This window comes from archaeon (assembly GCA_016432545.1).
Lineage (GTDB): Archaea > Thermoproteota > Nitrososphaeria > Nitrososphaerales > Gagatemarchaeaceae > UBA183.
Map to the genome: position 1 here is coordinate 679,154 of CP066694.1, position 114,913 is coordinate 794,066.

Here is a 114,913-nt window from a genome sequence, read left to right on the forward strand (position 1 = left end):
CGCACCGGCGACCTTGGCCGCCCGCTCCATGTCGAGCATGCCTAGGCCGTTCAGAATGTCCAGGTGGTCCTTGGGCTCGAACTTGAAAGCAGGGCCCTCGCCCCACGTGCGGACTACGACGCTGTCGGACTCGTCCTTCCCCTGGGGGACGCTCTGGTGCAGCAGGTTGGGGAGGGACATCAGGATCTTATCGAGGCGCAGACGCCTCTCCTCTGCCCGAGCTTCGAGGTCCTTGATCTGGCGTGGTATCTCCTTGACCTCTACCAGCTTCTCATCGGCTGACTTCCCCCCCTTCTTCAGGCCGGCTATCTGGGCCGTCAGCTCGTTGTGCTTGTGCCTGAGGCGGTCGACCTCGGTCTTGAGCCGGCGCCAGTCCGAGTCGGCGGAGGCGGCCTCTTCGACCAAGGGAGCCTTACCTTCAGCCCCCCGTCGGCGGAGGCTCTCGACTATCGCGCCGGGGTTCTCCCTGACTACCTTGATGTCGATCAAGCGGATGCTTTGTCCTCGGGCCCCGAGGGGCGTGGACCTGATAAAAGCCATACCCCCTGAAAGAGCGCAGCGTCTCGAAGGATGGAGATTGCAGTCGAAAGGGAGGTCGAAATCCTGGGCGACCGGATGGAATAGGAAAGGGTCGATGCCCTGAGCTTCGACTCCACTTCGAGGCCGGGTGGGAGGTTGGCGTTGTCAGGGGCAAGGACCTCTGCGAGAGAGAGCGCAGCGACTTCGGACCGCGAAGCGATTGAAAGCTGGACTTCGGCCCTCAAGGAGAGACCCGCTCAGCGATGGCCTTGGAGAAGGCGTCGGCCATCGAGGCCGGGATCTTTGCCCCTGCTGCCATCGAGTGGCCCCCACCCACCCCAGACACGGCCTCGGCCGAATCGCGCATCAGCTTGGCCAGGTTTACCACCCCTGGATAGGAGTCCCCGACCCTGGAGGAGACCTTGACGTCAGAGTCCCGGCTCGTCGCGAATCCCACCACGACCTTGTCCCTGTAGCTCGGGGTCGAGGTCAGGATCGAGAGCACAGGACCCAGGAGCTTCTCGTCGACCGCCCCCTCGCCCCTGACCAGCACGAGCGAGCCCTGCGTGGAGATCCTCGAAGGGTCGGAGGTGAGAGACTCCAGGGCTCTGCTGATCCCGGCCCTGTAGTCTGACAGCGTCTTCATTGCGGCGGCCAAGGACTCGGACCTGTCCCCCAGGCAGACCGCTACCCCGACCCCTGAGGCCTCCATCCGCCCGCAGGAGTTGAGCAGAGTTCCAAACTCCCTGGCGTCCCTCAGGGGCGTGTAGGGGTCCTCGAGCTCGAGCGTGTAGACCTCCCCGAAGAGCCCGGCGAGGGCCTCTGTTGCTCCTTCCGCCTGCCCGACCATGCTCGCGAGCACCTCAATGACCTTCTTCTTCTCGTCAGCGCTGAGAGATGAGACCGAGCGCCAGACACTTCCTTCCTTCAGGGCGAGCCCGGATTGGTGGAGCGCGGCGAGGATGGCGTCCTTGTTCCCGGTGACGCCCTTGAGGAGCGGAGTAGATGTCAGCGCGACTGACTCGTGAACGGGACGCGTCTCTCGGCCGGTCAGCATCAGGTCGTTGGCCGTGGAGATGAGGCCCGCCGACTGCGCGTGCTCGAGCGCGGCCCTGTTGAGCCCTGTCAGGGACCTGCCCGGCCCGGAGTCCTGCCTGTCCGCGAGCGCGCCGACGACCGCGAGCGATGCGAGGGCCCGGGCGGACGGGTCCACCGAGGCGGCGAAGAAGTAGGCCATAGTCGAGGAGCAAGCCTCTCGACCGCCATCGTATCCATAGGCCCAGGCGTTGACCACCGACGGCCTCTGGGAGTCACTTTCCTTGATCTGATGGTGGTCGATGACCAGGTACCTTCCGGCGAGAGCCGACTCGAGCTCGTCGAGGAGGGTCGAGGCCAGGTCGGTGAGGATGTAGTAGTCGTACTTCTGGGAGGCCAACGCGGCTACTCCCTTGGGGTCCAGGTCAGGGACCGTTCTGAGTGTGATGTTGGCCCGGGCAGACTTCAGCGCCGAGAAGACGAGAGAGCCGCTGCAGAGGCCGTCGGCGTCGATGTGGGTGACTGCAAGGATCCTCTTCCCGGACTGGGCGAGCTCCACCATCTGGGGAGCGAGGGATGCGTATCGGGCTCTGAGGCCTTCCGGGTCGGGCATCGGAAGGACCAGCCTCCGGCTAGGCTAGCTGTGCGACCACGGCCGTGTACTTGAAGTCGTTGGGGAGCAGGGCCCTCTGCTTGTAGTACTTCGAGAGCCTGTAGATCTTGGCTTCGACAAGCTCGAGAGAGTGAACGTTCTTGCGGTCGCTCCTGTGGGTACGGAGGTGCCTCTGCACCCTCTGCGCCCTGTCGATGAGGTCCTGAAGGTCCTGTGGCATCTTCGGTGCGGCGTTGCCTTCCGCCAGGATCTTCGAGATCGAGGAACCGAGCATCGGCTTCACCAAGGGGACTCCGTAATCGTCCCTGAGGGCGGTGCCTATCCGACTAGGAGAGATCCCGTCCTTACCCATCTTGAGAACTACGGAGCGGACTTCCTCCTTGCTCGTGGCGACCCACGCGGGGACGACCTTGCTGATCGGCCGAGTCTGGTGAGACTTTCCGTGCCTGTGAGAGTGAATCCTTGCCAATCGGAAACTTCGGGCGGCTTCTGGGCGCTGGGCTGATAAACGTTGCCGGGGGCAGGAGTCTGTTAGGCCACCCGGGCGTACCTTCCCCGCCTCTCGATGCTCGCAAGTTGCCTTTGGACGTCTCTCGAATGCTTGGGGCCCGCCACCTCCGCGTATCCTTCCAGGAAGGCGCGCATGCCTGCCGCGGAGATTGAAGGATGGGCTCCGACCGTTGTCTCCTTGGCCAGGCGCAAGTCCACGGCGAAGTCCTCGAGCCTCGTCGTCCGGGAGGAGAGGCCGAAGTCGAGGAGGACCGGCCCCGCGTCCCTGAGGATCACGTTGGCGGTGGTAACGTCGCCGTGGACCATCCCGGCGAGATGAAGCTTCGCGATGCACCTCCCGAGCGCCCTGAAGTGACCCGGCGCACCATTGGGGGACCTCTCGACCCTGTCCTTCATCCTCTCGCCCCTTACCCTCTCCATGACGATGGTGGCGGCTGGCGGGTCGACGAAGTAGACATGGGGAGACTCGACCCCTGCCTCCTTGGCATGGTGGGTCATCTCAGCTTCCCGTGTCGTCCTTGAGAGGCGGATCGCGTCGTCGAGGGCTGCGAGCCTGTACCTCAGGGGGCGCCGCACCTTGAGGATCGCTTCGAGACCCTCCCACCTTCCTTCCAGGATGTCGGCCTCGGCGCCCCTGAACAGAAGGGCGCCCCGGTAGTCAGCTCCTCCAGGGGATGTCGACAGAGTCGACCCTCCATGATTGCTTTACGTCCGCCTCCGCGACCGGGACGCTGATCCCTGCGGAGTGGGCGAGCCAACCGGTCCACGCAATCTGGGCGCCGCAGTCCCCGCTGAGCTCCGGCGGGGTCGAAGCGACCCTGGCGCGGTGCCTCCGAGCCATCTTTGTCATCATCGATGAGAGCCTTCGGTTCGCCGCCACCCCGCCGACTATGAGGACCTCTTTCTTGCCGGTGAGGGCGAGGGCCCGCTCCGTGACCTCTGCCACCATCGCGAAGGCAGTCTCTTGTATCGAGTAGCAGAGGTCTTCGAAGGAGCGCCCTCCGTCAAGGAGCGACTTCGCGGCGGTCAGGAGCCCGGAGAAGGAGACGTCGTTGCCTTTCACGGAGTAGGGGAGTGGGATGAAGTTCTTCGAGCGCCTGGCGGCGGCTTCGATGGCGCCCCCGCACGGAGAAGAGAGCCCGGCGTGCCTGCCGAACTGGTCGAGGAGCTGCCCGAGTGTCAGGTCGAGCGACTCGCCCAGGACTCTCCACCTTCTACCGCCGAACGAGATCACCATCGTGTGGCCGCCCGAGACGAGGAGGACGATGGGATCCTTCGCGCCCGTCACGAGACACCCGAGCTCGATGTGGCCGACCGCGTGGTTGACTGGTACGAGAGGGACGTTGGCTGCCAGCGCCAGCGTCCTGGAGACGACCGCCCCGACCCTGAGGCAGGGGCCCAGGCCTGGCCCCATCGAGTAGCAGACTGCGGAGACCCTCTCGAGGGGGACCCCGGCCTCGCCGAGGGCGTGTCTCAGGACCCCTTCTGCCGCCCTCTGGTGGCTCTGGGAGGCCTCGAAGGGGTGGATGCCCGAGCCGGCGGGCGCCTTGAAGACGTTCTTGGAGTTCGACAGTATCTTCCCAGTGGAGGTAACCACCGAGACAGAGAAGGTGTGGGCCGTGCTCTCTATGCCGACTGCGTATTCCAAAGCGAGCCTACATCTTTCTCGACTGGCGGTAGAGGTCGCCGAGGATGTTGATGTAGGGCTTGACCTCCACCAGGAAGTCCTCGAACTTCCCGCGCTCGAAGGTGGCGTTCCTCTTCCCCCCGTCGATCGCAATCTTCGCGGCAAGGACTATGCCCCCGCTCCTGTCGGGCGTCGACCCTAGGCTAGGGAAGTGTATCAGGGCGCCGTACCCGACTTTCTTCTTCCCCTTGGTGAAAACCACGTTGTAGTACATGCTGAGGGTCTTTGTGAACTGGCGGAGTTGCTTCTCCCTGCTCTCGCTGCGCTTGACGTTGTCGAAGTCCGCGCGCGCGAGCGTGTCGATCATCTCCTTGAGCAGCTTCATCTCCCCGACCTTGTTGGTGTATCCAGCGTATTCGATCGGCATCTGGTACACGCTGTGCATGACAGAGTCCCAGTCGTCGATGACTGCGAAGGTGTCGGTGTCGAGGTTCATCTCGCGCTTCAGCTCGTCCGAGAGGATGTCCTCGAGCGTCAGCTTCTTGGGCATCGAACGAACGCGCAAAGCGGATATAGTTAGGAGTTGCGGAAAAGGTCCGAGCTTGAAGGGCCCCATTCAATCGGTCGAAGCGTCGTACATCCTCCACGCGACTGAGGACGAGGAGAAGGTGAGGAGCGCTTTGGCGAAGCTGCTGGGGGTCGACGTGGAGCCAGTTCTTGAGGAGCTCGAAGGGCACTACGGGAACCCCGTGAGGATGGCGAGTGTGCACCTGACGGGAGACGAGGCCACGGCCGCGTTCAGGTCCGTAGTGAGGGGGCTCTCTCCTGCCGCCCGAGCCGACCTTGTTTCATCGTTGTCTGTTCGGGTCGACGAGCATTCTTCCCTCTTCATCAGGGTGGACAAGCAGGGGCTCGTCTCCGGGATCGCTGCCTTGGGCGACCGGGACACGGTCAGGCTGAAGGTCAAGCCGAGGGGGTTCGTGCCAAAGGGCGCCGGCGCGCAGCACTTTGCGAAGTTGATCGGTGGGAACTGATGGCGAAGAGGTACCTGCTCCTACTGGCCGAGAGGCCCCTGGGGCAGGAGGACCTAGAAGCGATATCCGGCGAACTCAAGGCTAGGGCGCTGCGAGCCTCCGTGATCCAGGTGGACGCGAACCCGATGGCAGTGATAGTAAAGACCGACCAGCGGGGAGCGATGGCTCTTAGAGAGCGGGCGCCTTCGGCCGGGCCGCCACTGAGGGCGGTGCTCTCCTCGGGGTCCATCGGTAAGCTCAAAAGCAGAGCAAAGGCCGCGGTTGCGACAGTCGATGGCCAAGTTCCTAAGTGACGAGTACTTCGGCGACTTCCAGAATGCACTTTCGTCCGATGCGAAGTGGCTGGAGGTCTCGAAGGGGTTCAAGACCACCATAGCGTTCAACGCGACCGACATCGGACAGAACTTTCTGCTCGTGGTGGAGAACGGTGCGACGACTCTGCAAAAAGTGTCGCCCGGGACGGCCGCGGAGTTTTCCTTCGACGGGACTTACGACACCTGGGGCAAGGTCGTGAAGGGAGAGCTCGACCTGCAGAGCGCGGTCCTGAAGGGGCAGCTCAAGTTCAAGGGCTCCCTTACCAAGATCCTGATGTACAGGGACAGGCTCACCAGGGTCGCGGAGGTCATGAGGGACCTCCCCAAGGAATTCTAGGCCTGCACGAATACGTAGTACGGGTTTCCTTCCTTGCTCGTCCTCGACTCCACTTTGACTTTCATCCCGGGCTTGGCCTTCTCGGCCTCGACCCCCTCGAGCCAGGCGAGCGCCTTTGTGCCGCCCTTGAACTCGGCGATCGCAATCACGTAGGGGTCGTTCTCGACGAAGCTGGCAGGGGTGATCTGCACCCGCGTGAATGTCACCAGGGTCGCCTCCTTGCCCAGGTCGACCCATTCGAATTGGGAGCTCATGCACCTTGAGCAGTCAGCCTGAGGCGGGAAGGCGACGTTCCCGCACTCCTTGCACTTCGTTGTCACGAAGCGACCTTCCCGGAGGGCGTCCCAGAACTCCTTCGTCCTCGATATCGGGATGTCGAACCTCAGGGTCAGGGAGCGCCGGGAGTGGAGGGCAGGGTCTCCGGACAACTCGTCAGTCCCTCGAGAGTATGGTGACGTACGCGTAGTGCCCCGTGCCCCCTACGTTGTGGACCAGGCCGATCCCGTTCTTGATCGGGGCCTGCCTGCTCCCGGCCTCGTTCCGCAGCTGCTTGGTCACTTCGACGGCCATTGAAACTCCGGTCGCCCCGATCGGATGCCCCTTCGCCTTGAGGCCGCCGTCGAGGTTGACCGGGATCCGGCCGCCTATCTCAGTCTCGCCTTCTCTGATCATCTTGGCCCCCTCCCCCTTCTTGCAGAACCCGAGGTCTTCGTAAGCCATCAGCTCCGCGATCGTGAAGCAGTCATGGCAGGTCGCGACGTCCACCGAGGATGGCTCGACCTTCGCTATCGAGTACGCTCGTCTTGCGGCCTCGACCGAGGCCCCGAGGCCCACGTAGTCAGGGCGCCGGCTCAGGTTCGCGGAGTCGGACGAGTACCCGATCCCCCTGACCCAGACCGGTGTGTCGGTCAGCTTCCTGGCCACGTCCTCGGAGGCAAGGATGACAGCGGCGGACCCATCGGAAAGGGGGCACGCGTCGTAGAGCTTCAAGGGCCAGGAGACTACCTGCGAGCCCAGGGCCTTCTCAATCGTGATCTCCTTCTGGAACTGGGCGTTGGGGTTCATCGACCCGTAGTGGTGGGCCTTGACCGCGACCCGCGCCATGTCCTCCTCCGTCGTCCCGAACCTGTTCATGTGGGCGACCGCGTACAGCGCGTAGTAAGCGGGGAAGGTCATCCCGTAGTTCTCGAACTCCCAGGTGTACGAGCCGGCTCTTCCGATCAGCTCCACGGATGTCATGGTGTCAACCTCGGTCATCTTCTCGACGCCCACAGCCATGGCGATGTCCCCCTCGCCACTGGCTATCGAGTTGCAGGCAGCCTTCAAGGCGGCGCTCCCGCTCGCGCAGGCTGCCTCGACCCTCATCGTGCCCACCGAGTCGAGCCCCGCGTATTCGTTGACTATCACGGCGGGGAGGGACTCCTCGTACCAGCCGCCGGCGCTGCCGACAACCACGTTCTTGATCTCCTTCTTGTCGATGCCCGCATCTTCGACCGCACCCTTTATCGACTCGAAGGCGAGCTCAGCAACGTTCACGTCCGTCCTCCTCCCGAACTTCGAGTGCCCTACGCCGACGATCGCTACGCGGCCCATGACAGGCTCACTCCCCGTCTAGGAGTTCCTTTGAGAGGATCCATCGCTGGACCTCCGACGTCCCCTCCACGATGTCCAGGACCTTGGCGTCGCGCAGGTACCTCTCGAGAGGGAGGGCCTTGCTCACGCCGTACCCGCCGTGGATCTGGATGGAGCGCTCCGCGACCCAGACCGCAGTCTCGCTCGCGAAGTACTTCGCCATCGCCGCCTCCTTGAGGAACTCGTCGCCCTTGTCGTGGATGGATGCGGCCTTGTAGGTCAGGAGCTTCGCCGCCTCTGTCCTCGTCGCCATGTCTGCGATCATGAACCTGATCGCTTCGTACTTGGCGAGGGGCCTGTCGAAGATGTTCCTCTTCTTCGCGTACTTTATCGCCTCTTCGAGGGCCGCTTCGGCGAGGCCCACGGCGGCCGCGGCCGCCCCTATCCTTGACTTGCTGAGGATGGTGAGCGCTATGAGGAATCCGTCCCCTTCCCTGCCCATCAGGGCGGAGGCGGGGATCCGGCAGTCCGCGAACGTGAGCTCGGCGGTCGCTGTCCCTCTCGCGCCCATCACCTCGAGCTTCTGCCCGACGCTGAAGCCCGGGGTCCCCTTTTCGACTATGAAGGCGCTGATCCCCGCGGCGCCGTCCTCGGGCGTGCCCGTCCTGGCGAAGAAGACGAGCAGGTCCGCGACCGCGCCCTGCGTGATGAAGATCTTGGACCCGTTGACGACGTATGAGTCGCCGTCCTTGGTAGCCCTAGTGGAGATCCCTGCGGCGTCAGAGCCGGCTCCGGGCTCCGTCAGCCCGTACGCCCCGATGATCTCTCCCTTTACGAGGCGAGGCAGGTACCTTGACCTCTGCTCCTCGGTGCCGGACAGAGCGATGGCGCTGCCGACCAGGCCGTTCTGGACGCCCATGATGAACCCCGCCGAGAGGCTCACTCGCGAAATCTCCTCCCCGACGATCACCGAGCCCATCAGGTCCAGGCCCAGCCCTCCGTATTCCTTGGGGACTGAAAGGCCGAGAAGGCCGTATTCGCCCATCTTCTTCTGAAGCTCGAACGGATACTCGTCAGTCCTGTCAATCCGGGCCGCGACTGGGAGGACCTCTCTCTTCGCGAACTCCCGCGCCCACTTTCTGAGCTCAGAGTAGTCTGTCTCGTCCAGAGCCTGCTCAGAACGGGTCACCAACGTCTCCATAACCTATTGGTTACCATCATTTCCATTGGAAATAACCTTTCCCTTTCACCAGACGGCGGCTACTGGACCGCATGAGAGCGGCGCAGCCGGGCCACTTCGGCGCGTGAGTATCCCAGCGATTCGAGGATCCTGGGCGTGTCTGCCCCGAGCTCGGGCGCCTGAGTCTGGGGCTTGGACCTCATCCTCGGACGAGACAGGACCGGGGCGCCCAGGACGTGCCCGCTGTGCGGGACCCGGACGAGGGCGCCCGCAGCCTTTGCCCAGTCGCTCTGGAGCGCCTCTGAGACGGTCAGGACTGGGGTGACGCACGTATCCTTGTGCATCAGGAGACGAGCCCAGTGGTCCCTCGTCCTCGCGGAGAAGATCTTCTTCAGCGTGGACTTCACCTGCCGTCGCTCCGGAGGGCTCCCGAACCTCTTGCCTTCCAGCTCGGGCACCCCGAGTGCCACGACCAGGTTGTGCCAGAACCTCTCCTCGATCGCGGCGACGGCTACGTGGCGCCCGTCGGAGGTCGGGTAGATGCTGTAGTAGGGCGTCGACCCGAAGATCAGGCTGTGCCCCGGGACAGGCTCCTCGCCGGTCGCGATGTAGGTCGCCGCGGGGAGGACCATCCAAGACGCAAGGGACGGGACAATGGGGACGTCGATGTAGACGGGCCCACGCCGCCCGGCGAGAGCGCCAAGTATTGCGAGCGCGGCGTGCATCCCCGAAGCCAGGTCGCCGAGCTGCAGAAGGGGAGGGGTCGGAGGGCCGTAGGAGAGCGTACCGGCCATCGCCTGGAAGTTGACGTCGTGCCCAGGCATCGAGCTCAGAGGGCTCTTCTGGCCGTAGGCGGAGATCGAGCAGTACACTATCTTCGGGCTGATGGTTTTCACTTCTTCATACGAGAACCCCAGCCTCTTCATCGCCCCCGGCCTGAACCCCTCGACGAAGACGTCGGCACGCTCGAGGAGGCGCCTCATGACCCCTCGACCTTCCTTGGACTTCAGGTCGACCCCGATGCTCGACTTGTTCCGGTTGACTATGTCGTGGACGGGACTCTTCCCTCGCTTGGTCGGGGGCGTCGCCCGCATGTAGTCGCCCAGGCCGGGCTGCTCGACCTTGGTGACTTCTGCACCCATGTCAGAGAGGAGCATCGTGGCGTAGCCGCCGGGGAAGAGGCGAGTTGCGTCGACGACCCTGACGCCGTCCAGAAAGCCCACTCCTCAGCTCCGTTGCAAGAGAATTAAAATCCGACCAACACAATTCAAATCGTCTCGTGACTGTCTAGGGTTCCAAGAATCAGTATATTCAGCCCTGCCGTAGAAGTCTTGGGCCTGCATCATCCTGACCTGGGGGAACTAGCCAACGATGCGAATGTTAGCTCAGAAGTGATAGTAAAGACCGTCACAAGCCCACTCAAAGAGATATGTCCATGTGACATTGCCGAAGTATAGTATCCTTCCCTGAACATCATAGAGCGCCCCACATTCGAAAAGGTAGAACGATGGCGAAGCCACAGCCCGCCACTCACCTATGTTTGCTTTTGTCACCACATGTCTATTGATGGACACGATAGGGGCGAAGAGGAAGAGAAGTGAGGCCAACAAAACAATCGCCACGGCTTTCTTGTCCCTGTTCATTCGGAACACCATTCTCTCACCCTCGATCTCGTCGGGCGGTCTTGTTAAAGGTCTAAATCTGAGGGCGCAGAGTCCCTTCCGACGATGAGGTGAACGCCGTCCCAGTCATAGCCCGGGTTAGCTCCATGGGCAGATGATGACCTCGCGACGATACCGAGTCAAACTTCTCAGCATTAATATCGGGCGAAGTGCGGCGTTGCTCCCTTGGGAAGGTCGGTCAAGGTGCACGACGACACGCACTCGGCGCTGAAGGCGATCAAAGCGAGGAAGAGGAGCGGGAGCATTGACGAGGTGATCAGGGAGATGGTCAGGGCAACGACGGGGACGCCAGTCGAGAAGACCAGGAAGGGGTCAGGGGCTGCGGAACTCTCGGAGTACCTCACCGAATAGCCGGCAAGACAGAAATACGATTCTCTAGGAGCACGTTGCGATGGCGAAGTTCGACGGGATCATCGGGAAGGCCCTGCTGACTGTCGAGGAGAAGGAGAACGATCTGACGCTCGTATTCGCGGACAACAGGTATCTCTTCGTCAAGCTCGACAACGGGAAGATAAGGTCCGACAGCGTCCCCGAGTAGGCCTATTCCTCTTCGAGGATCTGGACCGGCACAGCGCCGCCGACGAGGTCCTTGAACCTCTTGGCGTCCGCGAGGCTCCCAACGATTTTGTTGATGTGCATGGGCACCGCAACCTTCAGCTTCATCGCCATGGCAGCCTCCGCCGCCTCCTCCGCGGTCATCACGTACGTCCCGGAGACGGGGAGGAAGGCGACGTCCACGTCGAGGGCCTTCATCTCGGGGGTCGCGTCGGAGTCGCCCGCGTGGTAGAACCTGGACCCGTCGAGGGTCACGACGTATCCCACGCGGCCGTCAGCCTTCGGATGGAAGAGCTTCCCAGGCTCGCGGTACTTGTTGACGTTGTACGCCGCGACCGCCTGGACCGTCACGCCCTTCAGCTCGACAACAGACCCGGGCTCCAGGAAGACCTTCTCGAGGTCGAACTTGGCTAGGGGCTCCTCGCAGATCCGCGGGGCGACGAGGGTCGATGAGGGGCCGGTGAAGCGCCTGATGTCCTCCTCGCTCAGGTGGTCTTGGTGCTCGTGAGATATCAGGAGGAGGTCCGCCTTGTAGTCGCCCTTGGCCTTGAAGGGGTCTATGACAACGGTCTTGCTTCCTTGGAGTACGAACCCGTCGTGCCCTAGCCAGCGGACCTGGACTCCTCCGAAAGTCCACAAGTTCCGCCCTGCTCCTACAGGTCGAGTGCTTCTTCCTTGATGCCCGACCGCTCGACGGTCAAGATGTCGATGCCGTTTCCGCTCATCGCGTCTCTTGCCACCGCGGACCTGATCGCTGAGACCAGGAGGTCGCGGGCTTCTTTCTGAGACATCTCAGCCCTGTAGCCTGACTCGACTACGCCTATCGCAGTCTCCTCTCCAGTCCCCACGGTCGCATACTGGTCGGAGATTACGCTGCCCAGCGGGTCCAATACGTAGACGATCGGCTTCGCGCCGACGCCGCCTAGGATCACCTGGGTCAGCAGGGGGGCGTAACGGTTCTGGAACATGAGCGTGGACATCAGCTTCGCGACCGAATTCGGCTTCAGGGCCTTCCTGGATTCGAGCTCCTTCAGCTTGGAGTAGACTGATACCTCCTTTACGAGGTTCTGCATGTCGGCCACCATGCCCGCGCAGACCGCCCCGACGGTGTCGGTGACCCTGAAGACCTTGCGCCCCGACTTGCTCCTCACGAAGCTCCCGAGGGTGATCCTTCTCTCCGCGCCCAGCACGACGCCCTCCTTGTAGGCGATGCCGACCGCAGTCGCTCCTGGCAGGTATGCTTCGTACGACACTTGAAATCTTTCGACAGCGAAAAGATTCGTCCTTTTAGACGTTGTGTTAGAAAAGTCGGCCTATCGTCCCGAGGGCCTCGCCTCGAGCACAGTCCCTCCCCCGTCATTCCTCGTCAAGAACTCGCATGAGGTGAAGAGGCGCGCGAGCTCGATCCCTGACTCGAGGTGTGGGGTAACCGAGGCAAGGCGGACGGCCGAGGGACCATCGGCCAGCGAGAGGAGGGGGATCAGCATGTCGGCGACGTTGTCGTCCAGGCAGGCGCCCGACTTCAGATAGGCGACGAACCTCGAAGCGGAGTCAAGGCCCACCTCCTCGGCTCGCCTGCCTCTTGAGCCGAGCGCATCAGAGCCCAGGAACGCGCTGTTCGAGGTCGCAGAGATCGTTATCGACGAACCAGGGGAGTCCGACTCCTCGAGCGTTACTTCTTCGCGGACATTCAAACCGGTCTCGACGAGCACTTCTTTTGCGGCCCTCGCCTGTCTCTCCGCCACGTGCCTCGGCAGGGCGCCGCACCTGCTCGAGAGAGTGACTTCGGCCAGAGTGGCAGGAGAGTCCAGGCGCAGTGGATTGGGCATCGGGCACGGCTCGATAGAAGCTTCCACTTTCCCCCCTCCCTTCGGATAGTAGCCCCGCCTGGTCGCCCTGGCGTCGAACCTGACGCCCGCTGCCCCGAAAACGGGCTGTACAACCCTCGTCAGATAGTCGAAGGTGGGGCTCCATGGCACGTCCGTCCCGCCCCTCAGCCGGAGCCTGAGCGAGGAGTTGCTCAAAGACACGGCGGGGATGACGGCCTGAAGGACGAGCGGGATGCTAGCTGCCGTCCCCATGTCTATCGATACCTCTCTGGACCTCAGAGGCCCCGGAGCGAAGGTGACCTCGGAAGAGCCTTCGACGGCGCCGCCCAGGGTACAGTCGAAGACCTCGGAGAGCACCCTGAGAGATGAGGCGTGCTGTCTCTTCAGCCCTGGCACCTCTCGGCCGGCCCTAACCTTGGAGACCCTGACCGGCTTCCCGACTATCGCTGAGAAGGCCACGGCAGTCCTGAGGATCTGGCCCCCGCCCTCCCCCCTCGACCCGTCGACTTCGACGTACTCCACGGCCCAGCCCCAGTGCGCCCTGAGATTAAGCAGCCGGGCCGCCGGGCCACTTCAATCGATAAATAGCGCTGCGGCCCTCACGGTCAGGCTTTGAAGGAGGGAAGGGCCCGAAGATTGTGGGCAGGAGTGATGGTGCTCGGGCTCGTCGCCTCGATGTTTCTCACAGGAGTCTCTCGCCCGGCCAGCGCGACAACGCTGCCTTCCTGCGGGATGGTCGTCACTACGTCAGTCACATTCAAGGCGGACCTCGGCCCCTGCGACGGGAACGGGCTCATGGTGGTCTCGGACAACGTCGTCATCGACTGCAAGCGCCACGCCCTGACCGGGTCCGGGAGCGGGACAGGATTCAACCTGACGCAAGTCGACAAGGTGACTCTGAAGAACTGCCTCGTCTCCGGCTTCTCCTATGGAGTGGCAGTCGGGCTATCATCCAACGTGACCGTCAAGGGGGTCACAGCCTCGAACAACGTCGTCGGCTTCCTGATGGACAGGACTACGCACAGCACCTTCAAGGGTGACGCGGCCAGGAACAACTACAACGGGTTCGTCCTTAGCTCCTCCTCCAGCACCACGATGAAGGCCAACACGGCTAGTCACAACCAGTTCGCAGGGTTCCAGGCCACCTTCGCGACCAACAGCACGCTGAAAGGGAACTTTGCGAAGGACAACTACAATGGTTTCGTAGTTTCTCTCTCGTCCAGCACGACCCTCAAGGGGAACTCCGCGAGCCGGAACAACTTCCTAGGGTTCGAGCTGGACAGCACTCAGAACAGCACGGTCAGGGAGAACTTTGCCAGGAACAACGGCTACGGGTTCTACGTGACTTCCTCGACGGGAGACACGGTGAAGGGGAACCTTGCGAAGGACAACTACAACGGGTTCGGCATCTGGTACTCCACCCTCATGACTGTCCTGAGGAACACGGCGCAGAACAACAACTACAGTGGTTTCGAGGTCGAATATTCATACAACAGCTCCATAACCAGGAACACCGCCAAGAACAACGGGTACGCAGGATTTTCGATGTGGGGGGCTGCGGGGAACCTCGTCAAGAGCAACACCGCCAACAGGAACTCGAACGGCTTCGTCCTCGGGACTGACTCGAGCGGCAATCAGCTCAGTGCCAACGCAGCCGACGTGAACTCTATGTTCGGATACTCTGACTATACCTCAGGGTCTCAGACCTCTGGGACCGCCAATCCTTATGCCACCAACGAATGCCAGGGCAACCTTGCGGGATGCTCCAGCCCGTCTGGACTCGGCGCACCGCAGCCCTGACACTTGAGTTAAGACGCTCCGACCCTTCAAGGCTTAAAGAACGCAAGTCCAGGCGGGAGTTCTCAATGAAGGGAGGGCAGCCCGAGCTCCTGAAAGCAGCCGCGGCGACCCTGTTCCTTCTCCTGCTCACAACAGCCGTCCCGCCCGTTGTGAACGCCGACGGGCCGGCATGCGGAGCCATAATCTCGGGATCGATCACTCTCAACGCGGACGTGGGCCCTTGCGACTCCCTCGGAGTGGGGGGAGTCGCGCTCGACGTGGGGACCTCCGGGGCTTCCCTCGACTGCCACGGGCACGCAATCAAAGGAAACGGGACCGCAGGCACGATCGGAATCAGGCTGGAGCAGGTTGACGTAGTGAAGATCAAGAACTGCCGCATCCAGGGCTTCCACATCGGGGTCTTCGTGCACGGCTCGACCTTGGGCAGCTTCGAGAAGAACGTGGTAAGGAGGAACGACTACGGGTTCTCTCTCCTGGCCTCCGATCTGAACACCCTCAAAGGTGACAGGGCCATCGAGAACACCTTCGGCTACTTCCTGCAGGGGAGCACCGAGAACATCCTCAAGGGGAGCACTGCCACGGGCAACGGGAACGGGTACTACCTGCTCAACTCGCCCGCGAACCTGCTGAGGGGCAACTCTGCGTACGACAACAACGGAGCGGGCTTCGTCGTCGATGGCTCGTCCAACGTAAGGCTCGAGAGGAACTCGGCCAAGGGCAACAACTTCGACGGCTTCGTAGTCATGGGGCGCACCACCAACGAGAGCCTCAGGTTCAACACTGGCAGCGGGAACAACGGGAACGGATTCTACCTGGGCGGGTCGGACCACGGGTTCGTCGTGGGCAACAGGGCGAGCGCGAACACCGGACACGGCTTCCTGATTGCCTCGTCAACATCAGTGGAAGTGAGAGGGAATAGGGCAGTTGAGAATCTCTACGGCATCTTCCTACTCGGAAGCACGGGAAACAGCCTCACGGGGAACCTTGCCAAGGGAAGCCTCTACTCCGGGTTCTACTTCAGCGGGACGTCTCTGAACAACACGGTGAGCGCGAACGAAGCCAACGTCAACGCGAAGTACGGGTACCTCGACCGAACGACCGGGACAGGCACCTCCAGTTCGGGCAACTTCTACGCGGACGACATCTGCAGGAACAACGGGGTCGCGGGCGGTTACCTCAACGACCTCTGCGCACCCTAACAATAGCGCAACGGCGGTTTCCTTCTTAAATAGCCCAGAGCGGGCCGCGCGAAAGTGAGATGAGAGTCGGGCTATTCGTAGGCCGCTTTCAGCCCTTCCACCTTGGGCACCTGGCCGCAGTCAAGTACGCCATGGCAAGGGTCGACTACCTGTACGTGGTCGTAGGGAGCGCGCAAAGGAGCCACGAGAGGGACAACCCATTCACCGCCTCCGAGAGGATCACGATGATCAAGAGCGCCCTCGACGGGGGCGGGGTCGACCCGAAGAAGTGGATGGCGATACCTATCGCGGACGCGGACTCGCACTCGCTCTGGGTCTCCTCAGTCGAGTCGATGGTCCCCAGGTTCGACGTAGTGTTCACGAACGACGCGCTCACCTTCCTGCTCTTCAAAGAGGAGGGCGAGGAGGTCAAGGCGGTGCCGTACAAGGACAGGAGCAGGTACTCTGCGACCAACGTGCGGGACAGGATCCTCGAGAGGAAGGACTGGGAGAGCCTCGTGCCGCCGGAGGTCGGGAAGCTGGTGAAGAAGTTCGGCGGAGTGGAGAGGGTGAGGGCGCTCATGAGGAAGGACCTGTCGGGGGCCGGACGTGCATAGAGACCAGAACCTGATCATGCTGCCTGGCCCGACCAACGTGTCGGACCGCGTCATGCAGGCGATGCTGGGGCCGATAATCAACCACAGGGGGGACTCCTTCCGGGCGCTCTTCAAGGGGGTCACCGAGAAGGCTAGGCACCTGTTCCAGACCGATGGGGACGTAGTGATCTTCTCAGCCTCGGGGACCGGAGGGGTGGAGGCTGCAGTCTGGAACCTGATCAGGCCGGGAGACGTCGCCCTGGTCCCTGTCTTCGGAGAGTTCAGCGCCCGCCTGGCAGAGACTGTGGAGATGGCAGGGGGCACGGCAGTGAGGGTCAAGGCCGATTCGGGCGCGGTGCCGCCCTTCGAGGAGGTCAGGGCCGCCGCCGAGAAGACTGGTCCGTTCAAGGCGCTCTTCCTGGTCCACAACGAGACGAGTACAGGGGTCGCAGCCCCGTACCTCAAGGAGGCGGCCCTCCTCGCAAAGAAGCATGGGGCGTTCTCAGTCATCGACGCCATCTCCAGCCTCGGAGGCTACGCGATCCCGGTCGACGAATGGGGAGTGGACGTGTGCATCACGGGGAGCCAGAAGTGCATAGCGGCGCCCCCTGGGCTGGCGCTCCTCTCTGTCAGCGAGAGGGTCGTCCAGTTCCTCAAGGGCTCGCCACCCAAGACCCGTTATTTCGAGATTCCCAGGTACCTTGAGTATGCGGCGAGGGGAGAGACCCCCTTCACTCCGGCCCTGCCTCTGGTGTACGCCTTGGACGAGGCCCTCAAGGAACTCCTCGAGGAGGGGCTCGCGCGCAGGGTCGAAAGGCACGACAGGATGTCGGCCCTGCTGTACGACGGCCTGGGCGGGATGGGTCTGAAGCCTGTGGCCGAGAAGGCCGTCAGGTCCAGAACGGTCATCGCTTCCTACTATCCGCCTGGGATAGAGGACGCGGCGTTCAGGAAGTCGCTCGCCCATGACAAGGGGATAGTCGTCGCCGGAGGGTTCGGGCCCTTCGCCGGGAAAGTCTTCAGAGTCGGATGCATGGGGCAGATCAACGAGGAGTTCGTGTCTAGGACCCTGAAGGCAATCGGTGAGACGCTGGCGATTCGAAAGAGCGCCTAAAACCTATAAACCCAATGAGAAGGTTGTCCGAAAACATGGCCTTTGAGAAGGGCGACCTGATTCTGGCGAACTATACCGCCAAGGTCAAGGACACCGGCGAGGCGATCGAGACGACGCTCGAAGCCGACGCCAAGAAGCTCAACATCTACGACGCGACGAGGAAGTACGAACCAAGGCTCGTGGCAGTGGGCGAGGGATGGCTCCTGTCGGGCCTTGAGGACGAGGTGAAGGGCATGGGCGTCGCCCAGAAGAAGGAGATAGAGCTGACGCCTGAGAAGGCATTCGGGGTCAGGGACCCAACTCAGACGAGGATGATACCACTGAGGAAGTTCGGCGAGAGGGAGCACGAGCTGACTGTGGGCGACTCGGTGGACATCGACAATAGAGTCGGGATAGTGAGGTTCATCGGCTCCGGCAGGGCCCAGGTCGACTTCAACCACAGGCTGGCAGGAAAGTCCATAGTCTACGACTTCGAGGTGCTGAAGAAGCTCGAGAGCGACGAGGACAAGGTCCGGGCCCTCGTGGACCGGAGGCTGGCAGGGGAAGGGGGCAGGGTCTCCTTCGAGCTGGGGGAGACGGAACTGAGGGTCTCGATTCCCGAGGAGCTCTTCCTCGTCGACGGCCTGCAGATCATAAAGAGAGGCATCGCCAATGACGTCTTCAAATTCGTCCCTCGCCTGGCGAAGCTCACCTTCTCCGAGGACTTTGCGAACGAGAAGGTAGTCGCGAAGAAGGAGGAGGTCAAGGAGCCGGAGAAGGTCGAGGCGGCGGTCCCGAAGCCGAGAAAGCGCAAGGCGGCCCCCGCGCCGTCGACTTCCTAGAGTACCCCAGTCTCTTCTGCGAGCCTGGCGGCGGCCGTCCGCTTCAGTCTTGCCTTTGAGAGAATCGTGTACCTGTCGGGCCTTATGGAGCTCGCCTTCACGAGGGCCTCTACGACCTGAGCCTTGTCGGTCCCAATCTCCTCGGCCGTGACCGGCGCTCCTACTTCGACGAGCGACCTTCGGACCCCCTTCCAGTCAAGCCCGTGGAGCTTCGCCATCATGATTGTCCCAAGACCGCACTTCTCTCCGTGGAGCCCGGACTCGGGGGCGATGAAGTCTAGATAGTGGCTGAAGAGGTGCTCAGAGCCGCTGCAGGGCCTTGAGCTGCCGGCTATCCCGGCTGCGACCCCGGTGCTGATCAGGGCCTCGACCAGGTCCCTGACGCTCTCCTTGCCGAACTTGCCAATCCTCTTGGAGTCCTTGAGGACGACGTCCGCGCTCATCAGCGCCAGGCTAGCCGCATAGCTTCCGTAGTACTCCCCGTTCGTCCTGTGCGCCAGTTGCCAGTCCTTGACGGCGGTCAGCTTCGACACTAGGTCTCCGCACCCAGAGGCGAGGAGGCGCCTCGGCGCCGAGGATATGACGTCTATGTCCGCGAGTATCCCCACGGGTGGCTTCGCCTTCACGGAATAGGGCCTGTCGAGTCCCTTGAGCGAGGCGAAGGGGCTCGCGATCCCGTCATGAGATGCGCTCGTCGGCAGCGAGTAGAAGGAGATCCCTCTCCTGAATGCCGCAAGCTTCCCGACGTCGACGCTCTTCCCGCCCCCCACCCCCACTATGCAGCTGGACCCCTTTGAGCCAGCAACGACGCGCTCGACGTTCGCGACGTCAGCAGCCTTCACTTCGACCCAGAGCGGTTGCCTGACCAGGGCCTTCTCGATAGAATCCCTGACCCTGTCTTTGACGTGCGAGCCAGCGGCGACGACGACCTTCTTTCTTCCCGCAGACTCCTTTACGAACTCCCCGAGCTGCGTCAGCACCCCGTCCCCGATGAGGACCTTGGTCGGCAGCTCCATCAGGTGGAAGCGTTGCTCCACGAAGGTATGATGCCTGTTCGACTCGATTTAAGGTCATTCGCCCCCCCGGAGGATTCGTGGGCTCTGCGGAACAGGCCCGTCCGGACGCGACCGCGCGGGAAAGATTAAAAAAGGAACGGACGGCGCTTGGGTCTGCCTTCTAGGGAAGGTAGTTTCTATTGGAAGCTGCAAATAACAAGAGGTTCGCAGGCAAGCCGCTCGGAGCGGCAGTGTACCACGGGACCACGACGGTGGGCCTGGTGTGCGCGGACGGGGTCGTATTGGCCACGGACACTAGGGTAACCGCAGGCGGGTTCATAGCGCACAAGAGGGGGAAGAAGCTCCTCCGCATCGACGACAACATCGCGATGACCATCTCCGGCGGGGTCGCGGACGCTCAGAACGTGGTCGACACTCTGAAGTACTACACCAACCTCTACAGGATCGAGAAGAGACGCCTAATGCCCGTAAGGGCCGCAGCGCAGGTCGTCTCGAACGTTCTCTTTTCTTCACGACTCTACCCCTTCATCGCCGACGTGCTGGTGGGAGGGGTCGACCCGTCTGGGGGCTCGCTCTACAATGTGGACTTCTTCGGTTCCAAGAACCAGGAGAAGATGATGGCGACGGGGAGTGGCTCGCCCGTTGCTTACGGAGTCCTGGAGTCGGAGTTCAAGGTGGGCACGACGGCCGCGAAGGCCTACCCCCTGGCTGCGAAGGCTATCATAGCCGCAACGAGGCGGAACGTCGCGACCGGCGACCACTTCGACGTCGCCATCCTCGACAAGGACGGGTTCCGCGAAATCCCTGAGCAGGAGAAGGAGAAGCTCCTCGCCCAGTTCAGCTCTGACAATTAGTCTTGGAACAGAAATCAAACGGCGCGAGCCTGATGAGCGCCATCCTGACCAACATCCCAGCGGAGGCTCAGATCACCCGGATCGAGTACGAGGGCCCCAGGATCGCGCTCTACACGAAGAACCCTGCCTTCCTGCACAAGAACAGCTACGTGATCTCTGAGATCGTCAACTCCCTCAAGAAGCGGGTGGTCACGCGCACAGAGAAGTCCATCCGGAAGCCGGAGAGCGAGGCGCGCCAGGCCCTCGAGAAGGTCCTCCCGGTCGAGGCGGAGGCGTCGAACTTCTTCTTCGACGACGCCCTCGGGGAGATAGTCGTCGAGGCGGGGAACCCGAAGGCCCTCTCTCAGGAGGCCGGCTTCGACCTCGGCAACGCGATGGAGCTGACGGGCTGGAAGGTCAAGGTCCGCAAGGCCCCCCACGTGAAGTCGACCGCGATCCAGAACATGTACTTCGCGATGAAGGCGGGCAGCGAGGTCCGCGAGAAGTTCTACAGGGAACTAGGGGAGGCGATCTTCAGGCCGAGGCTTACGACCACCGAGCACGTCACGATCAAGACGCTCGGATCCTTCCAGGAGGTCGGGCGCTCCTCTCTGCTTGTCGAGACGGCCGAGAGCAAGGTCCTCCTCGACTGCGGCATCAGCCCCGGTGCGAGGAACACCTGGGACGCGTACCCCAGGCTTGACTGGGCGGACATCTCGCCGCGCGACCTCGACGCAATCGTGATCAGCCACTCTCACCTCGACCACATGGGCTTCCTGCCGGCGATGTTCAAGTACGGATACGACGGCCCCGTCTACTGCACCGAGCCGACTCTGCCCCTGATGACCCTCCTCCAGAACGACTTTGTCAAGATAGCTCAGATCGAGGGTGGCCGGCTGATCTACGACCAGAAGGACATCCGGGACGAGATCCAGCACACCATCACCCTCCCCTACGGGCTCGTCACCGACATCTCGCCCGACATCAAGCTCGTGTTCAACAACGCCGGGCACATACTCGGCTCCGCGACCGTCCACCTCCACATCGGGGAGGGAGCGCACAACATAGTCTACACGGGCGACTACAAGTACGGCCGGACTCAGCTCTTCGACTCGGCCACGTGGAACTACCCCCGGGTCGAGACCCTGATCACCGAGAGCACCTACGGCGCCAAGGAGGACATCATGCCGGTCCGCGAAGAGGTCGAGATGAACTTCGTCAACGCGATCAACAACACCCTGAAGGCCGGGGGCAAGGTCCTCATCCCAACGCCCGCAGTCGGGCGGGCGCAAGAGATCATGCTGGTCATCGACCAATACATGCGCAACAAGGTCCTCGTGGAGGCCCCGGTCTTCATGGAGGGGATGATCTCTGAGGCGACCGCGATCCACGTCTCCTACTGCGACTACCTCTCGAGGGAGCTCAGGTCCAAGATAATCGACGAGGGAGTCAACCCCTTCAGGTCGGAGTACTTCACAGAGGTGGAGCACCCGTCCGACAGGGAGGAGGCCTACAGGGAGGGCCCAGCGATCATCATGGCGACCTCGGGGATGCTCGAGGGAGGCCCCGTATTGGACTACTTCGAGAACCTCGCCCCTTCTGAGAGGAACAAGATCCTCTTCGTCTCCTACCAGGTCCAGGGCACCATAGGGCGGAGGGTCCTCGACGGGAGCGGCCAGGCGAGCCTCATGGGCCAGGACGGGAAGATCAAGATCGTGGACGTCAAGTGCGGTGTCCAGAAGGTGGACGGCTTCTCGGGGCACAGCGACTACAACCAGATAATCAGGTTCGTGGGCAAGGTCAGGCCGAAGCTCCAGCTCGTACTCGTCAACCACGGCGAGAAGCGCAAGACGGAGAACCTGGCGTACGCGATTTCGAGGATCTACAGGGTTCCTGCGATACATCCGGCCGTGCAGGAAGCGATCAGGGTCTACTGAATGAACTTCGATGTCGAGTCCCAAAGTCCGCCAAAGGTGTAGTTAGGACGTACGCAATAGAGCGGACAGAGCCATCTCCAAATTGAGTGTCTTCGACAGGATCAAGAGCGCGTTCTGGGAAACTGGTTTCATCGAGGAACTGGCCCAACACTTCGACCAAATGGGCGTGAAGTCCAGTGCATTGCCTCACGGCAGTCCGGAAGCAATACATCATACGCCGACCTTTGGCATATTCGGAAATCCTCCGATCGGCTCGTTGAAACTCTACGGAAGGAGCGCAGACTTCGTGGAGGTTTATCGGAAGCCCGTGAGAGGAAGCAGAGGCCCTGGCCAAATACTGTACAGCTATCTGTATGTCGTCAGAATCAACATTGGAAACCAGGACGATTTCAATGCATCTACCGAGCCGTTCAAGAAAGGCCTATTGAAGAGGGAGACCATTGGTTTCGACTGGAAGGGTGGTCGTCTGGCAAGCGCCTTGAACTCTGACGTTGAACTAAAGCGATCCGTGATTGAGATTGGTTTCCCTGACATCAGAGTCAGGGCCAACAAGAGAGACGGATATGTCGGGATCGGTGCGCCGGTCAGGTGGGATACCCTGGCAGTAAACGGAGTTCCTGTCAAACACCTGTTGATGGTTGGGAAGAATCTTCCGAGCAGGGAGTCATTCGATGTCTTCGACGAGATTGCCAGGCAGGTTCGTGGTCTGCCGACCAGCCCGTCCTAGTGCAGCTCACTGGTAGAGTGCTGGAACAGCTCCGACTGGTTCGGTAACCTATCACGGGACTTGGACTCGAAACTGATCAGTTACACTTCCTAGCCGAGCCAACTTCAATCAGGACATGTGCATTAATTTCTGGGTTTGAGCCTCGTCTCCGAGGATTCAATCCCGCCTTAGATGAGATTGGTAGCTCTGGTGGCCTTTGCTCAGGTCAAATTCGCCGACAGTTAGGATCTACTAGGAGGGTCGAGTCGGTTACTACTGCAGTCCGCGCCAGATCTTGACGCCCGGAGGAGTGATCACGACCCTCTCGTCGCCCAGCCTCGCGATGTCCCCTCCCACCGAGGTCGCGAACTCGTAGAGCTGCTCCACCGAGGACTTTAGCTCGTCGAGGCTCTTCTGGGCCAGTGGCGTCACCTTGAGTATGACTATGGTCTTGTTGGTGACGTCCTCCTGGATCTTCGGGATGTCTTCGACGCTCTTGAGGGGTATCGCCTTCAGCAGTATCTCCTTCGTCTTGCCCTCCAACCTCCTCTCCTGTATCATCCCTGACATGGTTCTATTTTTCCTCTGGCCTGTTATTAAGCTTGGACCGAAGGGAGCAATTCTGCGCGCGATGTGAATTTGTTAGACCAACTGGTAGAGTAATCTTCAGGAATCGGAGAATTCGTTCTCCGGATATAAGGGGAGGGGACCCTGAAAGTTATCGCAGCTCAGAGCGTCTTGTAGAGGGCCCAGTACCTGTCGCCCACGTAGTGGAGGTTCTTCAGGCAGGGGCCCTTCTTGACCTCCTTCGCCTCCTCGCTCGAGAGCTCCGCCAGCCCGATGGCTATCGCCCGCCCCTTCTTCTCTTCCTTGACCACGACGACCTTGCCCTTCTCTCCCCAGTCGTCGAAGCGCCTGATGCCCGGCCTCATAACGTCTGCCCCGTTGACCAGGAACCTTATCGCTCCCTCGTCGACCACCGCCTCGGGGAAGAGCGCGAGCGCGTCGAACGAGCCGAGGAATGGGAGGTACCTCTCCTTGTGCTGGACGAAGACCTTCCCGGCGAGGGTCACGAAGACCACACCCTGGTCCGGCTCGGCGCACTCGGCCTGAGTGGACTTTGGGAGGGCCAGAGAGACGCCGAGGGAGGACTCGATCTTTCCGATGATCTCCGTGGAGTCCCTGCCTGAAAGGACCCACTTCTTCATCTGGGAGTCGCTAAATGACTGCTTAAATAAATCCATTCGAGAGGCCGGCACAAGATCAGTATGTCAGTCGACATGGCGGTCAAGGTCCTCGACGAGAGCGTCGGCAAGACCGTGCTCATCAAGCTGAAGGGCGGCAAGATCATCAGGGGCACGCTTCAGGGCTTCGACCAGCACATGAACCTCTCCCTCGAGAAGGCGGAGGAGGTCTCGGAGGACGGAAAGTCCAACTCGCTTGGCATGCTCATCGTAAGAGGAGACAACATCATCATGATCTCACCGCCTCCGGCCTAAGAAGAATTCGCCGACCCGAGCGCACCCTCCTGACTTCGGTCAAGAGCTTCGATGAAAGCGCAAGCAACACAATCGAGAACCCTGCGAAGACCATCGCCCGGCTGTCGTTTCAATTGGCAGGCTGAACCCGGAAGCGACTTGAACGAAGTGGGTACAGCGTGCAACGATCAGGGGACATGTTCCGGAGTCCGACGCCTGGAAGAGGACTCCTCCCACCACGAGAAGTTCCCCAACTCCAGCCGTGGCGAACAGGTTCATCAGACCGCCATGGCCGAATCTACTTTTAATACCGAAGGCCCCACCCGAGGGACAGGAACCAACGAATGGCACTTGACCTCCTGACCGGGATCGTCGCAGGCGCGGCGGGGCTCGGGCTCGGGGGAGTCGCCGCCTACTACGTCTTCTACTCGAGGGGCAGGCCCCAGAAGGTCCTGGCCGCTGCCAGGGACTCCAAGGGGCAAGTCGCCCTCGCATCGGTCACCTCCTCTGAACTCGAGAAGTCCAAGCGGGAGATGCGCACGATCATGGTCGAGAGGGACCTCCTCTCCTCGGCGCTCATGAAGCTCTACGAGGCCGAGAACGAGGGGAGGATCACGAGGGAAGAGAGAGAAACCATCTCGAAGCGCTACTCCGAGCAGATCAAGGACCTCCAGTCCAAGCTCAAGGACGTGGAGCTCATAGTCGAAGTGGGCGAGCTCGAGGGCCTGCGTAACGACCTGGTCAGCCTCTTCGAGGGGAAGATCCAGAACATCGAGGGGAGGCTGGAGGCCGCCAAGCAGAGGCTGGGCACGGCGGTCCCCGAGATGGTCAGGAAGGAGGCATCGACCCCCAAGGCTGAGCGGGCCACCGACCTCGAGAAGGTGGTGGAGAGGAGGGCCAAGCCCGAGATGAGCGAGGCGGAGAAGAAGCGCAAGGAGATCATGGACGACGTGATGGGCGAACTCGCCCGTCTAGAGCAGCTGGACGTGGACAAGAAGCCTCAGGAAATTTGACCGATAAGCAAAGGCAGGCCCTGAAGGGAGTGGCCCAGGAACTCTCAAAGAAGCTCCCATCCGGGAGCACGATAGGCCTCGGGAGCGGCTCGACGGTCGCGACGCTCCTCGAAGAGCTCTCCCCGCTGGTGATGGCGAAAGGGAGGCGAATATCCGGGGTCCCCACCTCCACCCAGATCGAGCTGGTCGCTTCCAGGAACGGGATCGACCTCGTGCCTTTTCGGGGGTCGGTCGACCTCGTGGTCGACGGCGCCGACCAGGTCGACAACAAGCTCAACCTGATCAAGGGGGGAGGGGGCGCACTGCTCAGGGAGAAGGTAGTGATGGGCAGCGCGAAGGCGATTGCGATCGTTGCCTCCGAGAACAAGTTCGCGGCCCGACTCTGCGAGAGGGGGGCGAGGGTCCCTGTGGAGGTGGTGCCGATGGCCCGCGAAAGCGCCAAGGTCAGGCTCTCCCTCCTCGGCGGCGTCCCCGAGGAGAGGCTGATGCAGAAGGGGTACCCCTACTTTACTGAGAACGGGAACCTGATCCTCGACACGATGTTCGAGCCGCTGGACGACCCGGCCCAGCTCGAGTCCAAGGTGAAGTCGGTCCCGGGGGTCGTTGAGGTCGGGGTCTTCACGTTCAAGCCGATCACGGTCTACAAGCTCATGGACGACGGGACGTACGATGCGCTCAGCAGCAAGACGAAGTAAGGAAGCGCACAGACCTTGAGCGCGCTCTTGAGGCGGTGCCCTTCCTGCGGCAGGCACTTCTCAGTCGAGCTGACCAGCAAGAAAGTCCTGTCAGTCGAAGACGACACCGAGCGAGTGATGCACGACATCATTGTCAGGGCTCCCAGAGGTCAGGTCCTCGGCCCCATCGTCACTTACGAGGACGTGCCGATCGAAAGGGAGTCAATCGAAATCGGCTACGAGTGCAGGCACTGCCACCATCAATGGAAGGAGACGATCATCAAAATCCAGAAGGGCTGGCGATAAGACCGCAGCGGACTCAGAAGTCGCGAGCCAAGGCCCAAACCTCGCAATCTCCAATTAGACTTATAACCTCCTCTCAGGGACGATTCAACAATCATGACGAGAGACGCGGGCTACAAGTCTGCCCCGATCGACCCGAACTTCCTCTCGAAGCCAGACCAGTTCCCTGTCACCGGCGAGCACGTCAGCCACAAGGTCAGGGCACTCGGCGCGAGCAGGATGGACGGGGACGCCAAGCCTTACCCGACCACCAACGGGATCCACGGGACGTCGGTAGCGATCGACTGGGAGTCGTGCGTTGCGGACGGGGTCTGCATGGACGTCTGCCCTGTCTTCGTCTTCGAGTGGCTCCTGAACCCCGGTCAGGCTGGGACGGGCAAGGACAAGGTCCTCGAGAGCGGCTCCGAGGAGTGGAACTCATACAGGACTGACAAGTCGGACCCCGTGCGTGAGAACGACTGCATCTACTGCATGGCTTGTGAAACAAGTTGCCCGACGCAGTCAATCAAGATCACCCAGCCTTAGCCGCAGTCAGCAATCGCTTCGCGACCCGTAGTTCCACAACTTGCTTCGCAATGCCGACAAAGTCATCACGGCCTTGGCGTATTTCCTGGCGCAACTGAGACACCCTGGGCCCGACCGCATCCCACCGTTCACTTCCTTTGAGAGCGCGCGCCATCCTAGACTTGGCCTGTTTCTCTTCGTGCCTTAGGCTCAAGACCCCCAGGAAAGACTTGGATTCCTCAGACCTTGTAATGAGAACCCTCCAGTAATCCTTCTTCATCTCAATCTGGAATCCCGGAGACCTGAACCCTTTCGCTTTGTCCAGATAGGGCGCAAGTGGATTGAAACCCAGGTCCCTTATCCAACGGCGCACGAGTTCCAGGAGCCGGAGGTTGGTGTTGTAGTATGCGATTACCACTGCGACCGAGTTTTTGGCCTTGTAGATTCCCACGCTGCCTTCGGCGTCGAGGAGCCCGGAGAGGTATGCCCGCTTGAGTGCCTGGCTTGTGGAGACCCAAGCCCATACATCTTCGTGGCTTTGGGTTAGGAAATCGAAACTGGGGTCCAGAATGACGGCGAGATTCCATTCGTAGGTCTTCGTGTCTTTCTTGTATCTTGCATATCTGTACACGTGACCATGCCCACCAAACAGGCGGTCGAAGAGTCTCGCCATGGCAGGGTGCGTCGTGCTCGTGCTCACCTTTACCACGTCTTTCCAAGGCCTAGATGTAGTCAGGTCTCCATGCTTCAGCCCCAGCAAGTACGCCTTGTCCTCGTCCGTCCCGTCGAAGGGCCTCCGCTCGTACTTCCTCCTCTTCTCCCTGATCGCCTTGAGCCGCGCCTCCTCGAAGGGGCGCGCCCTGACCCCGAGCTCCCTGCAGAGCCAAGAGGTGTAGCCGCTGGTCTTGTTGCCTATCCGCTTCGCGAGGTCTGAGAGGGAGACGCCCTGCTCCACGTGGACCCTGAATAGGTAGGCCTTGAGCAGGCCTCGCGTCGGCTCGTGGAGGGACCGGATGCTTAGGCCCTTGGTCCTCAGTAGGGTGATGACTCGCGGGTCGTCCTCGTCGGCCAACGACTCCGAGGTGCCTGTGAGTACTTAGCGCCCACCATGGCCTCAGAGCGGCTTAAAGCCGGGCTGCGCCGGGCGCGCTCATTGGCCAGCATCAGGCCGTACGCGCTCCTCATCACGCTCTCTGTCATCTGGGGGATGGCCTTCGTCGCGATCAGGCAGGCGGACTTTGAGCTCGACTCCAACAACCTGACCCTCCTGAGGTGGCTCATCGTCTCCGCGGCGTTCCTGATCCTCTATCGCTTCATAGTCAGGCCCAAGGCGAAGTTCGAGCGGAAGGACTTTCCCAGGCTCATAGTCGTGGCCGCGACGAGCGTAGCGATCTACCACCTGTCCCTCAACGCGTCGGAGAAGATCGTGAACGCGTCCCTCGCAGGGCTGCTCATCTCTCTTGCGCCTCTCACGACAGTGCTTCTTTCTTCCATCGTGCTCCATGAGAAGATCTCCTCGAGGATCTGGGGAGCGCTGGTGCTCGCGATCGCGGGCGCAGTGGTTATCTCGAGCCCGGACCTGAGCCTCACGGGCGCGGCCTTCGGGCCAGGCCTGGTGGTCGTGGCCGCGATGGCGGGGGCGACCTTCACTGTGTCGTCGAAGCCCCTGGTCGCAAAGTACGGGCCTTATCCCGTGGCCGCGTGGGCCGCGTTTCTTGGGACCGCGATGCTGCTGCCTCTGGTGACCCCCGGGCTCCTGACGCAGGCCGAGGGGCTCTCGGCGACCGGGTGGCTCAGCGTGCTCTATCTTGCGATCCTCAGCACGGTGATAGCGAACATGATCTTCTACACCCTGGTCAGCAGGCAGGCGCTCTCAAAGCTGGGGGTCCAGCTCTACCTGGTCCCCATCGTGAGCGCGGTCGGCGGGGTCCTGCTCCTGGGGGAGCAGCTGGGGGTCGCGACCCTCGTCGGTGGCGCACTCCTCCTGGTGGCTGTGGGGCTCGCGACGAGCGGCCGGCACTGATTCAGGAAGCTTTTTGTCTGCGGGGCAGGCGGTCGTTCGAGATTTGAACGAGGACGAGGAGCTGAGGCTCATCGAGCAGAGGAAGCTGCTCGCGATGAGGAGGAAGCTGGAGGCCAGGGATGCGCCCGCCCCGGCTGTGAAGAACGACAGGGAGGTCGTGGAGGGGGTCCTCTACGACAGGGGGGACGAGGTCCTCGAGGCTGCGTACTCTTTCTACCCCCGGGAGACGGAGAGGCTCGTCGGGGAGCTGGCAGGGCTGGTGAAGTCTGGGAGGCTCAAGGACAGGGTCTCCGGAGGGGAGCTGTACTCTATCTTCAGACAGGTGGGGCTCAGGTTCAGGCTCAAGACCTCGATCAGGGTCCAGGACAAGGGGAAGCTGGTCGACCTGAGCGAGAAGCTTTCGAGGAGGGAGTAGGAGTAATGGGAGGGGTCGTAAGGGAGAAGGTCGTCTCGGTCCCCGAGGGGACGGTCCTTGTCTGCGGGCTCCCGGGGAGCGGGTACGTGGGCAAGCTGGCCGCGGACCACCTCGTGGACGAGTTAGGGCTCAAGAAGGTGGCCGAGTATTCCAGCGAGAGCTTCCCGCCCCAGGTCAACGTGAAGGCGGACGGGACTGTGGAGGAGCAAAAGGGAGGGGTCTACTTCGCGAAGGTGGACGGGAAGGGGCTCATGGTCTTCACAGCGGACGCGCAGCCGACGACCTCCGAGGGGGAGTACGAGCTCTCGGACGCGGTCGTGGGGTTCGCGAAGAAGTGCGGGGTGGGGAAGGTCTACACCCTCGCGGCGTACATCACGGGCGGGTTCTCTGATGCGCCCAAGGTCTACGGGGCCGGGACCTCGAAGGAGATGCTGGACGCGCTCTCCGGGTCGGGGGTGACCCTGATGAAGGACGGGGCCGTGAGCGGGATGAACGGGCTCCTGGTCGGGGTGGCGGCGCTGAGGGGGATGGAGGGAGGGTGTCTCCTGGGCGAGACCTCGGGATACGTGGTGGACGCGGGGGCCTCGAGGGCGGTCCTGGAGGTCCTCTCCAAGGTGGTGGGCTTCTCGATAGACACCTCCAAGCTGAAGGAGAAGGCGGAGGAGACGCAGAAGGTGATCAGCCAGCTCCAGGCGATGGCAGAGTCGGCGGAGACGAGCCCTCAGCCGAAGCGCGAGCGCCCCGGGTACATCGGCTAGAACGGGAAGAAGTCCGGGAAGGAGACGTGGAAGGAGCGGACGAGGACAAAGTCCAGCACGAGCAGGATTATCCAGGCGAGGACCACGATGCCTATCGCGCCCAGCCAGCCGGTGTCGAAGGCAGAGCGGTAGACCGCGAGCCAGACGATTATCCCGATTATCGAGGCGAGGGCGAGCGCGCTCGAGGGTAGGACGGGCCCTAGGAAGAAGGCGACGACCCAGTAGACTATGAAGTACGCGAGGCCGCCCCCGAGGGTCGCCCCCATCGCCGTCCTGAACCCGGAGCGCCCGTGCGTGACCGCCTTGCCCGCGAAGTAGACCGGGATCGAGACTATGACCCAGAGGATCACGAGGCCGACCACGTAGACCAGGATCCCCACTGCGTCGGAGGGGAGGGACGGGAGGGAGACCAATCTCCTGACTCCTTGTGCGGTCTCGGGTTCCGTATTTAATCCTGAGCGGTGTTCAGCCCTTGATGTTGCCTATAGGCCTCAGGGCTACGACCTTCTTGGAGATGCCAGCCCTGTCCATCGTCTCGACGACCTCGGAGATGTCCTTGTAGGCCATGCCTGCCTCCTCCGCGAGGCCGTCCATCGTCGCCGCCTTGACGTATATCCCCCGCTCCAGCATCCTCTTCTGAAGCTCCGCGCCCCGGACCTCGCGCCTGGCTGCCGTCCTAGACATCGTCCTCCCCGAGCCGTGGGCGGTCGAGCCGAAGGTCTCCTCCATCGCCTTCTGCGTCCCTAGGAGGAGGTAGGAGCCGGTCTCCATGGACCCACCGATGATCACCGGCTGGCCGATGGAGCGGTAGGGTAGGGGTATGTCCGGGTGCCCGGGGCCGAAGCTCCGGGTCGCGCCCTTGCGGTGGACGAGGAGGTCGGCGGTCCTCTTGTCGAAGGTGTGGCGCTCTACCTTGGCGATGTTGTGGCAGACGTCGTAGACTAGTCCCATGTCGAGAGCCTCTGCGTCCTTGTGGAAGACCTTGGAGAAGGCCTCCCTGACGCGGTGGACGATCACCTGGCGGTTGGCGAAGGCCATGTTTGCGGCGCAGACCATGGCCCCGTAGTAGTCCCCGCCCTCCTTGGAGGAGAAGGGGGCGCAGGCCAGCTCGCGGTCGCGGACTGTGATGTTGTACTTGCGCATCGCGCCGTCGAAGACCCGGAGGTAGTCGCTACCGACCTGGTGCCCGAAGCCGCGGCTTCCGCAGTGGACCATCACCACGACCTGGTCCTCGTGGACGATCCCGAAGTGCTTTGCGAGGTTTGGGTCGAAGAACCGAGAGGGGTCCACGACCTGGATCTCGAGGTAGTGGTTGCCGGAGCCGAGGGTCCCGAGCTGTCCGATCCCGCGGCTTCGGGCCTGGGGGCTGACCTTGGACGGGTCGGCGCCCTTGATGAAGCCGCCCTCTTCCACGTGCGAGGGGTCGTCCTCCCAGGCGAGCTCGTTCTCGGCGCACCACTTGACTCCGTACTTCATTACCTCCTCGAACTGGGGCTCGGAGAGACGGAGAGTCCCCTTTACGCCCACTCCGGCCGGGACGAGCCTGAACATCAGGTCTACCAGTTCTTTTACCTTGGATTTGACCTCAGAATAGCGTAAATTTGTGCGTATGAGACGCATACCGCAATTTATGTCAAATCCGACCCCGCCGGGCGAAATCACGCCCGAATCAAGTTCGAAAGCGGCAACGCCGCCTATTGGGAACCCGTAGCCCCAGTGGGCGTCGGCCATGGCGTAGGCGTGGCGGACAATCCCCGGAAGACAGGCGAGGTTGGTCACCTGCTCGATGACCCCCGAGTCCATCGACTCGAGGAGCTTCCTGGTAGCGTAGATCCGCGAAGGGACGAGCATCCCCTGCTTGTACGAGGTGGGGATCTCCCAGGTCACGTCGGAGACTTGTTTGATGGAATCGACCATGGGCAAGCGGAATCTTTGACGCCGGGCCGGTCTTGATACTTTAAGGGTTTGGAGGTTTGGGGCTTCATTGACTGCACCGGACTGCGGCTCATGACTTAGGGGCCGAAAACGAAACTGGCGACTGAGTACGAGTTGTTGGTGGCTCTCACCGTCAACTGAGCCTGGAGCTGATAGTAGCTGCCGGTCCAGTTCCCAAAGTGGTAGCCGGGATTAGGAATCGCGGATAGGATTACCTTCGAGCCTTCAGGGACCGCGAAGCTCCTGGTAACTCCGTCTGAGACCATGACTGGGATTCCTCTGTTTATCGCGGAAGAGTAGACCTCGACCGTTCCACCGTGAATGGATGAAACCTGGACCACGGGGGTGAATGTCCTATTGCAACAGGCGACCGTTTCGTAGGTCGAGGCATTCTCCCAGAAGAAGGAGTCGCCTACGTAGAGGCTTTGGTCTGAGGACTCCTTCCATTGGAGGATCGGGTGGATCTCCCAACAGGAGTATCCGTGCCAGGCTTGGTCTTCGTTTTGTTCGAGGACGTTGTCGCAGTAGACAATGCCGGTGATGTCGATGACGCTGCCTACCCTGGGGATTGTGAGGGGATGCGAGGGAATGATCTCGGTGATGAATATGCTACCTTCGAAGTTGCACCCCGATGAGTTGCTCGGAGGAGTCAGCCCCGTTCCGCAGATGGAGCGATCGGTGACAGCGACGTGGTAGTCGCCGTCGTCTTCGTGCTGCACGTAGAGGACTCGAAGGTTAAGGACACTGACCACAGCCCCTCCGGTTCCCCTCTTGTCGAGCGCGGTGTGAAACTGCCCTGCCTTCAGCTGTGCCAGGGTCGCGGTGAATCCCATAGACTGTTGCTGAAGCCCAATGGCGATGACCCCGATCAGGAGGATGGCGGTGTACGTCGGACGATCTTTGGACAGCTTCAACCGAGTTTACCTAAGCGCAGGGAACGAGTCGCTGATTCTCTTCAGGTCGGCTCAAATGTCGAGGACCACCGTAGCCTTCCAGCCTTCAGGAGTGTTGACGATGCTGAACATGTGCATTGTCACGGCCTTGACATCATTGCGAAGGGTGTGCCGAACTCTGTCGATTGGTTCTCCTCGCAATGAGGCCTTGAGGGCGCCGCCATCTTTTGTCAGCGTGACCTTGACCTCCTTGAATAGGAGCGAGTCCACGTCTTTGACGACTATGAGTTCGGTGAGAAAGTCGTAGAGCAGGCGCTCTCGGTCCTCGGCATTCAAAGTGACCTCTTTCGACTTGGCTGCACGGAGGGTAGAGGGATCGACCATGATGTCAGTGAGCGCAAGGGCGCAGGCCTCGAAGAGTCCAGAAAGAGAATCGGAGGTGGCCTCGAAGGCGATGTCGGCGAGGGCGACGTCTGGGAGGAACCTGTGGGGCACGGAGGCTCGCCGCGATTCCAAACTTCTTAATCTATGCGGCTGGCTCGATCCTCGATGAAGGCGAGGCTTCTGGACCTCACCCTGGAGGACCCGTACTCGAACCTCGCCCTTGAGGAGGCGCTGTTGGTCGAGTTCTCCGAACCGACGGTCAGGGTGTGGGACAGTCAGGTTTCGGTGGTGGTGGGGAGAGGGCAGCTGGCGTCGCATGAGACCGACCTCGACTATTGCAGGGCAAAGGGGATACCGGTCGTGAGGAGGATGAGCGCTGGCGGGGCGGTGTACAACGGGCCGGGGAACACGAACTGGTCGTTCCTCGTGGGCAGGAGGAGCGAGGTCGTCGGGCCCTCGGCGGGTGCAAAGGACGTTTTCGAGGCGTTTGCAAGAGTCTTGGTCAGGGCTCTGAAGTCTTGCGGCCTTGCCTGCGAGTTCAAGCCGCCGAACAGCCTGGTCACCGGGAAAGGGAAGGTGAGCGGAATGGCTGCGTACGTCGCCAAGGAGGCTGTGTTGTGCCACGGGACACTGCTCAGGGAGGCCGACCTGGAAGAGGTCCAGAGGCTGACCAAGCCCAAGGACGAGAAGCTGGAGAGGCGTTATCCCAGGAGCAACTTCACTCGAGTGGCCAACTGCGGACTCTTGAGGAGCGAGTTCGTCGGAGCGCTGGGCAGAGAAGGGACGTTCGAACTGAAGGCGGGGCGTCTGACTGCTCTCGAGGAAGAGAGGCTCAAGGGCCTCAGGGAGAAGTACGCGAGCGACGGCTGGAACCTGGGCGACCCGTTCACTTGATCAGGCCGAGTTCCTTCCCGGCCTTCTCGAAGGCGTTGACGGCGAAGTCAACGTCAGAGTCGGACAGGGCCGCGTTCATGATGGTCCTGATCCTGGCCTTTCCTTGCCCGACCATCGGGTAGACGATCGGAAGCGCGAAGACTCCCAATTCGAAGAGGCGCGCTGACAGCCTCTTCGCTGCACCGCTGTCCCCAACCATTACCGGGGTGATCGGGGTGCGGCTCTTCCCGACGTCGAAACCCAGGTCCTCCATAGCTTTCTTGAACCTGCGCGTGTTGGCCCAGAGCTTCAGGACGTGCTGGGGTTCTGTTTCGAGGACGTCGATGGCCGCGAGGCAGGCCGCGACGACGGCTGGCGGGTGTGAGCCGCTCAAGAGCCAGGTCCTTGACTTGTTGTATGCGAAGTTCCTGAGGTCGGTCGAGCCGGAGACATGGCCCCCGACGACTCCGAAGGCTTTCGAAAAGGTGCCCATCTCGACTTGGACCTTCTGCCTCGGGAGCTTGAAGAAAGCGACTATGCCCCTTCCCCCTTCGCCCAGCACGCCCTCGCCGTGGGCGTCGTCGACGTAGAGCATCGCCCCGTGCTCTTCGGCGAGGTCCGCGATCTTGTCGAGGGGTGCGATGTCGCCGTCCATTGAGAAGACGCCGTCAGTGATTATCAGGATTCTCTGGTACGAGGGGGAGGCCTTCTCGGCCTCTGCGAGGACGCGCGCGAGGTCCTCGGAGTCGGCGTGCTTGTAGACGCCCCTCTCAGCGTGGGAGAGGCGGACCCCGTCGATGATGCTCCCATGGTTTAGCTCGTCGCTGATGACAAGGTCGCCCTTGCCGGCAAGCTGGGGGATCAGGCCGGCGTTGGCCGCGAAGCCCGTCTGGTAGACCAGCGAAGCCTCGGCGCCCTTGAAGGCCGCGAGGCGCCTCTCGAGCTCCATGTGGAGGTCCATGTTTCCCGCGATGGGGCGCACGGACCCTGAGCCGGCGCCGTAGGTCTTGACTGCCTCGATCGCAGCCTCCTTGAGCTTGGGGTGGTTGCTGAGTCCAAGGTAGTTGTTGGAGCAGAACATCAGGACCTTCTTGCCGTCGACCATGCACCAGGGGGAGCTCGGGCCGCCCAGCACGCGGAGCCTCCAGTCAATCTCCTGTCGGACGAGGTCGTCGTACTCCGCCTTCAGGAACGAGGTTGGGTCGCGCATCTTTGTCCAGTCCGGGGGTCTGATGGAGGGTCTAAACGTCTTTCGCCGCGAGGCGTGGGCCGAGCTTCTGGAGCATGTCGGAGGTCATCCTGCCGAGGTCGAACTTGTGGGCCCAGCCCCAGTCGCGGCGGGCCTCCGCGTCGTCGATGGACATCGGCCAGGAGTCGGCGATCTTCTGGCGGGAGTCGGGCGCATAGGAGATTGTGAAGGTCTGGATGTGGCGCTTGATCTCAGAGGCGAGGTCTCCGGCTGAGAAGCTGATGGCGGCAAGGTTGTATCCGAGGTGCCTCGGGACCCTGGAGTGGTCGGCCTCCATGAAGCCGACGGTGCCTTCGAGGGCGTCTGGCATGTACATCATGGGGAGGACTGTGTCCTCTCGGAGGAAACAGGAGTAAGACCCCTTCTTGAGGGCCTCATAGAAGATCTCGACGGCGTAGTCGGTCGTACCTCCTCCCGGGGGGGACTCGCTGCTGATGAGGCCCGGGTAGCGGAGGACCCGGACGTCGAGGTCATACTTCAGGAAGTAGTAGTTGCAGAGGAGCTCGCCGGCGACCTTTGTGACCCCGTACATCGTGGTGGGGTTGAGGGCTGCGCTCTGGGGGGCGGAGGTCCTTGGGGCGTCCGGGCCGTAGACGGCGATGGAGCTGGGCCAGAAGACCCTCGAGAGCTTGGCGTTCCGGGCGACCTCAAGGACGTTGCGGAGGCCGTCCATGTTGATGCGCCATGCGAGCTGTGGGTCCTTCTCGCCGGTCGCGGAGAGAAGGGCGGCGAGGTGGTAGAGAGTGTCGATCTTGTTCTCATTGACCGCGGCGGCGAGGGCAGAGGGGTCGGAGATGTCGAGCTGGATGGTCGGGCCGTCTTTCAAGGCGGGGATGCCCTGGGCTCTGTGGAGCCCCGCGACAACGTTGTCCTTTCCGTACTTTGAGCGGAGGAGGGGGACTAGTTCGGCGCCTATCTGTCCGGCGGCTCCGGTCACGAGGACCCTGGGAGACAACTGCGGCGGGGCGCGTCCGTGCCCGTTTAAAGATTGGCGGATTCTAGGAGAGAATCTTCATCGTGATCGTCGACACGACCCCGGGCTTGGACCTGAGGTTGTCAGCGATTATCGACTTTACGGCCTGGTCGTCGTTCCCCTCGACCATGACGAGGAGGTCGTAGAGCCCGTAGAGCTGGTAGACCGACTTGATGCCGGGCATCTCCTTCAAGGCGGCGAGGCTCTGCTCCTCTGAGCCGGGGCTGAGGTTGACTAGGACTATCGCGCGCTCCATCGCTTCATCATTAGCAAGGGGCTTTGGTTAAATCTTGTGCCGGGGCGAGAGGCCAGCACGCTACGAGCCCAGGATCCGCTTCACTGCTGAGGCCAGGGTCAGCGCCTCTTCCCCTCTGGAGGACATGTCCCTCAGGGTCACCTTGCGCGCTGAAATCTCCTTCTCGCCTATGATCACGGCCCACGAGGCGCCCATCCTGCTGGCGTCCTCGAGCTGCTTGGAGAGGGGCCTCTCCTGGAATGACGCGTCGGTCTGGATCCCTTCCTCCCTAAGCTGGCGTTGGATGCCGAGCGCGTGCTTCCATGCGGAAGGTCCGGCGAAGGCCACGTAGACGAGGGACCTCTTCGGGCCTCCCTTACCAGCGAGGGAGAGCGCGATCCGCTCCATACCGCCGGCGGCACCGGTGGCGGAGAGGTCGTCCCGCCCGAAGGTCTTGGGGAGGAGGTCGTACCTCCCGCCCCCGGCGAGAGAGCCGAGGTCGGGGTGGTCTCCGTCGTAGACCTCGAAGACGATCCCAGTGTAGTAGTCAATGCCCCTCACGACCCCGAGGTTGAACTCGAAGTTCGAGACCCCCCTGTGGGAGAGAGAGTCCTTGAGCTCGGCCAGGGAGGAGACGTCGAGCTTGAGCTCCTCGAGCTTTGAAATGACCTTGGCGGGCGGGCCTGAGGTGCGGCCGAGCTCGAACAGCGACTCGATCTGCTTCGATTCGAAGCCCTTCTTAGTGTACTCTGACTTGAGCTCGGGGAGGCTCCGCTTCTGGGCCTTGTCGAGGGCCCTCATCAGTTCCGGCGCCCTCTGAGTGGCTACGCCGAGGTTGCGGGTGATGAACTCTTCCACGACTCTCCGGTCTCCCACGGAGACCTTGAAGCCCTTGAGACCGAGTTTCTCGAATAGGCGGGAGGTGGCTTCGATTACTTCTGCGTCTGCGCCCACGCTCCTGGGCCCGAAGATCTCGAGGTCCCACTGCCTGAACCAGCGGTACCTTGCGTGCTGCGGCTCGTCGTACCTCCAGACTCCTGCAAGGGCGGCGAGCTTGACGGGAGGCTTCAGGTCGCGCCTGGAGCATGCGTAGCGGGTCATCCCTACGGTAAGGTCGAAACGGAGGCCCACGTCGCGACCCCCCTTGTCCTTGAAGGCGTAGATCTCGCGCTCGACGTCCGCCCCGCTCTTCGCCCCTAGGATCGAGACGTGTTCTATGGGGGCGGGCTCCATCATCTGGAAGTTGTAGAGGCCCGCGACTTCCTCGAAGGCGCGCTGGATCCTCGACTGGATCGCATAGTCCTCGGGCTCGATGTCCCTGATTCCGCGGGGTAAGGATAGGTCCGTCCTAATCGCCCTTCTTCTTCAGCTTGGAGAGCTGGGCCAGCATCGCAGTAAGCTGGAGTTCGGGCTGGGAGCCCTGGACGAGGCGGAAGTCGTACTCTGCGAGTATCTCGACCGCCTTGGCAAGGTCGTCGACCTCCATCGAGGTGACCACCTCGTTCGCGAAGCGAAGGAAGTCCCGCTCGGGGATGCCGTAGACGCGCGTCAGCTCGACCATCTTAGTTCGGGCGCCTTCGAAGTTCCCGCCCATCGCAAGGGTGATTATCTCGCCGACCCTGGACCGCACGCTCGACCCGGAGACTGTCTTGACCGAGTCTTGTGTCAGCTCGCCTGATGAGGATGCGGCCTGGAGAAGGTTGATCGCCTGCCTGAGGTCCCCCTGGGTAGCCTCGAAGACCGAGGCGAAGACCGAGTCGTCAGCGTAGGCGAGGCTCTCTTTCTTCGCTATCGCCTTCAAGTGCTCGACGACCGACTCCTCGTCTAGGCGCTGGAATCTGAAGATCGCGCAGCGGCTCTGGATCGCTTCAATGATGCCCGATGAGTAATTGCAGACCAGGACGAAACGGGTATACTTTGAGTACTCCTCCATGATCCTCCGGAGGGCGTTCTGCGAGTCGCGGGTCATTTCGTCGGATTCGTCGAGGACCACGAGCCGGAAGGGGACCCCCTCGCGCCGGTCGACGAACCTCGCGAAGACCTTGACCTTCTCCCTGACAGTGTCGATGCCGCGCTCGTCGCTCGCGTTGAGCATCAGCGTGTAGTCGGCCCAGTGCTCGCCGAGGACCTGCTTCGCGACGATGAGGGCTGTGGTAGTCTTCCCTGACCCGGGCGGCCCTGCGAACAATAGGTGAGGGAGCTCTTCCTTGCGAGCGAGGAGAGAGGAGAGCCTCGACTTGATGGCTTTCTGGTTTGCGACTTCTTCGAGCTTCTGGGGGCGATACTTCTCGACCCACATCAGGTTCTCGATGGGCATCAGATGAGCGAGCCCCTGACGGAGACACAAGCCATTTGAGAAAACTCGACCTCTCAGCGTATTTATTCCTTCGAGGCCATGAGAGCGACTCGAGGGGAGAGGGCCTCCCTCGGCCAGGCGGATGAGAACGAGATAATAGGATGTTCGAAGTCCGAAATTGACCACCCATGAGCGGGAGAGGAATCTTCCTTGTCCTCGTGTTGGCGATGCTGCTGCCCAGCGTTCCTCTTGCAGGCGCGGTGGACGGGTCCTTCCTGCCAGGCTCCCAGGTGCAGTTGCACGGTCCGCTGGTCGACAAGGTCCTGATCAGTGTTTACTACACTGACTCAAGTATGCAGGGCGCAGTCGCAGCAGGAACCATACAGGCTCCTGAATGGACGTTTAGCACCGGCGCATACACCTCTCTGGGTAGCAACCCTGATGTCATCGAAAACTCGACTGTGAGCTATTCGTGGTTCGGCCTAAATTTCAATACTCTGAAAGCCCCAGGTAGCAACGTCCACTTCCGAAGGGCGGTCCAGTACCTCCAAGACTACAGCTACATTCAGACGACGATCCTGAACGGAGTTGAAGGAATCGCTTCGCCGGACGTTCTCCCATGCCCGGCATACGGAGGAGCGTGCAATCCCATGGACGGCGGCAACGCAAGCGTGAAGTCGTATTCCTTCAACCTCACTGCTGCAGCGGCCGAGCTGCTTGCGGGAGGATTCTTCTGCGACGGTTGCTCTGCTTCGAACGCCAACAGCTCGACGCATTGGTTCTACGATTCGTTGCACACCAGCGCCCTGTTCCCCACTCTATGGAGAAGGACGACACATCATAGGGACCCTTGGGGTGCCAGGATGTCGTTCGAAGCGTCGCAGATTGGGCTGGCACTCGACAATCGCCTGTGCTGCTTCGGTGGAGGCATAGGAGGCGCATTCACCTACTGTTACGCTCCCTTGGCCCACGAGATAATAACGCCTGGCCAGTTCCAGGGGACAACGGGTGCCCTAGCCTGGCAGAACTCCCCCCAGGTTGTGAACTCGACCGTGGTCGCGTCTGTGGGCTGCGACATGTACACGTTCGGTTTCATAGGAGGACCGGACTATGACGGAACCTTGCAGGAGTACAACTCTCAGTTCTCAGGGACACCGACGAACCTGGGGAACTTCGAGAACCAGAGCGTCAACATCGCGACGAACCACGTATCCTATGCGCACGACAGGACGACAGCCGAGCAATGGGCCAGAAACTTCGCGGTCGACTATTCCCAGCAGTTGCCCACGGTGATGGGCTACTTCGAGAACCAATTGTTCGCAGAGAACGCGAACGGCTGGACGGGCTTTGCACTCCTCCCCACCCAGAGTCCCAACGAGGCTGCTGGACTCTACTATACTCTCCTTAACGTCCACATGTGCGGTGTTTCTAGCTGCGACATTGGAGGGGTCGGAGGAGGACAACCTGGCGGTACCTTCGCGCTCGCGCTACAGCAGGTCGCAGACCAGGATGGACTCAACCCTCTCTACCAAACGGCCTGGTCGTGGCAGCGGGATGTCTGGGGCGAGTTCTACGATAGTCCTCTTGTCGTCCCCCCCCGGCAAGCAAACGTGCAGGGCGCTCTCGAGGACTACCTCACGACTTCACACTCGATCTCCTCCTTTACGGGACCAACGCCTTCAGGCAAGGGGTCTTTCGACTACCAGGCCATCAAGGGACCCCAGCAACATGCGGCGGCAAACATAGTCAATGGAGAGAGGATCCGCTTCGTCTTTGCAAACAACATCACCTTCAGCGACGGAGTCCCATTGACTGCGGTCGACTATCAGTTCTCCCTCGACGCGTGGAATGTTGCAGGTTCCCCTAACTACCCAGACAGCGCCTCCCCCATGTCAAACATCCTAGGCGGGCCGCTGGGGCTCATCTCGTCGAATGTCGTCGACAGATACACCATTGACATCTATCTCAACATTTCTTCCTTCTGGAACGAAGGCAGGATAGTGTTGCCCATACTGCCCCAACACATCTGGAAGTACTTCAACCTGGACCACGTGTCGACCATTTCCTCCACTCTGGACACCACTAAGCCGTTCTTCTTTCCTACCGGAGCATACGAGACCCAAGGATCCCCTCATCCTTCAAAGTGGCTCCGCTTCCTCAACAACCTCGAGGTGGGCTCCGGGCCGTTCTGGTTGAGGACCTGGGACACGCCCAGTGGGACGGGTGAGATCGACAGAAACCAGTTCTACTTCCGCAGTGCTTGGTACGCGAACCTGTCAGCCAATCAGGTTTCCCCCGGGACCCCCTATCTGTTCAGGACGACACTCGTAATTCCAATCTACAATCCAACTGGCTCTACCTACTGTGGAGTGAGTTCGGGGGCAACGGGCCTGTGCCAGTTGAAGGGAATGACTAATGGATTGTCTATGCCCAAGTTGGGGAAGGTCCTCTGGCTCTACACGGCGGCCGGAGCCCTAGTTAGGAAGTACAATCTCCACATCAACTTGGCCACAGGAGTCTACAGCGCAGCGATTGACACTTCGAGCCTTACCCCCGGAGACTACAGGACATTGATTAGCTCGAGCTACATTTTCCAAGGCCTGCGCAGGACCTGGAGCCAGTCTTCTGGATTCAGAGTTTCGTAGGCCCCGTCCCGACCCTATGATGAAGCCCCAGTGACTCGAGAAGCTCGCTCCCGCGTGGAACGCTCAGAAGGTTATGCGAGATGGTAACATTGGATATTAAGGCCGGTTTCGAAATCCGAGTCGTATGAAGGAGTACTGGCTATCTGCGACCCTAGTGCTCTTCTTCCTCCTGCCCAGCGTCCCGATTGCCGGGGCGACGGACGGCTCCTTCCTCTCATCGAACCAGGTCGGGCTTCACGGGCCTCTGGTGGACAGGGTGGTCATCTCAGTGTATACCTCCGAGGCAGGGATGCTGAACGCGCTCTCGGCAGGCTCGATCCAGGCCCCGGAGTGGAGTTTCAGCACCGGAGGATATGCTACTCTGGCCTCGCAGGCCCACGTAATCGAAGGCGCCACGGTCTCGTATTCCTACTTCAGCATAGCATTCAACACTCTCAAGTTCCCTGGGAGCAGCGTCCACTTCAGGAGGGCGATACAGTACATGCAGGACTACAGCCTGATCCAGTCGACGATCCTCAACGGGGTCGAAGGCGTAGCCTCGCCGGACGTCCTCCCGTGCGCAGCCTATTCGGGCGCCTGCAATCCGATGGACGGGACCAACTCAAGCGTGAAGTTCTATCCCTTCGACCTCGACGCGGCAGGCCAGGAGCTCATCGCGTCTGGGGTCTTCTGTGGGAACTGCGGGGCTGGGAACGACAGCTACGACTCCTCAACGACTTGGTGGACGGACGCCGCGCAGACCCAGGCCTTCTCCCCGAATCTTTGGATCGTCAACGACCACCACAGATACGAGTGGGGGTCGGAGATAGTGAACTGGGCGGGCCAGATCGGATTGCAGATCTCCGCGCACACGCCCCCGGGCAGGGCTGGAGCCTCTGCGAACTGCTACGGGCCCAACTCGCGAGAGGTTATGTCCCCAGGGTCCTTCCAGGGTACGACGGGCGCGAACGCATGGGAGAATACCCCGCAGCACGTGAATTCTACCCAGACCGGGCTCGACCTCTGCGACATGTACACGAAGGCAGACAGCCCTGGCCCCGAGTACTACTACAACATGGAGCAGTACAACAGCCAGTTTTCCGGGACCCCGGTCAACATGGAGAACTTCGAGAATCAGACCCTCAACGTGGCCACGAGCCATGTTATGCTTGCGCCAGACCAGCAGTCAGCGGAGCGCTGGGCAAGGAACTTCGCCGTCTATTACTCGCAGCAGGTACCGACCGTCATGGGCTACTTTGAGAACCAGCTATTCGCAAACAACGTAAATGGGTGGACTGGTTTCGCACAGATTCCCACCCAGAGTCCCAACGACCTGGCGGGGCTCTACTACAGCCTCCTCAACGTCCACAGGTGCGGGCCAAGCTCGTGCGAACTGAACGCTACTGGTGGAGGGAGACCTGGCGGGACCCTCAACCTGGCCCTCGAACATGTGGCCGACCAAGGGGGGCTCAACCCGCTTTATGGAGAGCAGTGGGGTTGGCAGACCGACGTCTGGAGGGTGGTCTACGACGTACCGATGCTCCTCTCGCCTGACAACGCGAGCGTGGTGGACAGCTTCTTGGGCTACATGGTGTCGAGCTTCTCGGTCTCTCCCTTCAGCGGGATGACTCCCGCAGGAAAGGCCGCTTTCGACTACCAGGCGGTAAGGGGACTGGGTCAGCACATTTCGCGGAGGATTCTGAACGGGCAGGAGATCAGGCTCCAGTTCCTCAGGAACATCACCTTCAGCGATGGTATCCCGATGACAGCGCTGGACTACCTGAAGTATTTCGACTTGGACCACTTCTCGACGTCTCAGTCCACGGCGGACACGACCCAGCCGCTCGGGCCGGAGTTGCTGGCCTTCGCCCCTTCCCGCGTGAGGCCTCCTCCTCGGTGGGTCAAGTTCCTGAACAACCTAGAGGTCGGGTCGGGTCCGTTCACGCTGGGGAGTTGGGACAGGGTTAGCGGGACCGGCGAGCTCGACAGGAGTCCCACTTACTTCAGGTCTGCCTGGGACGCCAACCTGACCTCCAACGCCGTGCAGCAGGGGACCCCGTATGTGTTCAGGATGGCGATACAGATGAGGATCTTCAACCCGCTGATAACATCCTACTGCGGAGTCGCCCCTGGGGAGACGGGCTTGTGCACCTTGGCCGGGACAAATCCCGGACAGTCTTGGGCGAGGGTCGGAAAGGTGCTGTCCCTCTTTGACTCGACAGGCCACCTGCTGAAGAAGTACAGCCTGGTCAAGGATGCGTCGATAAGCGGATACAACGCGACGATAAGCACCACCCACCTGGCCCCAGGGGACTACAAGCTCTTGGTGCAGACGATCTTCACCTTCCAGGGGCTTAGGAGGACGTGGATTCAGGTCTCAGGGTTCACAGTCGAACCTTAGGTTAGCTCATGCAACCCTGAGCCCCAGGTATAACTGGGCCAGTTCCTTGTGTGCCAGTAGCTCGGCAGCGGTCCCCTGGTAGACGTTCTTCCCTCCGACTAGAAGGTACGCCTTGTCTCCCATCTCGAGCGCCTTCTTCGCGTTTTGCTCGACCAGCACGACGGTCAGGCCCTTGTCCTTCGCGAGGCTCCTGACGGTGGAGAGGACCTCAGTGGCGATCTTGGGAGAGAGGTTGGCCGTCGGTTCGTCGAACATCACAACCTTTGGCTTTCTGATCAGGGCCATGGTCATCGCGACCATCTGCCTCTCCCCGCCGCTCAGGTTCACTGCCTTCTCCCCGACGAAGGAGGCGAGCCTGGGGAAGAACGCCATGGACTCTTGGATCCGAGCGTCGAGGTCCGCGCGTTTGATCGTGTATCCGGCCATCCTGAAGTTCTCCGAGACGGTCAGGTTCGTGAAGACACTCTCTGTCTGAGGGAGATATGCGACCCCTGAACGCGCTATGACGTGAGGTGCGAGACGCGAGATGACCTGGCCGTCGAGGCTGATGCTCCCGCCCTGAAGGGCGATCAAGCCCGCGATCGTCTTCAGGAGTGTGCTCTTTCCCGACCCGTTGGGCCCCACCACGACGGTCAACTCGCCGGGGCCCGCACTAAGCGAGACCTCGTTGAGGATCCTGAGCTTCCCGTATCCGGAGGAGACGGATTCGACGCTCAGCAAGTGCTAGCCTCCAAGGTAGGCCTCGACCAGCCTCGGATCCTTCATCACTTCTTGGGGGTCGCCGCTCGTGACCACCTTGCCATAGGCCATCGCGATCACTGTGTCGACGTACTTCATCGCTATGTCGAGCCTGTGCTCTACGATGAAGAAGGTGAGGCCCAACGTGTCCCGGAGGGTTACCAGCTTCTCGAAGATCTCGTGTGCGAGCGTCGGGTTTATTCCTGATATCGGCTCGTCGAGAAGGAGCATCTGAGCGTCGCTCATCAGGGCCCTCCCGATTTCTAGGAGTTTCATCTGCCCCCCGCTGAGGGTTGATGCTGGCTTGTCCCAGTTCTTTGTGATGCCGAGCAACTTGAGGATGTTAATCGCACGCTCCACTGAGTTTGCCTCTGCACCCTGCCAGCGGTTCTTCAGCAGAGAGTTGACGAAGGACTCCCCAGGGTTCTTCTTCCTAGCGACGAGAAGGTTCTCGAGGACGGTGAGTTTGCCGAACAGGGAAGGAATCTGGAATGTCCGGACGAGGCCAGCCTCATACACCTTGTGTGCAGGAAGGCCCGTGATGTCCCTCCCTGCGTAGAAGACGCTGCCCGCGTCCTGATGGTATAGGCCGCCGATGACGTTGATCAAGGTGGTCTTGCCGGAGCCGTTAGGGCCTATGAGTATCGTGATTGTCTTTTCCTGAACGCCAAGCGAGACATCGTCGAGGGCCTTCAGGTTTCCGAAGGCCTTCGTCAGACCCCGTGCTTCCAGCGCGTAATTCAAGCGAGACCGTACAAAAAAGGGGTGGAGTCCGATTGTTAAGGTGTGGTTGTGAAGGTGACCGCGTCGGTGGCCACAGCCCATTGACCCGCGGTTACCCAAGTCGCAGTACCGTTGACATCGTGGACGACCCAGATGTTGTACGCGACAGGTATCAGGTCTCCGAACTGGTCCAGTCCGAGCCAGCCAGAATTGCCGAACATGTGGTTGGTGATGAGCGGGACTTGCTTGGCGACTGCTGCGCCGTCGTACGAGCCCGCTGCGATGATACTTAGAGCGGCTACCCAGACTGCGTCGTAGGTGGAACCACCGTATCCGCCGGGGTTCTGTCCATACGCTGCCTGGTATCTCGAAGAGAATGTGCTGAAGACGCTAGTCGAAGGAGGCGCGTAGACGGTGCTGATCAGTTTCACCTGCTCAGAGAGCGGGCCGGTTGCTCCTTGGACGAAGGACGAGAGCGTCGCCTCTCCGTCAGAGCCGAGCCATGTCACGCTCAAGGCAGCCGAAGTGTTGCCGAGCTGTTGCATCAGCGTCGCAACTTCTTCGAAACCGATAGCGTCGACTGCGACCTTGCTGGAGTTTCCGCCAGCATCGTTGATCGCCGCCGTCACTTCGTTGTTGATGGTGGTAAGAAGAGATGAGAAGTCGTTGTTGTTCTCAGGCCACTGGACATCGTTGGTCGCGATTCCGCCGAGGGCGGTGAAGCGAGCAACTGTCGCATTGGCCAGGCCGTCGCCGTAGCTGTCGTGCACGTGAAGCATGACGAGGTGAGTGAAGCCCAAGGTCGTGGCAAGCCTGCCGAGGGCGGCGCCCTGAGCAGAGTCGCTAGGAATGACCCTGAACAACGGACCTCTGTTCGCGTACGAAAGCTTGGCTGAGGTGGACGACTGGCTGATCAGAACTAGGTGGTTCGTGGTAGCGTATGGGAGGATCTGCAGCGCGCCCCCGCTCCATTCTGGCCCGATGAAGACCTTGATGCCCTTGCTTGCAAGGTCCTGGACCGCCGATTGGACGGTGTTGACGTCTGTGGCAGAGTCCTCGTGCGTCACCGCGAAGTGGTAGGATGTGATCCCTGCGGCTGTCAGGTAGGCGTTGACGTCGGCGACCGCCATGTCGACGGCCGGCTTGTCCCTCGCTCCCTGATCGGAAAGACTGCCCGTCAGAGCGACGAGGTCCCCGAGCATGATTTCGCCCGAGAGTCCGGCGTTGACAGTCTTGGTGGTTGTGGTGGTCGAGGTTCCGCCTCCGACCGTGACTGTGCTCGCAAGACCGAGCGATGGTGCGGCGGCATAGATTATGCCGGCGCCGATGAGAAGACCTACAATCAGTACTCCAATAAGTGAACTTGTAGATGCCCCTTTTCTTTTCAAAGTAGGGTAAATCCACGAGACCCTTCCAAAACTATTTAAGACTTTAAGCGCGCATGAGAGATTGGCTGGCCAATTCTAAGTGGTCGAGACATTCTACCTCGACGCGATCCTGAGGGCATCGGTGATCGCGATCATGAGCACGGGGCTCACGCTCATCTACATGACTACGAAGGTGCCGAACTTCGCCCACGGCTCGATACTTACCGTCGGGGCGTACATAGCGTACACTCTCGCGAGCTTCATGAAGGTCTCCCCATACGTGTCCGCGCCCTTAGCGTTCCTTATCGGCGCCGGGGTCTCGCTTGCGATCTACAGGCTCGTCCTCAGGCCTCTGAGGAAGCACGGCTCGCCGATAGTCTCTGTTATGATTGCCACCTTGGCGATCGACATCGCCTTCGTGGGAGTCTTCGGGACGTACTCGGACTACCTCGCAAACGTGTTCCGGCTGATCGGGACGAAGTCGTTCATCCTCATCTCCTACGACTTTTCATTCTTCGGCCTTCAACACTACGGAGCAGCGATAGTCTTCCCGATACTGACGTTATCCATGGTGGGGCTGCTCTATCTCGGGATGACCAGGACGCGCTTCGGGATTGCGATGAGGGCATCAGTGGAGAACCCGGACCTCGCCAGCGTCCTCGGGGTGAGCGTTGAAAGGGTCTACTCCTTCTCCTGGCTCCTTGCGGGAGGCCTCGGGGCGATGGGCGGCGCGCTCGCGACCCTGCACGTGGCAGGCACGCCTGACTTTGGCTCGAAGCTGATTGTGGCCATCTTTGCCGCCTCGGTGCTGGGCGGGTTCTTCAGCATCTACGGGGCAGTGCTTGGAGGGGTCATCGTGGGCGGGGGCGAGGTCCTCTCAGTGAACTACCTTGCTCCGGTCGTCGGGAGCTGGGTCACTCAGTGGATTGAAGGAGTCCCGCTGATCATGATGGCGGTCGCGCTTCTGATCATACCGAAGGGCCTGACGTCGATAAAGCTCAGGAGGAGAAGATAGGTGGTCCTGCCTGCAATCACGGTCTTCGGGATCAACATCGTAAGTTTCTCTTTCGACCTCCTCACTTTCTTCGCGATCTACCTCGCGATTTCGATCAGCCTGAACCTAGAGCTGGGATACGCCGGGATACCCAACTTCGGGAAGGCGCTCATGGTGGCGGCGGGAGGGTCGATCGGGGGCTCGTTCGCCGGCCAGTTCGCGGCCTGGTACCTGCACGTTGACACTCAGGGAGGTTTCTTCAGGCACTGGTACACGATAATCCCGCAGGTCAGCACCATCCTCGAGGGGGACGCCTGGTTCTCGGTCGCCCTCCTCTTCATGACGATTCTGGTGGGGGCGCTCGCGGGCGGCGCGATAGGATACCTGGCGTCCTTCCCTGCGCTGAGGCTGAGGGAGGACTACCTCGCGATGATACTGCTCGCCATGGCCCAGCTGTACGTGATCTTCCTCGCCAACACGTCAGTCATAACCGACTCCACGGACGGGCTTGCGATCCCCGATGTCTTCAGGTTCGCCGGAGAGTGGGGCCCGATCCTCTCGACGGGCACGATAGTGGCTTTTGCGGCCCTGGTCTACCTCTACGCGGAAAGAGTCGCGAGGTCCCCCCTCGGTCGCATGCTGAGGGCCATGAGGGACAACGAGGTCGCTGCCGAGGCTCTGGGCAAGGACACGGTCAAGGCGAGGCGGAACGTCCTGATAGTGGCCTCGATGATAACAGGCGCGGCGGGAGCCCTCTGGGCCTTCCAAGTGGGGATCAGCCAGCCGGGCGAATACACGAGGTTCGTGTGGACGATCTATCCGTGGGTGATGGTGATCATGGGAGGGGCTGCGAACAACTTCGGGGTCGCACTGGGGACCATGGTCTTCTGGTTCATCCTCAAGTTCGTGGACATCGCGAAGTTCTCCTTCTCAGCCTACGTGCCCTTCGAGGTCAACTACCTGCAGTACATGACAGTGGGAGCCATCCTGCTGTTGATCTTGTACTTCAGGCCGGAGGGGATACTCAAGGAGAAGTCCACTGCGACTACTTCATCGTCGAGGCTGAGAGGACTCTTCGGCGGAGACAAGAAAGAACCCGGATAGACGTTAACAACCCCTCAAGACTTAATTACGAACTGGGGCTCTTTGGCCGCCCCACATTGGAAACTACCGAGTCGCGACTCTCCGGGATACTGGAACAGCGGGAAAGGGGATTCCTTCTGGAGAAGGTCAGGGTCAAGCTCAGGAGTTCTCTTGAGAACATCGACGTCGGGGACTTCCGCATCGAGAAGCTGAACGAGGGCGAGACGGCAGAGCTTCCACGCTGGGTCGCAGACGAGCTGGTGAAGTCGGGCCTAGCAGAGATGCCCGAGGAGCCGTTCGAGTCTGAGATGGTCAGGTCTCTGAGCAGGGAGAAGATGATGGGGCCGCTACAGCTGCCACCGCTCCCTCACGACTTCTACGTCAAGATGAAGAGAAGGCTGGCGTTTCTGAGGGAGGCCGCGGCCGAGGGCAGGGGGAAGAAGGAGGACTACGAGAAGGTGCGGGCGGGCAGCTACGACCTCATAGGCCTGAGGCTCAGCAAGCTGCTCGCTCTCTCGAGCTCCGCGACGCCAGCCTCAGTACTTGCGGATAAGCTGACGCCTGAAGAGGTTGCGTTCTTCTCCCTCTCGCAGTCGATCTCAAAGGACTGGAGGGGCGCTCTCTTGGACGGTGCGAAGTAGTGGCCACGCTGGCGAGCGGAAAGCTCTCGGAGATGTTCGAGGACTTCCTCAAGACGGCGGTCGACAGGTCGGGGAACTCGGTCTATAGGACCAAGATATCCCAGCTGATCTCGAGCGAGGGCAAGTCGCTCGTCGTGGACTTCAACGACCTCCTAAGGTACAACGGCGACCTGGCGAACCGCGTCCTCCTCGAGCCAGACTCCTCGCTGGGGTCGTTCAAGATCGCTGCGTTCGAGACGATGAGGAGCGAGAACGCGATGTACGCTGACAGGGTCAAGAGGGAACTCTCCGTCAGAATCAGGGGGATTCCCGAGCAGGTACCCCTCAGGAAGGTCGACACTTCGTACCTGGACAAGATGCTCTCGGTGTCCGGGATGGTCGTCCGGACCTCGGAGCTCAGGCCGCTGATGACCTCCGCGGCGTGGACGTGTCCCAGCGGGCACCTGACGTACCAAGACCAGGACGACCTGGCGCTCAAGCGGCCCCCGAGGTGCGAGCTCTGCGGAGAGGTGAGGAACTTCGAGCTCGACAAGAAGCACAGCAGGTTCATCGACTTCCAGGTGGTGAGGGTGCAAGAGCTGCCGGAGGAGCTCCCGCCCGGCCAGCTTCCTCAGTTCTTTGACGTGAACCTTGAAGGCGACATCGTAAACTCAGCCCGTCCTGGCGACAGGGCGATCCTCTCAGGGATCGTCAGGGCGGTCCCCGACTATTCGGTGGGCGCCGTCAAGACGAGGCTCTTCAAGTCACAGATCGACTGCAACCACGTCGAGATCAAGGGGAAGGAGCCCGACCAGGTGAACATCACGAAGGAGGACGAGGCGCTCATCAGGGGGCTCGCCTCAGAGCCCGACGCGTACGACAGGCTGATCTCCTCCGTGGCTCCGGTCATACTAGGGCATCGCCCAGAGAAGGAAGCGATCCTCCTGCTCCTCGCGGGCGGGAGCGCAACCCCCCTGCCCGACGGGACCAAGCTCAGGGGCGACATGAACGTACTTTTCGTGGGTGATCCTGGCTGTATGGTGGGAGACGAGAGAATAGCTTTGGGCAACGGCGCGATCGTGAAGATTGAACAGGTTGGAAGGTCGCATCTCCAAGACCTGAACTTGCAGGTCCTTACTGGGGAGGGAGGAGGAAAGAGGGATTGGGCGACGAAGTTCCACATCTACAGGCAGCAGCCAGTCCTCGAGGCGGTGACTGAGAGCGGCAAGAGCATCAAGGGGACCTACAACCACCCCATGCTGGTCCTGAGGAACGACGAAGGCAAGATCATCAGAGAGTGGAGAAGGCTCGACGAGCTCAAAGTGGGCGACAGGCTCGTCACCACGACGTTCATCCCCTGCCAAGTCACGAAGTACTTGGATACGGGGTTCGAGGTTGTGCAGCAGAAGCTAGGGCCTAGATTCAGAGGGAGGCTGCCCGATGTCGTCGACCCGAAGCTCGGGGCGTTCCTAGGATACCTGCTGGGCGACGGGTTCGTGAACAAATACCGAGCGGTCCTCTCGGTAGCAGAGCCAGAGGTCGACATCCTTCCGAAATTGGTCGCAATCGAGGAGGACCTCTTCGGGATAAGGCCCGCTGTGATTCGGAGGCTGAGGGAAGACAGGAACGTGGCGATGCACGATGTGTATCTCAACAGCTCTCACATAGCGGCGAACCTACAATTCATGCGAGTGAGGCGGGTGCCCGACCTCATACTGAGGTCGGGAAACGAGGTCGTCGCGGAGTTCCTCAGATGGCTATTTGAGGCGGACGGGACGGTGTTCTCGAAGGGCAGGGGGCGAAGGGCTGTCGGGCTAAAGGCCAAGGACATTGAACTCCTGAGAGATGTGCAGTTCCTCCTCTTGAGGTTCGGAATCCATTCGCGGATAGTCGCGAACGCCTTGCTGATTAGGCGTGGGGAAGACATAGTCAGATACGCGAAGCACATTGGCTTCGTGTCGAAAAAGAAGACGGACAGGCTGAATGAATTGAAATCTCAGGCTCTGGCCTTCGGACGAGTCCACAAGCAAAGGAGCGAGAGAGTAGTTGCCATTCACGAGGGGCCCCTGGAGGATGTCTACGACATCGAGGTCCCTCGCTCGCATCGATTCATAGCGAACGGTCTGATATCTCACAATACGGCCAAGAGTGAGATGCTGAAGTTTGCCGCCCAGGTCGCGCCGAGAGGGATCTACGCGAGCGGGAGAGGCACTACCGCGGCGGGGCTCTCGGCAGCAGTAATCAGGGAGAAGAACGTGTTCATGCTGGAAGCAGGAGTAGTCGTATTGGGCGACCAGGGGATCGCTGCGATAGACGAATTTGAAAAGATGAAGCCCGAGGACAGGACCGCGCTGCACGAGGCGATGGAGCAGAACACTGTCACGATTGCGAAGGGCGGGATCTACGCGACACTCAACGCGAGGACCGCCATACTCGCGGCGTGCAACCCCGTGCTCGGGAGGTACAACCCGTTCCAGAACCTGACGGAAAACATCGGGACCCTTCCGATACCGCTACTGACCAGGTTCGACCTGATCTTCGTGATCAAGGACCAGCCGCATCCCGCGGACGACGAGAAGCTCGCGACGCACATCCTGGCGGTGCACACGAGGAGGACCTACGCCACCCCGCCGCCAGTTGAGTTCTCGCTTCTGAAGAAGTACATCTCCTTCTCGAAGAGAATCACGCCGAACCTGACCAAGGAGGCCTCGGCCAGGCTCAGGGACTACTATCTCGAGCTGAGGAAGGGAGGAGGGGAGGAGGGCCAGATCCCAGCTACTCCGAGGACTTTGGAGTCGCTGATAAGGGTAGCTTCGTCGAGGGCGCGGATCCTGCTGAGGCAAGAGGTGACTGAGGAGGACGCGCTGTCGGCCATATCTCTGATGAACAGGATGGTGGAGGACGTACTGACCGACGCGACCACCAAGAAGACCGACTTTGGCATCCAGCTGGGCAAGCCGCTCGGCGAGACCAAGAACCTGAAGGCTGCGATGGAAGTCTTCAAGGCCCTGGAGGGCCCCGACAAGAAGCCGGTGGAAAGGAAGGCCTTCAAGGACGAGCTGGTGAAATCCAGGTTCTCGGACGAGGACGCCGAGAAGATGATCAGGACGATGTTCAGGGAAGGCATGGTCTACGAGTCGAAGCCGGGCTTCATCCGCAGGCTCGGCGGCTAGCGGCCGGTCGGGATAGTTGAGGTTCGACGAGATAGGGCTCCCCGAGGAGCTGGTGGCATTCACAGCAGGGAAGGGGTACACGGAATTGTATCCCCCGCAGGAGGCTGCGGTGAAGGCGGGGCTGCTGGAGGGGAAGAGCCTGGTTGTGTCAAGTCCTACTGCATGTTATGACGAGGTCACAGAAGTCCTCACAAGAAGGGGTTGGATACTCTTCAAAGACGCCATGCCCGACGAGGAGGTGGTTTCGATGAACCCCAGGACGTGGGAAATCGAATACGTGAAGGCAATTGGGAAAGTTGAGTATCTTTACAGTGGAGTCATGATCCATGTCGCTGGGAAAGAGATTGACTTCAGAGTCACCGAGAGTCACCGCATCTATTGCCGAACTGGCAGTCAGAACTCACGCGAGGCCCGGGAGCCGTCAGGATTCATGAGGTACCACTTCAAACCGGCGCGGGAGATTCAACCAACTTGGGTATTCAAGACTGATGGGATCTGGAAGGGAAAGGCAAGGAAATACTTCGTTCTCCCGGCGGCGACCCTTCGGGGTGGCAGTCTTCCCAGGTCGAAGAGAGAGCTCCCACCTCTCAGGATTCCCATGCGAGATTGGCTGGATTTCTTTGGTTGGTATGTTGCGGAAGGTACCTCCAAACATGGGGTAAGTCACGAGGTGACCCTATGTCAGACAAAGGATCAGGCCGGGGTCGAAGCGGCAGTCAGGAACCTCCGCCATTGGAAAGTGTATGTGACAGGAAGCAAGGAACACAGGCACTTCAGCGTCGCTAGTGTGCAACTTGCGAAGTACCTCTCACAGTTCGGAAGAGCGTACGAAAAATTCGTTCCCGACTTCATCAAGGAACTCAGTCCCGAGCAGATCAAGGTCTTCCTTGATTCGTATCAACGAGGGGACGGCCACGTTGGCAGGGATGGGGTTAGCCCCGTCTTTGACACGACCTCAAAGCGCTTAGCTGACGATCTTCAGGAATTGCTTCTTAAGGTAGGGCGAAGCAGCTCGGTCAGGAACAGGGGCCTTTCTCCTTCTCATATCATGCCCGACGGACACTTGATCGTCTCCAAACACCCACACTATCAAGTAAGTTGCAGGCGGTACTCGGAACATGGCATCGACTACAGGAAACCCAGCAAGCCGGCCTTCGAGAGGGTTCAGGGAGAGCGGGTCTACTGCCTGACACTTCCGAAGCATCACCTCTTGTATGTGAGAAGAAACGGAAAAGCGCTTTGGTGTGGCAACTCCGGAAAGACGATGATCGCGATAATGGCGGCCTTCGTGAACGCGAAGGTGAGGATGAAAAAGACCGTCTACCTCGCGCCCCTGAGGGCCCTGGCGTCTGAGAAGTACTCTGAATTCTCAGAGCTCACGAAATATGGAGTGAACACCGCCATCTCTACCGGGGACTACGACTCGAGCGGGGAGACGCTGGGGCGGGCCGACATCATAGTCTTGACCAACGAGAGGTTCGACTCGATCCTGAGGCACAGAGTGAGCTGGCTGAGGGACGTGGGGCTCTTCATCGCGGACGAGGTGCACCTAGCGGGGAGCGACTCGAGGGGGCCGACCCTGGAGATGATCCTCACGAAGATGATGCACATGGGGCTGAACGCCCAGCTGCTTTCCCTGTCTGCGACCATCAGCAACTCGAAGGAGATAGGGGAGTGGCTGAAGTCGGAGACGGTCCAGGTCGACTGGAGGCCGGTCCCGCTGAGGGAGGGAGTCTTCGACTATGGGAGGGTGCTGTTCGTAGATGGGGAGGAGAGGCAGATAGTGAGGTCGACCTACGGCTCCCCGATCGACGTGGCGATGGAGACCCTGAAGGCCGGAGGGCAGGCCCTCGTCTTTGCGAACACCAGGAGGAGGGCCGTGAGCCTAGCCACGAGGGCAGCGGAGCTGACGGGGAGGCACCTGAAGGAGGAGGAGAAGAAGGCGGCGGAGGAGGCGGGAAGGAGAATACTTTCCTCAGGGGAGGAGACTAGCTTGAGCAGGCTCCTCGCAGAATTGGTGTCCAAGGGGGCGGCGTTCCACCATGCAGGGCTCGAGAGCGAACACAGGCGGGTAGTTGAGGACTACTACAGGGCTGGAGCTATCAGGCTGCTTGCCGCTACCCCGACTCTGGCCAGTGGAGTGAACATCCCCGCAAGGAGAGTGGTGGTGGCGGACATGACGAGGTACGACGCGGAGTCGGGGGGCAACGCGGAGATCTCGGTGTTGGAGTACAGGCAGATGGCTGGGCGGGCGGGCAGGCCTCAGTACGATTCCTTCGGGGAGACCGTGATGATACCCCCTCCCTCCATGGACTCTGGAGAGCTCCTGGAGCACTATGCAAAGAGCCCCCCGGAGCCGATCGAGTCGAGGCTGGCCGACGACTCTTCGATGAGGTTCCACACGCTCGCCACGATCGCGACAGCGAGCGGGCTCTCCAAAGGGGATCTCGACAGCCTGTTCAAGGGGACGCTGCTGGCGCGGCAGGTGGGCGAGGCGACGGTCGGCAAGCTCACGGAGAAGGCCCTCGGGTACCTCCTGGCGGAGAGGCTGGTCGAGGGCGGCGGGGGTCTCTTCTACCCGACGGACTTTGGGAGGCGGGTCTCAATCCTCTACATCGACCCCGCGACAGGCGTTGTGTTCAGGGAAGGAATCAGGAAGGTGGAGCCGGGAAGGGACTACACGGCCGGGCTTCTCAGGCTCTTGGCAGGGTCTCCAGACTTTGAGCCGAAGTTTCCTCTCAGGAGCAAGGACTTTGACCAGGCGGTCGCATTCATAGAGGAGCACTCCGCCGAGATGATCGAGCGGCCCAACTCGAGGCAGTTCTCGGCGTACGACGAGGTCCTACAGGAGATGAGGACCGTCATGGCGCTCCACGGATGGATCGACGAGTGGAGGGAGGAGCAGCTCCTGTCCCGCCTGGGAGTGGAGCCGGGCGACATGCACAGGGCTGTGGACAACGCCGAGTGGCTGCTGCACGCGCTGGGAGAGCTGGCCAAGCTCTTCAAGAAGCCCGAGGTGGTGAGGCAGGTAGACGTGCTGAGGATGAGGGTGGCGAGTGGGGTCAGCGCGGAGCTGGTCGAGCTTACGACCCTCCAAGGAGTGGGGAGGGTGAGGGCGAGAGCCCTTTACACCGCTGGGTTCAAGACGCTTGAGGATGTCAAGGAGGCACCGGCCGAAAGGCTTGCCGGGGTGGAAAAGGTGGGAACAGCCGTTGCCCGAAGGATCAAGGAGCAGGTAGCGCGATATTGACAGAAGGGGGAGCCTTCTGCGTGGTTGACGAGAGGAGGGCAGAAGCGGCCCTAGCAGGCGCACGGAGCATCGACCGCGTTCGGAGAGGAGAACCAAGAACCCAGAGTCTCGGCCTGGACGGGAGGAGCCTGGCGGTCGTCTCGATGTTTCAGGACTCTGAATCTCTCGTCCCTGCGGTTCACGGTTGGTCGGAAGGAGAGAGGCTGGAAGGGACTGCGCTCGTATCGGAAGGGGGCTCAAGACTTCGTCGGGACATCGCAGGGACGAGGCCCCTGTTCTTGGCCTCCGACGGCACGTGGGCTGCCTCCGACTGGAGGTTCTTTAGGGGCGAAGGGGCGCAGCTCCTGCTTCCTGGATCCTTGTACGACCTTTCCACCGGAGTCCTGGAGTTGAAGAAGGTTGGGCACGAGGAGTTTCAAGGCTCGTTCGAGGATGCCGCGAAGAAGCTCGCTCGAGCGCTCGAGGACTCGATCAGGGGCAGGGTCAAGGGGTACCGGAAGGTCGCTGTAGCTTTCTCTGGAGGGATAGACAGCGCAATCCTGGCTTGCGTTGCTTCCAAGGCAACCGAGGTCGTCGCATGCGTGGGGGCTGCGAGAGGTTCGAGGGACTTCGTGGGGGCAAAGGTGGCGGCCGACCTCCTTGGCATCGAACTCCGCATGTTTGGGGTAGACTCCGCCATGATTCGCGACGAGCTTCGAGGGCTTGACCTCCCGTTCTCACCTTCTCCGATGGACAGGAGCCTGTGGTGCCTCTACTCCATTGTGTCAAGGGGAGCCGCCGAGTCTGGGGCCCAGACTATCTTGCTAGGGCAGCTGTCCGACGAGCTGTTTGCCGGGTACGCCAAGTACGTTGCGGCCGGCGAGGAAGGAGCGGCGTCAAGGATGATGGAAAGTGACTTCGAAGCCTGCGGGGAGAGGGGCCTGGTCAGGGATGAGGCGGCTTGCTCAAGGTGCCTGCAGCCGGCTTTCCCCTTCGCAGAACAGGGCGTTGTCCGCCTGGCGAGGAGCCTGCCCATGTCGTTCAAGATCAGGGACAGAGCAAGAAAAGCAGTCCTCAGAGAGGCCGCAAGGTCGATGGGGGTCCCGGAGGAGCTCGCGGGAGCTGAGAAGAAAGCTGCCCAGTACAGCTCGGGCATACAGAAGTTGGTCTAAGAGGCCCACAAGGCTAATCAGCGGCTCCCCTCATCCGAAGAAGAGGGCAGGTAAGGACGATGGGTCATGGCTCGACACCGACTGGGGATCGCGTCTCTCTTGCGTTCGGAGCCGTGTGTCTGCTGACCGTTGGTTTGATAGCAGGTCTCCCGGGGGCACACTTGACCCCCGGTCCCTCTACGGCTTTGGTCGAACCTACTCTTACGACGGCACCGTATTCGGCTTCACGCCCAGGTGGGCCCGGGGGGTTCTACACCTTCTATCAGAAACACCAAAGTGAGACGAACGTCACAGGAGACCTTCAGTGGCTGAGCGTGAATGTGGCAGAGGCGCAGACCTACAATTCAGGCTGGGGGAGAGACTATCAATTGTCCCAGTCAATTAAGTCGAGCATCTCTGACCTCGAGGTCCTGTCTGACATCGAAGTGAACAACGGAGCCCTGTTCTCGGGTGGGCACCGACTCTTCGACAACCTAATCATCGGACACGAAGAATATGTCACCTTGCAGGAATACTCACAATTCAAAGAGTTCGTCAGGACCGGGGGCAAGCTGATCGTGATGGGCGGCGACACCTTTGAAGTGAGGGTAAACCTGACGAGGGGCGTAGAGACGCTGGTCGCTGGACATGGATGGAACTTCAACGGAAGTGCCGCAGTCACTTCGCCCCATCTGAACTGCGATGCAGACGTTCCACACGCCTGCGATGAAGCGTTGGTTGCCGCCCTGAGGCCCTTCCAGAAGGAGAATGGAAACTGGGTGGGGAGTTCCTATTTGCAGAATACGGGGCTCAGCGAGGACAACTCGATCCTCAACTTCACCCACACTACTTTGCTTACGACCTACTACACCCTCCCCGGCAGGGTCGTCGCATCCTATGTTCATGGATACGTGCAGGGGACGGTGTGGTGCTTCTGCAGGACGTTCCTCGATGGAGGCCCTCACGCGCCTGAATACACTCAGTTCTTGGGGACTGCTGCCACTGGCTCCTGGTCGCCGCGGACCTGAAGCCATGGATGACTTGCTTGCCAGTAAAGCGTCTCATGGTTTAAAAAGGCGGTTCCAGGGGAAAAACCATGATTCCATCGCCGCAGCCGAGGGGAAAACTCGTCGGCTTCAAGCCTCTGCAGGAGAGGTTCAGCTACTACGCGCTGGATGACGGGACGGTACTTGGAATCAAACCGGCAGTCGTCAAGGTTTATCGGCTGCAGAACTCAGACAACAGCCTGGCGTATTCGCCCGACGGAACACCGGCTTACTTCTACCAGACCCAGAACATCACTCAAGTTTTAAGCCCTGAGGAGTACAAGTCCATGAAGGGCGACGACATCTCTGAATGAGGCCGCGGGCCTACAATTCAGCTGAAGACTCAAGGCTTCTTCGCGACGCACTGGCGCAGTGCTCAGGAGGAACGTTCCTGGAGATGGGCGCAGGCAACTGCGGGACCCTGATTGACATGTCGAGCCGATACAGCACTGTCGTTGGGACCGACATCGTTCGCCCTGACTTGGATGATTGGAGAGTGGCTGGAACTTCCCTGCTTCTCGCTGACAGGGCAACTTGCCTGAGAGACGGCGTTTTCGACCTGGTCGCACTCAACCCCCCCTACCTGTCGGGTCCAGTCGAGGATCTAGCAACGGATGCTGGAGTCGACTTCGAGGCTGTATTCCGACTACTGGAGGATGCACTAAGGGTAGTCAAGGATGATGGAAGGGTCCTTGTGCTTCTCTCCGGCGACGTTCCTTTGGAGAGGGCCAAGGTCATCTGCAAAGCAAAGGGTTTTGGTCTCAGGAAGGTCAAAGAGCGGCGTCTCTTCTATGAAGAACTCTTGGTTGTTGAAGCCTCTAGCGAACCAGCCTAACCATGCGAAAACCGGGAGCAGAACCGTCCGTAGGAGTGTTTGCTGAGTGAGAGCGAGATGGTAACAATCTATAAGAACTCAAGTTGGTCTGGCGAAATTCCATGGGGCTGGCACGGTACGTTGCCCGCAGGACCGTGTACACAATTGTGCTTCTTCTGATCATTGTAGCCTTCAACTTCGTCCTGTTCCAGATCTTGCCCTTTGTCACCTCGTGCCCCAATTCGACTTACAATCAATGCGCCATATCCCTATACGCCCCCGAGCAGCCCCCAAGGGGAGTCCAGAATGTGACGCTCTGGCTAACACAAATCAGGGGCAAGATCTTCCACCAATACGGGTTCGACCAACCGATGCTCCCTGGCTACGGCAAGAATCCAGCTTCAAGTAAGTGTGAGACCATGCAGGTCATCGCACCCGGCGGCCACCTTAACGCTACCAAGCTAAGCAAGGGAACACGTACCATAAACACTTCGCTATCGGCTAGCAGTATTCCGTTGGGAGGCACCGTCTACGACACGGCGGTACTCTCTCAAGCTGCGCTGAAAGCAGGAGGTACTGTCAGCTACTACTACTCTGGCTCTTCCTACTGCCCAGCCCTCGGAGCCACCCCGGTCACCGTGGTGAACATTACCAACGGCGTCGTTCCACATTCCACTGCCATCCACTTTGAAGCGTCCAACAGCAGTGGCGGCACCTACTACTTCTACGCCGTGTATTCGGGCGAGTCCAACATGACATTCGTGCCTGGGAGGTTCCTGACATACTATCAGAACATGTTTACATTCAACTTTGGGTACAACCTCGGCAACGTCCTAGGAGGGACCGTCCTTCAGACGATACAGGACAGGACTCCTTACACAATTCTGCTCATTGGGAGCTCCACCATTGCCGCGTTCATCATGGGAATCGGGTTGGGCGTGATAGCCGCGGCCAAGAGAGGAAAGATCATGGACGTCTCGTCCCTCAGCGCGCTTCTATTCGTCAATGCCCTGCCCGTATTCTTCCTCGGAGGCATGCTTGAGTTAAGCCAGCTGGCATTGACAAAGTCGTTCTATCAGCCGTTGGGCTCTGCCTTGATCGGGGTAGACGGATGGAACGTGTATGTCGTTTTGCTGCAGGAGCTTTTTCTGCCGGCTTTGACCCTGACTCTCGCGAACATCGGAGGCGTCTTCCTTACTCAAAGAGCGGTCATGATCGACACGATTTCCGAGGACTACATCATCATGGCGCGGGCGAAGGGTCTCCCAGAGAGGACCGTACTCTACCGCCACGCTCTTAGAAACGCCGTGCTTCCCATCGCTACGGCGTTCGCTCTTTCGATTGGCTTTATCCTCTCCGGCGCCATCATAACTGAGACGGTCTTCGGATGGCCGGGGTTAGGTTACGCGATATATCAAGGAGTGAGCGCAATCGACTTCCCACTCGAACAGGCGATGTTCTTCATCATCTCTGTGATGGTCCTGATCGCAGTGTTTGCCGCCGAAGTCATATACGGTTTCCTCGACCCACGGGTGAGCACGGGCTAACTTGGCACGGACGGGCACTGGGAGGAAGATGTTCCTCGCGGGGGTGAAGAGGAACACAAAACTATACCTGAAGTCAAAGATTGGAATGTTGGGAATTGGAATCATACTTTTCTTCCTACTCATGGCAATCTTCGCCGGCGACCTTGCGCCCAACGACCCTGTGTTCGGCACGAACGTTGCGGCTCCCTATTCCATACCCTCATGGGCGACGATTTTTCCACAGTATCAAGGCCTGGCGGTCACCTCATATCCGGTCGCCCCCACTGGCTTTCAGAGCCAGAGCGACTTGTCGCCTTGGACCTTCAAGGCGGGTCAGAATGGGACATACACTCTGCAGCTACAGCCCAAGGTGCCTTCTCCGCCTAATGACTTCCTTCCAAGGAACCCGACTGGTTCGCTCCTGGTGAATGCGACGAGGGTACGGTCCAACGGGACATCGACGACCAACAAGTACCTCCCGGGAGGACAGGCCCTCTTCTCGATGACCCAGTCGTTTCAATGGACAATTCACAAGGCACCCTCCGCCTTCGTAATCAATGCAACCCTAGACCCGGTGAAAATGACCAACGTCTCCGCAGTCTACATCAACTTCATGATTTCCACGCCAAGGTCCAACTTCACCATGTCGACTGTGAAGACGTACGTGCTCATTTCTCAGGTGAAGTTCGTACCTAGCCAAATAGGGGGATGGAGGAGGATTTTCATCCCGAGCGGGCTCCTGCCTTCCTCGGGGATTCCCGCCTTCGCGAACAGGGCATACCCGGCCAGCGTGGTTTTCACTGGGAACGGGACCTACACCTTCACGATGCAGATCCAGGCTGTCCCCACCGGGGCGAACCCTTCGGTCTCCGTGAGGATCGCCTCTGTCAGCTTCAAGGTCCTAGGCAGCGCTTTTGGTCTCCTCGGGTCAGATGACGCAGGCCGCGATGTCTGGTCCGAGCTGGTGTGGGGATCGAGGATATCCCTGCTCATCGGCGTCCTCTCTGGCATCGGGGCCGTCGGTCTGGGCACTTTGCTCGGAATAGTCGCGGGATACTTAGGCGGCCTATGGGACGAAGGAATCGGCAGGGTGACGGACTTCTTCCTTGTCCTCCCGTTCCTCCCTCTGCTCATCATCCTGACGTTTATCCTCAGCCAGAACTCCTTTCTCTTGAAGACGGTGTATACCTGGATCATCCTGCTGTTTACTGCCCTGTCCTGGCCCACCATAACGAAGATCATCAGAAGTCAGGTGCTCTCGGTCAAGGAGAGGGCCTACGTCGAGGCCTCGCGCGCGGTCGGGGGCGGGACAGCTCACATCCTCCGCAAGCACATACTGCCAAACGTGACTGGGCTTGTCTATTCACAGGTGGCACTGAGCGTCTCAGGGTTCATCCTCCTTGAGGCCGCGCTCGACTTCCTGACGGTCTCCCTCTACCCAGTCGACGTGACTACCTGGGGCCTGATGCTGACGAAGGCCCTTCCCGACGCCACAGCCAACTCCGCTGCGGGCTACGTATGGTGGTGGTTCCTACCTCCGGGAGTTGCGATCGCGGTCCTCTCCCTCGCCTTCGTGCTCGTGGGGTTCGCGCTGGACTCGATCTTCAATCCGAGGCTGCGTGCAAGATAGTTGGCCGGCCCACTTCTCGAGGTCCAGGGGTTGAGGATGCACTATGGGACTATGGCTGGGGATGTCAAAGCCGTGGACGGACTCAACTTCGACGTCGGACAGGGGGAGATCCTGGGCATAGTGGGGGAGAGTGGATGCGGCAAGTCGAGCCTCGCGAGCACCCTCCTGAAGCTCCTGCCCAACAACGCGAAGATAGTGGAGGGAAAGATGATGCTGGAAGGTGAGGACCTCGTGCCTGTCCCTGACGCAGACATGAGGAGGAGGATCAGGTGGTCTAAGATTGCCTTGGTCCCCCAAGGAGCAATGAACGCTCTCAACCCGGTCTTCAGGGTGGGCGACCAGATCGCGGAGGCCATCACCAGCCACAGCAGCATCTCCAAAGGCGAAGCGAAGGCAAGGACGGGGGAGCTTCTGAAACTCGTCGGCGTCGACCCTGGGCGCGCAAGGCATTACCCGCACGAGTTCAGCGGGGGCATGAAGCAGAGGGCGATGATTGCGATGTCCCTCGCCCTAAGTCCGAAACTGCTGATCGCGGACGAGCCCACCACTGCGTTGGATGTCATAGTCCAGGCGGGGATCATCAGGCTCTTGCTGAGCATCAGAAACGAGCTGGGGACGGCAATCATACTGATCAGCCACGACCTTGCGCTTGTCGCTCAGATGAGTGACAAGACCGCAATCATGTACGCGGGGAAGTTCGTGGAGTACGGCTCCAGCGCGAGCGTCTACCGGGCGCCTCTGCATCCGTACACCATCGGCCTGGTCGGGGCGTTCGCAGACATCAGGAAGCCCAAGGAGGCGCTGATCTCTGTTCCAGGGTCTCCTCCCAACCTCCTAGAACCTCCAACCGGATGCAGGTTCAATCCCCGCTGCCCCTACGCCAAGGAGATCTGCACCGTACAGGAGCCGCCGCTCGAGCAGGCCGCGCCGGGGCACCTGGTCGCGTGCCACTTTTGGAAGGATATCATGACCCAAAGGGGCGTCAAGCTTTGACTGCGTCCTCGCTGGACAAGGACGAGGAGACCCTGAAGAGCCTCGCGAGGCTCTATCGATACGGGAGGATAGGCGCGAGAGTCGCCTTCGTACTTTGGGCATTGGGCGCGGCGTACTATGGGCTGGTCCTCGGAGTCTTCTCGGGAAGGCACGACTGGACATACTTCGCGGGAGTCGGACTACTGATGTTCGGGTTCGCCGCGGGGACTGCATTGGTGGTCAATAGGTTCAACCTCCTGAGGGCGGCCGTAGGCAGAAGGGACATCATCAGGATGCGGGAGTTGAGCACCCCAGAGTGGCTGATTAACGTGACGGCTTTGGCGATGGTGGTGCCGGGCATCATCCTGGCCTACGCCTCGAGGAGGCTTAGGAACCTGAAGGAGCGGGAGATTTCTTCGGTGGGGGCGGTCTTGGAAGTGAGCCACCTGACGAAGTTCTTCGCCGTCAGAAGGACATTTTCGCAGTCCATGAAGAGGAGCTCAACTGGCTTGGTGCACGCAGTCGACGACGTCAGCTTCACGATAAAGAAGGGCCAGATCTTCGGCCTCGCAGGAGAGAGCGGCTCTGGTAAGACGACGGTTCTGAGGACGGCGTTGATGCTGACGGAGCCCACCTCAGGCTCGATAGTCTTCGACGGTCGGGAAATCTCGAAGATGACGAGGGGGGAACTAAAGAAGTTCAGGCCCAAGCTCCAGGTGGTCTTCCAGGACCCGTACGAATCCGTAAACCCGAGGATGTCTGTGTTTGACATAATCTCGGAAGGACTCTTCGTCAACAACATGGTCTCCTCCAAGGAAGAAGCTATTGAGAAGGTAGTGTCTGCGCTCCGCGATGTTCAGATCACGCCTCCAGAAGAGTACCTCTTCAGATACCCGCACGAACTCTCCGGGGGCCAGAGGCAGAGGGTGGCCATCGCGAGAGCCCTGGTGCTCGAGCCTGACCTGATTCTGGCGGACGAGCCGGTCTCGATGCTTGATGTCTCGATCAGGGCCGAAGTGATCAACGTACTTCTCGCCATCCGCGAGAAGAGGGGCATCTCGGTGCTCATGGTCACACACGACCTGGCCCTCTCTAAGGACATGGTGGACGAGTTGGCGATCATGTACGTGGGCAAGATAGTCGAGAAGGGGCCAGCCCAGGAGGTGGTGTCGATGCCGTACCACCCGTACACGTACGCGCTGACCGCTGCTGTCCCGGTCCCCGACCCCGAGGCGCCCAAGATCCGGGTTCTGGCGAAGGGGGAGATTCCCACGAACATTTCGCCCCCGAGCGGCTGCAGGTTCCACCCGAGGTGTCCATTCGCTCAACAGGTCTGCGCGGACCTCGAGCCTCCGCTCCAGGAGGTGGCGCCGGGGAGGTTGGTCGCGTGCCATTTCTGGAAGGAAGCTCACGAGGCTTTCGCGAAGGGCCTGGACGGGCCGGCGGGTAGCGTTGTCGAGAACTAGGGTCGCCCTGGCTGCTTTCCTCGTCCTTCTTCTCCTGCCCACTTCAGCGACGGGGAGGACGATGGGCATCCATCCTGGGGACTCCGCCGTCTTCTCCTACCAGCTGGACACGATAACCGAGGAGCCGGTGGGTAACACGGTCGTGAACCACACTGACACCGTCATCAACCAGTTCGTCGTCAGTATACTGTCGATCAACACGACCAAGTCGATCGGTGAAGTTGGCTATAGGGAGAGCGTGAACGTCTTCAACTCGACGACCGCGGAGACTCCCTCGATCGCGCAGAACCTGACCGCGATCTTCGACCCTAGGGACAACAGGACATATCTCGGGAAGATCGGCTTCTATCCTTTCACATACATCGACCTTCCCGCGGGGAGCGTCTATAACTTGAAAGTCTACGTCACGATTGCCGGAATCCCAGGGTCTCCGGGGTCGCACACGAGCGTGCAGCTCGTCAACGCGACGGTGACCAGGAGCCTTGGGACCATTGACGTGAGGTTCACCGTGATTTGGGACCCAAAGGGCAGGCCGTGGTCCGCTGACATGCAGTTCAGCCCGGTTACAGGGCTGCTGGAGAACGGGACCCTGTCCGCCTACTTCTTCCAGACTACGAGGGTCTTCACGTACCACCTGGTCTCGTACCAGAAGTACGCTCCTATCGACTACACGCTCGTCGGTTACGTCGGAATCGCAGCCTTGGGAGGAGTCCTGGTCTACGCTGTCCTCACCAGGAAGAGCTCAAGCGAGAAGAAGGTCGAGAGGGTCAGGCGGAAGTTCGGGAGGAGGACGAGACACAGCCTGGGTCCTTTGACTTGATAGGGGGAGCCGACAGGAAGAGGGTAAGGCCCTCACTCAAGAACTTCGCATATTCAGGTGGGGTCCTTCTGGCGGCGGTGTACGTCTCTGGATTCCTCCCTTTCGACTCCGTCCTGGAGCCGTTGGGAGCGATGTTGGCGACCGGGTCCGCGGTAGGACTCTTCAGATACTTGCGCCTTAGGTCGAGGATTCCGAAGCCGTACGGAGAAGGGAAGATTACGGAAATCGATGCCGCGCGGGCCGCCAGGTCGGGCCTGTTAATGGTGGCCGCTGGAGGCGCCGTTATGGTCGCGCTGGTCGGAGGCTCGTACTTCATCCCGGGGGCGATACTGTTCACCATCATCTTCGGCCTGATAGGAGGACTTCCACTGCAAGAGCTCATCTTCTTCCTTACAGTCGTCGCTCTTGAGAGGAGGTCGGTGGCAAAGCTCTACGCCGTGACCCAGGAGACAGAGGTCGCAGGAAGGCCCCTGCTACGAAAGACCGTGGAAGTCGACTAGAGCCAAGTCCTGAACCTAGAGCTCGCCCAGATTCATCCAGGCAACCTCTTGTGACTTTGACCGAAAGCCCATGCCCTTCCATGGCTGTGGGAGTTCCCTGCGGATCTCTATGACCAGGGCTCTTGCAGATGTCCTGACGGTCCTCATGTCTTCGCCGGAACCGACCAGGGGCTTCACCTCCAAGGCAGACTCAATCCTGAAGGAGCTCCTTAGGGGGAAGCCGAACTGTGATCTGTTGAGGTTCTCGATGGTCACCAGGAATTTGACAGGGAAGGAGGTCTCGAACTCGGTTATCCGCTGGCCCCTGTTGGTGTAGTACTTGAAGCCCAGTCTCCCAAGAGAGGTCTCGACGGCCTTCGAGACTTCGGAATCGGCTAGCCGAGTTAAAGCTCGCACAGGTCCCGTCCCACTTTGACGTATAACAGGGTTCGGCAACCGCGTCCGTAGGAACCTGAGACGAGTCTGGGTTTGCTTGCCTAAAACGGGGATAGCAATTGAGTCCGCGTGGACCCAATTGCTCGAATGTGTTTAGTGGACGTTGAATCCAGATGCTTGGTACCAGGTCCGCTTAAGGCCCTGGAAGGTGTACGTGGTCGAAACCACGATCTTGTAGTTGCCCGGTGCGAGCAACGCAGTTGGGATGGAGGCTGAGTATATTCCAGTTCCAGTGTTCTTGGCTAGGTTGTACTTCTTGACCAATGCTCCGGCTGCGGTGTAGACGCCGACTGCCTTGCCCAACGAAGCCCACGACTGTCCAGGGTTAGTTCCCTTGACTTGGCAGGTTCCGGTAGCGCCCGAAGCTACTCCACAGTATGCAGAGGCTGTCGGGTTGAAGATGGGCATGTACAGCGCGGTGCTGAACAGGAAGGGAGTTCCGACTGCTACAGAGTTCGCCGAGACGTTAGAGTCCCAGGCGGTCCTGAAGTAGTACGGGTTCCTGTCGATCTCGCCAGTGCCGGTGGGTGTATCCCAGCTCTTCAACCAGAACGGCCCTGAGCCGACTTCTAAGTTGTTGAGGAAGAATATCCACTTTGGTGCCTTCGGCGCATTCTGTGTCGAGTAGGCGTTTACGAAGAAGAATGACTTCGTGGTGTCTACTGTCGACAGAAGGGTCGAGACGTGGTCGGTGTTGAAGTACTTCCACATGTGCTGTGGGAAGACTGGTACTAGGACGTTGGGAAGGTTCCAGAACGAGGAGCTGTTGAGGTAGATGTCGATCGAGTACTTGCTAGTAACTACCGACGCGATGAGTCCTGCAGAACCGCCCGCAATGCCGCTGAACGGAGAGGCACTGTCTGGGTAGTTGGGGCTCGCCGCTACGTTGGTGAAGTCCAACGAGAACTGGTAGTCAGTAGCAGTGAACGGGATCTGGTCGTAGAAGGTGATGTTGTTCGCGAAGTTGAGAGTGATCTTCTGACCGCTCACAATGTTCTGGGCTGTGTGCTGCCCAGCTCCCTTTAGTTGCTGGTAGTTGAACTCCGCCTTTCCACCTGGCGTCATTCCTGAGAAGCCAACGATGGAGTGGCTGGTGGTCATGTAGTCCATGAATGCGTTGACAACGTTTGTCTGGGATGGAGGAGTGGCCAAGGCCGTGTCGTAAATCGAGCCGTAGACATCTGCCTGCCAGACCCAATTGGTGTTGTACAGCGGGAACAAGCCATCTTGGTCCGATACCTGCTGCAGCGCTAGCTTGAAGGTCCCGCCTACGACTCCCGCGTTGGCCGTGAATGGATACGAAGTATCCAAGTCACAGGTCGAGGAGCCGCACTTGTGGACGTTGAGCAGCGTGTAGAACAGGCCAGTAAGGTCGTTCGGACTCTGGGTGGCTAGGTTCGCGTAACCAGTCCAACCGTTGGAGTTGTCCGCGAAGAGCTCGTTCTCGAAGTATCCCATTACAGTTGGGAGCTGCTGCGAGTATCCGATTGCGAAGTTCTTCGCCCATCTGTTAGCAGTGGCCGCGTCGGGTGCCAGCAAGACTTTGTTGGTCGCGACGTTGATGTTGACATGTGTGGCGTTGGTAACTGTTGACGATTGGTCATCGTAGTTCATCGTGTTGGTCGGTATTCCTGAGAACTGGGAGTTGTACTCCTGAAGGTTCCCGTTGAATGCCGGACCTGAGATGAACCCGAAGGTCAGCATGTCGCAGTGGTCTGCGGTGATTGCTGTGCCGTTAGTTACCTGTGGGTTGTTACCACCAGTGCCCGAGTTGTAAGACCCAGGCGTGGTGACCTCAGCAGCGTTCGGGAGGAAGCAGTTTGCTTGTGCTCCGCCGCCGCCGACGAGGTGGTTGTTGAAGCTTAGCCCAATCTGGGATGCCTCGAATGAAGTCCTAGCGCCCCATGGATTTCTGTGGTGAGTCGTTCTCCTCCACAAATCCGGCGAGAATGGGAGTGTGTGGCCTGCATCTTTGAACCAGAGAGTCGAACTGTTGGCAGTCGACGCTGTGCAGCCGTCGCAGAAGAGTCCTGCTTGCAGGAGCTCAGATGCTGCGGCCGTCAGGTTCAGTGAGTAGGAGCGCACGCTCGAATTGCTGCCGTCCATAGGTTGGCATGCGGCGCCGTATGCAGCGCATGGCAGGACGTCAGGCGAAGCGGTTCCCTCAACACCGTTGAGGATTGTTGCTTGGATGTAGCTGTAGTCCTGCAGGTCCTGAATCGCCCTTCTATAGTGGACGTTGGAACCTGGGAACTTCAGCGTGTTGAACGCGATGCCGAACCACGAATAGCTCACAGTCGAGTTTTCGATGACATCAGGGTTGCTACCCAGAGAGGTGTATGCGCCGGTGCTAAACGTCCATTCAGGAGCCTGTATGGTCCCTGCTGCGACTGCCCCCTGCATACCGCCTTCGGTGGTGTAGACGCTGATGATGACTTTGTCGACTAGAGGTCCGTGTGTTTGTGTCTGTGCTCCGTTGAAGTAGACACCTTCGGTCGCTGTTGCCATTGGAACTGAGGAAAGGATGAATGATATTGCGATTGCAAATACTAGGTATTTGCTGTTCATATTTTCGAACAGAACTTCGGCCCGTGACCTTATTATGCATTGTTACCAGAACGATTTCGCATGAACCCTCCGCGGCATCATCTAGGCGAAGTTTATAACAGAAATTCACCCCAAAAAAGAATAAGTAGCCTGCGGTGCCATCAGCGGGTTGCTTGAAGACTATTCAAGTATCTAGAAAACAACTGTACATCAGCACACTACTCATTGGGGCAGTGCTCGTATTCTCACCTGCGGCCCGCGCCGCGGGGTCCACCTTCTCGTACCAGAGCGTCGGGGGCAACGACAACATCTCGATCGCGGCGAATGAGGACGGTTCAGCATTCACCGTAGACGGCAGCCTAGGCAATTGGTCCAGCAGCTACGCGGTCGCAGGCACCGGTGACGGTGACACGACCGATATCTTTGGGATCAACGGCACGGGGCTTGGCCACGCATTCCCAGGCGCTAACACACCAACCAACAGCGTCGACACTGAGGGCAACGGGGCCACCATCAACGTCCACAACGGTGGACTGGGTGACGACCTCCAGTGGACGATAACCGCCGGCATCGGATCGACTATCCAAGTCGGCGATGACAACCTCCTAAACTCGGCCGGGTTCGCAAATGCCACCTACTCCATCACTGCGGGTTCGGGATCTGGGGTCACCTTCAATGCGGCACCTTGGTTCTCCAACCTCACCAATCCACTCTTCACAGACCGCATCTACAACGGAACGTGGGCGGGCAACAACGGCGTCTTCGGTGGGAGCCCAGCGGCGGCTTTCAACTTCGAGTCGATGACCTATACGGTGACGATCACCGTTGGTTCTGGCTCGACAGTGACCATCGTAGCAAGCAACGCGACTAGCACATATACAGTTACAATGTAGCGTTGTCCACCGGGACAACGCCGTCCTCCTTTTTCTGGAAGAGCTATTAGGAAAGCATAGTCGAGTGGCTTGTTGAGAGTTCACAATTCGTCTAGTCCTCTTAGGCCCAGATTCCTCTGTTTGGTTGCTCTCATCTTTGCGGCAGAGTTAGCTTCAACACTCCCAGTGTCGTCTTCTGCGGCTCAGCTCAACTTTACCATCGTTACATCTGCAGGGGGAAACATCAGTAGACTAAATTGGAGGGCGCCCTTTCCCGTGGAAGTTACGTTCTCAGCAGTTACCCCATTGACGGGGGCTCTATCTTATCACTGGGAATTTGGGGACGGGGTTGAAAGCACAGCAGCCGCCCCCGTTCACACCTTCGAAGGTGAAGGGATCTACAACATTTCAGTAGTAGTGAGCAACACGGCCGGGTCGAAGACTTCCGCGAACAGGCTCTTCATTCCCTTTGCACCCGGATCTGGACCGGCAGTCATCGTGTCGCCTCCCACGGGCACTGCGGGAATAACCAAGGTCCTGCTTGCGGGAGGGTTCTATCACGCTAATCAGTCCGTACAGGTAAGGCTGGACGACACTCCCGTGGCAACCGTAGTCTCTGACAAGACCGGAAGCTGGCTGCTCAACATCACTAGGCTCCTGTCTCCGAGAGTAAACAATTCAGTTTACTCCATCACGACCGTCCCGTCCGCATTCAGTCGGACCTTCACGACGCTTCCAGGAGTCGCCGCGACGCCGAAGTCTGGCAACCCCGGGAGCTCAGTCTCGGTCATGGGATACTCCTATCCGCCCGACGCCACAGTGCTGGTCTTCCTCGCGGGGGTCAGCGTTGGACAGGCGCAGTCAGACGCAACGGGCAGCTTCACGTCCAATTTCGAGTTGCCAGGCACTTCGCCTTTCTCGCAGGCAGGCAGCTACTCCTTTAGCACGTTTCCCGACATACAAGGCGAAGGAGCGAACTTCAGAGTTCTGACGACGTCGGGGGTCGGGTTCCTGCCAGTGGACAACACCTACGTCCTGCTGACGTTGGCGGTTCTAATCCTCTTTGGGGGTCTGATTGCGGTCCGGAGGCGGCGGAAGCCGAGGATCGTTTCATCTCGTCTCAAGTAGGCTTAAGCGCGAGAATTCCTATATACCTTCTACCATCCCCTTTTGAGGAAATGCGGCTGGCCTCGGACAAGGCTAGAGATAGGCGTCACGCCAAGATAGCGGCCATAGGGCTAATCGCGGTGATTGAAATCGGGGCAGCCCTGTACTTCTTCGGGCTCCAGACCCCAAAGGTGGTCTTCGTCCCGCCGACGGAGACAACAACCAAGAGCACCGCCACGACATCAACGACCGTCGCACCCCCACCAATAGCGATTAGGACTGCGGGCATCTACAACGACAGTCTTCGACTTACTGTAAAGAATAACGGCCCGCTTCCGACGCAGAACTTGTCAGTCACGAAGATATGCACGCCAGGGTTCCAGACCTGCTACGACTACGGCAAGTTCGCGGGGAAGCCCTACAGCAAGATCTTCGTCCTTCCATCAGGGAAAGAATACGTCGACAACCTGACCAGGATCTGCGTGATGCCGATAATTCACTGCTCGAGGTATTTTCCGGTCGTGAACGCCACGTACTACTTCAACGTCAAGTTCTCCTTCGACGGGGGGTCATCGGTCACTCTCCCGGTCACGGCCAAGACTAACAACACCTACGCCCCCAGGACTTCAGTCTTTGAAATCACCCCACAACTCACTTCGTTTTCGGGCAATCTGAGCGGGCGCATGATGGTAACCATCACAGTCAACGACACCCTCGACGGGGCGAACTACACGGCCTCTCTCGACGTCTACGCGGCCAAGACCGGATACACGATGAGCGTGCTGTCGAATAGGACGGGTTGCGGGCTGGCATGGGGGACTGACTGCGCCGATGGAGTCACCATCGTGTCTAGCTTCTCCACCGTGGACACGGGCATTGGAACCGGAGGCAACTTCTATGCACTTGTGATCAACGACGAGTCCTACAGATATACGAACTTCGCCATCTGGGCAATCCCACAGAGGGGTTAGCCTCAGAGAGGTCCAGTTACGCGGCCTGCCCTATGTCGCCGTGAGGTTGCGAGGGTCCTCTTGTGGTGGCTTCCTTAGCCTACGATGGCGGAGCCGATACGCGATTGCCGCAAGGAGTAGGAAGAAGAGGATCAGCGCGAGGGCGAGAAGCATCCCGGGAGTGGGGAACTGGGCAGGGGCCTCCTCCACGGCTGAGGCGGTAGTCGAAGTGGTGATGACTTGGGTGTTGGAGATAGTGGTCGCGCGGCTCGTGGTCGATGTCGATGTCCTGGCGGGGAGGTCCCTGATTACTGAAATCGTATCGTTGTCAATGTTCGCGACATAGGCGAAGCCAGTGTAGTGGTCGACAGTCACTTCCGCTGGTGATCCTCCGACGGTGAGGTTAGCAATCGACCCCCAAGACTTCTCCTTGAAGACAGACACTGAGCCGTTGTCACTGTTCGCAACGTAGACGAGTCCGTCGACGCGGTCCACATCGACCGATGAGGGAGAGTAGCCCGTTGTTAGGTTCGCTATCGACTGGTAAGACGTCCCGCCGAAGACCGAAAGGGTATCGTCAGCCCCGTTGACCACGTACACGTTGCCGTTGGCAGGGTTCACAACCACCGAGTTCGGACCCCGGCCGAGGCTTACGTTGGCGGCCGACGTGTAGGTGGTCCCGCGAATCACTGAGAGCATTCTGTCCCTGGGGCTGACCACGTAGAGTGCCCCGGTGACTGAGTTCACGGCGATTGCATCGGGGGACCTTCCCACCGGAATGGTGAATAGCTCGGTGTAATTAGTCCCCGAGATTACCGAGACGTCGTTATCATCCCTGTTGACCACGTACACCCTCCTCGAACCCGGGTCGACGGCTACGGCCACTGGATTCGTGCCCACGGTCAGGTTGCCCACGACCTTGTTGTTGCTACCCCTGATCACTGAGACGAAGCTGTCGTTTTCGCTCACTACGTAGACCATGTGGATTGAAGGGTTGACCGCGATGGCGACCGGGTTGGCCCCGACTTGCACGGTCGCGATGACCTTGTCGGTCGCGGCCGAGATCACCGTGACAGTACCGTCCGCAGAGTTGGCGACGTAGATGACACTGGATATAGGGTCGACTGCGATGCTTACCGGTCTGTGCCCCACGTGGACTGTGGCGACTAGCGTTGGAAGGGCGTGGGCCTCAAAGCTCGAAGTCAAGTAGACCCCCATGATTAGGGCCAGTGTCAAGAGCGCCGCCAACCTTGTCGTGCGTGTGATTCCTTTTGGTCGGGTGTGTCCGAGTTCCAACCGATTGCGCACCGACCGAGTAATCTAGGAGGGCCTGCCCGGGTTCAATCGCCCGGCCTTCGCCTCATGTCGGTAGAGCGTGGGGCTGCCCATCCTAGAGTAGACGACAAGAACTGCGACATAGAATCCAAGGAAGATGGCGTAGCCTATCCAGTTGTGAAGGCCCCAGAGTGCCTCGGAGCCCCCGTCGTACCCGGCCCAGAGTAGGATCCCAATTCGGACACTGTTAAGGAAGACAAGGACGAGCACGCCGACGACTCCAGTCTTCAGGGTCGAGGCCTTGTCCTTTCGCAGGTCGAAGTGCATCAGCCCGAGGAGTCCCAAGAAGGTCGTGACTGAAAGTATGCTCGAGCACCCCGCGGTTATGGTCCCACTCACGACTTCGCCGGACCGGGATATGAGCTCAAACTGGGTGCCCTGCCAGGCGACGGGAATCCCCGAGAGATTCACGAGAAGGGCCGTGAGGGACGTTGAAAGTCCCGCCAATGGCTCACCAAAGGCGTATTGAATGCCAGACGGGGCCGTCACCCCTACCAAGTAGAGTGCTGCGTAGGGAAGGAGGAACTTCCTCGTTCTAGGGTTGATGACGAGGGACGCCCCATAGAAGGACATGATGAGGGTCGCGGCCGAGAGTTCAAGATACCTAGCCGTGAAAGGAGAGAAAGGTAGAGGAAGAAGAATCAGGGCCAGCCCGACGAGCCGGGTGCCTCTAGAACCCGAGAGTCCTTCCTCTCTCTGGAGGATCCCGTGGAATTCGTACCAACGGACGATGAAGAGTACGGCAAGCAGAGCTACGAACGGGATTGCTGGGAAGGAGCTCCCGAAGGTCTCGTCCAGCTTCCCGTCAAGGAGGCCGAAGAACGAGACCAACTGGCCCAAGTATAGCGTTGAAGAGATTGAAATGGCGAGGGCGAGCCAGAGGAAGAATCTGATGACGCCTCGGTCGGGGCGTCTCAAGGGCTACAGCCTTGGGATTGCCACGCGCCTAACTAGTACGTACGATGCGACTATGACCATAGTTGCAAGAATTATGAAGGTCAGGCCCATCGGGAACTCGGGAATGCCTCCAGGGGTTGTTCCTGTCCCGGTAGTCGAGGTCTGAGCCGTTGTGCTCGTGGAGGTCGTAGACGTCGACGTGGTGACGACGGCCCCTTCCTTTATCACTGAGACCGAGGCATCGTTCATGTTGGCCGCATAGGCCGCTCCGTTTGCCGATGTATCCACGCCTATGGCGTCGGGCTCGGCGCCAACTGTGACTGTTGCCAGCACGCTGTTGGTCGTCGCGTCCAGGATTGTCACGCTATCGGCGCCGTTGTTGACAAGGTAGACGCGCTTGGTCTGCGAATTGAATGCGACCCCGTTGGGAGTGTCGGCCACCGTGATGTTGGCTGTGATCTTGTTGCTCAACGTGTCGATTACGGCAAGGGTGGCAACGCCATCCACCGAGTAGAGTATGCCGCCGGCCGGGTTTATCGCAAGGGATGCTGGGGTCGGAGCTGAAATGTTGCCGACGAGGCTGTTGGTCGTCCCGTCGATCACGTCAATTCGGTCAGAACCCGCATCTGCGACATACACCATTCCGGTGGTGGGGTTGACCGCTATCGAGTCAGGGCTGTCACCAACGCTGACCGTGGCCACCGCGGTGTTGGTGCTGTCAACGACGGACACTGTGCCAATCAGATAGTTAGCCACGTAGACATTGCCTGTCGAGGGGTTCACGGCGACCGCGCTTGGCGAGGTCCCTACTGTTACGTTCGTGACGAAGGCGTTGGAGCTATCAAAGACCGCTATGCTGTTTCCGTCGGACTGGGCGACATACACCATCCCGTTCGATGGGTTCACTGCGACACCGGTCGCGCTTGAACCTACCGTAAGGTTTGCCTGCAGCGAGTTTGTGGCGGTGTCGAAGACGTAAAGCGTGTCGTCGGCCTGGTTCAGGACGTAGTACCTGCCGAGGGTCGGATTGACTGCGATTGAAACCGGGGTGATTCCAACGTTCACGGTAGTGGTGACCGAGAAGGTCACCGCGGCCTGGGCGGCTGGAACAAGAGCGAAACCAATCATGACGACGAGGATCGCCCCGAGTCCAAGCTGGACCGTCTTCGAGCCTTTGCTCCGTGCGGGGCTGCCCGTTCGCATTACCAAAACCCAACCGGAATTGAGTATAAAAGCGTTAGACGAATTGCCGGAAGTAGAATCGAAAGATCCTCGGATAGCCTATGAACACTAGGACACCGTCGTCGTTACCGTGTTGGAGTAGATTATGAATGGCACGTAGGCGCTGTCTATTACTTCGAGCTTGAACGCCCAGACGCCGGTTGTCAGGGTCCCGGTCCCCACGCTTGGAAGGCTTCCGGCAGTGCACGGGAAGAAGCTACCTAGTGCGACAAAGCCACCCCCACCTGGTCCATCTACGAGCCACTGACAAGTGTAGGTCGGAGTCCCGGCGGCGAACCCGACCGTGGTGTTGAGCGTCGTCGATGTGTTGTTGGCTATCGCCCCTGAGCCAATCGTTATGGTCGGGGCTGACATGGCGGTGTTGACCGTGACAGCGGCGCTGGCGCAGAACAGGGCCGCGGGGGAACCAGGGCTCGCGTCAGTCACTTTGACGGAGTAGGAAGTCGTCACCGGGGGCGACGGAGTGTATGTCGAGGCGGTGGCTCCGCCTACTGGAGTCGTGCAGGAGGACCCCGTGTACCACTGGTAGGAGTAGGCAGGTGTCCCTCCGGAGGGAATCGCGGTCATGAGAATCGACTGGCCGTTGTCGATGGTAGCCGAGGACGGGCTGATCGAGGCGGAGAGTGCCGTGTTGATGGTGAAGGTGGAGACGGCGGTGTACTTCGTGACTGGGATGAATGAGGTGTCCACGACCTTGGCGCAGTACTTCGTGGTGGAGCCAGGAGACGGGAAGGTGAAGGTGGCGCTGCCCGAGGTGAGGCCGGTCAGCGGGTTGGAGCCTGGGACCACAGCAACGACCGTGTTGTCGGAGGTGCACGTTGAGCTTGACCCGCTGTAGAGGGTTACCGTGTAGGAGGTCGTGCCTCCAGTCCAGGTCACGGTCGCGGTGATCGTATAGGTCTGCCCGGAGTTGATCGCGCCGCTTGAGAGGCCGAGGGTGGGGGTCGTCATCGCTGGATTGACGTTGAACTTCGCTGTCGCGGAAGTGGTTGTTACTGGGATGCTAGCGCTGTCGGCTACAGTCGCGCAGTAGAAGGTGGTCGATCCTGGGGAGGAAATCGGGAAGACGGTCGGGGAGCCGGCGAGGGACGAGTGGACCGCCACCACCGTGGTATCCGAGGAGCAGGTCGAGCTGGAACCGCTGTAGAGGGTGGCCGTGTAGGTGGATGTCCCTCCGGACCAGGTGACAGTGGCAGTGAAGTTCACGCTCTGCCCAAAGTCGATGTTACTCACCGAGAGGGAGGTGGTTGGGGTTGAGAGGGCTGGGCTTATCGTGAACTTGAACGCGCTCGAGACCGAAGAGGTGGGGACGGTGGCCGCGTCGGTCACCGTAGCGCAGTAATAGGTCGTCACGATCGGGGATGTGAAAGTGAAGGTCGTGATCTTTCCTACGATGTTCGTGCGGGTGGCGACTACAGTCGTATCTGAGGCGCAGGTGCTGCTGAACCCGCTCCTGAGGACTACTGAGTAGGGCGAAGCCCCTCCTGTCCAGGAAAGGGTGGCGGTGACCGTAGTGGACTGGCCCACGTCAAGGGCGCTGGGAAACAGAGAGAGTGCTGCCGAGAGGGCCGCGTGGACCGTCACGGTGTCGCTGGCGCAGACTCCCGCAACCGGGCTCCCCGTGCTGCTGTCCATGACCTTGACGTAGTAGGTCGTGTTGGACACTGGGGTCGTCCCTGGCGAGTAGGTCGAACCGGTCTGGCCCGAGATTGGAGCGGTGCAGGCAGCCGCCGAGTACCACTGGTATGAATACGGATTCGTCCCGCCGGAAGTCACGGCTGTAAGCGTGAAGGTCACCGACTGTCCGGAGTCGACCGCCGGGGCCACTGGTGTTATGACCACGGACAGGACGGGGTTCACGGTGAAGAGGGATACTACGGAAGTCGTTGATTCAGGTATCACCGCGCTGTCCTTCACCGAAGCGCAGTAGTCGGTAGTAGAGGCAGGGGCAGTGAAGGAGAAGACAGCGGGGCCCGCTGCCAGGGGTGCGGAGATCGACACGACGTTGGTGTCAGCCGCACAGCTCGCGCTGCTCCCGCTGTAGACAGTCACGACGTATGTGGATGTGCCCCCCGCCCAGTTTACGGTCGCGGTCACTGTGGCGGTCTGGCCGAAGTCAATCGCCGTCGGGGTCAGCATCAGGCTCGGAGTTCCGAGGGCTGAGTTGACACTGAACTTCGTCGACGCGGAGACGGCGGAGACAGGGGTCGCTGAGGTGTCCTTGACGGTGGCGCAGTAGTATGTCGACCCGGCAGGAGAGGGGAATGAGAGCATCGCGGTCGTCCCGACTACGCCTGTCTGTGGGTTGGGCGGAGGCGTGAGGACCACGACGGTCGTGTCGGAGGAGCAGGTGGCGCTGTTCCCGCTGGTAAGTGTCACCGAGTAAGTGGACGTCCCGCCCGTCCATGACACCGTGGCCGTGATGGTAGCGGTCTGGCCTATGTCCATCGCAGGAGAAGAGAGCGTAATGTTAGGCGCGGTGAGGACGGGGTTGACCTTGACGTGGACGCTGGCGCAGGCCGACGAGAGTGGCATGAACGGGCTGTTGTCGGTGACTTTGACCGAATAGTTCGCTGAGACGGTGAGGGTGCCGGTCGCGTAAGCCTTGGCGGTGGCTCCTGTGATTGCGGCGGCGCAGGTGTTGCCGGTGGACCACTGGTAGAAGTATCCCGGGGTGCCCTGGGCTGGGACCGCGGTCAGGGTTACCCCCTGCCCGGAATCTATGCCGGGGGTCGGCGGGGTGATTGTCGCCGTCAGGGCCTGGTTGATTGAGAAGGTGATGGGGCCTGCCGTGACCACCTCCGGCGAACTAGCGCTGTCCACCACCAAAGCACAGTAGACCGTCTTCGAAATGGGGGCGGCGAAGGTGAAGGTCGTCGTCCTCGAGACCACACCACTCCTTGGGTTGGTCCCTGAAGTGAGGTGGACCGCGGTGTTGTCCGAGTTGCAGTTGTTGGAAGTACCGCTGAGGAGAGTGATGGAGTACGGGGGCGTTCCACCGGGAACCGTGACTGTGGCGGTCACCGTTCCTGATTGCCCGACGTCCATTCCGGGAGGGCTAAGCGACAGGGTGGCGCTTAGAGCGGCGTGGACAGTGATCGTGTCCCCGAGGGTCGTGGACGTGCTCTGCGGCGCACTGGCACTGTCGGTGACTGTGGCGCAGTAGGTTGTTGTCGAATTGGGTCGGACCGTGAACCTCGAAGAGGTCGTCGTCAGGTTCACGATTGCCGCCCCGGCCGCCGTTGGGCTGGAGCAATCGCTCGACTGGCTCGTGGAGAGCTGGAGCGCGTAGGGTGATGTACCGGCGGGCGTCCAGGACACGGTGAGGTTGACGGCCTGTCCAGCGTCCGACACGCTGGCGTCCCCACTGATGTTGATGAAGCTCCCTCTGAAGAGTGAGTTCACTTTGACCTCATCGGAGGCGCACACGCTCGACGCCGGCGTCCCCTTCCCGCTGTCTGTGACTGACACGGAGTAGGTCGTTGTGGAGCTGATTGCGCCCGTCGAGAAGGTGGAGGTGGTCTTGCCCGACAGTGGGGTGCCACATCCCGTCCCGCTGGACCACTGGTAAGAGTACGGTGAGGTGCCGTGAGAGGGTGTGGCGGTGAGGCTGATCGACTGGCCGCTGTCCAAGACCGGAGAGGATGGGGTTATCGTGACGCCGAGGGGCTGGTTGACAGTGAACTTCGCCGCCGAGGAGGTGGCTGAAGAGGGCGTGGTCGCGCTGTCCTTCACAGCCGCACAGTAGAGGCTGGTCGAACCGGGAATCTGCAGGGGGAAGGTCGCACTGGTGCCAATTGCCGACTTCGAGCTGACAAGCGTGGTGTCGGAGGAGCAAGTTGAACTGAAGCCGCTGTAGAGTGTGACAGAGTAGGGCCCTAGTCCACCGCCCCAGGTTACATTTGCGACCAAGTTGGCGGACTGGCCCGAGTCGATGTCCGCCGGGATGATGCTCACGATTGGGGTGTCGAGGGAGGGTCCGACCGTTATCTTGGCAGCCTTCGAGATCGCGGAGGTGCCCTTCGTTGAGACGACGAGACCGCAGTAGTAGATTGTCTTTCCAGGTTGCTGACTGAACGTGTTCATGGGGGTAGAGAGCCCGCCCTTGGACTGCACAGGAGTCGAGTCTGACGAGCATGTGCTGTTGAGGCTGCTGTACAGGTTTACGCTGTAGGGGAAGGACGTCCCGTCGTGCCACGAGACCGTGATTTGCACGGTCTGTCCCGCGTCTATGGTGGCTGAAGCGGGAGAGATGGCTGCGGGAGTGGCCGAGACTGCCTGGAGAGCCAGATAGCCCACCCCTCCACCACCTATTACAATACCAAGGAGGAGAACTTTGACTAGGGTGCTTTCTCCCCTCAGCGGAAGCATGAAGGTCTCCAACCCCAACATTACGGGTTTAAATCTATAGGTCGCCTATGCGATTTCCCAAGCCGATGAGAGGGACTTCCAGGCATCTTAGCACCGGCCTTCGGGTCGTCGAGCTTCCTTACATGTGCACTGATAGGTTGGTGCTTGCGTTGCCACCCGTGATCCTGACGATTGAGCCCGAGCCCACGAAGATGAGAAAGGACTGCTGCGAGAACGTGTTCTTGGCTTTGAAGGACGATCCGACTGCGATAGAAACAATCGACCCCGAACCTCCGGCGATAGTGTAGGAGTTGCTCCCATTTCCTGCGTTCACGGTGAATGTTGCGCCTTTCCCGCCCGTAAGCTGGTACGTTGAGTTCGAGACTCCACCTTTGAAGACCGTGAAGACGTCCCCGGAGCCCGACCCGGTCGCGACGAAGATCTCGTTGTAGGAGTCGGCCTTCTGCGGGCCCGAGAGGGAGAACGTGTCCCCGTCGCCGCTTCCGGTCACCCTGTAGATGCTCGGCGAGGAGACGGTAGAGTTGGAAGAGGAGGCGTCTACTGCGAAGGTAGCCGAGTCGCTGTCGTTCGTGCAAGAGATCGTGTCGAAGGTGTTGCTGCTGGTGAAGCTGAAGGGGACGGCGCAGACCGCGACCGTCGGGTGCGGCAAGGAGGCTACCAGGAGAGCGGTGAGTAGGAGGACCGACATCCCAAGCGAACGTGATTGCAAATTGTCACTTCCAGACGAAGTTCCCGACGCTGAGTTTGTTGACTGCGTCCCCTCCGTAGCTCGCCCTGATCCTGACCATGCTGGGGAAGGTAGCGAGGACTGTGACCGAGCACGATCCCGAGGAAAGGGCGCAGGTGAGGGATGAGAAGTTGACCAAGCCCGAGCCTGAGGCCTTCGACCAGGTTATCGTGCCGGAGGGAGAGTGCCCGCCGGTGACAGTGGCCGTGCAAGTGATGTTGGCACCCAGGCTGAAAGGTATCGATGAGCAGGAGATGTGGGTCATCGTCCTGGCCGCAATGACCTTGACCATCTTGTCGCCTATGCTCGCGACGTTGTTCGAGTCGCCGCTATAGGTCGCCTCTACGACGACAGTCCCCTGGGTGGCCGGGTTCATCATCACCGCGCACTTCCCAGAGACCAACGCACAGGTTGAACTAAGATAGTTGACTGTGCCCGAACCGCCTTGAGTCCAGGTGACGTTCCCCGTCGGATGGTATCCTTTGACCGTCGCGGTGCACTTGAAGGGCGAGAGGGAACCTGCCGTCGAGGCCTTCGGAGCGCAGGAGACCTTGGTGGTGGTCTCCCGGAGGGCGACGGCGAAGCTGGTGTACCCGACATAGGGGCCGTTTGACGAGTCCCCACCGTAGGTTGCGGAGATCGTGACCGGCGAGGAGCCCGAGGTGGGCGTGTACTTGAAGAAGCAGGCTGAGAAAGAAAGATGGCACGTCGATCGAGAGAACTTTCCGGGCTCGTTGGTGCCCAGGGTGATCGTGCCCGTCGGCGCGTTGCCGCTCACCACCACCAGGCAGTTGGCTGTTACTCCGACCATGGTCTCGGTGAAGCAATCAACGAAGACGGTGGCGTCAATGAAAATCTGCGACAGGACGTTGGTTCCGTCGCTTACTGTGACGTTGTGTGGCCCTGAGAAGGTGTGGGGGACAATGAATTGGCACCCGTCGCTGACTATCCCAAATGTGTCTGTCGTGCACCCGGTGGGCATACCCGAGGTCGATCCGTCGTAGGTAATGGTGAGAGGCTGGGAGGCGGCAAGGCCGAAGCCCGATACCCCCACTGGGAAGCCTGCTACAGAAGCCTGTGCGCTCAGCGATAGCGTGGGGACGATCTCCGTTGGGGTCACGAATTCCACTCTGCCTCCGAATATTCCGAACCAGCCGTAGGAGGTTACAATGACGACGAGGGAGCCGTTCGAGGGGACCCCGAACCCGAAGACGACGGAGGTGCTCTCGTCGTGGTATCCATCGTTGCTCTTCTTCCATATGCTTGGAGAGAGCACAGGGGTGTTGTTGTTCTTGACTCCCACTCCTCCAACGATGCTGGAGCCGCAAGCTGCGGATACGCTGGCCGAGTTGCTCAGGTCGTGCCCGACAGAGCTGAACCTAGGCGGCGTAGGGTTTGTGGTGTCCACCGTGAAGGATGTCGAGGTGAAATCGCAATTCCCTTCCCCAGCCCCGAACGCGTAGTATGAGAATCCTGGGGGGGCGGCCAGGGAGCTGCCCCCGGTCGCGGAGGAGGCGGAGCCCGACCCCCAGGCGTAGGTCCCTCCGGGAGGGAACACGTATGCGGCCGAAGAAATGTCAGTGCCGAAGGCCGAGGAGCTTGCTTGGAGGAAGTACGTGCCCGCTGAGACTGACGGGCACACGAGGACGACGACGCTCTCGAATCCGTCAGGCCCGGTTGCCTTTATGGACTGGACGCACTGCGAGACTGTGACAGCGAGGAACGTGTTGCTTGCAACTCCGCTCCCAGAGTAGGACGCAGTGACCGTCCCGGCGCCAGCAGAGTCGCCGGTGATGTTGACGCTACAGGAGCCGGAGGAGAGCACGCAGAGGGAAGGGGAGATAGTTACAGCACCGGTACCGGAGTAAGACCAGGTGATGCTGCCCGTGGGGGAGCCGCCGCCCACGACCGCCGTGCAGTTCGAGGTCGATTCTAGAGAGAGAGAAGTGGACTTGCACGACGCAGAGGTTGAGGTAGCTCCTACGAGGTCCTGCAGAGTGACCCGGGCGATCTCTGTGGACCAACCCTGGTATGCGGCGTCGGTCCGATACTCTCCGGTGACCCAGAACGTGGAGGTCATGGAAGGGTCTGCGCTGGCGCCGAAGTAGTCTCCGAACCTGAACGAGAGGTCAGGCTGCGTGCCGGGGGCGATCAAGGTGGCGTTTCTGATTGTGTTCGGAGCGTCCGAAGAGAGCCTGTCAGCGATGGCCAACGAGGGGTACATCGACCCGGAGGAGGTCCCGTAGACGAGGACGAGGTCGTTGGACGAATCGAGACTGACGGCGGGGTAGAACAGATAGGCGCCACTCGTGCCGATGTCAAAGTCTTGGACCTTGGTGGGGGTCGAGACGCCCGAGGTCGCAAGCTCGACGAGCCGGACACACGAGCGTGTCGTAGAATCGCCGGCAGGGATGCACGCGTCGGTCAATGAGAACCAAAGCGCGCCCGCGTTCCAGACTGCGCTCAGAATTCGGTTGTCGTTCGTGACAAGTGGGAAGCCGGTCCCTTCCTGGGTTGCGTCAGGGGGCGGGCTCGCGGTAGCTATCGGGACTGAAGAGGAGTGAGGGGTGACAGGGCCGGGGGGAACCCCAGTCAGCGCGACTACCTTGACTGATGTGGCAGTCCCGAAACCGACCGAGGCCATGTAGAGGACCCCTGAGGCGTTCGAGAGCTGCCTTGCGGGCTGCAGTGAAGCCTTGGTGCTGTCAGGCGCAGACGTGGAGAAGTGTATCGTGGCCGCCGCCGAGACCAGCTCTGCTTTGCTGAAGACCCAGTATTGGTTGCCCAGGAACGTCCAGCAGCATGAAAAGTCATTGGCCGAGATGACGAACTTGTCTTCACTCACGCCGAGAAACGGTTGGTCGGGGATGGAGAAGCTGGCCGTTGCGAGGCCATAGACCACCCAAGAGCCTGTCGGGTCCGAGCTGTCGGAGACTGCGAATATCACCCTGTTTCCCAGGATGTCAAGCACCGATGCGAACCATCTTGAGCTCATGGAGTCGTAGAGCACCTGCGGGTCGCTCATCGAGTAGGTTGGGACCCCGAAGAATCCAGACAGGGCGAAGGGGATCCGGGCGACAGACCCGGACTTCGTGTAGATTACACCCGCAAGGTTGACCACTTGGAAGACGTGGGTCGGGCCGACGGCGACGTCAGGGTCGGGGGGTGAACACGTGCAGGGGTTGGTCCCGCTGCCCGGAACTCCCCCCATCGAAAGGTTCGAGACAATCGCTGGGCCTCCCGTAGTGGAGGGGACCACCACCGTCTTGGATGCCTCGCCAGGGGGGACGAACCCAATCTGAGAGGCCTCCTGCTTGAGGGCCTCGACAGCGGCCGCCCCGTCAGGTAGTTGTATCGTTCGCGGTTTTGACGCATTGAGAGTAGAGATCGGCGGGAGTTTGGCGACATCGACATGCTGAAGGACTTGGGCAACGCCCGGCGTCAAGGTTGAGGCGCTCTCAGGGGTTTTCGCCTGCGCGGGGATGACCAGAGCGGAATAGACCGATGAAGTTGAGAGCAGTAAGGCGAGAAGCACGACGGCAGCACTGTACCTTGACAAACTCTGGTGCGAGCGCATCGCAGGGTAAGACTATAAAATCTGTTTGCCCGTAAACTGTCAGGCGCGGCCACCTTTGGACCAAGACAGTTCTCTGGCGGGCCCGGTGGGATTCGAACCCATGGTCTCTGAGCTTTGACTTCAGCTCCGAAGGCTGACGCCTTAATCCGTGCTAGGCTACGGGCCCGAGGTGCCCGAAGTGCTTCTTCTCATAATGCTTTTCATGCTTGAACGATGCGCTCACAGTGGGTCCAGAGGGATGGTCAACCCATCATGGACGTAATACCCAGCGGATACGGCTGAGAGAGGAGCCCTACGTCTGTGATCATCCTCGTCACTAGCTCGGGCGGAGTGGAGTCGAAAGCCGGGTTGGCCACCCTGACTCCCTTCGGGGCGATCCTCCTCCCCCTGACCTTGACGACTTCGTTGGAGGAGCGCTCCTCAATCACCACTTGCGAATGGTCCCTCGACAGGTCGAAGGTGGACTTTGGCGCAGCAACGTAGAACGGGACTTTGTGTCTATGGGCCAGGACCGCCTCCTGATACGTGCCGATCTTGTTGAATACGTATCCGTCTTTGGTGATCCTGTCCGCCCCGACTACGACCTTGTCCACGCGGCCCTGGCTGAGCATGTAGCCGACAGCGGTGTCGGAGATGAGGGTGCAGTCTATCCCGTCGGAGGTGAGCTCGTAGGCGGTGAGCCTTGCACCCTGGAGGGCAGGCCTCGTCTCAGGCGCTATCACCTTGACCAGCTTCCCCTCCTCCACGGCAGCCCTCACGACCCCGAGGGCAGTCCCATAGCCCACAGTCGCCAGGGCGCCCGCGTTGCACTGGGTGAGGATGGTGTCTCCGTCCTCGATCAGAGCCGACCCGAACTTGCCCAGCTTCCTGTTCGCCATGACGTCCTCTTCCTCCATCTTCTTCACCTCCGTCACGGCAATCTCCTTCGCCTCTTCTGCGGTCTTCGAAGGCCGGATCGCCTCCAGGACCCTGTCTATTCCCCAGAAGAGGTTGACAGCAGTGGGACGGGTGGATCTTAGGAGAGCGCCTGCCGCCTCCGCTTCCTTGACGAGGCCGGCCACGTCGCGCCGCTTGGACCTGACGACCGCGAGTGCCACGCCCATGGCTGCCGCGACCCCGATCGCCGGAGCCCCGCGTACCACCATGGTCGAGATGCCCCTGGCGACCTGTTCAGGGGTCGTGTAAGTTACGTAGGAGAAGCGCAAGGGGAGGGCGGTCTGGTCGATCATCTTGACCTCTCCGTCCGACCAGGAGACGGTTCTCGCGGTGAAGAAGTCGGGCAAGAGGCCCGAGACCGGGGGCGGGCGCTAAATGGTTTCTCTTGGCGTTGAAGCTTCAAATAGACTGGAGGCTCGTTCGGCGAAAGACATGGAAGAAAGCGTCGCCGCGGAGCAGACTTCGCAGGCCTTCGAGGGAAGTTTGGTGGACGGGACTGTGGTGGTCACCGACAAGGGGAGGTTCGGGGAGCTGACCGAGTCGGGATACGGCACCGTCAAGGAGGACAGACTGCTGCTCAGGGATTACGAGGCGCTGTACCTTCTCTACTCGAAGAAGCTGGTCCTAAAGGATGGGGAGGGAAGGGAAGTAGGGTTTGAGGCGCTCTCGGAGTCGAGCCAGAGGGCAGCGAGGGACGCGTGGACGAAGTTCATGATCTACCGGGACCTTAGGAGCAGGGGATACGTGGTCAGGGAAGGGTTCGGGTTCGGGACGGACCTGAGGGTCTACGAGAGGGGCGACTATCCCAAGAAGCCTGCGAAGTACGTCGTCTTCGCCCTCGACGAAGGGATAGAGAAAGGGGTCCAGGACCTGCAGAAGTCGGTCAGAGAGATGGCCAAGATGGGAAAGGAGGCGATCATCGCGGTGATTGAGAGGAGAGGGGAGGTAATCTACTACAAGGTAAGCAAGGCGAGGTTCTAGGGGCGTGGACCTGAGGGCGGGGCTCCAGCTCGTCCGGCCGATCAACTGCGCGATGATCGGGTTTGCCGTGATCGTCGGCGCCTTCGTCTCGAAGCCTCCGTCCACATCGGGTCTGCAGCTTGCGCTCGGATTTGCGACTGGTTTTCTGATCTGCGCTTACTCGATGGCGGTCAACGACGTTTACGACGTCGAGGTCGACAGGGTCAACATGCCGGAGAGGCCGATCCCGAGCGGAAGGCTGACAGTCGGGTCAGCGACCAGGGTCTCGATCGTCGTCCTGATCGGCGGAGTGGCTGCGTCTGTCCTGAGCCTCAACCCGGCGGCCGTCGCGATCGCGTTGGTCTATGCGTTCCTCTCGTGGCTCTACAACGCAAGGGCGAAGAAGGCGGGGCTCGCCGGGAACCTGATCGTGGCGTCCTCCTTAGCGATACCGTTCCTGTACGGAGGGGTGGTCGCGGGGGGCAGCGTCCTGGGTTCGCTCCTCGTCTTGATGGCGCTGACCTCGTTCTTCGCCGGAGTTGGGCGGGAGGTCGTGAAGGCGATGGCGGACGTTGAGGGTGACTCGGAGAGGGGAGTCAGGTCGGTCGCGAGGACGAGGGGGCTCAAGGCCGCGTCACTGGTCGGGGCCGCCTTCTTCCTGGGTGCTGTGGTCACGAGCTGGGTCCCGCTGTTCACCGGGCTCGCGAACCTGTACTATACAGTAGGCGTGGTCGTTCCGGACGTGGTCTTCGTCTACCTGGCGGCCAGCGTGCTGAGGAGGGCTGACGCCTCGAACGCGTACAGGGTCAAGAAGATCGCCCTGGCTGGGATGACTGCTGGGCTCGTCGTCTTCATAGGGGGCGGCCTCTAGGTTGTGGTCCGAGAAGTACAGGCCGAAGAGCCTCGACGAGATGACCGGGAACGAGGAGGCTCGGGCAAAGCTGCTCGTTTGGCTGAAGAAGTGGAAGAAGGGAGGCAAGGCTGCTCTGCTGGTCGGCCCCCCGGGGACTGGGAAGACGACCACGGTCGCCCTGGCGGCCAAGGAGTTGGGACTCCTGCTCGTGGAGCTCAACGCGAGCGACGCGAGGACCAAGGAGAAGATGACCAGGAAGATTGGGGAGGCGATCTCCAGCGTCTCCCTGATGGGCGACAGGTCGCTGATCTTCATCGACGAGGTGGACGGTCTCGCGGGGAGGGCGGACTACGGGGCGATAGACTTCATCAAGGACGCAGTGAGGAGGAGCCTCAACCCTGTGGTGATGGCAGCCAATGACCCCGAGTCTGACGAGGTGCGGAAGCTCGGGAGCGTCGCCTCGAGGATCGAGTTCGTAAAACCTCTGCCGGAGGAGGTGGAGGGCAAGCTGAGAAGCGTCGCAGAAGCCGAAGGGCTTCGATTGGAAGTGGGCGAGCTGGAAGGGTTCGCGGCGGCGGCGAATGGGGACCTGAGGGTCGCGGTCAACTTCTTGCAGGCAGGGATCTCGGCGCGCAAGGACGAGGAGGTGACGGCGTCGAGGGCGGTCAACGGCTTCTTCGAGGCTACGGACAGGGGGGCTGCGCTTGAGGCCCTCAGGGCGTATCCGGGCCAGCCCAGAGACAAGGTCAGGGACATCTACAACGGGGTCGTGAAGGCGAAGATCCACGAGGAGAGGAAGGCCGCGGCCCTGGAGGTCCTCTCCAGGGTGGACGTGCTCATGGGCCGGATGATGCGGGGGAGGGACTGGAGGCTACTCAGGTACCTGGATTCGATGCTCGCTGCCGAGCTGTGGCCCACCTTGGGGGACGGCGGCGCGAAGTTCACCATGGACGCGGTGCCCTGGCTCCTGCAGGTGAGGATCTGGAACGATTCGAGGAAGCTGAAGGACATAGGGCTCTGGGCCGGGAAGAGGCTGGGGATCAGCCAGAAGGAGAGCCTCGTGGAGGACATGCCCTACATCCTCCTCCTCTGCAGGGAGGCCGGGTTCAGGGAGGAGCTCTCGAAGAGCCTTGGCCTCGAGGAGAACTACGTGGCCTTCGTGGAGAAGGAGGCCGCCAGGTCCGCGCGCCGCTAGTTGTAGGCCTCTGGGTAGGGGGCCTCTTCAAGGACCCTCCAGTCCGCGAGGAAGCGCGCGAGGACGCCGACCCTCGGGTTCCCCTTCTCGACCCTGAAGATCCTGATGCGGTTGAAGCGCTTCTCGCTGAGGATTCCTGACTTTTTGAGGTATTCGAGGTGGCGGGCGGCCGAGCTGTGTGAGAGGCCCGACCTCTTGGTGATCTCCGAGATGTTCAGCTCTCCAGTCTCGAGCATGACCGTCAGGATCTTGGTCCTGCCGTACGAGGAGAGGAGCTTCTCAACTTCTAACGTCGGCCACCATGCCTTTCTCGAGCTCGCCCATCAGCTCCTTCGCGGAGACGAGGTCAAGCCCGATCAGGGTCGTCCGGCCGCGCCTGCCCCTGCCCGATAGCTCTGTCGCGATGATGCCCTTCCGGGAGAGCTCGTTGACGTCGTTCCAGACCTGGGTGTGGTGGTTGGCGCCGACTCCGAGGCCCTCGCACAGGGCGGAGTAGCTCTTCTCCACCTCGCCTATGCTCACGTAGCGCGAGTCGCCCTTCTTGAGCAGGGTCGAGACCGCTAGGAGTATGAGCCTCTGGTGCCTGGTCAGGTAGCTCAGCTCTTCCTTCTTGAGCTGAGGGGGGAGCTGTGCCTTGGCTGCGCGCACGTGCTCGGGGAGGACGCGCGGAGACTCGCCCATGTCGGCCAGCTTTCCTGCTCCGTAGACGAGGTCGAGGGCGTAGCGGGCGTCCCCGAACTGGGCCGCGATGTCGGCTGCGAGCTGCATCGAGTTGTCCGGGAGGGAGCCGTCGTTGAAGGCCTCGACGCGGGAGGAGATGATGTCGAGGAGCTGCTCGGAGGGGTAGGGCTCGAGGCGGACGTCGCTGGACTGGAGGGAGCTGAGGGTGCTCAGGTCGACCGCCTTCAGGTAGTCGAGGGTCTTGGAGACGAGGAGGGAGGAGAAGACCTGGCTTCCTGGGGTCATCTCCCTCAGGCGGGTGATCGTGTAGAGGGCGGAAGGGTCGGAGAGGATCAGGGAGTCGACCTCGTCGAAGACGATGACCAGGTGCATCCTGTTGCTCCTCAGCTCGTCGAGGAGGGTGGAGAGGAGCTCCTCGAAGCTGTAGCCCCTCGATGGGTAGGTGTGTCCGAGGGACTTCAGGGCGCGGACCATCACGGCCTGGAGCGACCGGTCGATCCGGCAGTTGACTAGGAGGACCTTGACGAGGTTCCCGTGGAGGGCTGCCTTCTTCGGGAGGGACTCTGCGAGCTTCTTCGCGATCATGGTCTTTCCCGACCCGATTGGGCCGGAGAGGACCACGGTCTGGCTCGCCTTGGAAGCGTTCTGGATAACTCCCTGGAAGTAGACTTCGAGGGCCTTGAGCTGGGCGTCGCGGTGCGGGGTCTGGTGGGGGAGGTACTCCGGGAGGAGGAGGCTTTCGTCGCGGAAGACAGAGCGAGGGAGAGGCATCGAGAGTTGCGGTTTTCCTCGACTTCGTCTTATAACTATGATTCTACGGACTAGCGCATCTTTCTGACAGGGTAGAGTGAAAGTGTTGTAGGGAAGGGTAAAAAGGACAGGGAGGTCCGCGCCCGCCTCGTGAAGGCTGTAAGGTTCCACAAGCACGGAGGGCCGGAGGTACTACAGTTCGAAGAGGCCCCAGACCCGAGCCCGAACGCAGACGAAGCGTTAGTGAGGGTGAGGGCGTGCGCGCTCAACCGCCTGGACCTATGGGCGAGGAACGGGCTCCCCAACGTGGAGATACCGATGCCGCACATCTCGGGCAGCGACATAGCAGGGGTGGTGGAGGGCGTACCGAAGGAGGAGAAGGAGTTCAGGGCGGGGGACGAGGTCATAGTCAACCCGGGGGTCGGCTGCGGGAAGTGCGAGAAGTGCCTGCTGGGAAGGGACAACCAGTGCAGGTTCTACGCGATTATCGGGTACGGAGTGGACGGGGGGTACGCCGAGCTGGTCAAGGTGCCGAGGAGGAACCTGGTAAGGAAGCCAGAGTCGATGAGCTTCGAGGAAGCAGCCTCCTTCCCCCTGGTCTTCCTGACGGCGTACCACATGGTCGTAACGAAGGCCCGGCTCGTGCCCGGGGAGAGCGTCCTGGTCCTTGCGGCCAGCTCGGGGGTCGGCTCAGCGGCGATCCAGGTCGCAAAGCTCCTGGGGGCCGAGGTGATCGCAACGGCGAGCGGGAAGGAGAAGGTGGAGAAGGCGCGCACGCTGGGGGCGGACCACGTGGTGGACCACTACGAGCAGAACGTTCTGGAGGAGGTGAAGAGGATCACCGGGAAGAGGGGGGTCGACGTGGTGGTCGAGCACGTCGGCAAGGCGACCTGGGACGGGAGCGTGAAGGCCTTGGCCAAGGGCGGGAGGCTGGTCCTGTGCGGGGCCACGACCGGGGCGGACGCAGTGACGGACCTCAGGTACGTCTACAGCAGGGAGCTCACGATCTACGGGAGCTACATGGCCAGCAAGGGAGAGCTCCTGAAGGTGGTGGAGCTCTTCAGGCAGAAGAGGCTAAGGCCAGTCGTCGACTCTGTCTATCAGCTCGAAAGGGCGGCAGAGGCCCAGGCGAGGATGGAAGAGAGCCAGCACTTCGGCAAGATCGTGCTGAAGGTCTAGGCCTGGATCTCGTACGAATGCGTGATCTTGGCGGTCGGGGCGAGTGAGGCACCCACGCTGCAGAACTTCTCGGTGCTGTCCTTGATCGCTTCCTCCACGTACTTCGTCTCCAGGGCCTCCCCTGACAGGACGTACTTGATGTGAATCGAGGTCCACGGCTTTGGGAGCCCGTGCTCGGGGCGCCCGCCAGATACGAGGACCTTGAGCGACTTCAGGGTCTGGTTCCTCTTGTGCAGGATCGCGACGATGTCCATCCCGGTGCAGGCGCCGAGCGCGGTCAGGAGGGCGCGCATCGGGCCGATCCCCTTCTGGGTGCCCTCGGTCGAGTCGTACACGACCGTGTGCCCCGACGTGTCGCTCCCAAGGAAGACGTTGTCCCCGGCCCAGGAGATCTCCGCGAGCCAGTTGTCTTTACTCAATCGAAATCACCGCGGGCTTCGACTTTGCGTTTACTGAGCCCTTCTCTATGAAGCTTCTGCGCCCCCACTTCGCCGAGGCGGAGGCGACGAGGCGGTGGGAGCCCTTGCCGAGAGAGGAGGCGGGAATCTTGAGGGTCTTCTCGACATCGAGCATCTTCGACTTCGCGTCCTCCACGCTGTGGGGGATCTTGGGCGGGCCGCCGTCCTCGGGGACTATCATGGCCCAGATCCGGTAGGGGAGGTCCGGGTCGCGGCTCCAGTAGAAGCTCGCCCTCCGCACTTCCTTCTTGGTCTCAGAGGCCTTCCGGGTGATGAGCCCCCGCCGGACGCCGACCGAGGCCCTCAGCGTCAGGCGGAGTATCTTGTCGAAGTCTTCCCAGGCGACGGTCCAGACCTCCGGATGGAATGCTTCGCGGAGGCCCCCAACAACCCTGAACTCCAGGTTGGCCGATATCGTCTCGTTGACGCCGTAGGACTTCTTGTCAGTGAGGAGCTTCACACGGTCCGCCTTGGTCGGTCCCCATGAGTAGTCGCCTCTCCGGTCCTTGAGTGGCAATTCGGAAGGGCGGCGACTGGCTGCTGGTTAAAAGTTTGATTGGGCGATGCCTTCCGCGTTCCTCGACGCGGCCCGTCTGAGGATGTTCGGAACCTCGCGGACGACCGCCGCGACACGGAAGGAGCAGACTTCGTCGCCGTGCGTGACGCACTGCGCCTCGGAGACGTCGAAGGGTGCCCCGAAGAGACCCGACATGAACCCTCTCAGGTGCGCCCTGAAGAAGACGCTCTTCTGGCGGATGCGCCTCTTGGAGGAGGCCTCGCACTCGAAGAGCCCCTTTGCGTGGACGACGACTGGGAACTCGGACGACTTTGACCTTTCGATGGAGACTTCCGCGTACCCTAGGGCCGAGTAGGCGCTGAGGAGCTCGTCGAGCTGTGCGACCGCGAAGTCGTGCCCAAAGTCTTCCAGCATCTCGGTCGCGGATTGGCGCCCCATCGCCTCGGCCATCTGGTCGATGATCGTTCCCGCTCCGCTGCCGAAGACGCTCCAGAGCCTTAGGAGCATCTCGTTTAGGGCCTCTGCCCTCATGATGACCGCCTTCCTTCCGGCCCACTGGACCGGGAAGTGCTGCTTGTCGACCATGAACCCGTCCTCAGACGCCACGACGTCCACCGACTCGACCACGTCGATCGATTGGAGGGTGCTCTTGAACTCCGAGATCCCGCCCATCGCGTCGGTGACGTCAGCGAAGAAGCTCCAGGTGGCGACAGGGGAAGCGCTCGGCGCGTTCATGAACCCTGAGAGCATGTTGACATCGAGGTCAGATACCGCCTGGCTGCACTTTGCCAGAGCTCCCTTGACGTTCTTGACCCGAATGACGACTTCCGCCAGCCGGCGGCCGGGGGCGTACTCCCAGATTTCCACATTCTTTGGATATCGCATGGTTCCTAGCCCCTATGCTCATGGTAAATTCTAAATAAAGGTTGCTCTAAGGGCCTAGCGGGAGTGACCGCCATAGCGATACCGGGGGGCCCACTGGGGGCCAGGGAAGGGACTTGGAATCAGCACAGCTTAAATCGCGATTGCGCATGTTATATCGCGGGCACTGCCAGGAGAATTGGATGACACTCGTTCAGCCCGAGGCCAATAACGTTAACGCACGCACAGTGCAGATGGTGAAGCTCCTCACCGAAGTTGGCCCTGACGTCCCTGAAATATCGAGGCGCCTGGGGCAGTTCAAGGAGTCCGTCAGGTACAGGTACAAGGAGAAAATAGTCAACAAGGGGATTGCGGTCCAGGCCGCAGTGGACCACGAGAGGCTGGGGCTCAAGAGGATGGTCCTTGTGGTCGAGTTCAGCGAGCCGTACAAGCAGTATGCGCAGGCGATCTTTGCAGCGATGAACGAGCTGTCCTATCTCGTGGGCTTCGCGAAGGTTATGGTCAGCGGGCAGTACACGGTCAACCTGAGCGCGCCGGCGAGGCTGCTCGGCGAGGTCAAGGAGTTCTTCCTGTCTCTGAGGGAGAAGGGGATGTTCACCACCGTGGAGGTATACGAGTTCGACTGGATGAGGGTAGTCCCGATGAGGGCGGAGTACTACGACTTCGACACGGGAAGGTGGGACTTTGAGTGGCAGGGCCCCGCGTCCCAGGACTTCGAGGGGGCAGGCTACTCTCCCTCGGCGCTGTCGAAGTTCGACAAGATCGACCTTCTGATCATCAAGGAGCTTCAGATGGACGCGAACAAGTCGCTGAAGGAGATCTCCGACAAGCTGGGGATCAACTACAAGAAGCTCGCGTGGCACCACAGCGCTCACGTCTGCGAGAGGAAGCTGATCCACGGATACAGCGTCAACTGGATGGGGACCAGGTACGACTACGGGATGGAGAAGGCCCTCCACAGGAAGCACAGGTACTTCGCCCTCGAGCTGTTCGTGAAGAACGTGAGCGAGTACGAGAAGATGGCCCTGCGCCAGCAGATCGACCGCCTGCCCTTCGTGTGGGCTGAGGCGGCCGGGAAGGACTACTTCGCACAGGTGGCCCTCCCGGTCGATTTCGTCGTCGAGGGGCTTCAGTACGTGGGCAACGCGGCCGCGGCCGTCAAGGACAGGATGAGCCTCTACACGATGGACCAGTCAGACGCGACAAGCTTCACCATCTCATACCAGCTGTACGACCCGTCCAGCAAGCAGTGGCTGTTCAACAGGCTAGACCTGAGCAAGAGATTCGACGAGCTGATAATGCAAATAAAAGTCGGAGCTCACTAGGAAAGCCTAGTGAGTTCCCCAACCGCTCAAAGCCTCGAGCGGGGCGATCTTCAGGCCCAGGGTCGCGAAAATAAGACTCGCGCCGCTGAGTGCCAGCATTCCGTATCGGATTTGTTCGTCTAGGGTCATGGCCCCTGCCTCTGCTAAAGTGATTTTTAAGACTGCGCCTACGCATGATACGGACTCAACATAACTGCGTGAAATCGCAAGTTGAAATCGCCCTTTCCCGGGCCGCAGGCCCCTGACAGGCTCCAATTAGCCCGCCAAGCCCTAAATATGGTCGCAGGGTCTGATTTGCGAGCCTCTCTGTCTGTCAGCACCCAGGAGAAGCACCCGCACATCCCCGCCAGGCACATAATGGACAGGATTGTGCTCGGAGGGAGCGACGGGGCGATAGAGTGCGTCGCCATGGCCGCGGCCCTCAACGGGGCGGGGGTAGCGTTCGGGACCGTCCTGATAGCCGGGCTCGCCTTCGCGCTGGCCGGAGGGGCGTCGATGTTCTTCAGCTCCTACCTTGCTAGGAGGTCAGAGATCGGGGCGCTGAAGATGGACATCGCACGTGAGAAGATGGAGATCGAGTCCGAGCCAGAGGAGGAGAGGGCAGAGCTCGAGGCGCTCCTGAAGGAAGAGGGATACGAGCAGAGAGAGGTCGACGTCATCATGGGAAGGCTGGTCAAGAACAAGGAGCTGTGGCTGAGGGAGCAGCTGAGGCACGAGCTCCGGGTCAACGTCGAGGACCTCGAGACCGACCCGCTCCTTGGCCCCGGGCTTGCGGGCGCGGCCTTCTTCGGGACCGCAATCCTGGCGATCGCTGCCTACACGCTCGCCCTGGAGAGGGTCGAGACCCTGCTGCTCTCGGTCGTGCTGTCACTGCTCGCACTCTTCTCGCTGAGCTCGAGGCTCTTCACTCCTACCCACTTCAGCGCGAAGGCCGGACTCGAGTCTGCGGCCGTAGGGGGGGTCGCTGCGGGCGCTCTCTATTCGATAGGCCTGCTGATAGGGTCGCTGTGAGGGTCAGGCGCCTATCTTCCCGGCCATCTTCAGGAAGTCCGAACCCTTGCCGGTCCGCTCGTAAAGCACTCTGTTCCTGCCCTTCACGGTGGTGACCCCCACTCTCGAGACCAGTTGAAGGGCTTCGAGCTCCTCAAGGTGCTGGTAGATGCTTGCGGTCGTGATCGACCTGGTGGAGGAGAGCTCCTTCCAGAGGTCGTAGCCGAAGCCGGGGCGCCCGAGGAGCCTGAGGATGGTCATCTTGGTCTCGCCCACCTGGGAAGGAGCCGGTTCCGCGCCGCGGACCGGGAGGGAGCGTGCCGCCCTAGCGATCCTGGAGACGACTCGGGTGTCCTTCAAGCCCGCACCAGTGATTACGCAGACCACAGTCTCGTCCCTGTCGAGCGCCCCCACCTTCCTTGCTGAGTGAAGGCAGGCCACGGCGGAGGCGGAGGCGGGCTCCGCGAAGATCCCCTCGCTGCGGGCAAGTAGGCTGGTGGCTCGTATCGTCTCGTCTGCAGTCACGTCGATGGTGGTCCCTCCTGAGGCCCTCACCGACCTCTTGGCCTCCTCGAGCAGTATTGGGTCAGACTCCTCGAGTTCGGTGAGGTTGCTCGGGTCGCCCCGGGTCTTCCTTGAGTTCGGAGGCCTTTCCCTAGAAGTGGCCCCGGCCATGCGCGCGCCGATGAGCCGGGTCTGACCGCCCTCCGTGAGCCCCGCCTCCTTGAGCTGCTCGAGGGCCCTCCACACCATGGTCAGGTGGCCGCCCGTCCCGATTGGGAGGACAATCGCGTCTGGCGGCGCCCACTTCATTTCCTGGACGACCTCAAGGCAGGTTGTCTTCTCTCCCTCGAGGAAGTATGGGTTGGCCGCGTCGACCTCAAGGACTCTCCTGGAGGATCGTTCGACCGTGAGGGGGGCGGACGAGACCCCGACCTCCGCCCCAAACGCTATCATCTGGTAGAGCTTGCCTTGGTCAGTCGTCGGGCTTATGCGCACTTGCGAGGCGATCCCCGCCTTTGCGCAATAGGCAGAGAGAGAGGCCCCAAGGTTGCCGGTCGTCATGCAGGAGCATGAGACGACCCCGGCGCTCAGCGCGAGGCTTACCAGCAGCGTAGCCCCCCGGTCCATGAACGAACCCGTCGGGTTGCGGGTCTCGTCTTTGAGGAAGAGGCTGCGGAGTGAAAGTTCGTCGCCCAGCCGCCCGGACGGGAGCAGGGGAGTCGCGCCCTCGCCCAGGGTCACGATTTGCTCGGACGGAACCTCTGGCAGTAGCGCTCTGTACCTCCAGACACCGGAGGGCGGGGACTCGAAGTCCTCGCGTGCAACGCTCTTCAGCGCTTTTGGCACGAGCAGAGGAGGGCCGCCACAGCTGGGACAGGTTGGCGCGAGGGAGTCGCTCTCGAATCCGTGCGCGCACTTCGTGCAACGGAGAGAAGTCATCCTTTCAGGCCCGCTCAGCCGATATATAGGTTGGGACTTTAATATGCCCGAGAGCGGGATTTGTGCGAAGGAAATCTTGGGCGCCCAGCTATCGGAGAGTCAGCGAAGGTCCAACAGCGTCACAGTCGCGGGAGCCGCAGTCTTCACTGCCTTTGTCGCCGCAGCGACCGCCCTCTTTGCGGTAAACCTACCGCTAGGCTACTTCAATGTCGGCGAGATTATGGTCTACACTTCGGCGCTGTTGATGGGGCCCTATGTTGGGTTCTTTGCGGGCGGGTTCGGGTCCATGATTGCGGACCTCGCGACTGGATATCCACAGTATGCCGCCGGCACCTTCGTAATCAAGGGAGCCGAGGGGTTCATCGTGGGCTTCCTGTCCACGAGGGTCTTCTCGAGGCTCTCGAGGACCGAGTGGAGGGCGACCACAATCGCGACGGGCGTGATCGTCTCGGTCCTGCTGGGGTACGTCGGTGTCACTTACCTGTCGGGCAGCTTTTCGATAGCCTTGGGCGGAACTCTGTACGTCCCCTGGTTCCTGGGCGGCAACTGGAGCGTCCCGGCCTATCAGGTCGACTTGGACGTACCGGCCTACTTCTGGGCGGGCCTAGCCGCTCTTGTCCTTGCTGTGCTCACAGTCGTGGCGACCCGGAGCGCGGGAGGGACGGGGAAGATGGCGCTTGCTGTACTTGTAGGAGGGGCAGAGATGGTCGCGGGGTACTTCCTTTATGAGACGTACGCGTTGCAGCTGGGTAGCTACCCGCCCACAGAGGTCCCTTTCAACATCGCCCAGGCCCTCGTGGGGCTCATAGTGGCGGTGCCTCTTGTGAGGAGCGCGAAGAAGGTGGCGGGGCGCCGGGGGGCAAGGCCCCGGGGTTCAGTACCGTAGGCATGAAGTCGGGCGTGCTCAGGCCCGGCAAAGTTCCGATCGGCCTCCTCGAGAAGACGGTCCTCAGGATGACAGGGGCGAGTTCGAAATTGGAGGCGGTACCTCCGGGAGCGGGCCTTGACTTTGCTTCAGTCAGGGTAGGGAGAGAGTTCCTGCTGGTGTCTGCCGACCCGATCACCGGAGTCGAGCACAGGATCGGCGACTACGCGGTCCAGGTTACAGCCAACGACATCGCGACGAGCGGGAATCGACAGCAGTTCGCCGAGACTGTGATACTCCTCCCCGAGAAGTCCAGACCGGCTGACCTCGAGGAGATTGCGCACCAAATCCATTCCGCGGCCGAGAGGCTCGGAGTCACGATCCTCGGGGGGCACACCGAGGTTACGCCGGGGCTGAGGAGGCCGATCGTCTCTGTGACAGGCTTCAGCCTCGTGGACGCATACGTCTCTTCAGGAGGGGTGCGGCCCGGCGACACCCTCATGATGACAAAGACCGCTGGCATCGAAGGTACCGCGGTCCTGGCGTCCGAGGGAGGGCTTGAGGGAAGACTGAATCCGCGCGAGCTGAAGCGGGCTGGAGGATTTCTCTCGAGAATCTCTGTCGTGGAGGAGGGGGTGAAGGCCTTCGGGACTGGAGGGGTCCGCGCTATGCACGACTGTACCGAGGGAGGGGTCCTTGGCGCGGCCTTCGAGATGTCTGTGGCGTCAGGGGTCGGGTTCGAGCTTGTCGAGCGGGCGGTCCCGGTTGCGGCGGAGACCAGGAGAATCTGCGAGGCTCTCTCTCTAGACCCTCTGAGGCTCATCGCTTCGGGCGCCATGCTGATGGCCGTCAAGCCAGGAGAGGAGCGCAAGGTAGCAAAGGCCCTTCGCTCGATCGCCGAGACGACCGTGATCGGCTCTCTCGGAGGCACTGCCAGAGTCTGCGCGAGGGACGGAGGGAAGAAGGAGAAGCTGACCGAGGCGCCGGAAGACGAGTTATGGAGAGTGCTTCGCGCCGCTGGCCGGAGGTGAAACCCCGACCCCCGGTTCAGAGACGGCGTCCTCAGGCGAGACCCATGAGAATTTCTTCTGGAGGGACTTGCTGTACACCTTCGCCCACTCCAGGCCTACTTCGTCGCACCACTTCTTGTAGACGCGCGGGTCGATGTAGTTCTTCATCGAAGTGTTGAGGTTGTAGTTCTTGGTCCTGACGTAGAAGTCGACCTCCCTCTCGAGCTTCTGGGCTCTCGCTTCGCTGCCCGACGCCCTCGCTAGTTCGAGGCGCTCCTTCTTCTTCTCCAGGGACTGCTCCCACGTCTTGGGTGGAGTCCGCTGGTGATTGCAGAAGACCGCAGCCGCGAGGTTTGCTTCCTTTGCGTGATAGAGCTTGTCGAGGTCCTCCGCATGGCTGAAATTCTTGGAGTGGAGGACTTCATCAGCGGTCGCGGTGGCGTGATAGGTGCGGAAGACCTTGGCGGAGAGGCCCGGGACGATCGAGGAGAGGAACTGGTTGACCATCTGCGAGCTTACGTGGTGGAAGACTTCGGCGTCCTGGCTCTTGCCGGAGGTGAGCCTCTTGAGGTTCCTTACTACTGCAGGGGGAGGAGTGTCCTTCTTGAGCCAGGGGACGGAGTCCTTGCCTAGGAACTTGAACTCGACCGTGGGCCCGTCGATCTGCACGTGCTCGACCCTGAGGGTCGAGGCGCCGACCGTGTCGGCCTCGTCCTCGTCCTTCTCGTCGCCGACCCTCATCCCAAGCCTGTCGATCAGATAGCACACCGTAGCGACCTGGGCGGCGACCTCGTCATTGGACTCGAGTCCCTCCTCGATCTTGGAGCGAATCCTGTCGAGGTTCTTCCCCACCGCCTGGGCCTTGTCGTACTTCGCCATGTTCCGGGACTGCTGGATGGGAGAGGTCTCGTGGAGCCAAACGTACTTTTCTTTCTCGGTCAGCTTGTCGACCCACTTCGCCATCCACATCGAATTGTGGTCGTGGACCACCTGCTTCCACTTCCCCGCCGGGGCCGTCGTCTTCTCGTCAAGGTTGAGGATGACGTCATCCTGAGTGACCCTCGGCTTCCAACTCCCCCTCAGCGGGTGCTGGCCCCGCCCCATGAAGAGGCCCGGAGGCTCAACCATCCAGTTGGCGATCTCGACCTCCTTGCCGTCGACCGTTGCCCTGCCGTAGCGCGCCTTCAGGGCCTCCCTACTGTTCTTGCGCTTCGCTGCCAAAGACTTCTTCTTCTCCTTCGACATCGACTCCTTGTCGGCCCTCTCCTGGTCGACCTGATTGAAGAACCGGGAGAAGTCGACCTCCGAGTACGTTGCCCGCCTGTACGCAGGAGGGAGGAGCTTGGAGAAGTCCTTCATGAAGTTGGACGTGAAGACCGGGTCCTGGATGTAGGGGGTGTCCTTCTTTTTGGCGAGGTGGTACGCCATCTCCTCGGCGAGAGGAGTGAGCTGCGCCTCGGCCCCGTTGACCTTGATGGTCAGGCCTGACGGCACGTACTCCTCGGGAAAATTGACTCCGTTGTGGGAGAGCGTCTCCCAGTAGGCACTCATGAACGGGGATTCGCCGTCGAGCCGGCGCGCGTATTTAAGATGAACAACGAAAACTCGTGGAGAGCCGGACCGAGACTGACTTAATATGAGGGAGAGCTGCGTGCGTCCGAAGCGACGATGTGGATTGATTTTGAAAAGACGGACGGAGTCCAGCTCAACGCGCCGGCAATAGTCGTCGCCGTCTCGACTTCAATGCCCCAATACAGGGCGCTGTACTCCCAGGCGCGAGAAGTCGCAACGTACATGCTTGCCAAGATGAAGTTCGAGAGGATCGCGACCCTCCGCTCCTCCTCCTTTCCGCCTGAGGTGCTCGTCAGGGACGAAGGGATCTCGTCTCTTCCGAGCTGCGGCTTCCACCTCCACAGGGGGAAGAGGGACATCGTGCTATTCGCAGGGGACACGAGCCCGATGGAGGACCAGTACGAGTTCGCTCAGTTCCTCCTAGGCTACGCCCAAGAGTTGGGAGTCAAGGACCTGTTCTCTATCGGCGCAAGGTGGGCTGAGAATCCCGTCCCAGCAGAGGCGGAACCGCAACTGAGCGGGTTCGCGACCGACGAGGAAGGAGTGAGAAAGCTCGCGGACAAGGGGATAAGGATACTCAAGGAGGAACCTGCGCCCTTCTTCTCCTCTATGATCGTCGCCCTTGCAAAGGAGAGGAGCATGCTCGGGTACAAACTCTCGGTCGACCACGGTGAGCCCAGTCCCCACCCAAGGTCGGTCGCCAAGATCCTCGGAGCCCTTGCGGGCCTGGCAGGGTTCGAAGTGGAGCTGAAGGAGCTCAGTCCCAAGGCGGGAGCTTCGGCCTCGGAGGGGAAGCGCCCCGAAAGGGGAATCTATCAGTAGCGCTTCGACTAGGACAACGTCTCCGCTTCGCGGTCGAGTGCCGCGAGCTCCTCGCCGAAACCCCACTTCCTCGCCAAGGCGTCCGCCTCGGCCTCCCTTTCCCGAGACTCTTCGGGGCGCTTGTGTTCGTTGAGCCACGCGTGGGCGAGCTCGTGGGCTATCACCGCCTCCGCAGCCCTGTCAGAGAGCGCGTTCATCAGGTCGGAGTAGAATGTGATCGTCTGCCTCGGCTTGGAGAGGACCATCAGGAGCCTCACCTCGGAGTAGCGCGTGAGGCCGACCACACTTTTGGTCGGGTGGTTGGAGAGGGCGACGGCCTTGACTGAGCTGATTCCTTGGAACTCCTTCGGGGGGCGTAATACGGCGTCCCTCAGGAGGCGTCGGAACCGCTTGTCCTTTGCTCTGACCGTGAATCGGCCCTTGAGTATCCCCCCTTCGAAGGAGGCGGGCCTCCGTCCGAGGACGGGTGGCAAGGGGGGCGTCTTGTCTACATCCCCTTCGCGATCCGCCTCGCGCCGACTGCGAGAGTGAGGCCGGCCCAGTAGACCCAGAGGTCCGCAGCTGGCCCCAGGCCGAGCCTGTATGCCGCGAAGGCGAAGGAGACCAGGACCCCGAGGAATCCAGCCCCACCGCCGAGGAGTATCAGAGTCCGGCCGGTCGAGCGGCGCCCTCTCATCAGGGCGATGCCCCCGAGCAGGACGGTGACGCCACCGAGGGCGATCATGACCTGCAACACCGTGATCGCGAGTGCGGCTACTCCCTCTGTCGGACCGGCGAGGTACGACGGGACCTCTTCAGCCGCGAAGCCCGCAGCGATGAAGAGGAGCCCACGGGACGCGTACCCGCTTGCGATCATGAGGACGCCTCCTGCAAGGGCCATAGCGCCACCCACCGCGGCCCGCCTTCTCACACCCCCTGGAGGCCGTGAAGGTTGATGAGGATTGCTGCTGGTCGCTCTACGCACCGAGATGTTTATCCGTCGCTGCGGTGCCGAAGAGCAGAGACGCATGCATTCAGCGAAGGCCGACAGGTCCCTTGAGAGCACCTTGGAGTGGGCCATCGAGCGCATGAAGTACAAGGGGTACATCGTAACGTCTCAGGTCGCCCTTTCGGTCGACTCTCAACTGGCAATCATGGGATACGCGCGGAAGGAAGGGGATTCGCACAGGATCGTGATCTCGGAGTGGGCGCTGGATTCGGAGATGCTCGGAGGGCTGGTCCTGCACGAACTCGCTCACATCTACTTCACAGAGAGGGGTGCGCACTCCCACGACGGGCAGCTCCTCGAGGAGATACTCCTGGGCTTGAAGGATCGCGAGGGATTGAGGGCCAAAGAGACCGAGTATCTGATAGACGCCTTCAACCACCTCCAGAACATACTTGTCGACGACATCGTCTTCTCAGTGATGGAGGAGAAGGAGCTCAACCTGGCGAAGAGGTTCTTCTCCGAGTGGATCTCGGACCGGCCATCGGGGGACCCGGTCCTCGACGCGGCCCTGTTGTCGAGGAACGCGTTCGCCATAGCCTCCCTGAAGAGGAGGAACCTATTCGACGCGGAGAACGACATGGTCCGCAGAAACAGGGGGTTCCTTGGAGCGGTGGGAGTCAAGTGCGAGGAGGACTTCGACTGGGTCGAGTCCTTCTTGGAGAACTCGAGCCCTGAGTGGGGGCGCGAAGAGTTCAGGGCGGCAATCGAGGAGTACTTTGACAGGATCCTCTCGCTGATGCGCTCCTCTTCGAAGCTGGACGACCTCAGATAGGAATGCCCGGACCGGAGGGCGGCTCGCGGACAAGGGTCGCCGTCATAGTTGCTCTAGTAGGCTCGGTCGCGTTCGGGGGGGTCCTGGGCTACCTCGCTTGGACGAACAACAGCTTCCCTTCAGAGAGCAGGCCATTCGGCGACTACGCCCAGGTCGTCTCAGGGGCCTTCAACGGGACCGAGTACTCGATCAAGCTGCGCTGGCTTTCTTCCGGCTACCTTCCCCTATATGCGCAGCTCAGGTCGGACGCGACCGACGCGGCCAACACTCCCGTCTGTGACCTCAGATACTCTTCGGTCTCCCAGGGGCAGGAGGTCGACCTTCCATTCGCTGTGGCGAAGCCGACCGCGGCCCTGAGTTCGGTCGACCTGTTCTTGGCGGTGAGGGACCTCGGGACTGGGGCCCAGTTCACGATCGTCTACCACTGGGACCAGGTCGATCGGCAGCAGGGCGACGTAATGCCAACGGACGTGCTGTGCCAGCAGGGAGCCGCCCCTACCTGAGCCCACTACGCTTTTAGCGGGCAGAAGCCCTCGAGTCACGGACAAAGCTCGCTTGAAACAGTCCATGGTAGTCCTCCTCGTTGGAGCGCTCTTACTTACAGCGGCCGCGCACGCGAGCGCCGGAAGTCCTCAGAGCACATCCTTCGTGATCCAGGTGTACTCGGACGGCTCATCGCTTCTGACGCAGAAGCTGGCCGTCCCCTCGGCATCGGCCTCGGTGGAGATCCCCCTCCTCTCGGAAGTCCTCTCCAACGTGGTCGCTACTGACCAGAACGGGTCTCCGCTCTCCTTCAAGATATCCGGCTCGAACATCACGGTCTATACGCTCGGGGCGACCCAAGTCACCTTGATCTACGACACGCAGAGCTTGACGAACAAGACCGGGACAGTCTGGTCGCTGATCTTCGTGACCAGCTACAACACGACCGTAATCCTCCCGAAGTACTCGACGCTAAGTTATGTCTCGGGGACCACCTACTCCCTGAGCGTGCAGGAAGGCTCGCCCACGGTCACGATCGCTCCGGGCGCGTGGAAGCTCAGCTACGGGGTCTCGGCCGGGACCGGCGGCCCGGGAGGGACGACGACCCAGGGAGGGGGGCCGTTCGGGATTGTGATCGAAATCGGGTCCGGGGCCTCGCTTCTCGTGGTGCTCGTCGCGGTCGGGGCGGGCGGATTCTTGGCGTTCAGGTGGTGGAGAGGGAGGCTTGACCTTGGCGCACAGGGGAAGGACCTGAGGCAAGACGATGTGCAGGTGCTCGGCTTCATCAGGGAGAAGGGGGGCAAGGTGCTCGAGCCAGAGATCAGGACGAGGTTCGCGCTCCCGAAGACGTCGGCCTGGAGGCAGATCAAGCGATTGGAGCGGATGGGCTTCGTCAAGGTGACCAAGATCGGGTCGCAGAACCAGATAGAGCTTCTGAAAAATGGGGAACCTGGAGCTTAGGCTTGGGCTGAGGAAGCCGCCTGAAGCTCCACGGTTGCGCTTGCCATCGCCTGCGCGCCGCCGGCTATGTCCAGGCTCGCGAAGAGCTGGACCGCCTGGTCGACGAAGGCGTTGGCCGATGCTACTTGGGATACCCTCGCTGAGATGTCGCTGTTGAGGTAGGCGCCCGCCGTCGCGACCGCTGCCGCTGTGGCGTGTGCCTGGGTTGCCAGGGACCCGGACGAGGTCGCCAGGGTGCCCGCCGCCGCACCGAAGGCCGACGCTCCGAGCTGGAGCGAAGACTGTGCCGCGGTGGTGAAGGAGAGGGCAGCCTGCGAATAGGCCTGGGCCGAGGTCTGGGCTGTGTTGAAGGCCGCTGCGCCCGTAGTGCTGAGCAGTTGCTGCTCCGTGAGGGCGAGCGAGACGATCGCGGTGACTGAGGATGTGAGGTTCTGAGACGCCGCGAAGTTGGCCACTGCGGCGGAGAGGGACTGTGCCTTCGTCTGGGCCGCGCCGACAGCCGATGTCATGCCTGAGAGCGAGGTCCCGACTCCGGACGTGGTGGAGGTCACCGAGGAGGCCATGGTGTTGAGGGTCGCCTGGACCGCCAGGATCTGGGTGAGGTTCAGGGCGCCCGCTGTGGCGACGAAGGATGCGAGGTTGGTCTGCACGTTGTGGTATGCTGCGATGTATGCCGACCCAGCCGCTGCGGCGCCTGAAGCGTCCGCGGCAAGGACCGTGTTGTACGACGCGAATGCGCTGACTGTGGTGGATGAGAAGGCCGTAGCCTGTGAGGAGGCGGTGGAGATGGAGGTTGAGTACGTGGCCGCGGCGGACTGGGCCGCGACTATGGAGGCCGTCAGGCTGGCCGAGGAGGGAAGTCCGGCGACCAACGACTTGAGGGCCGTGAGGTTCGACTTGACGCTAGCCAGGAGGGCCTGGGACGTGGAGACCGAACTCGCGACAGCGCCAGTCCCTACGGACGAGATCGCCGCTGCGAGGGCGCTCGCGTTCGAGGAGACTGCGCCAGCCAGGGTGGCTTGCGCGCCGGTCGTCGAGTTGACTTGGGATGACAGCTGTGCGAGCTGGGTTTGGACGGACTGCTGCGAGAGGATTGTGGAATTGGCGCTGGCGGTGAGGCTCGCGAGGACGTTGGAGACGAAGTTGTGGGCACGCACTAGGTAGGTTGTGGAGGCGACAGTCGAGAGCGCTGCGGTGGCCTTGGCGAACTCCGCCCTTGCTCTGACGAGAAGGGCAGCCGCTCGAGCCAGGTTGACCTGGACCGAGGCGTTTGCCTTGGCCTGGGCCACGAAGCTGGCCGCTTGCGTCACGGTGGCGCTGGCGTTGGCGAGGTGCGCCGAGACCTGGGCGCAGGCCTGAGCATAGGTGCTGGCGTTGTTGGTCGTGGAAGAGGCTCCTGCGCAGGCTTGTGCCGCGATCTGGGCGACTATGGAGACTGTCGCGTTGACTTCGGCGACGGCACCCGCGGCCGCGTCGACGTCCACCGACGCTTCTAGCCCTGCGCTCCTGAGGCCCGCTGAAGCAAAGATGCCGGCCTTGGTGTAGGCGAGCATGGCTGCCTGAGCGCCCTGGAGGCCTGCGGTCAGGTTGCTCCCGGAGGCGAGGGATGCGTTGGCTATGGCCATCTGGGCGTCTCCTGACGCGAAGAGGCTCTGGGCCAAGGAGACGTCGAGGGAGTGGATCGCTGCTGCCGTGATTGTGCCCGAGGCGTAGGAGCGGGCTGAGAGGGCGACGTTCACTGCGTTTTGGAGCTGCGCGCCGGTTGTGGCGCCGCTGGTGACTTGGGCGAGTACTGCGATTGGGACTATTGTCCCGGCGACCAGTAGGCAAGCCACGGCCGCCGGTAGGAGGGTTCGTTCGGACCGAGTTTTCATAGGTCTTTGTTACCTCGGCGTGAGGATAAGGAACCCTCTGGAACGAGCGTTCCACTCAGTGAGAGGGCCTCTCGGGGGGAGCGGTCCGGAAGAACTCCTCGAGGGCCCAGATCGCAAAGTCAGTCTCCATCAGGCGCGACCCGAGGCGCTCCCTCTGCTTCATCAGGCGCCTGAGCTTGGCCGCCTTGATGGCCGGCGAGTCTTCCACGGGTTCTTCCACAGGCCGCCTCAGGCTGAGGGCCGGACGGCGGGGATTGGTAATCGTAAGTCGTCTTTGTTCGCGGCTCATTGGAAAAAAAGGGTCAGTGGTGGCCTACGAGGCCACCACTAGGACGTTGGCGTAGGTGTTTGCTCCTATGACAGTGACCAGGTACTGCTGCCCGGTCACGATCCCGGTGACTTGGACGCTGCCGGCGCCGAAGTTCAACGAGATGGCCCCGTTGTAGTTCAGGGTCACCATCGAGCCGGAGGTGACGTTGGCCCCTGCGTTGAGCAGGGCCGTTGATTGGATGGAGGTGGTGGACTGGACTGAGCCCGAACCGTTCACGGTGAAGACCGCGGAGCCGGTGATCGAGCTGGGGAGCGTGGTGCTGGTGTATGTGGCTGCGGATACGGGGGTCACGATGACCTCCTGGATCTGGGCCTTGGCGTTTCCGGAGTTCTGGACGGTGAGGACCATGGAGTTGCTCCTCAAGGTCCCGAAGACGGAGACGCTTGTGCTCGTCGATGCCTGGAAGTCAGACCACCAGGCCTGCCCCGAGAGGCTGGCCGTTGATCCGAGCTGGATGGAGATGGAGACGAGTGCGCTGGATGGAATCCCTGTCGCCACCGCTGAGGCGGCGAAGATGAACTGGGGGCTGGTAGAGGTGCCTGCGTTGACTATGAAGGTGCGCAGGTCGACCACTGCCGCTGCCCTCGAGGAGTCCGCGACCACGACCCTGCTCTGTGAGTGGGCCGTGACCGTGGTGGAGGAGACTGTGGCTATGTACTCGTGGCCCTGGAAGACGACCTTGGCCGAGTCGACGCGTAGGCGGAAGGCGTCATACGAGGCCGCTCTTACCTGAGAGACGGCGATCGTCTGCGCCGAGCCGCTGGCGCCGACAAGACGCATAGTCCCCGAGCCGGAGACTTGGGTCCAGCCGCTGGCCATGTCCGAGCCCGCTGTGTGTGCCATGACTGAGCTGTAGTGGATGGAGGCGTCCGTGACGCCGTAGGCGGTGATCGGGGGGTCAGTGCCCATCAGGGCGAGCTGCCCCGAGCCGCCGGGACTTTGGCTTAGGAGGACCGCTGCCGCCCCGATCGCGACGACCAGGACTGCGGCGATCGCTACTGCCGCGACGTATGTTTTCTTCATAGGGGCACGTTGGCGGCCGGGGGTGATTAGGAACCCCGAGGAACATGCGTTCCCGAAGGGGGTGGAACGGTGTTCTGCGAATCCGGGCCTGTTCAGCGACTTTGAGAGCGTCGAGGCCTCTCGGGCTTAGAGATGGGCTCCGTAGAGGTAGAAGAGACCGATCCAGGCCAGGGCGGCGAGTGCCACAGGCGGCCAGAAGGAGGCCTTGGAGGTCTTGTGGTGGAAGGCTATGGCCCCGGCGAGGACTCCGAGGAACCCGCCCGCAAATGCTAGGACCCAGATCGAGCGCTCGCTGGTGCGCCTGCGAGCCCCGCGAGCGAGGGCCTTGTCGAGGCCCATAGAGGCGAAGGCAACTATGTTCAGCGCCGTGAGCCAGAAACTCAACGGCGACAGGGCCAGAATCAAGAGGGACATCCCATAAGGTGAGGTGAACTGGATTTGAAGGCTGCCGATGCGGGCGCAGTCCAGCGGCCGACGGACAGTTTCGGGGAACCCCAGTCTCATGGCGTCGCTAAGGGAATACGGCTAATCTAGTTCATTCCACATTTAGAGTTTGATGATCCAGGGCGAACTGGATGCAATCACAAGCCGATTCTGGGAGATGCGCCACGAGAGACGAGACGTCGAAGCCTACGAGCGGTACCTCGACATCTTCAGGCTTCATTCAGACGGTAAGAGCGACGCGCAAGTCGGAAGGATGTTGCACATGAACAATGTAGGCAAGTACCTGAAGGGTCAGAAAAGGCCGTTCCTTGCGACCATGGCATCGTGGGCAGAGCGCCTCGGGCAGCCCCGTGAAGGATGGCAGTGGCTACCTTTGAGTCTAAGGCCGAGAGGGACGCCTGGAGACGAATGGATTCAAGTACCCACAGAGGTTCGGTATTTCCGAGACATATCCAATGTATTGAATCAGCTCCGGCCGAAGGATGTCTCCCCAGAAGAATTGTCCGACTTTGGATTCTCAAGTAGGTCCGGAATGGAAAACGAGAAGGCCCTCCTGTTTGGTTTCTTTCTGGGAGCGACCATTGGAGACGCAGGGAAGCACACAAAGGGCGAGAGCCACTTCGAGAGCAAATCCATTTCGTTGATGCTATCCATGGCGAAACCTAACAGTCTCAGGTTCGGCGAGTTTGCAACTCTCTCCGTCAGAGCCTCGCTGGGCCTTGCTATGCATCGTATCGCCGATTCGCCCATGAGTACCGGTAGATACTCGAAGGCGGCGTGCTTTCAATGGCTTACCCCTTCCTCACCTCTTCTTGCCTGGGTCTTTCATGTCTGTCTGGGGTTGAAAAAGGGCGAGCTTACCACGTATGATGCCCTCAGAATGCCGTGGCTACTGAACTCCCCTGCAAGGTTCAAAGTCGCAGTCCTCCAAGGGGTCTGCGAGTCTGACGGTTGGGTCGACGCAGCGGCAGATACGGCCTGCTTCGTGAGTTCTCCGAACACCACGTTGTTTTCCAGATTGTTGGAGAGGTTGAACACTCCTTACCGTGTAGACCGCCAGAAGTTGGTCGAAGTAACTCGGATTCCAACAAGCTATGCCGCAGGACTATGTCTCTTCAACTCCAGAATTCGTAGTGTGTACTATCGACAATTGAGTTGCATGAGCAAGGCAACACGACTTCCCGAAAGAGTGAGACTGCGCTCCGAAGTTGTCGGTTGGATCCAAGAACTGGCGGCACATAACGGAAGGATTAGCGAGATTTGCCTAGCCCTTGCAACAAAGTATCACATCAAGGTCGCTGGGAACACGGTGAGGAGGTACACCCAGTTCCTGTGAATGCGAAGTTTCACTCACGAGACGAGGCCGACTCCTGCAACGGTCCGGACTATGGGGAAGCGCTGAATTGTGCCCGCGCTAGGAGGGATTGTTCTTAGAGTCCTACGTTCCAGTTATTGGCTGAATCGGGAGAGGTTCTCCGTGTTCGCCGGCAGCGCAGCCACAGCCCTGAACGTGGCCACCTCGGCGTAGAGTCCCTCTGTAAAGGCCATCTTCCAGCTTCCTTCCGGTCTTCGCCTCCCACGCTTCGATGGGCATGCCGTACTTCTGCTGAATCCGGTCGCGGTACCATTCTGGGATAACATTAAAACTGCAAAATGGAATTATCCTCAGGTCGGGCGTCAGGTAGTGGATGTCGCAGCGCTGGAGCCTCTCCTCGTCCTGGTTGTACTTGTCCTGGAAGTGCATCATTCCTAGGAACATGCTCTTCAGGTGGAACTGCCCGATGGCCGTGTAGTCGTGCTTGATGAGCGCGTCCGTGAGGAGCTTGGCGAAGCTGAGCGACTTTGGCTGCTTCTCCTTGTTGACGAACGAGGACAGCCTGGTCAGCACCTTCGCTGCCACGAGGTAGCGGTTCGTCCCCGAGTAGATCTCCTCCGACTTTTCGTCCAGGTATTCGATCATCCCGGGGATGTCCACGAACTCTGGCAGCGGGACGAGGCGTTTCTTGTCCGGGTCGTTGAACACGTACGTCCCGGCGCCGCATGCGAAGTGGATCGAAAGCTCGTACTGCTCCTTCTTGGTGAAGGCCTCGATGAAGCCGGTCACTGGCGAGCACGACGGGACCGGGAACCATCCGTCCTTTGAGATCTCGCCGTTGGTCTGCTCTTCGATCCTCTCGATGCAGTCTGGAATCGTGATTCTGTACTTTGCTCTCTCGGTCTTGGTGAGTCTTCCTGTCAGCGAGACGGGCTGGAAGTTGACTGCGTGCACCGTTTCGATGTTCTTCTGGCCGAAGCGGATGATGTCGCCCAGCTCGTGGTCGTTGATCGACTTGATTACGGTCGGGACCAGGACTACGCCGACGCCCACCCTGCGGCAGGCCTCGATGGCGTATGGCGCCTCCCAGTGGTTCTTCGGGTTGGTCTTCGGGGTCGTGCCGTCGAAGCTCATGTAGAGGTTCGAGACGCCGGCGTCCTTGAGCCTCTTCGCGAGTCCGGGGTTGAGCGCCAGGTTGATTCCGTTGGTGTTAAGCTGGATGTGGTCGACTCCCTCCTCCTTCAGGATCTTGATTATGGTCGGCAGGTCTTCGCGGATAGTCGGCTCGCCTCCGGTGATTTGGACGGAGTTGCCTGCAACGGGTCGTTCGGACTTTAGCGAGCGGCCCATCTCGCGGATCTGGTCAAGGGTCGGCTCGTACACGTAGGCGCCTTCGAGCCCCTTCTTGACGTAGAAGAAGCAGTACCAGCAGGTCAGGTCGCAGCGGTTGGTGACGATTATGTTGGAGAGCCCCGTATGCGAGAGGTGGTTGGAGCAGAGGCCGCAGTTCGCAGGGCAGGAGCAGACGTCCAGCGGCACGTTGGCCGCGTGGGTCCCCTTCCCGTCCTTCCAGTATCTTGAGAACTTGCTGTACATCTCGTAGGAGCCGAAGTAGAGCTCCTCGGTCTCGCCGTGCTGCGGGCAGGTCTTGGTCATCCAGACCTTGTTGTCCCGCTCGAAGACTATCGCCGGCAGGATTCTGTTGCAGTCTGGACAGATCGACTGCGTCTGTCGGATGAAGTTCCCCTTGGAAGCCTGTTTCTTGATTTCTAGACTAACGTCTGCGATTTGAGCCATTACCTAACGCTTGTCAGGTGCCTGTTCGAGATAAGCATATAAGCATTTTAACTTTACCGAGGGGGAGAGGTAAAGATGGCCGAAAAGAGCGGCGCGACCGGAAGGCAGTCGTTGAGCGAGCGGGCCGGGGCCGCCTTAGAGGACCTTGGTCTGACTGGGAGCGAAGTCAAGGCCTACGTGGCCCTCCTTAGAGGCGGAACGATGACCGCGAGCGACGTCAGCAGGGAGGCGAGGATACCCTACTCAAAGGTCTACGAGGCTCTGGAGGCGCTACACAAGAAGGGGTGGGTCGAGGAGCAGAAGAGCAGGCCGATCTTCTACACTGCGAAGCCGCCGGACACCGCGCTGGAGGAGCTCAGGTCAAGGCAGGAGACGGAGAGGAGCGAGAAGGAGAGGCTTGCGCTGGACGAACTGATGGGAGTCTACGTGAGCAGGGGCGAGCAGGAGAAGCCGGACATCTGGATCATGAGGGGGACCAACGAGATACTTTCGAGGGTCAAGAACCTGCTATTGAACTGCAGGACAGAGCTACTGATCGCCCTGCCGCCTTCGCTGCTGCCCTTCACCGAGAGGATCGAGCCCCTCCTGGCCGCGCTCAAGGAGAAGGGGGTGAGGTGCATGGTGCTCACCTCCCCGGAGCTTCCGAAGGAGGCCGGTGAGCAGCTAGGTAGGTACTCGGAGATCAGGGTGAGGAAGACGATGTATGGGGGAGGCCTCATCTCGGACTCGAGGGAGGTGGTCCTCCTTCTGGGAGGAGGGGAGCAGGGGGGCCTTCCGCTCGCCATCTGGGCGTCGCACCACGGGCTGGCCAGCTTCGCGAAGGACTACTTCGAGTTCCTGTGGAATTCGCAGGGGACCTCCAGGGTATGAGAAAGCTTCCTCCGTCCGAACAAGAGATGAGGCTGATCGAGATGCTCGTATCGGAGGCAGGGCTTACCCCAGAGGAAGGGACGTTGTACCTTCGTCTGCTGCAGGAGGGCTCGGCCAGGCCGGGGTCTCATCCAGGACTCGCGGCGCTGCAAAGGAGGGGAATGGCGATCCTTTCGGGAGACGACACGAGAATCATCCCTGTCCACCCGCGGCTCGGGATTGCCAACTACTACAGGACTTGGAGGGAGAAGACGGTCAGGGAGATCAACGAGAGGAGGATTAGGACCGACAAGCTGATCCTAGAGCTGATACCTGTCTACGAGGCCACAATAGAGAAAAGGATGAGCAAGGAGGCGGGCCGATAGATTGGCGGACTGCGAGCACGAAATAGTCTTCAACGCGATGGTCAACGTCAACCGCGACAACTACCTCCAGGGAGTGGTGGACGTCTGGCGATGCAGGAAGTGCAAGAGGCTCTTCTGCGACGACAAGAGGTACGACGAGCCCCTGAAGCCAAGCGTCGGGTTCGAGTCGATCCCTGACGAGGAGGAGTGGGGGATTCTGACCTGCACAACCCTGAAGGAGGTCTTCATGAATAGCATGGGGGTCCGGCCCGGGAAGAAGCTGACGCACGCGTGCAGGAGCGGGGAGGTCCACGAGTTCATGGTGGGCTCGGACTTTTCACTTTCACCCGACATCGCCAACCCGATACATAGGGTCTATCTGGTCAAGGACAACCTGAACAGGAACATCGAGGCTGGCTACTACAAGTTGACGATGAAGAATTGAGACTTGGCACACTGGCGGCAGTGTCTGGTGTCCTGGCGGGAGTCTGGGCGATGGGCGGAGAATTCGCTTTCAGTGCGTGGGCGTACGGCCCTTTCTGCACATCCGACGTGTGCTTTTCTGCTCCGGGATGGTTTTCGTTGGGTGTCGGCGTTGTCGGGGGGATCTTAGTCCTGTCTTCGCTCGCTGGCTTCTTCGGGCCGAGGAGGTCGTTCTATGTGGGGGCTGCATCGGGAGGTGCAATCGTGGTATTGCTGCTCGCTGTCTGGGGCGAAGTGGGGGTGGCGTTCTACTGGTCGTTGCTCATTCTGGCACTGGTCGCCGGGACGCTCTCAGTTCTGGCCGCGAGGTCCAGGACAGCGCTCTCGGAGCAGTCCAACCCGATGAACCTGCCCGTCTTCGGCTAGACTGCAAAGACGGCGAATCGCCCGCTTCTGATGATTTCGGCGACCTCTGACCTGAGGTTAGAGAGGTCAATTCCGTGGTAGAGCGGGTCCGGGTACTCCAGCTGGATCGCGGCTCTTCTCAGCACGCCTATCCCGACTTGGTCTTTGGACTTCTGGTGATGGACGAGCCCGGCACACACGAGGATCAGGCCCTGGAGAAGGTTCTTCTCGGGACCTTGTTTCACCCTCCACAGGCCTTCGAGAACCTCGTGGCACTCCCAGTACCTCTCAGAATTGAAGAGCTCTCGCGCATCTCTTAGCACCTCTTCGTCGGTCGCGTGCTTAGGAGCCTCGTTCAGGTCGTGGACGAACTCTACCTTTGCGAGCGGCTCGATCGCCGAGAGGAAGGTCTGGAAGTCACCCGAGGAAGGCGCGAAGACGTCGACCTCCGTCGCCCCATAGGATGATCGCTTCGGGTTGCGGACCTGCAGTCCGAGGGTAGTCGCGACAGACCGTGCCGCGGTCAGAGGGTCTTGGTTCTTCTCCCCAGGCGCGAATCGCACCAGATATCGCATGGTCAGGTCGAGGGAAGGGAGTTGAAATGCGTTCCCGAGCCAAGGCTTTAATCGGAAAGCCGCGAGGAACTTCGATGTGGGTAATGACCTGAATAACCCGTCTGACACCATATGGGGAAGATCTTGAGTAGGGAACTCACGCTCTTTGGGAAGCTCTTGAACTGAAAGCTGGGAATCAGTTTATAACGTGAAGGGGGCTCGAGGTGCTCGGGCCCTTCCTTGGTAGAAATAGACCTGACCTGTCATCTCGAAGGGTTCAGGAGGTTCCTGATCAGCAGCACCTGCAGGAGCTTCATTCCGGAGTCGTACTTGAGAGACGACGAGGTGTTTCCCGAGAAGGCGGGCGACCAGGGCTCCATCTACGTGGAAGCGGTGGACAAGGTCGACCTCAAGAAGATCCGCGACGTCACATTCGTGAACGCGAAGGACATACTGGGGATTATCTACACGTCCAAGAGCGGGAATACCAAGCTCAAGTGGAGGGAGCTCAGGGGGCGCACAGGGAGGCTGACGGGCGAGGCATCCAACAACTCCTTGGTCAACATGTCCATGGCGCGGATACTCTCGCCTCAGGATGTGGAGGCCATCATCTCCAGCCAGGAAGGGCAGGCCGAGGAACAGGCACCCGCCTCGGATTCAGAAGAACAGGTACAGGCCGACGTTCCCCAGGAACAGTAGTTTTCAAACAGAAAACGAAGCGCAAACTGCGGCGTTTAGTTTATACCCACCGTAGAGCGATTGGGTTCGAATGGCAAAGGTCAAGGTCAACAGGATAAGCAGCGTCACTGACCCGCTCTCTGGCCTGCCGGCCAAGCAGATCGAGCTGGTGGAGGTCAGGGACTCGAGGAGGCCTGAGATGTTTCCGCCCAGCGACGAGGGCAGGCTCGTTCAGGGGATGGTCTCTCAGCTGCAGTCGATGGGCCTGATGCCGCAGATGAGAGAGTTCGGGTTCTCCAAGGTCGTAATGACCCTCACTGAGTCAGAGTACGACATGCTCGGAATCAGGCTGGATGTCAACGAAGTCTACGAACTCGACATCAGGAACGGAGCTCTAACCTTGCAGAAACACACCGAAGGAACCTAGGCCGAAGGGAGAGCAGAGCCCACTTGACAGGCGGCGTCGAGAAGGGCGACCGGGCCCCTGACTTCTCACTTCCATCGCAGCAAGGCAGGCTGGTGTCGTTGCGCGATTTCGTGGGCAAGAAGAGGGTCGTGCTGTACTTCTATCCAAAGGACTTCACAGTGGGCTGCACGGCCGAGGCCAAGACATTCAGTGAGAATTATGATGAGATCAAGAGTTTGGACGCCGAGGTCTTGGGCATAAGTTCCGATTCCATCGAGAGTCACGGGGAATTCGCAGAAGACTGTAAGGTCGAGTTCCCGCTGCTCAGCGACTCCGAGGGTGGCGTGAGGCGTCAGTACGGCATCCGTCGCTCTTTCGGGCTTGTCCCCGGGAGGGTCACTTTCGTAATCGACCGGAGAGGGATAGTGGTCAAGTCCTTCAATTCTCAGGTCGACCCCAGGAGGCATGTGAGAGAGGCGATCGAGGCGCTCCGGGACTCCGAAGTTGAAGAGGAAGCAAGGTCCCGACAGTTGAAGAGCGGACCATCTACTTGAGAGAGCGAGCGGCGAGGATGAAGATAGTTGGGATTGGAGATTCTACGACGGCCGGCGCCCCCGCCTTCCGCTCGCCTCTAGAGTCCCCTCCGGGGGGAGCGGGGGAAGCCAGAAGCCAGTATTCCTACTGGATGATGAAAGAGCACCCCGAGTGGGAGGTCCTCAACCGGGGGATTGCGGGGGAGAGAACCGACCAGATCCTTGCGAGGTTCGCGAGGGACGCAATCTCCCCCGAGCCGGAGTTCGTAGTAATTCTTGGCGGTGTCAACGACATCTTCCAAGGAGTGCCAGTCGGGGCGATCGAAATCAGTCTGTCAAAGATGTATCAGTGGGCCCTCGATTCGGGCATGGTACCGGTCGCCTGTTCGGTTCTGCCCTATTCAGGGATGAGCTCGGGCGAGAAGACGGCGATGGAGACGCTCTACCGGTGGATCCTGGACGAAAGTAAGACCCTGGCGATCCCCTTCTGTGACACGGCGCTCTCAGCCTCTGACCCGAAGGAC

General features: G+C 60.7%; 117 protein-coding genes and 1 tRNA gene (2 of these 118 cut by a window edge). 63 read left to right on the forward strand and 55 right to left on the reverse strand.

Translation table 11 applies throughout. The features are described 5' to 3' along the window. The 6 genes from serS to HY247_03790 form a co-directional block, all read right to left on the reverse strand. A protein-coding gene (gene serS / locus HY247_03765) for a serine--tRNA ligase (protein ID QQG49430.1) crosses the window boundary here: on the reverse strand, positions 1-489 show its 5' portion. It extends 792 nt beyond the left edge of the window; 489 of the gene's 1,281 nt are visible here — the first part of the coding sequence; the start codon lies at positions 487-489; its stop codon lies beyond the left edge, outside the window. 271 nt (positions 490-760) lie between these two features. After that, positions 761-2,167: a DHH family phosphoesterase gene (locus HY247_03770; protein QQG49431.1), complete on the reverse strand. Its 1,407-nt coding sequence runs from the start codon at positions 2,165-2,167 to the stop codon at positions 761-763. A gap of 19 nt (positions 2,168-2,186) precedes the next feature. Further along, positions 2,187-2,636 (reverse strand): 30S ribosomal protein S15, encoded by a 450-nt coding sequence (locus HY247_03775; protein ID QQG49432.1) that lies wholly within the window; start codon positions 2,634-2,636, stop codon positions 2,187-2,189. A 62-nt stretch (positions 2,637-2,698) separates the two neighbouring features. After that, positions 2,699-3,361 carry a Kae1-associated serine/threonine protein kinase gene (locus HY247_03780; GenBank protein QQG49547.1) on the reverse strand — a complete coding sequence of 221 codons (663 nt, stop codon included), beginning with the start codon at positions 3,359-3,361 and terminating at the stop codon, positions 2,699-2,701. Further along, positions 3,336-4,325 carry a tRNA (adenosine(37)-N6)-threonylcarbamoyltransferase complex transferase subunit TsaD gene (tsaD, locus tag HY247_03785; protein QQG49433.1) on the reverse strand — a complete coding sequence of 330 codons (990 nt, stop codon included), beginning with the start codon at positions 4,323-4,325 and terminating at the stop codon, positions 3,336-3,338. The genes HY247_03780 and tsaD overlap by 26 nt, the downstream gene beginning before the upstream one ends. Positions 4,326-4,332: 7 nt before the next feature. Further along, a complete protein-coding gene (locus HY247_03790) occupies positions 4,333-4,854 on the reverse strand; it encodes a hypothetical protein (GenBank protein QQG49434.1) in 522 nt (173 codons plus the stop codon). 52 nt (positions 4,855-4,906) lie between these two features. Between HY247_03790 and HY247_03795 the strand changes: the two genes are divergently transcribed. The 3 genes from HY247_03795 to HY247_03805 are packed head-to-tail and all read left to right on the forward strand — an operon-like array spanning position 4,907 to position 5,989. Further along, on the forward strand, positions 4,907-5,338 hold the full coding sequence (locus tag HY247_03795) for a hypothetical protein (GenBank protein ID QQG49435.1): 432 nt from the start codon (positions 4,907-4,909) through the stop codon (positions 5,336-5,338). Then, complete coding sequence (locus HY247_03800) at positions 5,338-5,631, forward strand: hypothetical protein (GenBank protein QQG49436.1); 294 nt, start codon at positions 5,338-5,340, stop codon at positions 5,629-5,631. The genes HY247_03795 and HY247_03800 overlap by 1 nt, the downstream gene beginning before the upstream one ends. Continuing rightward, on the forward strand, positions 5,612-5,989 hold the full coding sequence (locus HY247_03805; protein ID QQG49437.1) for an SCP2 sterol-binding domain-containing protein: 378 nt from the start codon (positions 5,612-5,614) through the stop codon (positions 5,987-5,989). The genes HY247_03800 and HY247_03805 overlap by 20 nt, the downstream gene beginning before the upstream one ends. Here the strand turns inward: HY247_03805 and HY247_03810 are convergent. The 5 genes from HY247_03810 to HY247_03830 all read right to left on the reverse strand — a co-directional run bounded on the left by HY247_03810 (position 5,986) and on the right by HY247_03830 (position 10,384). Continuing rightward, on the reverse strand, positions 5,986-6,417 hold the full coding sequence (locus tag HY247_03810; protein QQG49438.1) for a Zn-ribbon domain-containing OB-fold protein: 432 nt from the start codon (positions 6,415-6,417) through the stop codon (positions 5,986-5,988). The two genes, HY247_03805 and HY247_03810, sit on opposite strands and share 4 nt — an antisense overlap. 4 nt (positions 6,418-6,421) lie before the next feature. After that, complete coding sequence (locus tag HY247_03815) at positions 6,422-7,582, reverse strand: thiolase domain-containing protein (protein ID QQG49439.1); 1,161 nt, start codon at positions 7,580-7,582, stop codon at positions 6,422-6,424. Positions 7,583-7,589: 7 nt separating this feature from the next. Beyond that, positions 7,590-8,762, reverse strand: a complete 1,173-nt coding sequence (locus HY247_03820; GenBank protein QQG49440.1) for an acyl-CoA dehydrogenase family protein — start codon at positions 8,760-8,762, stop codon at positions 7,590-7,592. 59 nt (positions 8,763-8,821) lie between these two features. Then, the gene (locus HY247_03825; GenBank protein ID QQG49441.1) at positions 8,822-9,964 is read right to left on the reverse strand and encodes a CoA transferase; all 1,143 of its coding nucleotides are present in this window, start codon (positions 9,962-9,964) and stop codon (positions 8,822-8,824) included. A gap of 162 nt (positions 9,965-10,126) precedes the next feature. Further along, a complete protein-coding gene (locus tag HY247_03830; protein ID QQG49442.1) occupies positions 10,127-10,384 on the reverse strand; it encodes a hypothetical protein in 258 nt (85 codons plus the stop codon). Positions 10,385-10,588: 204 nt separating this feature from the next. Here HY247_03830 and HY247_03835 point away from each other — a divergent pair, with 204 nt between their 5' ends. Then, positions 10,589-10,774, forward strand: a complete 186-nt coding sequence (locus HY247_03835; protein QQG49443.1) for a hypothetical protein — start codon at positions 10,589-10,591, stop codon at positions 10,772-10,774. 40 nt (positions 10,775-10,814) lie between these two features. Next, on the forward strand, positions 10,815-10,961 hold the full coding sequence (locus HY247_03840; protein QQG49444.1) for a hypothetical protein: 147 nt from the start codon (positions 10,815-10,817) through the stop codon (positions 10,959-10,961). Between the two features lie 2 nt (positions 10,962-10,963). Here HY247_03840 and HY247_03845 read toward each other — a convergent pair whose 3' ends face one another. The 3 genes from HY247_03845 to HY247_03855 all read right to left on the reverse strand — a co-directional run bounded on the left by HY247_03845 (position 10,964) and on the right by HY247_03855 (position 13,329). Next, complete coding sequence (locus tag HY247_03845; protein QQG49445.1) at positions 10,964-11,617, reverse strand: MBL fold metallo-hydrolase; 654 nt, start codon at positions 11,615-11,617, stop codon at positions 10,964-10,966. 14 nt (positions 11,618-11,631) lie between these two features. After that, complete coding sequence (locus HY247_03850) at positions 11,632-12,213, reverse strand: proteasome subunit beta (GenBank protein ID QQG49548.1); 582 nt, start codon at positions 12,211-12,213, stop codon at positions 11,632-11,634. A gap of 78 nt (positions 12,214-12,291) precedes the next feature. Further along, positions 12,292-13,329, reverse strand: coding sequence for an RNA 3'-terminal phosphate cyclase (locus HY247_03855; GenBank protein ID QQG49446.1), 1,038 nt, complete (start codon positions 13,327-13,329; stop codon positions 12,292-12,294). Positions 13,330-13,419: 90 nt separating this feature from the next. Here HY247_03855 and HY247_03860 point away from each other — a divergent pair, with 90 nt between their 5' ends. From HY247_03860 to HY247_03880, 5 genes are all read left to right on the forward strand, one after another. Beyond that, positions 13,420-14,607, forward strand: a complete 1,188-nt coding sequence (locus HY247_03860; GenBank protein ID QQG49447.1) for a right-handed parallel beta-helix repeat-containing protein — start codon at positions 13,420-13,422, stop codon at positions 14,605-14,607. Between the two features lie 65 nt (positions 14,608-14,672). Continuing rightward, positions 14,673-15,806, forward strand: a complete 1,134-nt coding sequence (locus HY247_03865) for a right-handed parallel beta-helix repeat-containing protein (GenBank protein ID QQG49448.1) — start codon at positions 14,673-14,675, stop codon at positions 15,804-15,806. A 59-nt stretch (positions 15,807-15,865) separates the two neighbouring features. Next, positions 15,866-16,402 carry a nicotinamide-nucleotide adenylyltransferase gene (locus HY247_03870; GenBank protein QQG49449.1) on the forward strand — a complete coding sequence of 179 codons (537 nt, stop codon included), beginning with the start codon at positions 15,866-15,868 and terminating at the stop codon, positions 16,400-16,402. Continuing rightward, on the forward strand, positions 16,395-17,495 hold the full coding sequence (locus HY247_03875; GenBank protein ID QQG49450.1) for an alanine--glyoxylate aminotransferase family protein: 1,101 nt from the start codon (positions 16,395-16,397) through the stop codon (positions 17,493-17,495). Before HY247_03870 ends, HY247_03875 begins: the two co-directional genes overlap by 8 nt. 35 nt (positions 17,496-17,530) lie before the next feature. Further along, on the forward strand, positions 17,531-18,316 hold the full coding sequence (locus tag HY247_03880; protein ID QQG49451.1) for an FKBP-type peptidyl-prolyl cis-trans isomerase: 786 nt from the start codon (positions 17,531-17,533) through the stop codon (positions 18,314-18,316). Here HY247_03880 and HY247_03885 read toward each other — a convergent pair. Further along, positions 18,313-19,332, reverse strand: coding sequence for an NAD(P)-dependent glycerol-1-phosphate dehydrogenase (locus HY247_03885; GenBank protein QQG49549.1), 1,020 nt, complete (start codon positions 19,330-19,332; stop codon positions 18,313-18,315). The genes HY247_03880 and HY247_03885 overlap by 4 nt on opposite strands. 230 nt (positions 19,333-19,562) lie before the next feature. Here HY247_03885 and HY247_03890 point away from each other — a divergent pair, with 230 nt between their 5' ends. The 3 genes from HY247_03890 to HY247_03900 all read left to right on the forward strand — a co-directional run bounded on the left by HY247_03890 (position 19,563) and on the right by HY247_03900 (position 22,829). Next, positions 19,563-20,186 (forward strand): proteasome subunit beta, encoded by a 624-nt coding sequence (locus HY247_03890; protein QQG49550.1) that lies wholly within the window; start codon positions 19,563-19,565, stop codon positions 20,184-20,186. A 32-nt stretch (positions 20,187-20,218) separates the two neighbouring features. Then, positions 20,219-22,102 carry a beta-CASP ribonuclease aCPSF1 gene (locus tag HY247_03895; GenBank protein QQG49551.1) on the forward strand — a complete coding sequence of 628 codons (1,884 nt, stop codon included), beginning with the start codon at positions 20,219-20,221 and terminating at the stop codon, positions 22,100-22,102. Between the two features lie 82 nt (positions 22,103-22,184). Beyond that, complete coding sequence (locus HY247_03900; GenBank protein QQG49452.1) at positions 22,185-22,829, forward strand: hypothetical protein; 645 nt, start codon at positions 22,185-22,187, stop codon at positions 22,827-22,829. A gap of 252 nt (positions 22,830-23,081) precedes the next feature. Here the strand turns inward: HY247_03900 and sepF are convergent, their stop codons facing one another. Together sepF and HY247_03910 are read right to left on the reverse strand one after the other, a co-directional pair. Next, the gene (sepF, locus tag HY247_03905) at positions 23,082-23,324 is read right to left on the reverse strand and encodes a cell division protein SepF (GenBank protein ID QQG49552.1); all 243 of its coding nucleotides are present in this window, start codon (positions 23,322-23,324) and stop codon (positions 23,082-23,084) included. A 212-nt stretch (positions 23,325-23,536) separates the two neighbouring features. After that, the gene (locus tag HY247_03910) at positions 23,537-24,016 is read right to left on the reverse strand and encodes a hypothetical protein (protein ID QQG49453.1); all 480 of its coding nucleotides are present in this window, start codon (positions 24,014-24,016) and stop codon (positions 23,537-23,539) included. Between the two features lie 60 nt (positions 24,017-24,076). Here HY247_03910 and HY247_03915 point away from each other — a divergent pair, with 60 nt between their 5' ends. The 5 genes from HY247_03915 to HY247_03935 all read left to right on the forward strand — a co-directional run bounded on the left by HY247_03915 (position 24,077) and on the right by HY247_03935 (position 26,801). Continuing rightward, positions 24,077-24,307: an RNA-binding protein gene (locus HY247_03915; protein ID QQG49454.1), complete on the forward strand. Its 231-nt coding sequence runs from the start codon at positions 24,077-24,079 to the stop codon at positions 24,305-24,307. Positions 24,308-24,630: 323 nt separating this feature from the next. Next, entirely contained in the window at positions 24,631-25,299 is a 669-nt protein-coding gene (locus tag HY247_03920; protein ID QQG49455.1) for a hypothetical protein, read from the forward strand. Then, positions 25,296-25,994 carry a ribose 5-phosphate isomerase A gene (gene rpiA / locus HY247_03925; protein QQG49456.1) on the forward strand — a complete coding sequence of 233 codons (699 nt, stop codon included), beginning with the start codon at positions 25,296-25,298 and terminating at the stop codon, positions 25,992-25,994. Before HY247_03920 ends, rpiA begins: the two co-directional genes overlap by 4 nt. A 27-nt stretch (positions 25,995-26,021) precedes the next feature. After that, positions 26,022-26,279, forward strand: coding sequence for a hypothetical protein (locus HY247_03930; GenBank protein ID QQG49457.1), 258 nt, complete (start codon positions 26,022-26,024; stop codon positions 26,277-26,279). 93 nt (positions 26,280-26,372) lie between these two features. Then, entirely contained in the window at positions 26,373-26,801 is a 429-nt protein-coding gene (locus HY247_03935) for a ferredoxin family protein (protein QQG49458.1), read from the forward strand. Here HY247_03935 and HY247_03940 read toward each other — a convergent pair. Next, on the reverse strand, positions 26,788-27,852 hold the full coding sequence (locus HY247_03940; GenBank protein QQG49459.1) for an LAGLIDADG family homing endonuclease: 1,065 nt from the start codon (positions 27,850-27,852) through the stop codon (positions 26,788-26,790). The two genes, HY247_03935 and HY247_03940, sit on opposite strands and share 14 nt — an antisense overlap. A gap of 81 nt (positions 27,853-27,933) precedes the next feature. Here HY247_03940 and HY247_03945 point away from each other — a divergent pair, with 81 nt between their 5' ends. The 3 genes from HY247_03945 to HY247_03955 are packed head-to-tail and all read left to right on the forward strand — an operon-like array spanning position 27,934 to position 29,976. After that, positions 27,934-28,803 (forward strand): DMT family transporter, encoded by an 870-nt coding sequence (locus HY247_03945; GenBank protein QQG49460.1) that lies wholly within the window; start codon positions 27,934-27,936, stop codon positions 28,801-28,803. 43 nt (positions 28,804-28,846) lie between these two features. Beyond that, complete coding sequence (locus tag HY247_03950) at positions 28,847-29,218, forward strand: double-stranded DNA-binding protein (protein ID QQG49461.1); 372 nt, start codon at positions 28,847-28,849, stop codon at positions 29,216-29,218. A 5-nt stretch (positions 29,219-29,223) separates the two neighbouring features. Further along, positions 29,224-29,976 carry a proteasome assembly chaperone family protein gene (locus tag HY247_03955; protein ID QQG49462.1) on the forward strand — a complete coding sequence of 251 codons (753 nt, stop codon included), beginning with the start codon at positions 29,224-29,226 and terminating at the stop codon, positions 29,974-29,976. Here the strand turns inward: HY247_03955 and HY247_03960 are convergent. From HY247_03960 to HY247_03975, 4 genes are all read right to left on the reverse strand, one after another. Continuing rightward, positions 29,973-30,389 (reverse strand): hypothetical protein, encoded by a 417-nt coding sequence (locus tag HY247_03960; GenBank protein ID QQG49463.1) that lies wholly within the window; start codon positions 30,387-30,389, stop codon positions 29,973-29,975. The two genes, HY247_03955 and HY247_03960, sit on opposite strands and share 4 nt — an antisense overlap. A 52-nt stretch (positions 30,390-30,441) precedes the next feature. Beyond that, on the reverse strand, positions 30,442-31,899 hold the full coding sequence (locus HY247_03965; protein ID QQG49464.1) for an RtcB family protein: 1,458 nt from the start codon (positions 31,897-31,899) through the stop codon (positions 30,442-30,444). A gap of 89 nt (positions 31,900-31,988) precedes the next feature. Continuing rightward, positions 31,989-32,825 carry a hypothetical protein gene (locus tag HY247_03970; protein QQG49465.1) on the reverse strand — a complete coding sequence of 279 codons (837 nt, stop codon included), beginning with the start codon at positions 32,823-32,825 and terminating at the stop codon, positions 31,989-31,991. 51 nt (positions 32,826-32,876) lie between these two features. Then, the gene (locus HY247_03975) at positions 32,877-33,299 is read right to left on the reverse strand and encodes an archease (GenBank protein ID QQG49466.1); all 423 of its coding nucleotides are present in this window, start codon (positions 33,297-33,299) and stop codon (positions 32,877-32,879) included. A 54-nt stretch (positions 33,300-33,353) separates the two neighbouring features. Here HY247_03975 and HY247_03980 point away from each other — a divergent pair, with 54 nt between their 5' ends. Continuing rightward, complete coding sequence (locus HY247_03980) at positions 33,354-34,082, forward strand: lipoate--protein ligase family protein (protein ID QQG49467.1); 729 nt, start codon at positions 33,354-33,356, stop codon at positions 34,080-34,082. On the opposite strand, the gene HY247_03985 is transcribed toward HY247_03980, so the two are convergent. Genes HY247_03985 through HY247_04005 form a run of 5 tightly spaced genes read right to left on the reverse strand, consistent with a single transcriptional unit; the run spans position 34,075 to position 38,817 of the window. Then, positions 34,075-35,271, reverse strand: a complete 1,197-nt coding sequence (locus HY247_03985; GenBank protein ID QQG49468.1) for an aminotransferase class I/II-fold pyridoxal phosphate-dependent enzyme — start codon at positions 35,269-35,271, stop codon at positions 34,075-34,077. The two genes, HY247_03980 and HY247_03985, sit on opposite strands and share 8 nt — an antisense overlap. Positions 35,272-35,302: 31 nt before the next feature. Beyond that, the gene (locus HY247_03990; GenBank protein ID QQG49469.1) at positions 35,303-36,265 is read right to left on the reverse strand and encodes an NAD-dependent epimerase/dehydratase family protein; all 963 of its coding nucleotides are present in this window, start codon (positions 36,263-36,265) and stop codon (positions 35,303-35,305) included. Between the two features lie 43 nt (positions 36,266-36,308). Then, a complete protein-coding gene (locus HY247_03995) occupies positions 36,309-36,539 on the reverse strand; it encodes an Lrp/AsnC ligand binding domain-containing protein (protein QQG49470.1) in 231 nt (76 codons plus the stop codon). A gap of 60 nt (positions 36,540-36,599) precedes the next feature. Further along, complete coding sequence (gene hisS, locus HY247_04000) at positions 36,600-37,871, reverse strand: histidine--tRNA ligase (GenBank protein QQG49553.1); 1,272 nt, start codon at positions 37,869-37,871, stop codon at positions 36,600-36,602. Beyond that, entirely contained in the window at positions 37,867-38,817 is a 951-nt protein-coding gene (locus HY247_04005) for a replication factor C small subunit (GenBank protein QQG49554.1), read from the reverse strand. The genes hisS and HY247_04005 overlap by 5 nt, the downstream gene beginning before the upstream one ends. Before the next feature lie 185 nt (positions 38,818-39,002). Between HY247_04005 and HY247_04010 the strand changes: the two genes are divergently transcribed. Both HY247_04010 and HY247_04015 read left to right on the forward strand, forming a co-directional pair. Next, on the forward strand, positions 39,003-41,459 hold the full coding sequence (locus tag HY247_04010; protein ID QQG49471.1) for a hypothetical protein: 2,457 nt from the start codon (positions 39,003-39,005) through the stop codon (positions 41,457-41,459). A 124-nt stretch (positions 41,460-41,583) separates the two neighbouring features. Next, complete coding sequence (locus tag HY247_04015) at positions 41,584-43,839, forward strand: hypothetical protein (GenBank protein QQG49472.1); 2,256 nt, start codon at positions 41,584-41,586, stop codon at positions 43,837-43,839. 6 nt (positions 43,840-43,845) lie between these two features. Here HY247_04015 and HY247_04020 read toward each other — a convergent pair whose 3' ends face one another. The 3 genes from HY247_04020 to HY247_04030 are packed head-to-tail and all read right to left on the reverse strand — an operon-like array spanning position 43,846 to position 46,688. Beyond that, positions 43,846-44,559 carry an ABC transporter ATP-binding protein gene (locus HY247_04020; protein ID QQG49473.1) on the reverse strand — a complete coding sequence of 238 codons (714 nt, stop codon included), beginning with the start codon at positions 44,557-44,559 and terminating at the stop codon, positions 43,846-43,848. A gap of 3 nt (positions 44,560-44,562) precedes the next feature. Then, the gene (locus HY247_04025) at positions 44,563-45,402 is read right to left on the reverse strand and encodes an ABC transporter ATP-binding protein (GenBank protein ID QQG49474.1); all 840 of its coding nucleotides are present in this window, start codon (positions 45,400-45,402) and stop codon (positions 44,563-44,565) included. After that, positions 45,357-46,688, reverse strand: a complete 1,332-nt coding sequence (locus HY247_04030) for an ABC transporter substrate-binding protein (protein QQG49475.1) — start codon at positions 46,686-46,688, stop codon at positions 45,357-45,359. Before HY247_04030 ends, HY247_04025 begins: the two co-directional genes overlap by 46 nt. Before the next feature lie 79 nt (positions 46,689-46,767). Here HY247_04030 and HY247_04035 point away from each other — a divergent pair, with 79 nt between their 5' ends. The 15 genes from HY247_04035 to HY247_04105 all read left to right on the forward strand — a co-directional run bounded on the left by HY247_04035 (position 46,768) and on the right by HY247_04105 (position 65,691). Further along, the gene (locus tag HY247_04035) at positions 46,768-47,682 is read left to right on the forward strand and encodes a branched-chain amino acid ABC transporter permease (protein QQG49476.1); all 915 of its coding nucleotides are present in this window, start codon (positions 46,768-46,770) and stop codon (positions 47,680-47,682) included. Further along, positions 47,683-48,765, forward strand: a complete 1,083-nt coding sequence (locus HY247_04040; protein ID QQG49477.1) for a branched-chain amino acid ABC transporter permease — start codon at positions 47,683-47,685, stop codon at positions 48,763-48,765. Positions 48,766-48,821: 56 nt separating this feature from the next. Further along, positions 48,822-49,385 carry a hypothetical protein gene (locus HY247_04045; GenBank protein ID QQG49478.1) on the forward strand — a complete coding sequence of 188 codons (564 nt, stop codon included), beginning with the start codon at positions 48,822-48,824 and terminating at the stop codon, positions 49,383-49,385. After that, positions 49,385-52,537, forward strand: a complete 3,153-nt coding sequence (locus tag HY247_04050) for an ATP-binding protein (GenBank protein ID QQG49479.1) — start codon at positions 49,385-49,387, stop codon at positions 52,535-52,537. The genes HY247_04045 and HY247_04050 overlap by 1 nt, the downstream gene beginning before the upstream one ends. Before the next feature lie 16 nt (positions 52,538-52,553). After that, entirely contained in the window at positions 52,554-55,787 is a 3,234-nt protein-coding gene (locus HY247_04055) for a DEAD/DEAH box helicase (GenBank protein ID QQG49480.1), read from the forward strand. Next, positions 55,784-56,938 carry a hypothetical protein gene (locus HY247_04060; GenBank protein ID QQG49481.1) on the forward strand — a complete coding sequence of 385 codons (1,155 nt, stop codon included), beginning with the start codon at positions 55,784-55,786 and terminating at the stop codon, positions 56,936-56,938. Before HY247_04055 ends, HY247_04060 begins: the two co-directional genes overlap by 4 nt. 368 nt (positions 56,939-57,306) lie before the next feature. Then, the gene (locus HY247_04065; GenBank protein QQG49482.1) at positions 57,307-57,945 is read left to right on the forward strand and encodes a hypothetical protein; all 639 of its coding nucleotides are present in this window, start codon (positions 57,307-57,309) and stop codon (positions 57,943-57,945) included. Positions 57,946-58,013: 68 nt separating this feature from the next. Continuing rightward, entirely contained in the window at positions 58,014-58,277 is a 264-nt protein-coding gene (locus tag HY247_04070; protein QQG49483.1) for a hypothetical protein, read from the forward strand. 83 nt (positions 58,278-58,360) lie between these two features. Continuing rightward, positions 58,361-58,798, forward strand: a complete 438-nt coding sequence (locus HY247_04075) for a hypothetical protein (GenBank protein ID QQG49484.1) — start codon at positions 58,361-58,363, stop codon at positions 58,796-58,798. Positions 58,799-58,899: 101 nt separating this feature from the next. Beyond that, the gene (locus HY247_04080; GenBank protein QQG49485.1) at positions 58,900-60,324 is read left to right on the forward strand and encodes an ABC transporter permease; all 1,425 of its coding nucleotides are present in this window, start codon (positions 58,900-58,902) and stop codon (positions 60,322-60,324) included. A 1-nt stretch (position 60,325) separates the two neighbouring features. Then, positions 60,326-61,933 (forward strand): ABC transporter permease, encoded by a 1,608-nt coding sequence (locus HY247_04085; protein QQG49486.1) that lies wholly within the window; start codon positions 60,326-60,328, stop codon positions 61,931-61,933. After that, positions 61,934-62,926: an ABC transporter ATP-binding protein gene (locus HY247_04090; GenBank protein ID QQG49487.1), complete on the forward strand. Its 993-nt coding sequence runs from the start codon at positions 61,934-61,936 to the stop codon at positions 62,924-62,926. Positions 62,927-63,249: 323 nt separating this feature from the next. Beyond that, positions 63,250-64,371 (forward strand): ABC transporter ATP-binding protein, encoded by a 1,122-nt coding sequence (locus HY247_04095; protein ID QQG49555.1) that lies wholly within the window; start codon positions 63,250-63,252, stop codon positions 64,369-64,371. Then, positions 64,358-65,191 carry a hypothetical protein gene (locus HY247_04100; GenBank protein ID QQG49488.1) on the forward strand — a complete coding sequence of 278 codons (834 nt, stop codon included), beginning with the start codon at positions 64,358-64,360 and terminating at the stop codon, positions 65,189-65,191. The genes HY247_04095 and HY247_04100 overlap by 14 nt, the downstream gene beginning before the upstream one ends. Beyond that, positions 65,188-65,691: a hypothetical protein gene (locus tag HY247_04105; GenBank protein QQG49489.1), complete on the forward strand. Its 504-nt coding sequence runs from the start codon at positions 65,188-65,190 to the stop codon at positions 65,689-65,691. The genes HY247_04100 and HY247_04105 overlap by 4 nt, the downstream gene beginning before the upstream one ends. A 15-nt stretch (positions 65,692-65,706) precedes the next feature. On the opposite strand, the gene HY247_04110 is transcribed toward HY247_04105, so the two are convergent. Further along, positions 65,707-66,087 (reverse strand): hypothetical protein, encoded by a 381-nt coding sequence (locus HY247_04110; GenBank protein QQG49490.1) that lies wholly within the window; start codon positions 66,085-66,087, stop codon positions 65,707-65,709. 132 nt (positions 66,088-66,219) lie between these two features. Next, on the reverse strand, positions 66,220-68,634 hold the full coding sequence (locus tag HY247_04115) for a hypothetical protein (GenBank protein ID QQG49491.1): 2,415 nt from the start codon (positions 68,632-68,634) through the stop codon (positions 66,220-66,222). 212 nt (positions 68,635-68,846) lie between these two features. Here HY247_04115 and HY247_04120 point away from each other — a divergent pair, with 212 nt between their 5' ends. From HY247_04120 to HY247_04130, 3 genes are all read left to right on the forward strand, one after another. After that, on the forward strand, positions 68,847-69,566 hold the full coding sequence (locus HY247_04120; protein QQG49492.1) for a hypothetical protein: 720 nt from the start codon (positions 68,847-68,849) through the stop codon (positions 69,564-69,566). 285 nt (positions 69,567-69,851) lie between these two features. Then, positions 69,852-70,673, forward strand: coding sequence for a PKD domain-containing protein (locus HY247_04125; GenBank protein QQG49493.1), 822 nt, complete (start codon positions 69,852-69,854; stop codon positions 70,671-70,673). A gap of 50 nt (positions 70,674-70,723) precedes the next feature. Further along, positions 70,724-71,623: a hypothetical protein gene (locus tag HY247_04130; GenBank protein QQG49494.1), complete on the forward strand. Its 900-nt coding sequence runs from the start codon at positions 70,724-70,726 to the stop codon at positions 71,621-71,623. 30 nt (positions 71,624-71,653) lie between these two features. Here HY247_04130 and HY247_04135 read toward each other — a convergent pair whose 3' ends face one another. From HY247_04135 to mtnA, 8 genes are all read right to left on the reverse strand, one after another. Further along, positions 71,654-72,838 (reverse strand): YncE family protein, encoded by a 1,185-nt coding sequence (locus HY247_04135; GenBank protein ID QQG49495.1) that lies wholly within the window; start codon positions 72,836-72,838, stop codon positions 71,654-71,656. Positions 72,839-72,922: 84 nt separating this feature from the next. Further along, positions 72,923-73,855 (reverse strand): exosortase/archaeosortase family protein, encoded by a 933-nt coding sequence (locus tag HY247_04140; GenBank protein ID QQG49496.1) that lies wholly within the window; start codon positions 73,853-73,855, stop codon positions 72,923-72,925. A gap of 3 nt (positions 73,856-73,858) precedes the next feature. Next, positions 73,859-75,037, reverse strand: a complete 1,179-nt coding sequence (locus HY247_04145) for a YncE family protein (GenBank protein ID QQG47972.1) — start codon at positions 75,035-75,037, stop codon at positions 73,859-73,861. Between the two features lie 87 nt (positions 75,038-75,124). Further along, positions 75,125-79,375 carry a hypothetical protein gene (locus tag HY247_04150; GenBank protein QQG47973.1) on the reverse strand — a complete coding sequence of 1,417 codons (4,251 nt, stop codon included), beginning with the start codon at positions 79,373-79,375 and terminating at the stop codon, positions 75,125-75,127. Positions 79,376-79,565: 190 nt separating this feature from the next. Further along, the gene (locus tag HY247_04155; GenBank protein QQG47974.1) at positions 79,566-80,135 is read right to left on the reverse strand and encodes a hypothetical protein; all 570 of its coding nucleotides are present in this window, start codon (positions 80,133-80,135) and stop codon (positions 79,566-79,568) included. Between the two features lie 25 nt (positions 80,136-80,160). Continuing rightward, on the reverse strand, positions 80,161-83,733 hold the full coding sequence (locus HY247_04160; protein ID QQG47975.1) for a hypothetical protein: 3,573 nt from the start codon (positions 83,731-83,733) through the stop codon (positions 80,161-80,163). 92 nt (positions 83,734-83,825) lie between these two features. Then, positions 83,826-83,917 (reverse strand) — tRNA-Arg (locus HY247_04165). A 76-nt stretch (positions 83,918-83,993) separates the two neighbouring features. Continuing rightward, the gene (gene mtnA, locus HY247_04170) at positions 83,994-84,980 is read right to left on the reverse strand and encodes an S-methyl-5-thioribose-1-phosphate isomerase (GenBank protein QQG49556.1); all 987 of its coding nucleotides are present in this window, start codon (positions 84,978-84,980) and stop codon (positions 83,994-83,996) included. A 139-nt stretch (positions 84,981-85,119) separates the two neighbouring features. Between mtnA and endA the strand changes: the two genes are divergently transcribed. From endA to HY247_04185, 3 genes are read left to right on the forward strand one after another with little or no spacing between them, the layout of a single operon-like run. After that, complete coding sequence (endA, locus tag HY247_04175; GenBank protein QQG47976.1) at positions 85,120-85,668, forward strand: tRNA-intron lyase; 549 nt, start codon at positions 85,120-85,122, stop codon at positions 85,666-85,668. A 4-nt stretch (positions 85,669-85,672) separates the two neighbouring features. Next, a complete protein-coding gene (locus HY247_04180) occupies positions 85,673-86,518 on the forward strand; it encodes a geranylgeranylglycerol-phosphate geranylgeranyltransferase (protein ID QQG47977.1) in 846 nt (281 codons plus the stop codon). Position 86,519: 1 nt separating this feature from the next. Then, complete coding sequence (locus HY247_04185) at positions 86,520-87,695, forward strand: AAA family ATPase (protein QQG47978.1); 1,176 nt, start codon at positions 86,520-86,522, stop codon at positions 87,693-87,695. Here the strand turns inward: HY247_04185 and HY247_04190 are convergent. Further along, the gene (locus HY247_04190; protein QQG47979.1) at positions 87,692-87,931 is read right to left on the reverse strand and encodes a helix-turn-helix transcriptional regulator; all 240 of its coding nucleotides are present in this window, start codon (positions 87,929-87,931) and stop codon (positions 87,692-87,694) included. The two genes, HY247_04185 and HY247_04190, sit on opposite strands and share 4 nt — an antisense overlap. A 43-nt stretch (positions 87,932-87,974) precedes the next feature. Further along, entirely contained in the window at positions 87,975-89,147 is a 1,173-nt protein-coding gene (locus HY247_04195) for an AAA family ATPase (GenBank protein QQG47980.1), read from the reverse strand. 129 nt (positions 89,148-89,276) lie between these two features. On the opposite strand from HY247_04195, the gene HY247_04200 reads away from it, so the two are divergent. Next, complete coding sequence (locus HY247_04200) at positions 89,277-90,305, forward strand: zinc-binding dehydrogenase (GenBank protein ID QQG47981.1); 1,029 nt, start codon at positions 89,277-89,279, stop codon at positions 90,303-90,305. Here the strand turns inward: HY247_04200 and HY247_04205 are convergent. From HY247_04205 to HY247_04215, 3 genes are read right to left on the reverse strand one after another with little or no spacing between them, the layout of a single operon-like run. Further along, positions 90,302-90,724 (reverse strand): OsmC family protein, encoded by a 423-nt coding sequence (locus HY247_04205; GenBank protein ID QQG47982.1) that lies wholly within the window; start codon positions 90,722-90,724, stop codon positions 90,302-90,304. The genes HY247_04200 and HY247_04205 overlap by 4 nt on opposite strands. Then, positions 90,717-91,280: a hypothetical protein gene (locus HY247_04210; GenBank protein ID QQG47983.1), complete on the reverse strand. Its 564-nt coding sequence runs from the start codon at positions 91,278-91,280 to the stop codon at positions 90,717-90,719. The genes HY247_04205 and HY247_04210 overlap by 8 nt, the downstream gene beginning before the upstream one ends. A 27-nt stretch (positions 91,281-91,307) precedes the next feature. Next, entirely contained in the window at positions 91,308-92,165 is an 858-nt protein-coding gene (locus tag HY247_04215; GenBank protein ID QQG47984.1) for a hypothetical protein, read from the reverse strand. A 179-nt stretch (positions 92,166-92,344) separates the two neighbouring features. On the opposite strand from HY247_04215, the gene HY247_04220 reads away from it, so the two are divergent. Together HY247_04220 and HY247_04225 are read left to right on the forward strand one after the other, a co-directional pair. Further along, entirely contained in the window at positions 92,345-93,487 is a 1,143-nt protein-coding gene (locus tag HY247_04220; GenBank protein QQG47985.1) for a hypothetical protein, read from the forward strand. A gap of 294 nt (positions 93,488-93,781) precedes the next feature. Further along, complete coding sequence (locus HY247_04225; protein QQG47986.1) at positions 93,782-94,498, forward strand: VIT1/CCC1 transporter family protein; 717 nt, start codon at positions 93,782-93,784, stop codon at positions 94,496-94,498. Between the two features lie 3 nt (positions 94,499-94,501). On the opposite strand, the gene HY247_04230 is transcribed toward HY247_04225, so the two are convergent. After that, positions 94,502-95,827 carry a pyridoxal-phosphate dependent enzyme gene (locus tag HY247_04230; protein QQG47987.1) on the reverse strand — a complete coding sequence of 442 codons (1,326 nt, stop codon included), beginning with the start codon at positions 95,825-95,827 and terminating at the stop codon, positions 94,502-94,504. 169 nt (positions 95,828-95,996) lie between these two features. Between HY247_04230 and HY247_04235 the strand changes: the two genes are divergently transcribed. After that, positions 95,997-96,806, forward strand: coding sequence for an ECF transporter S component (locus HY247_04235; protein ID QQG47988.1), 810 nt, complete (start codon positions 95,997-95,999; stop codon positions 96,804-96,806). A 2-nt stretch (positions 96,807-96,808) separates the two neighbouring features. Continuing rightward, positions 96,809-97,816, forward strand: coding sequence for a hypothetical protein (locus HY247_04240; GenBank protein QQG47989.1), 1,008 nt, complete (start codon positions 96,809-96,811; stop codon positions 97,814-97,816). Here the strand turns inward: HY247_04240 and HY247_04245 are convergent. Then, positions 97,781-99,346 carry a DNA topoisomerase I gene (locus HY247_04245; GenBank protein QQG47990.1) on the reverse strand — a complete coding sequence of 522 codons (1,566 nt, stop codon included), beginning with the start codon at positions 99,344-99,346 and terminating at the stop codon, positions 97,781-97,783. The two genes, HY247_04240 and HY247_04245, sit on opposite strands and share 36 nt — an antisense overlap. 117 nt (positions 99,347-99,463) lie before the next feature. Here HY247_04245 and HY247_04250 point away from each other — a divergent pair, with 117 nt between their 5' ends. Further along, positions 99,464-100,189, forward strand: coding sequence for a PAC2 family protein (locus HY247_04250; protein QQG47991.1), 726 nt, complete (start codon positions 99,464-99,466; stop codon positions 100,187-100,189). Between the two features lie 8 nt (positions 100,190-100,197). On the opposite strand, the gene HY247_04255 is transcribed toward HY247_04250, so the two are convergent. After that, positions 100,198-100,662 (reverse strand): M48 family metalloprotease, encoded by a 465-nt coding sequence (locus HY247_04255; GenBank protein ID QQG47992.1) that lies wholly within the window; start codon positions 100,660-100,662, stop codon positions 100,198-100,200. Between the two features lie 14 nt (positions 100,663-100,676). Next, a complete protein-coding gene (locus HY247_04260; GenBank protein QQG47993.1) occupies positions 100,677-101,081 on the reverse strand; it encodes a hypothetical protein in 405 nt (134 codons plus the stop codon). Positions 101,082-101,196: 115 nt separating this feature from the next. On the opposite strand from HY247_04260, the gene HY247_04265 reads away from it, so the two are divergent. From HY247_04265 to HY247_04275, 3 genes are read left to right on the forward strand one after another with little or no spacing between them, the layout of a single operon-like run. Beyond that, positions 101,197-101,949: a hypothetical protein gene (locus HY247_04265; GenBank protein ID QQG47994.1), complete on the forward strand. Its 753-nt coding sequence runs from the start codon at positions 101,197-101,199 to the stop codon at positions 101,947-101,949. Between the two features lie 2 nt (positions 101,950-101,951). Beyond that, positions 101,952-102,452, forward strand: a complete 501-nt coding sequence (locus HY247_04270) for a hypothetical protein (protein QQG47995.1) — start codon at positions 101,952-101,954, stop codon at positions 102,450-102,452. Between the two features lie 52 nt (positions 102,453-102,504). Beyond that, on the forward strand, positions 102,505-103,392 hold the full coding sequence (locus tag HY247_04275) for a hypothetical protein (protein QQG47996.1): 888 nt from the start codon (positions 102,505-102,507) through the stop codon (positions 103,390-103,392). On the opposite strand, the gene HY247_04280 is transcribed toward HY247_04275, so the two are convergent. The 4 genes from HY247_04280 to HY247_04295 form a co-directional block, all read right to left on the reverse strand. After that, positions 103,389-105,227 (reverse strand): hypothetical protein, encoded by a 1,839-nt coding sequence (locus tag HY247_04280; protein QQG47997.1) that lies wholly within the window; start codon positions 105,225-105,227, stop codon positions 103,389-103,391. The genes HY247_04275 and HY247_04280 overlap by 4 nt on opposite strands. A 94-nt stretch (positions 105,228-105,321) precedes the next feature. After that, entirely contained in the window at positions 105,322-105,486 is a 165-nt protein-coding gene (locus tag HY247_04285; protein QQG47998.1) for a hypothetical protein, read from the reverse strand. 93 nt (positions 105,487-105,579) lie between these two features. After that, a complete protein-coding gene (locus HY247_04290) occupies positions 105,580-106,620 on the reverse strand; it encodes a hypothetical protein (GenBank protein ID QQG47999.1) in 1,041 nt (346 codons plus the stop codon). Between the two features lie 126 nt (positions 106,621-106,746). Next, complete coding sequence (locus HY247_04295; protein QQG48000.1) at positions 106,747-107,034, reverse strand: DUF1294 domain-containing protein; 288 nt, start codon at positions 107,032-107,034, stop codon at positions 106,747-106,749. Positions 107,035-107,176: 142 nt separating this feature from the next. Here HY247_04295 and HY247_04300 point away from each other — a divergent pair, with 142 nt between their 5' ends. Then, the gene (locus HY247_04300) at positions 107,177-108,400 is read left to right on the forward strand and encodes a hypothetical protein (protein QQG48001.1); all 1,224 of its coding nucleotides are present in this window, start codon (positions 107,177-107,179) and stop codon (positions 108,398-108,400) included. Positions 108,401-108,502: 102 nt separating this feature from the next. On the opposite strand, the gene HY247_04305 is transcribed toward HY247_04300, so the two are convergent. Beyond that, positions 108,503-110,176, reverse strand: coding sequence for a radical SAM protein (locus HY247_04305; GenBank protein QQG48002.1), 1,674 nt, complete (start codon positions 110,174-110,176; stop codon positions 108,503-108,505). A gap of 75 nt (positions 110,177-110,251) precedes the next feature. Here HY247_04305 and HY247_04310 point away from each other — a divergent pair, with 75 nt between their 5' ends. Genes HY247_04310 through HY247_04325 form a run of 4 tightly spaced genes read left to right on the forward strand, consistent with a single transcriptional unit; the run spans position 110,252 to position 112,239 of the window. Next, positions 110,252-111,046 (forward strand): TrmB family transcriptional regulator, encoded by a 795-nt coding sequence (locus HY247_04310; GenBank protein ID QQG48003.1) that lies wholly within the window; start codon positions 110,252-110,254, stop codon positions 111,044-111,046. Continuing rightward, positions 111,043-111,411, forward strand: a complete 369-nt coding sequence (locus tag HY247_04315) for a hypothetical protein (GenBank protein QQG48004.1) — start codon at positions 111,043-111,045, stop codon at positions 111,409-111,411. Before HY247_04310 ends, HY247_04315 begins: the two co-directional genes overlap by 4 nt. 1 nt (position 111,412) lies before the next feature. Next, positions 111,413-111,835, forward strand: coding sequence for a hypothetical protein (locus tag HY247_04320; protein ID QQG48005.1), 423 nt, complete (start codon positions 111,413-111,415; stop codon positions 111,833-111,835). Continuing rightward, the gene (locus HY247_04325; GenBank protein ID QQG48006.1) at positions 111,832-112,239 is read left to right on the forward strand and encodes a hypothetical protein; all 408 of its coding nucleotides are present in this window, start codon (positions 111,832-111,834) and stop codon (positions 112,237-112,239) included. The genes HY247_04320 and HY247_04325 overlap by 4 nt, the downstream gene beginning before the upstream one ends. Here HY247_04325 and HY247_04330 read toward each other — a convergent pair. Then, positions 112,236-112,781, reverse strand: a complete 546-nt coding sequence (locus tag HY247_04330) for a DUF309 domain-containing protein (protein ID QQG48007.1) — start codon at positions 112,779-112,781, stop codon at positions 112,236-112,238. The genes HY247_04325 and HY247_04330 overlap by 4 nt on opposite strands. A 231-nt stretch (positions 112,782-113,012) precedes the next feature. On the opposite strand from HY247_04330, the gene HY247_04335 reads away from it, so the two are divergent. The 4 genes from HY247_04335 to HY247_04350 all read left to right on the forward strand — a co-directional run. Beyond that, positions 113,013-113,471 carry a hypothetical protein gene (locus tag HY247_04335; protein ID QQG48008.1) on the forward strand — a complete coding sequence of 153 codons (459 nt, stop codon included), beginning with the start codon at positions 113,013-113,015 and terminating at the stop codon, positions 113,469-113,471. 70 nt (positions 113,472-113,541) lie between these two features. Further along, complete coding sequence (locus HY247_04340) at positions 113,542-113,877, forward strand: arcadin 1 (protein QQG48009.1); 336 nt, start codon at positions 113,542-113,544, stop codon at positions 113,875-113,877. A 23-nt stretch (positions 113,878-113,900) separates the two neighbouring features. Further along, complete coding sequence (locus HY247_04345; GenBank protein ID QQG48010.1) at positions 113,901-114,410, forward strand: peroxiredoxin; 510 nt, start codon at positions 113,901-113,903, stop codon at positions 114,408-114,410. After that, a protein-coding gene (locus HY247_04350; protein ID QQG48011.1) for a hypothetical protein crosses the window boundary here: on the forward strand, positions 114,407-114,913 show its 5' portion. The gene runs 126 nt beyond the window's last position; 507 of the gene's 633 nt are visible here — the first part of the coding sequence; its start codon is at positions 114,407-114,409; its stop codon lies off the right edge, out of view. The genes HY247_04345 and HY247_04350 overlap by 4 nt, the downstream gene beginning before the upstream one ends.

What these genes read in the sequence shown, in the direction of transcription:
- HY247_03770 (QQG49431.1), bottom strand. Translation starts at nt 2,167, where the DNA reads ATGCCCGACCCGGAAGGCCTCAGAGCCCGATACGCATCCCTCGCTCCC.
- HY247_03790 (QQG49434.1), bottom strand. Translation starts at nt 4,854, where the DNA reads ATGCCCAAGAAGCTGACGCTCGAGGACATCCTCTCGGACGAGCTGAAG.
- HY247_03800 (QQG49436.1), top strand. Translation starts at nt 5,338, where the DNA reads ATGGCGAAGAGGTACCTGCTCCTACTGGCCGAGAGGCCCCTGGGGCAG.
- HY247_03805 (QQG49437.1), top strand. Translation starts at nt 5,612, where the DNA reads ATGGCCAAGTTCCTAAGTGACGAGTACTTCGGCGACTTCCAGAATGCA.
- HY247_03815 (QQG49439.1), bottom strand. Translation starts at nt 7,582, where the DNA reads ATGGGCCGCGTAGCGATCGTCGGCGTAGGGCACTCGAAGTTCGGGAGG.
- HY247_03820 (QQG49440.1), bottom strand. Translation starts at nt 8,762, where the DNA reads ATGGAGACGTTGGTGACCCGTTCTGAGCAGGCTCTGGACGAGACAGAC.
- HY247_03830 (QQG49442.1), bottom strand. Translation starts at nt 10,384, where the DNA reads ATGAACAGGGACAAGAAAGCCGTGGCGATTGTTTTGTTGGCCTCACTT.
- HY247_03840 (QQG49444.1), top strand. Translation starts at nt 10,815, where the DNA reads ATGGCGAAGTTCGACGGGATCATCGGGAAGGCCCTGCTGACTGTCGAG.
- HY247_03865 (QQG49448.1), top strand. Translation starts at nt 14,673, where the DNA reads ATGAAGGGAGGGCAGCCCGAGCTCCTGAAAGCAGCCGCGGCGACCCTG.
- HY247_03870 (QQG49449.1), top strand. Translation starts at nt 15,866, where the DNA reads ATGAGAGTCGGGCTATTCGTAGGCCGCTTTCAGCCCTTCCACCTTGGG.
- HY247_03880 (QQG49451.1), top strand. Translation starts at nt 17,531, where the DNA reads ATGGCCTTTGAGAAGGGCGACCTGATTCTGGCGAACTATACCGCCAAG.
- HY247_03885 (QQG49549.1), bottom strand. Translation starts at nt 19,332, where the DNA reads ATGGAGCTGCCGACCAAGGTCCTCATCGGGGACGGGGTGCTGACGCAG.
- HY247_03895 (QQG49551.1), top strand. Translation starts at nt 20,219, where the DNA reads ATGAGCGCCATCCTGACCAACATCCCAGCGGAGGCTCAGATCACCCGG.
- HY247_03910 (QQG49453.1), bottom strand. Translation starts at nt 24,016, where the DNA reads ATGAAGAAGTGGGTCCTTTCAGGCAGGGACTCCACGGAGATCATCGGA.
- HY247_03915 (QQG49454.1), top strand. Translation starts at nt 24,077, where the DNA reads ATGTCAGTCGACATGGCGGTCAAGGTCCTCGACGAGAGCGTCGGCAAG.
- HY247_03920 (QQG49455.1), top strand. Translation starts at nt 24,631, where the DNA reads ATGGCACTTGACCTCCTGACCGGGATCGTCGCAGGCGCGGCGGGGCTC.
- HY247_03935 (QQG49458.1), top strand. Translation starts at nt 26,373, where the DNA reads ATGACGAGAGACGCGGGCTACAAGTCTGCCCCGATCGACCCGAACTTC.
- HY247_03955 (QQG49462.1), top strand. Translation starts at nt 29,224, where the DNA reads ATGGGAGGGGTCGTAAGGGAGAAGGTCGTCTCGGTCCCCGAGGGGACG.
- HY247_03980 (QQG49467.1), top strand. Translation starts at nt 33,354, where the DNA reads ATGAAGGCGAGGCTTCTGGACCTCACCCTGGAGGACCCGTACTCGAAC.
- HY247_03985 (QQG49468.1), bottom strand. Translation starts at nt 35,271, where the DNA reads ATGCGCGACCCAACCTCGTTCCTGAAGGCGGAGTACGACGACCTCGTC.
- HY247_03995 (QQG49470.1), bottom strand. Translation starts at nt 36,539, where the DNA reads ATGGAGCGCGCGATAGTCCTAGTCAACCTCAGCCCCGGCTCAGAGGAG.
- HY247_04005 (QQG49554.1), bottom strand. Translation starts at nt 38,817, where the DNA reads ATGTGGGTCGAGAAGTATCGCCCCCAGAAGCTCGAAGAAGTCGCAAAC.
- HY247_04010 (QQG49471.1), top strand. Translation starts at nt 39,003, where the DNA reads ATGAGCGGGAGAGGAATCTTCCTTGTCCTCGTGTTGGCGATGCTGCTG.
- HY247_04015 (QQG49472.1), top strand. Translation starts at nt 41,584, where the DNA reads ATGAAGGAGTACTGGCTATCTGCGACCCTAGTGCTCTTCTTCCTCCTG.
- HY247_04025 (QQG49474.1), bottom strand. Translation starts at nt 45,402, where the DNA reads ATGGGCTGTGGCCACCGACGCGGTCACCTTCACAACCACACCTTAACA.
- HY247_04070 (QQG49483.1), top strand. Translation starts at nt 58,014, where the DNA reads ATGATTCCATCGCCGCAGCCGAGGGGAAAACTCGTCGGCTTCAAGCCT.
- HY247_04075 (QQG49484.1), top strand. Translation starts at nt 58,361, where the DNA reads ATGGGCGCAGGCAACTGCGGGACCCTGATTGACATGTCGAGCCGATAC.
- HY247_04080 (QQG49485.1), top strand. Translation starts at nt 58,900, where the DNA reads ATGGGGCTGGCACGGTACGTTGCCCGCAGGACCGTGTACACAATTGTG.
- HY247_04095 (QQG49555.1), top strand. Translation starts at nt 63,250, where the DNA reads ATGGTGGTGCCGGGCATCATCCTGGCCTACGCCTCGAGGAGGCTTAGG.
- HY247_04115 (QQG49491.1), bottom strand. Translation starts at nt 68,634, where the DNA reads ATGGCAACAGCGACCGAAGGTGTCTACTTCAACGGAGCACAGACACAA.
- HY247_04130 (QQG49494.1), top strand. Translation starts at nt 70,724, where the DNA reads ATGCGGCTGGCCTCGGACAAGGCTAGAGATAGGCGTCACGCCAAGATA.
- HY247_04145 (QQG47972.1), bottom strand. Translation starts at nt 75,037, where the DNA reads ATGCGAACGGGCAGCCCCGCACGGAGCAAAGGCTCGAAGACGGTCCAG.
- HY247_04155 (QQG47974.1), bottom strand. Translation starts at nt 80,135, where the DNA reads ATGTCGGTCCTCCTACTCACCGCTCTCCTGGTAGCCTCCTTGCCGCAC.
- mtnA (QQG49556.1), bottom strand. Translation starts at nt 84,980, where the DNA reads ATGATCGACCAGACCGCCCTCCCCTTGCGCTTCTCCTACGTAACTTAC.
- endA (QQG47976.1), top strand. Translation starts at nt 85,120, where the DNA reads ATGGAAGAAAGCGTCGCCGCGGAGCAGACTTCGCAGGCCTTCGAGGGA.
- HY247_04190 (QQG47979.1), bottom strand. Translation starts at nt 87,931, where the DNA reads ATGCTCGAGACTGGAGAGCTGAACATCTCGGAGATCACCAAGAGGTCG.
- HY247_04195 (QQG47980.1), bottom strand. Translation starts at nt 89,147, where the DNA reads ATGCCTCTCCCTCGCTCTGTCTTCCGCGACGAAAGCCTCCTCCTCCCG.
- HY247_04215 (QQG47984.1), bottom strand. Translation starts at nt 92,165, where the DNA reads ATGCGATATCCAAAGAATGTGGAAATCTGGGAGTACGCCCCCGGCCGC.
- HY247_04220 (QQG47985.1), top strand. Translation starts at nt 92,345, where the DNA reads ATGACACTCGTTCAGCCCGAGGCCAATAACGTTAACGCACGCACAGTG.
- HY247_04240 (QQG47989.1), top strand. Translation starts at nt 96,809, where the DNA reads ATGAAGTCGGGCGTGCTCAGGCCCGGCAAAGTTCCGATCGGCCTCCTC.
- HY247_04245 (QQG47990.1), bottom strand. Translation starts at nt 99,346, where the DNA reads ATGAGTGCCTACTGGGAGACGCTCTCCCACAACGGAGTCAATTTTCCC.
- HY247_04250 (QQG47991.1), top strand. Translation starts at nt 99,464, where the DNA reads ATGTGGATTGATTTTGAAAAGACGGACGGAGTCCAGCTCAACGCGCCG.
- HY247_04265 (QQG47994.1), top strand. Translation starts at nt 101,197, where the DNA reads ATGCATTCAGCGAAGGCCGACAGGTCCCTTGAGAGCACCTTGGAGTGG.
- HY247_04270 (QQG47995.1), top strand. Translation starts at nt 101,952, where the DNA reads ATGCCCGGACCGGAGGGCGGCTCGCGGACAAGGGTCGCCGTCATAGTT.
- HY247_04290 (QQG47999.1), bottom strand. Translation starts at nt 106,620, where the DNA reads ATGAAGAAAACATACGTCGCGGCAGTAGCGATCGCCGCAGTCCTGGTC.
- HY247_04295 (QQG48000.1), bottom strand. Translation starts at nt 107,034, where the DNA reads ATGTCCCTCTTGATTCTGGCCCTGTCGCCGTTGAGTTTCTGGCTCACG.
- HY247_04300 (QQG48001.1), top strand. Translation starts at nt 107,177, where the DNA reads ATGATCCAGGGCGAACTGGATGCAATCACAAGCCGATTCTGGGAGATG.
- HY247_04305 (QQG48002.1), bottom strand. Translation starts at nt 110,176, where the DNA reads ATGGCTCAAATCGCAGACGTTAGTCTAGAAATCAAGAAACAGGCTTCC.
- HY247_04310 (QQG48003.1), top strand. Translation starts at nt 110,252, where the DNA reads ATGGCCGAAAAGAGCGGCGCGACCGGAAGGCAGTCGTTGAGCGAGCGG.
- HY247_04315 (QQG48004.1), top strand. Translation starts at nt 111,043, where the DNA reads ATGAGAAAGCTTCCTCCGTCCGAACAAGAGATGAGGCTGATCGAGATG.
- HY247_04340 (QQG48009.1), top strand. Translation starts at nt 113,542, where the DNA reads ATGGCAAAGGTCAAGGTCAACAGGATAAGCAGCGTCACTGACCCGCTC.